The following is a 115,343-nucleotide window of genomic DNA, read 5'->3' on the forward strand; positions in this document are numbered from 1 at the left end:
GCCAGAGCGCTGGCCGCGGGTACGACGGCACTCGTACTGGACAACCCGATGGCCGACTTGGACCACGACGGGCGTCGCTATCTGGCCGGAATGCTGCGAGCTCTCGCGCGCCAGGACATGACGATCGTCGTTTCTGCTTGTCTCGCCGACGATCTCGCCGGATGCGCGGAGAACATCCTGCACATCGATCAGGGGCGACTCGTCGCGGGCGACGCATCGGTTCCGGCCCCGGTCGAACCACGGACAGCTTTCGCGAGACCGGACGCGCGCGGCTCGCGGAGGCCGGCTACTTCGGTGTGACCCAGGTGGTGATGTCCGCGTGTACCACTTCCACGCCGTGCTTGTCGTAGATCGACACCGGCACCACCAGCTCGCGCCCCTCGGTGATGCTCGCGAAGTCGGGGATCTCGGCCAGTTGCGCGACGGCCCGCAGCCCGGTCTCGGCTTTCGCCAGATATCGCACGTTCATCGCCTTGGGGATCCATCGGTGCGTCGCGGGCACGGTCGCCTCGCTGAGCATGCCCATCGCGACCTCGGCCAGATTGCACGCCGCGATCGCGTGGAAGGTGCCCAGATGGTTGTGGATGCCGAACCACTTCGGCGAGGTGACCTCGCACAACCCCGGTTCGAGCCGGACCACGTTCGGCAACACGGTGCCGAAGTAGGGCACCCGCGCCACCATCCCGAGCGAGAACAGGGCATGCCCCAGCCGGTTGTCCGGCAGCTTCTTCCAGCCGCGATAGGTCACGGTCTCTTTTGCCATGCGGCGTATCTTACTCAAAAGTAAGTTCGTGGCCAGCCCCACCGATTTGAAGTGACTCGCGGGGATCGTGCATACTGTTCGGGTTGCCTTGCACCGGGCCGTGTCTGTTTCCAGGTGAAACAGCTGGTCGGGCGGGGCGAGCAGTACCCCATCGAGTACCTCGCCGGGTTTCTGGCGTGGGTACGTCCGGGACAGTGTTCCAGGCCTGAGATGCATTGCGATCCGAGGCCGAGGAATGAGCGGACGGGCGACACGCCCGACCGCGTGTACCGGAGAACCATGACAGATGAACAGCGGCGAGATCGGGCGTGCCCGGTCAGGGTCTCCACTGAGACGTCTTCGTGTGTTCGGGCTGTGCAAATGAGGGTGGTCCAGAGGACTGGTATAGCCGGGCTTCCGGACCACGAAGGAAAGCGGAGAAAAGGACACTTAGCGTGGCGGGACAAAAGATCCGCATCAGGCTCAAGGCCTATGACCACGAGGCGATCGACGCATCGGCGCGCAAGATCGTGGAGACGGTGACCCGCACCGGGGCACGCGTCGTCGGCCCGGTGCCGTTGCCGACCGAGAAGAACGTGTACTGCGTCATCCGTTCGCCGCACAAGTACAAGGACTCGCGCGAGCACTTCGAGATGCGTACGCACAAGCGGCTTATCGACATCCTCGACCCGACGCCGAAGACGGTGGACGCGCTCATGCGCATCGACCTGCCGGCCAGCGTCGACGTCAACATTCAGTGACGGGGACTCGAGACATGACTGACAACAAGAACAGGCCGGCCGCCGGCATCCTGGGCACCAAGCTCGGCATGACCCAGGTCTTCGACGACAACAACCGCGTCGTTCCCGTGACCGTCATCAAGGCCGGGCCGAACGTCGTCACCCAGATCCGCACCGTGGAGCGCGACGGCTACAGCGCCGTCCAGGTCGCCTTCGGCGCCATCGATCCGCGCAAGGTGACCAAGCCGGTCTCCGGCCAGTTCACCAAGGCCGGTGTCACGCCGCGCCGCCACGTCGCCGAGATCCGCGTCGCGGACGCCTCCACCTTCGAGGTCGGCCAGGAGATCAGCGCCGAGGTGTTCGAAGAGGGCAGCTACGTCGACGTCACCGGCACCAGCAAGGGCAAGGGCTTCGCGGGCACCATGAAGCGCCACGGCTTCCGTGGCCAGGGCGCCTCGCACGGTGCGCAGGCCGTGCACCGCCGTCCGGGCTCGATCGGTGGCTGCGCCACCCCCGGCCGCGTGTTCAAGGGCATGCGCATGTCGGGCCGGATGGGTAACGACCGCGTCACCACGCAGAACCTGTCGGTGCACAAGGTCGACGCCGAGAACGGCCTGCTGCTGATCAAGGGAGCGATCCCGGGTCGCAAGGGCGGCGTCGTGATCGTCAAGAGCGCCGTGAAGGGTGGTGCGCACGCATGACGAGCCTCGAGAAGAAGGCGAACCTGACGCTGCCGGTCAAGGAGATCGGCGGCAAGACCAACGGCACCGTCGACCTCCCCGCGGAGATCTTCGACGTGACCGCCAACATCGCGCTGATGCACCAGGTCGTCGTGGCTCAGCAGGCCGCGGCCCGCCAGGGCACGCACGCGACCAAGACCCGTGGCCAGGTCTCCGGCGGCGGCAAGAAGCCGTACCGGCAGAAGGGCACCGGTCGCGCCCGCCAGGGTTCGACCCGCGCGCCGCAGTTCACCGGCGGTGGCACCGTGCACGGCCCGCAGCCGCGCGACTACACCCAGCGCCTGCCCAAGAAGATGAAGGTCGCCGCCCTGCGTGGCGCCCTGTCCGACCGGGCGCGCAACGAGCGCATCCACGTGATCACCGAACTGGTGGCGGGCCAGACCCCGTCCACCAAGACCGCCAAGAGCTTCCTGGCCGAGCTGTCGGACCGCAAGAAGCTCCTGGTCGTGGTCGGCCGCGAGGACGTCGCCGCGTGGAAGAGCGTGGCGAACCTGCAGAACGTGCACCCGATCGCCCCGGACCAGCTCAACACCTACGACGTGCTCAACAGCGACGACGTGGTGTTCAGCGTCGAGGCGCTCAACGCGTTCGTGCACGGCCCGGCCGAGGCTGCACAGGAGGAGAGCAAGTGACCACCATCGCCGACCCCCGCGACATTCTGCTGGCGCCGGTCATCTCCGAGAAGTCCTACGGACTGATCGAGGAAGGCACCTACACCTTCCTGGTGCACCCGGACTCGAACAAGACGCAGATCAAGATCGCCGTGGAGAAGGTCTTCGGTGTGAAGGTGACCAGCGTCAACACCGCCAACCGTCAGGGCAAGCGCAAGCGGACCCGCTTCGGTTACGGCAAGCGCAAGAGCACCAAGCGCGCGCTCGTGACCATCTCGGCCGACAGCAAGCCCATCGAGATCTTCGGAGGCCCGGTCGCGTAAGCGCCCGGGAATCCAGAAAGCAGAGAAGAACTCATGGCAATCCGTAAGTACAAGCCGACTACGCCGGGCCGCCGCGGCTCCAGCGTCTCGGACTTCGCCGAGATCACCCGGTCGACCCCGGAGAAGTCGCTGCTGCGCCCGCTGACCAAGTCCGGCGGCCGCAACGCCCACGGCCGGATCACCACCCGGCACCGCGGTGGCGGGCACAAGCGCGCCTACCGTCTGATCGACTTCCGTCGTCTGGACAAGGACGGGATCCCGGCCAAGGTCGCGCACATCGAGTACGACCCGAACCGCACCGCGAACATCGCGCTGCTGCACTTCGTGGACGGCGAGAAGCGCTACATCATCGCCCCCAAGGGCGTGACGCAGGGCACCCGCATCGAGTCCGGCCCGACGGCCGACATCAAGCCGGGTAACAACCTGCCGCTGCGCAACATCCCGACCGGTACCACGATCCACGCGGTGGAGCTGCGTCCGGGCGGCGGCGCCAAGCTGGCCCGCTCGGCGGGCATGAGCATCCAGCTGCTGGGTAAGGAGGGCCCCTACGCCACGCTGCGTATGCCTTCCGGTGAGATCCGTCGCGTCGACGTGCGCTGCCGCGCCACCGTCGGCGAGGTCGGCAACGCCGAGCAGTCGAACATCAACTGGGGCAAGGCCGGCCGCATGCGATGGAAGGGCCGCCGCCCCACGGTCCGTGGTGTCGTCATGAACCCGGTCGACCACCCGCATGGTGGTGGTGAGGGCAAGACCTCCGGTGGTCGCCACCCGGTCTCGCCCTGGGGTCAGCCGGAAGGCCGCACCCGCAAGCCCAACCGTCCGAGCGACAAGCTCATCGTCCGCCGCCGCAAGACCGGCAAGAAGCGCTGAAGGAGGAGGTAAGAAATGCCACGCAGCCTCAAGAAAGGCCCGTTCGTCGACGACCACCTCCTCGCGAAGGTGGACGTGCAGAACGAGAAGGGCACCAAGCAGGTCATCAAGACCTGGTCGCGTCGTTCGACCATCATCCCCGATTTCATCGGTCACACGTTCGCGGTGCACGACGGCCGCAAGCACGTGCCGGTGTTCATCTCGGACAACATGGTCGGGCACAAGCTCGGTGAGTTCGCGCCGACCAGGACGTTCAAGAGCCACGTCAAGGAAGACCGGAAGAGCAAGCGGCGATGACGACGACTGAGACTCAGAACCCGACTGCGCGCGCGACCGCCAAGCACGTTCGCGTCACCCCGATGAAGGCACGCCGTGTCGTGGACCTGGTCCGCGGCAAGCGTGTCGAGGACGCCCTCGCCCTGCTGAAGTTCGCGCCTCAGGCCGCGAGCGAGCCGGTCGCCAAGGTCGTCGCGAGCGCCGCGGCCAACGCCGAGAACAACCTCGGCCTGAACCCGGCCACGCTGGTGATCTCGACGGCCTACGTCGACGAGGGTGCCACCCTGAAGCGGTTCCAGCCGCGTGCCCAGGGCCGTGCGTTCCGCATCCGCAAGCGCACCAGCCACATCACCATCGAGGTCGAGAGCATCCCCACCGCCGGTGGAGCCACTCGTAACCGCCGGAAGGGAGGGGCAAAGTAAATGGGACAGAAGATCAACCCCCACGGCTTCCGCCTCGGTATCACCACCGACTGGAAGTCACGTTGGTACGCGGACAAGCAGTACGCGGACTACGTGAAGGAAGACGTCGCGATCCGCAAGCTGCTGGCCACCGGCATGGAGCGGGCGGGCATCTCCAAGGTCGAGATCGAGCGCACCCGTGACCGCGTGCGGGTGGACATCCACACCGCGCGGCCCGGCATCGTGATCGGCCGCCGCGGCGCCGAGGCCGACCGCATCCGCGCCGAGCTGGAGAAGCTGACCGGCAAGCAGGTGCAGCTGAACATCCTCGAGGTCAAGAACCCCGAGTCGGATGCGCAGCTGGTCGCCCAGGCCGTCGCCGAGCAGCTGTCCAACCGTGTGGCGTTCCGTCGCGCGATGCGCAAGGCCATCCAGTCGGCCATGCGTTCGCCGAACGTCAAGGGCATCCGTGTGCAGTGCTCGGGCCGCCTCGGCGGCGCGGAAATGTCGCGCTCGGAGTTCTACCGCGAGGGTCGGGTGCCGCTGCACACGCTGCGCGCCGACGTCGACTACGGCCTCTACGAGGCCAGGACCACCTTCGGTCGCATCGGCGTGAAGGTCTGGATCTACAAGGGCGACATCGTCGGTGGCAAGCGTGAGCTGGCCGCCGCTGCCGCCGCGCCCGAGCGTCCGCGCCGGGAGCGGCCGAGCCGCCCGCGTCGGTCCGGTTCCACCGGCACCACCGCGACCAGCACCGAGGCCGGGCGCGCCGCCACCGCGGTGGCCGACGCCCCGGCAGAGACACAGGAGGGCTGACGCATGCTGATGCCTCGCAAGGTGAAGCACCGCAAGCAGCACCACCCTGGCCGTTCCGGTACGGCCAAGGGCGGCACCTCGGTGGCGTTCGGCGAATTCGGCATCCAGGCGCTGGAGCCGGCCTACGTCACCAACCGGCAGATCGAGTCGGCGCGTATCGCGATGACTCGCCATATCCGCCGTGGCGGCAAGATCTGGATCAACATCTACCCGGATCGCCCGCTGACCAAGAAGCCCGCCGAGACCCGCATGGGTTCCGGTAAGGGTTCGCCGGAGTGGTGGGTCGCGAACGTCAAGCCCGGTCGCGTGATGTTCGAGATGAGCTACCCGAACGAGGAGACCGCTCGTGAGGCCCTGCGCCGCGCGATGCACAAGCTCCCGATGAAGTGCAGGATCGTGACCAGGGAGGAGCAGTTCTGATGGCTACCGGAACACCGGCCGCAGAGCTCCGCGAGCTCACCGAAGAGGAGTTGGTGGCCAAGCTGCGCGACTCCAAGGAAGAGCTGTTCAACCTGCGCTTCCAGATGGCGACGGGTCAGCTGGACAACAACCGTCGTCTGCGCGTCGTCCGTCACGAGATCGCGCGCATCTACACGGTCATGCGTGAGCGCGAGCTCGGTCTGGCCACCGGACCCGCTGGCAAGGGAGATGCCGCATGAGCGACAAAGCAGAAGGGCAGCGCGGTACCCGTAAGGTGCGGGTCGGCTACGTTGTCTCGGACAAGATGAACAAGACGATCGTCGTCGAGCTGGAAGACCGCAACCGGCACCCGCTCTACGGCAAGATCATTCGCACCACCTCGAAGGTGAAGGCGCACGACGAGAACGAGGTCGCGGGCATCGGCGACCGCGTTCAGCTGATGGAGACCCGTCCGCTGTCGGCCACCAAGCGCTGGCGTCTGGTCGAGGTCCTGGAGAAGGCCAAGTAGGCCTCTCCGGCACGGCGTGAAACCCGAAGGCCCGCTTCCCGTTCTCGGAGGCGGGCCTTCGCCGTATCCGGGCGCGTCTGAGGAATTCTCTTGCCGTCCACCCTGCATGGGTACTGTCGTGTTGCGGGTGGCGATCGAGCAAACCGGCGGACTCCTGGCCTGACCGGAACTGCGATAGGTGGCGCCGACGGCCGATGCGGAGGATGAGCGGTGGGGAATGTGAGTCGATCTGAACAGACCTATGATCGAGCGCTGCTGCGGGAACATCTGCTGAAAACGCGGATAGCGGGTGATGTCGCGACGCCTCGGGAGGGGAATCTCGCGAACTATCGCAAGATGGTGGCGAAGGACCCCGGGTATCAGTTCGGGCTGACGCTGAAGGATTGGACCTTCGCCGAGACGCTGGAGATGATGGCGCGTCTGTGCGGGGTCAGCCCCGACCCTCGGCATCTGCGGGGTCCGGACACCATCGACGTCGACCTGACGCTCGACGCGCTCGACGCGATGGGTGCGCGGATCGGGCTCGCCGCTCGTCGTCGGGAGACGGTGATCCTGGCGACCGGGCATCCGGACACACTCATGGGCGTCTATCGCGCTGTCGAGGACGCGTTACGTGCGGCAGGATGCGTGGTGCTCGTGCCGGCTGCCGGGTGGTCCTATCGGGTGACCACGCCATGGGGCCCGCAGCATCGCGAGATCGTCTACACCTCAAAAGTTGCCGCGCTGGGCACCGACGGCACGCTGCGACACACTCATGACCCGCATCCGATGCGGGCGGCCCTGCGGGAGTTGCGCGAGGCCGAAACCGGCCAATGGCCCGACCTGGTCGTCGCCGACCACGGCTGGGCCGGGGCGGCAGGGGAGGCGGGCATCGAGACCGTGGGATTCGCCGACAGCAACGACCCCGCACTGTTCGCCGGGCAAGCGGAGGGGAAGATCGCGGTCACGGTGCCACTCGATGACGGAGTCCATCCCGGTTACTACGGTCCGCTGACCGCTTATCTGCTCGGCCAGGCCGGACTCACCGGCTGAGGTCACCCCGGCGCGGTGTGTCGCACACGATGGTTTCCAGATCGGACTGCGCTGGGCGCCAGGGTAATTCGGCCATAGCCTTGGCCGGGTCGCTGATCAGGGCGGCCGGTTCGGGCGCCGGTGGCCGATGGATCAGCTGAATTCGACGTCCGGTCCGCCGCTCGACCGCGGCCACGACGTCGAGAATGCTGCTGCCGCGGCCGCTGCCGATGAGAAAGCGCCTGAATTCGCCTTTCGGCGGCATGTTCTCGATACCCGCGACGAAAGCCGCTGCGGCGTCGTCGATATGCAGATAGTCGCGGACAGCGCTGCCGTCGCCGTTGACTTCCAGAGCCGAGCCATTCCTCGCGGCGGCGAATGCTCGGGGAATCAAGCGCGTCGGATCGGGATCCGCGCCGCCGGCCACGTTCATCAAGCGCAGCACGGTAGCGGACAAGCGACCGGTGCCCGCCTGCGCGCCGATCGCCCACTCGGCGGCCAGCTTGCTCGCCGCGTACGGGTGCGGGGGCGCGTCGGGTAGACGCTCTGTCATCGGCTGTCGTTCGGGAGTTCCGTATATCGAGCCGGTCGAAGCGAAGACGAGCCGCGATATTCCGGCGGCGGCCATGGCGTCCAGCAACGCGACGGTCCCGCCGGTATTGACGCGGAAGTACCGCAGCGGATCGGCCGCCGACTCGCGCGCCCGAGTAAGCCCACCGAGATGGCACACCGCCTCCACGCCGTCCACAGCTTTCCGAAGCCCGTCCTCATCCAGCAGGTCGGCGACCCGAGTCGGCGCCCGTAGAGGCGAACCGCAGTCGCGAACCATCGCGATCGGCTCGTGCCCGGCTCCAGCCAGCAGTTTTACGACCGCCTGGCCCAGATAGCCGTTCGCTCCGGTGACGAGAACGCGCACCACGCGATTTTGTCACTGCTGTTGCCTGAGAAGGCGGAATAAACAAAGAGCCTATTGATATCAGATCTGATACCATGAGTGTATGGCTTGGACCATGCGGTTGCCGGAGGACGAAGAGGCGGCGCTGAATGCGCAAGCGGATGCCGAGGGGCGCTCGAAACACGAGATCACTCGTGATGCTGTCCGGGCTTACCTCATGCGACATCGCAGGTGGGAGTCGCCACTGCTCAGCGATGACGAGACTTTCGATCTAGGTGGGCCCATTGGTAAGGATGACATCCGTAATGCGATGAACCGGCCGGCATGATCGTAATCGCAGATACCTCAGGAATCCTCGCGCTCTTCAATCGCTCGGACCCTGAGCACTTTGCGGTGCGCCGAGCTGCCGATTCGGCGAGCGCCATCGTTGTCAGTCCGCTGGCGCTGACCGAGGTGCATCATGTGGCGAGCTCCCGAGCCGGACGCGAGGCGGCCGACGGCATCCTCGCTTTGATCGCCGACCGGGTGGCGTCGACGCGGATCGTCATCTCAGGCGTCGATGCGGCACAGCTGCACGCCGCGGTCGACATCCGTGGAAAGTACGGCAATCTGAATCTGGACCTGGTGGACGCTGTATGCGTAGCTCTGGCAGACGAATTCGATACCGACGCGATCCTCACGCTCGACCGCCGCGATTTTCGAACCTTGCGGCCCGTCGGCCGTTACTCCGCTTTCCGCATCTTGCCGGACGATTGGCGTTCCGATACCTAGATGCGCCATATCCCAGCTGGCACGGCAAGGTGGACCGGGCGCAGGCTCGGAATGAACCGTGATCGAGGACTGCCGTGGTTGAGTAGGGTGGTGGAGGTCGGGCGAGCTCGGTTGGCCGCGGGAGCGTTGTTCGTGCGCGGCGATGACGTGTTGCTCGTGCACAAGACGTATGGCAATGGGTGGGATCTACCGGGTGGGTATGTGGAGCCGGGGGAGGCGCCCGCTGCGGCTTGTCGGCGAGAACTCTTGGAGGAGCTCGGGATCGGCCGTTCCGTTCATCGGCTGCTGGTGCACGACTGGGCGCCGAGCCCTGGTGAGGGGGACAAGGTCCTGTACATATTCGACTGCGGTGCACTCGGCGACGATGAGCGGGTCCTCCGATTGCAGGAGTCGGAACTCGATGCCTGGCGGTGGGTCTCGGTCGCCGGCGTTCATGACTACGTGTTGCCGCGTCTGGCTCGGCGTCTGCGGCAAGCACACCTGGCATACATCGACGGCTGTCCCCGGTATCTCGAACACGGATATCCGGTCGGGCAGATCGATTAGCTGAGCGAAGGCGCGCAGCGCCAGGTCGGACCGGCGGTCGCGCGGGTCTTGCGCTATACGTATACATCTACTTATAGTGAGACGACGGCCCGGGCTTTCTGGGAACATCGAATCCGCACCGGTAGAGGCGGATTCGGGGTGGGCCGGTCGACGGTAGACGCATGCCTGCATGCGCACTGAACTATGAAACGGGGAAATCATGACCACCGATCCGAACAACCTGAGCGGCGTGGACACTGTCGAGGAGCAGGCCTGCGGCGTCACCATCGTGAAGGAATCGGCCGAGCCGGGCGACGTGGACGACCTGCGCCAAATCGTGTTGCGCGTGGGTCCGGGCGGCGGGCGTCAGCAGCGGTTCTTCGGCAGACTGCTCGGCGAATCCCGCGAATACGGCAAGGTCGGGATGAACGTCGTGCGGGTCTACGTGAGCCGGAAAGGCAAATTCGTGGTGCACCGCAGGGAATCGGACTGGCGCGAAATGTCCGTCGCGATCGACTGGACCGAATGGAAGAACTGGCGCGAGCTGCTGCGGCCCGGCAGTGGCGAGCGCGAATGGGGTGACTACACGGTGGAGATCGTGGACTCGCCCGCCGAGTTGCGGGGCCGGATTCCGGAGCACATCTACCGGACTGTCGTCGACGTTGCCGAGCACCCGAACTCGCAGGACCTGCAGATCTGAGATACCGCCGCTTTTCCACATCCGGAAAGGATCTATTCGCAGATGTTCGCACGACTGGGGGCCGTGGTCGTCCACAATCCGTGGAAGGTGATCGGCCTGTGGGTGCTGCTCGCCATCGCGGTGGTGGCCGCGGCGCCGGAACTGAAATCCACTACCGACCAATCAGCCTTCCTGCCTTCGCATTACGAGTCCATTCAGGCATTGGAGTTGCAGCAGAGGGCTTTCCCGGACAGCTCCGCTCCCGCGGCGATCATCGTGTTCGCCCGGAAGGACGGCACGCCGTTGACCGGTGCGGACGCCGCTTCGATCGTCTCGATCGGCAATGAGCTGCGCGACGCGCAGGTCAAGGACGTCATCGGGATGCAACCGACGCCGCCGTCGGAGAACCGCCTGGTCCAGATCATCGCGGTGCAGATGACGAAGGTGACGAATCCGAACGACACCACCCAAGGCGACGCGGTCAAGGCGCTGCGCAAGGAGCTGACCGCGCGCGTCCCGAACACCGAGCTGAAGGCGGGCATCACCGGCCAGGCGGCGCAGGTGCTGGATCAGCGGGAATCGGGCGACAAGGGGCTGGCCATCGTCGGTATCGCCACCGTCGTGCTGATCCTGGTGCTGTTGCTGGTCATCTTCCGCAGCCCGGTGATCGCATTGCTGCCGATCGTCGTGATCGGCGCGATCTCCAGCATGGTGAGTGGGTTGATCGCCGTGGTGGCCAAGGCCTTCGACCTGCAGATCGACGCATCGATCAATGCCATTCTGGTGGTGGTGCTGTTCGGTGTCGGCACCGACTACATCCTGTTCCTGATGTTCCGCTACCGCGAGCGGCTGCGCGCGGGCGAGGATTCGAAGACCGCCATGGTCAACGCCGTCACCCGGGTGGGTGAGGCGATCACGTCCGCGGCGGGCGCGGTGATCATCGCGTTCATGGCACTGGTGCTGTCCACGCTCGGCATGTTCCGCGCCATGGGCCCGGCGCTGGCGATCGCGGTGGCGGTCGCGCTGGCGGCGGGGCTGACGCTGGTGCCTGCGGTGGTCTCGCTGCTGGGCACCAAGGTGTTCTGGCCGTCCAAGGCGTGGCGCATCGAACCGAAGGGTGCGCGATTCACCGCGATCGGCAATGCGCTCGGCCGGCGGCCCGCTGTGTTCGCCGCGGTCTCCGGCGGTTTGCTGGTCGTGCTCGGGATCTTCGCCTTGGGTTTCCACCCCACGTTCGACCTCAGCTCGGGGCAAACTTCGGAGGCCTCCGAATCGGTTGTCTACAGCAAGGAATTGGTCAAGGGCCTGCCCGCGGGGACGACCCAACCTTCGGACGTCCTGTTGCGGTCCGGCGGTGGTGAATTGGCTGTCGATCAACTCGCCGCCTACCGCGCCGCGCTGGCCGCGGTGCCGGGAGTGGGACAGGTGGCGGAGCCGAAGTTGTCCGCGGACAAGTCGATCGCCGACTTCGCGGTGACGCTCTCTGCCGCGCCGGAGTCGGACGCCGCGCTGGACACCGTCAAGGGACCGTTGCGCGATGTCGCGCATTCCGCGGCGCCCGCCGGTGCCACCGCCGCCGTCGGTGGTCTGACCTCGGTCTTCGTCGACTTCCAGGAAGCGATGGCGCGTGACTACGCGATCGTGTTCCCGGTGGCGGCGATCCTGATCATGATCGTGCTGGGGTTGCTGCTGCGTAGCCTGGTCGCGCCGTGGTACCTGATGGCCTCGGTGTTCCTCGGCTTCGCCGCCACGCTCGGTGCCGCGGTGCTGGTGTTCCAGCACTTCCGGGGCGAGACCGGTCTGATCTTCACGCTGCCGGTGATCATGTACCTGTTCGTGGTCGCGCTGGGGACCGACTACAACATCCTCATGGTCGCCCGGTTACGGGAAGAAGCGCGCGAGGGCAACGAACCGAAACAGGCCGCAGCGCTGGCCGTGCGGCACACCGGCCCCACCATCGCGGCGGCCGGGGTGATCCTGGCAGGCACCTTCGCATCGATGATGCTGGCGGGCAACAACGTTCTCGCACAGATGGGCTTCGCCATCTCGGTGGGCATCGCGATCGCGGCTTTCGTCATGGCGATGTTCTTCACGCCCGCGCTCACGGCGCTCATCGGGCACAAGGCGTGGTGGCCGGGGCATGGGGACGAGAAGCCCGAGGGCTCTGGACCGGAGTCTCGCGAGGTCGTCGGCACTTCGGTCGGCGAGAGCTGAGCGCGGGACCGGAACTCGCGGACACCGCGGATGAGTGAACCGGAATAGAGCTGTGCGCCCGATTCATCGGGCGCACAGCCTTTTCCGCACAAAGAACGCACGTCGTGACCGGACGGTCACCGGGCGCGGGAAACTCCGTGCGTGCGGTCCAGACCTTGTCCGGTGCCGCCACGCTCGATACTCATGCCAAGGCGGCCGAATAACCGCCGCTCACGGGTGATGCGGCCGCATCAACCGCAGGGGTCTCGCCACCTCCGACGACGCCCCTTCTCGTCCAGCTCTCTCTCTGAACGCCGCGTCCCGCGGCCGCGTCCAGGGCTCTGAGAGCGGCCTCACGTTCCTGCTCGGCCGCCGCCCGCGCCTCGGCCGCTGACCAACCGCACTACGTCGCGTGGTCGGCCGTGGCTATGGTTTCGTACGAGACTCAAATCTTGACGTTGGCCCACTTCGCGAACCGGGCCAGGGAGTCGGTTCCGCGCCGGGCATTGGCGAGTACGCGGACGGTCTCGTGGACCTGGGGGTGGTTGCGTGTCAGCTCCGGCGCGATCCGGCGCGCCTGGTCGAGACTGGCGAGGGCACGCTGCTTGTCGCCGTGGAGTAACCACGCGCGGGATACGTCGATCCAGTGATGTCCAGCGCGGGATGGCGTGACCGATGCCGGTAGCCGAATCCGCTCGGCGCGTGCGACGGCGGTTGTGCCATCGCACAACTCGACCGGGACGGCGACGGAGTGAATAGCGACGTTCGGCAGATGGAACCCGGTTCCGTACTCCTGATACCGATCGGAGTTGATGGTCTCGCCGATCCGGCGCGCTTCTCGAAGATGCGTGTCGGCGGTGTCGGCGTCGAGCGCACGGGCAGACAGTATCGACGCCCGCAGGTGCAACGCGCCCCGCACCGCGAGGACTTCCGGTGTCTCAGGTAGTTGCTCACTGGCTGCGTGTGCGCGCTCGATGATCCGCAGTCCACCGGCATACGCGCCGGAGTACAGCAGGATCAGCGCGCGATGGTATTCCGCCGCGATCGGCCACACGGGGTCAGCGCTGCGTTCGGCGGCCCACGCGCATCGTTCGGCGGCCAGTCCGGCGAGGTCGAGGTAGCCGTAGCGGTAGGCGATCGATGACGCACTGTTGTATGCGTAGGCGAGCGTCGAATAGATCCTCTCCAAACGGTGCCCGGATGGCTCGTCAGCGGCAAGCGCGTGCAAACCGTGTATTACGTCCGGCAGTTCGGCGGTGTGGTCGCCGTACCGGCCGCGTCGTCTGCTCGCCTGTACCCGATGCAGTGCCGTGGTCAGCTGTTCCAGGGTGGTCGGCGCATTCAGTGGTTCGTCGTTGAACGCCAGAATTTTCCGGCGCAGCTCGCGGATGGTGGCGTGCGCTCCGGCATCGTCGCGCGCCGGGATATAGGGCTGCCCGGTCAGATCCTCGATGTCGACCCTGAGTGCCCCGGCCACGGCCGCGATGAACGCGGGCGAGGCTGGGCGTGCGCCTCGCTCGACCTTGCGCAACAGCGACACCGACACGTTCGCCTTCTGCGCGAGCTGTTGCTGTGTGAGCCGGGTGAGCTTGCGCGCCCTGACGGTGCGTTCCCCGATCCCGGCATCGTCCATACCTCCACGGTGACACACGATGTGCCGCTTCGCATGAGTTCATCGAGGACAAAGTATCCGCAGGCCCCGGCGTCGGGTCGAGTCCTGAATCCCCGGCGCCGGGTGCCAACCAACCACCCACGACGTGCCGAAAGGTCACCGAATGACCGCAGAACTCGCAACTGTCCTGATCGTCATAGCCGCTGTCGGCGGACTGCTGATTCTCGTGTTCTGGGTGCTGCCCTGGCTACTCGATCTCGGGGACGAACCGGACGAATCCGTACCGGCACGTGAGATCTTCGCGCGGCTGGAGGACGAGCAGCGATGACGACTCGGCGTTCCTGGGTGCAGGACTACTGTGAGGACGGCAACCTGCCCGCGGACGAGAAACACGCGCGTGGCCTGATGAAGATCCACCAGAATTGTGAACCGCCATGCCCGCGTGGGGTGTCCGCTGAGCGCTATCTAAGCGAGCGCGTCGTGTGCCGAGCGCCGGACGAATGGCGGAAACCATGAGCGCCGTATTCGGATACCTTCAGCCTGGTTGGAAGAACTCGAGCATTCTCCGGCTGGCGTCCGGCGATGTCAGGAGTTCCTGTATCCGTGCGGACATCCCGGCGGCGGCGCTGGTGTGTTCGAACATCTCGCGTTCGTATTCTTTTACGGCGGAGGGAAAGTCGTCCGAGTGCGCGGCCAGTGCGAGGCCGAGCGCGGCGCCGTCGAGCAGCGCCATGTTGGCGCCCTCGCCCACCGGCGGCATCAGGCGCGCGGCGTCGCCGAGCAGCGTGACGTCCGGCCTCGACGGCCAGGTCAGACCGATCGGGAGACTGGTGATCGACCGCGGTACGACGGTGTCGTCGCAGGCCGCGATCCAATACGCTGTATCGAACCATGCGATGTAGTGTCAGCGGCATGTTGGTGTGGGAGCGACCGGAGCCACCGAATCGACCGGCGCCGGCCCCGTTGAGCCGGGAGCGGATCGTGCGAGCGGCGATCCGGCTGGCCGACGCGGACGGCTTGGCGGCGGTGTCGCTGCGCAAGGTCGCCGCCGCGCTGGACGTCGGGCCGATGCGGCTGTACGGCTACATCGCCACCAAGGACGAGTTGCTCGACTTGATGGTCGACGCGGTCTACGCCGAGATCCAGCCGGCCGGAGACGGTTGGCGGGAGGTGCTGCGCTCCCTTGCCGAAACCACCCGGCAAGCAGCTCACCAGCACGAATGGTTCGCCGACCTGCTCGGTGGGCGGCCGCAGCTCGGGCCGCACGCGATGGCCAGAGGGGAGGCCGTGCTGGCGGCGCTGGGCGGCGTCGACGTGGACATGGCCATGCCGGTGGTCGCCGCGGTCAACGCGTACGTGATCGGCGCGGTGCGCCGGGAGATCGCCGACCGGCGCGCCGAGCGGGCCACCGGGATGGACGAGAACCAGTGGCAGATCGCCTTCGGCCCTTATCTGGAGCGAGCCTTCGCGACCGGCCGATTCCCCGCGCTGGAGACGGTCGTACGCGACGCCGCCCACCTCGACGCCGACCAAACCTTCCGCATGGGCCTCGACTTCCTGCTCGACGGCATCGAAGCCCGCATCTCGAGTTGACCGAGGACGCCCGGGCCGATTTCATCGCTGCACCCGTTGGCCGATCACGCCGACCTGTTCGCGTCTCGATGGTGGCGCGCCTGCCTTCCCAGCTTTTGCGCCATCGTTAGCCGCTCGGAGCGGCGGTGCTCAGCCGATGGTCGCGTAGGGGCGGTGGACTTTGATGGCGGAGTCCAGGACGCGGGTGACCGCGGAGCGGGGGACGCCGAGTTCGTTCGCGATGGCGGGGGTCGAGCCGCCCTGATCGGCGAGGGTCAGGATCTCTCTGACCTCCTCGATCGGAAGGTCGGACAGGTGGCGGTCGGTGATGGCTCGTGCGATCGCGGAGATTTCGTCGTCGTCGGTGTCGGCTTCCTCCGGCTCGGTGGGGAATTCGTCGTCCTCGTCGTCGTCCTCGAGGATCGGCATCGGTGCGATGGGGAGGGGCGAAAGCTCGGGGGTTTCCTCGAGGGCCAGTTGTTCGCTCTCCGCGTCGGCGGAGTGGTCGTTCTGCTCTGCGGACATCGACTTTCCGCGTTTCGCCGCGCGCGGGGCGGTGGCGTTGGGGTGCACCTGTGCGGCGGTGTCGGCGATTGCGGGGGACTGGGTGTGCATCGGTTCGGTGGAGCCGGGACGCCGGGCGGCGTCGTCTCCTCGATGCACGCGATCGGCCGAGCGTTCGCCTCGACCGGCGGGCGGAAGTGGCGGCGTCGCGCTGTTCGTCTGAGTGGAGGGACGTTCGTCGAACTCGAGTCCGTCCAGCGAAATCTGTTGTGCAGGTTGCGCGGGTTCTGGGCGCGGTTCACCGATATCGGACGCATGCGTTCGCACTCGGCTCGGCGTTCCGTGCTCGAAGTCGGCCGGTGAAGGCTGCGCTGCTTCGGGATCGGCCGACCGGGTCGAACGTCCGTCCGACTGGACTTGCGAGACATGCTGGGCGGCAGATGAATCCGGATGTGTCGGGGAAGTCGTCAACTCGCGGCCGTTGGTGGCAGACGGAACCGGGCTTCCATGGGGAGCGAGGGTGTCCGTGTGGTCTTCAGTGGCGGGGGCGGTGTGCCGGTGGACCGGAAGCGCGTGCGCGTTGATGCCTGTGGGCGTCCCGGCGGCGTGACCATTGACGGTTGTAACAGTGTCGTGCCCGTTGACTCGAGCGTCTCCGGTCGCCGGGAACTCGGTGGTGTCATCGTCGGTGCCAGGGCGGAAGGTCTTTCCATTGACTCGCGGGTGCCGTTCAGTGCCCTCAGCGGGGGTCGGCACCGTGTGACCGTTGGTGGCCGGGCGCAAGGTATGTCCGTTGATGCGCGGGTGCCCGTTCCCGTTGACAGGTGTCCGGCTGGCCTTGCCGTCGATCGGCAGGACGTGGCCGTTCACGGACAGGTCGCCGCGGGTGTGGCCATTGACGGTGGGCTCGACGGGGTGGCCGTTCGTCGTGTGCGGGAGTGCGACACCGTTCATGCCGGTATCGGTCGCGTGGCCGTTGGCCGGGCGCTCGTCGGCGGAACCCGAGGTAGTGAAGTTCTCGCCCACTTCGCTGTGCACAGGATTCGCACCCGCGAGTGGGGCACCGTCGACGGGGTGGCCGTTGATCGGCGTATCGACCGCGTGACCGTTGGCCGTGCGAGTATCGGCGAGGCCCGAAGTGCTGAAGCCCTCGCGCACTTCGCCGTTGCCAGGGGCCGCCGCGGTGGACCCGACGCGGTCGACAGTGATGGGGTGGCCGTTGATCCGCGATCCGACCGCGTGACCATTGGTCGCCGACTTTGCGGGATCGACGCGTGCCGGGACAGGCATGACCGGTGCGGCCGAGCTGAACTCGTCGGGGCGTCCTGCGGGACGAGTGCCCGTCATTTCGGTCGGGACAGCGTGGTGGGTCGAGGCTTCACTCCCGGCGTGATGGAGGTCGGCACCGCCCCGATGATCGGTTTGCGCTCCGTGATTCGCGTCGTGGTGCGCCTCGCGGCCACCGGTCACGCCTGCATAGGTTTCCCAGGGAAATCGGCCGCTGTTCGCCGCTGCGTCGAGCGAGGGGCGACTACTCGCTTCCGCCTGCATGCCCGTGGCGAGTCGCGCATCGAGACGGATCGTTCGCGGGTCGGGATCGATCACCGGCGCGCCGTCGATCAGCACCGCGTACCGCGCGGAAACCCAGGCGTGCAACCAGATCACGACGCCGACCATCACCGGAGCGATCGCGTATTCGGCGGCGCGGCCGAGGTCGCCCGCGGCGAGATGCGGTCCCGTGTTCAGTGCGACGGTCGTGCCGAGCAGCGCCGCCTCGAAGAAGATCACCTTGCCGCGCGCCAGCTCCCGGCCCCATCGCGCCGCGGTCGTCGCCGCCACCATGATGGTGATGATCGGGATCGAGATCATCGCCTCGATGCCGTAGCTCAACCAGTACAGCGGATCGGCCATGTCGCCGCTGGGCACCAGATTGTGCTGCACGTTGACACCGGCCCACACCATGCCGAGCACGACGACGGCGATCAAGGCGCGCGACGACCACTCCGCCCGCCGGTAGAGCTGCGCCAGGCGCGCGTCCTGGCTCGACGCCCGACGCCGCGCCGCCAGTGCGCGCCGATGCCAGCGGGCGTCGGCCTCCTCCGAGCGGCGCAACGCCGCGGACGACTTCCGGTCGCGCCGTTCGGTGGCCAGTTCCGCCTCGATGGCCCGTCGCCGCTGCTCGCGCCGGCGCGCGCGAATCCATTCCGCCAGCTCGCGCTCCGCGGCGATCTCGCGTTCGGACAGCACCTCCAGCAGCGCCGGATCGAGCTGCAGGGGCAGTTTGCCGCGCGCGGTCTCGACTTGCTGTGCCAGCGCGGCAATCTCGGAACTATCGTTCGAGGATTCGTCGGGCATCGCGAGCCTTCCCAAGAGCAGGTCTCATGTCGAGTGGTGGAGACATGATCGCTCGAACATATGTGTGATCGGAGTGAGATTAAACCGACCTCCGCCCGTGGTCAATGTGGCGCTCTCCGAGCAGAAGGCGACACGCCGAGTGCGGGAAATTCATGACCTCCCTCGAATATCCGGATGAGCGGCGCATTCGGCGGCGCTCTCTGCGTGTCGAAACTCCGTTCGAATGCACACGTATCCAGTGCACCGTATTTTCCGCCCGGGTTGCTCGGTTCGCGCTCCGCGCCGATCCCGGTCCAGGGCAAGGCGCGTAGATACGGGCCGGCGCGGGCACGCCGCCGAGGCTGCCCGGCGGTGCGGCATCCGAACATCGGCCATGTTGTCGAGCGCGCCTGTCCGGACGGCGATGAATGCCGGGCGGTCAGCGGCGAATCAGGGTTCGGTTCCGCCTGCGGAATTCGACAACCCGTCGTCACAGAGAATCTCGATGACCTCCTGTGCGGCGCGTTCGCCGGACTCGATGGCGCCCTCGATGTAACCGGCGTGCTCGCAGGCGGTCTCTGTTCCCGCCCAATGGATGTTGCCCATTCGTTCCGCGGAGGCCGGAAAATATCCCTCGTCGTGTCCGATACTGGGCAGAGCCGAGTAGCCGCCACCGACATGCCGGTCCTGGTGCCACGACTTCTCGTGCCAACTTCGGGGAGCGAGGATCTCGGAGCCGAGGTGCGTAGCGAGTGGTCCCAGCACTGTTGCGCGGCGGGCGTCGGCGGCGAGACTGTCGAGTTCACGGGCCTCGGGGCCGGCGATGAGAATGCATAGGTGGCCGGGGCCGCCGGGGGGTGAGGTATCGAATACCGCCATGCCGGGATCGGTGAGCACCATCAATTCGGCGTGGGTGCGGTCGCGCCAGAACGGACGGTCATAGACCGCGATCGCTTTGTACACCGAGCCCATGTAGGTGTTGTCCTGTAGGCGGGTTCGCGCGGCGGGGAGCGCGGGGTGATGTTCGATGCCCGCTGCCATCGGTGGCGGGACTGTCACGATCACTTTCGTCGCGCGGTATGTCCCAGAGGACGAGTGGATCGTGACACCGGTCTCGTCGCGGTGTAACGCGGTGACGGCGCTGTTCAACACCACTCTGTCATGGAGCGCGGCGGCCAGCCGTTCGATCAGCGTCCCGGCCCCTTCGACGACCAGGCTCTCCTGCGCACCGCCCTTCGTGGAGAGCATCGCCGTGAGCCCGCCCTGGTAACGGATCATCTCGAGGAAGGCGTGCACAGAGTAGCGATCGAGGTCGGCAGTGGTGGACACCGAGACGAGTACTTCCAGCAGCCGACGCCCTCGGCGGCCGGGCACGCGGCGCAGCCACGATCGCACGCTCTGCGTCTTCCATGTCCGGGGTGCGCCGAGTCGAGCGACGACCTCGCATGCCAGCAGGACTGCGCCGGCGATCCTCGAGTTCGCGACGGTCTTGTCACCGTCGACGATCCGAGGCCGTTCGGGCGTGCGCATCGCGAACACGGTCGCACCGAGTTCGGCGGCCAACGTCTCGAAGCGGCGGTGCCCGTGACCGATCCATTGACCGCCGAGGTCGACTCGCGAGCCGAGCGCGGTGGTCTCGGCCATGACCCGCCCGCCCGGCCGCGCGGCGGATTCGAGCACGATGACGTCGATGCCGCGGCAGTGCAGCTCGCGCGCTGCGATGAGCCCGGCCATGCCTGCGCCTATCACGGCGACCGTGACCGCTCGCGGCGAGTCTTGACCGTCGGGCCGGTCGTCGGGTTTCAGCTGGATCATTTCGTCTCACTCCAGAGGGCGAATCGTGGGCCGAGCGAGGAAACACGACCTGCGGCTCGGCGATCCCGGGTGGATGTGCCGGTGCCTGCTTCACGGGTCCGTCGCGACCGAACCGGCGGGGGCTTCTCCTCGCGACCCCAACAAGATAATCGAACTAAGTCGGACAACCGTACGAATTACGTTAAGGCGAAGGCGCTCCATGGCGCAATAGGCAGTCGATCGGCGGGTGGGGAGGGCTACTCGCGGTCGATGTGTGCGGGGCTTCGCCGCCGTGGCGCGCTACGGGCGACCGGTTGCGGGTCGGCGAACAGGACGAGCATGTCCAGTGCCTGGCCGAGGTCTCGCCGAGCTCGGCCGACGTCGGGCTTCGCGACGTACTGCAGGATGAGCCCGTCGATCTGGGCGAGCGCAAGGCGTCCGAGGGTGTCGAAACCGACGGCGCATCGTTCTCCCGCGGCCTGGGCGGCCTGTTCGCAGAACTCGGTGACGACCGAGCTGTAGCGCTCGTATTGCAGCTGGGCCAAGTTGCCCCCGGCCTCGCTGCGCAGGGAGTAGGTCATCAGCTCGTACTGCATGATCTGCAGCCCGATCCGACTGTCGACCAGCTTCTCCCAGAAACTGGTCACGCCGTGACGCAGGGCGTGCTCGACGCCTTTGTCGAGCTCGAGTTCTGCTCGCAACACTGCGGAGATGTCGCGGATGAGCGTGGTGATGACCGAGCGCAGCAGCTGGTCCTTGGTCGGGAACACGTAATGCAGCGTGCCGAGCGGAACGCCGGCCTCGGCGGCGACCGCGCGCAGCGTGGTGGCGGGCACGCCGACGTCGCTGAGCACGGTGATAGCCGCCGCAACGATCTGCTCCTCGCGTTCGGACGCCTTGACGTAAACCACGGGTTCTCCTCGCTCCGCTGGCAGACGAACTTCGAGCAACTGTTGCACACCGCACTGGCGTGACCTATCTTACAGTCGTACAACCGACCGAATTTTGTGTAAGGAATGGGACATGACCGATGTCGATGTTGTGGTGGTAGGCGCCGGTCTCGCCGGCTTGACCGCGGCCAGGACGCTCAAAGCCGCCGGGCGCAGTGTGCGGGTGCTCGAGGCGCGAGACCGCGTGGCTGGGCGCAATCTCGGGGGCCTGCTGTCGAGCGGGATTCCCGTGGAGATGGGCGGGCAATGGATCGGCCGCACGCAGACCGAGGTCCTGAAACTGGTCGACGAGTTCGGCCTGAAGACGGTTCCGACCTACGACGACGGTGAGTCGGTGACGCTCTACAACGGCACCGTCACACGCTACGGCGACGTCACCTTCGGCTTGTCCGAGGAGGCCGCCGGGGAAGTGGGCCGCCTGCAGGCCGAACTCGAAGCGATCGCCGAAACCGTTTCGCTGTCCTCGCCCTGGACGTCACCGCGCGCCGCCGAGCTCGATCGCCGGACCGTCGACGAGTGGCTGCGCGCGAACACGGAGAATCCCGAAGCACTGGCGTTCTGGGCCGCGGTCGTGCCCGCGCTCTTCTCCGCTGAGCCCTCGGAGATGTCGCTGCTGCACTTCCTGTTCTATATCAAGTCCGCGGGCATGCTCGACATCCTCGTGGGCGTCACCGGTGGCGCACAAGAGATGCGCGTCGTCGGCGGCACCCATCAGATCTCCGAACGGCTGGCCGCCGAACTCGGCGACGATGTCGTCACGCTCAACGCCCCGGTGCGCTCGATCACCCACGATGAAGAAGGCGTGAGCGTGACCCAAGCAGGCGGCACGCTCACCGCCGGGCACGCGATCGTGGCTATCCCGCCCACCTTGGCGGGTCGGCTGCACTACCAGCCGGCCTTACCCGCTGCCCGCGACGGACTCACTCAGCAGATTCCGATGGGGTCGGTCATCAAGGTGCAGGTCGCCTATCCCACGCCGTTCTGGCGGAACTCGGGTCTCAACGGGTTCGCCTTCAGCCTTGATGACGCGCTCAGCGTCACCCTCGACAACTCCCCGCCCGACGGAGTGTGCGGCGTGCTGGTCGGCTTCTTCGAAGGCGCTCACGCTCGGAGCGCGGCGCGCTGGAGCCCGGATGAACGCCGGACCGTCGCCGTGGCGACTCTGACCAAGCTGTTCGGTCCGGAGGCCGCGGAACCGAGCGACTACGTCGAACAGAATTGGATGGCGGAGGAATACACCCGCGGCTGTTATGGCGGCCGATTGGGCGCCGGTGTCTGGACACAGTTCGGAGCGGCGCTGTCCGAACCGGTCGGCCGCATCCACTGGGCAGGCGCGGAGACATCCGATGTGTGGAACGGCTATATGGACGGTGCCGTCCGATCCGGCTATCGCGCTGCGGCCGAAGTTCTCGACTGCCTGGGTTTCTGAAGAAAGATTCCTGGCCGAACTCTCGGCCCAGTCGGATCTTTCTCCGGCAGTGTCAACTGAGCGTGGTGTGCCAGACGATGGCGGCGGCCAGGGCTCCCGCGCCGTTGACCGACCAGTGCAGGGCTATCGGGGCGAGCAGGCTGCCGCTGCGGTGGCGCAGCCAGGTGAACACCACGCCCGCCGCGGCCGTCGCGAGAACGGCGAGCAGGATGCCGACGATCTGGCCGGTCACGCCGCCGCCGACGAATGCGCTCAAGCCGCGATTGCCGGAGGTGAGACCGAGGGACGACGCGATGTGCCAGAGGCCGAACAGCAGGGAGCCCGCCGCGAAGACGCCGCGCGCACCGTACGCGCGGTCGAGTGTGCCGTGCAGCACGCCACGGAAGGCCAGTTCCTCGGGGATCACGGTCTGCAACGGGATGACGATCATGGAGGCGATCAACGCGCCGGAGATGGTCGCATAGCGTTCGGCCAGGAAGAACGGCCGCGTGAGCGGTAGTGCCGCCCCGATCCCGACGACCGCGAGGACCAACGCCACCGCGCCGAGCGCGTAGAGCGAACCGCGCCGCCAGTGCCGGGGCGAAAGGCCCAGTTCCGACCAGCCGAGACCACGCCTGCGGACCAGTGCGAGCAGCGCGAGCGCCGAGACCGGCACCGTCACGATGCTCGCCCACGCGGTGGTGAAATGTGCGATGAGATTGGTGCCCGCCAGGACGATCACCACCACGGCGACGTCGACGTAGGCGTGCACTTTGTGGCGTGGGCGGGTCGGTGCTGCTAGGTCCGGCTCAGACATCTCGACCGAGTCTACGGAACGAGAACACGTTCACCACGGATGCGGGCTTTATTGCCGGATCGATCACTTTTCGCCGCCGTCGGGGTCGAACGGGGCCCCCGCCGTGTGTACGGAAGGCGAGGCGGGTGTCGCGGAACCGTGTGCGAAGGCATGGCGCGGCGCTCGGCCGGGTGATCGTGTCGTGGCGACGCTGCTCGATGCGGGCGCTGACCGCGGTGTCAGCCGGCCCACCCGTGCGGGTCGGTCCAGGCCTGCAGCGTGCGGCTGGTCTCGAAACGGCGCGGCTCGTGGGTGACCGGATCGGTGAACTCGAGTGCGGCGGCCAGCAGTTGCAGCGGCCTGGTGAAGTCGTCGACCGGCTTGTCGGTGAGCACCGGGTAGAAGTCGTCGCCGAGGATGGGGACGCCGAGGCTGTTCATATGCAGGCGCAACTGGTGGGTCCGGCCGGTGTGCGGGCGCAGCCGGTAGCGGCCGAGGCCGTCGCGGTGCTCGAGCAGTTCGATCTCGGTTTCCGCGTTGGGTTCGCCCGGGACCTCCTGGGCCGCGAGCACCTGCTTCTCCTTGACGATCCGGCTGCGCACCACGCGGGGCAGCGTGAGGCCGGGATCGAACGGGGCGATCGCCTCGTACTCTTTGCGCACGGTGCGCTTGTGGAACATGGTCTGGTACGCGCCGCGGCGAGCCGGGTTGATCACGAAAAGCACCAGGCCCGCCGTGACGCGGTCGAGCCGATGCGCCGGGACCAGATCGGGGAGGTCCAGCTCTCGGCGCAGCCGCACCAGCGCGGTCTGCAGGATGTGCTGACCGCGCGGGATCGTGGCCAGGAAGTGCGGTTTGTCCACCACCAGCAGGTCGTCGTCGCGATGCACGACGGGGATGTCGAACGGCACCACCGTCTCCTCGGGCAGATCGCGATGGAACCAGACCGCGCCGCCGGGCACGAACGGTGCGTCCGGAGCGATCGGCCCGTCCAGGTCGACGATGCCGCCCGCGTGCAGCAGTTCATCGATGCGCGCCGGGGAGACCCGGGGCAGGCGCTCCACCAGATGGTCCCGGATGGTCGCCCAATGCCCCTGCTCCGGTAGTCGCAACCGGGCCGGGTCCAAGCCGTGCCGTTTCGGCAACGGCGGTTGTTGCCGCCTTCTCATCGATACCGACCCTAATAGGTACAGTCGGACGGAGTCCGTCCTCAGCCCGCGCACGGCCGGAGCGAAGGCGGAGGTACGCCTAATAGGTGCAGCCGGACGTAGTCCGTCCTCAGCCCGCGCATGGCCGGAGCGAAGGCGGAGGTACGCCTAATAGGTGCAGCCGGACGTAGTCCGTCCTCAGCCCGCGCATGGCCGGAGCGAAGGCGGAGGTACGCCCGACCGCAGGCCTGACGTCCGAGGTCGCGGGTTCAGTGGGCGCGGATCGCGATGCCCGGGTAATCGAGCACCAAGCCCGACTTGTCGTAGTCCAGCGTGCAGGCGAAGTCGAACTCTGGGGCGGAGTACTGGAACCGCGGTCCGTGCGAGCCGTCGGCGACGCGGACGTAGCGCTGCTCCAACCGGGCCACCGCGGCGCCGGAGGCGTACACGTAGGCAGCGGGCGCGTCCGCGCCGTCGCCGATCTCTTGCGCGGACCGGTGCACGGGGAGCGCGTTGGTCAGCGCGGAGGACTCCAGGTCCACGTCCAGACAGCCGTCGAGCAGGGGCGCGGGCATGCCGTCCAGCAGCCAGGACCCCGCGCCGTCGGACTCCAGCACCAGCGTGTTCCAGCCGCCTGGTTTGCGCACGGCCACCTGGGCCCGGCGCGTGCGCCATTCGGTGTCCAGCGCGATCCGGTAGTCCACCACCCAGGCCGTGCCGTCCTCGACCGCTGTCGTGCAGCCGTCGATCAGCACGCCCTGCTCGGTGACCCGGAAATACGCCACCTCGAACCCCTCGCGGGCGGTGCGATGACGCCACGCGGCGGTGGGCGGCGGCGGCGCGAACTGCATCGGGTTCAGAATCCGCGCAGCCGGTCGGGCGTGATGCGCAGCACGACGGAGTACTCGGCGTAGAACTGCTCGTCGGTCAGGCCGATCGAGCGAAGGCCGTCGGCGTACTTCGTGGTGAAGGCGTCGATCTCCGTCGAACCGGGCCGTTGCTCGACCACCCGCGCCGTGCCGGTGAGTACCACCACGTCGCCGCCGGACGCGGTGCTGTTGAGGTTCAGCGCGACCCGGGGATTGCGCTGGATGTTGCGCACCTTCGGTTGGCCTGGCTTGCTGAAGATCAGGAACTCGCCGTCGCGCCACTGGAACCAGACGGGGTTGGGCTGCGGTGTTCCGGTGGGCCCGACGGTGGTCAGCCAGAGGATGGACTCGCGGTTCAGGCGTTCGGCGACTTTGGCGCCGAATTCGGTCTCGGTGTCGACGACAGGGGTGGCGGAACGATCGGATGCCGTTGCGGTCATGGCAAGGACAACACCCCGGCCGCCGTGACGATTCCGCGTCGTCGCGGCGGGAGCCACGAGACCGGTGCTCCTGTCACGGCGTAGCCCGTTCGTCCAGCACCATCAGCCGGGCTTCGACCAATGTCCTGCGGGCGCGCCGCCGGACCCGGCATATTTCGACGCTGCAATCCAGGTGCACTTGCATGGCGTGGTGCGCTTGGCCCGCGGTGAGTTCGCCGGGATCCCTGGCGCAATTCGACAGAACCGAAAACATCTCCGTGCCAAACATATTCGATCCTCCTGCGGGTGCGGCGGTTTCGCTCGCATTCGAAGTTAGCGATGCACGCGGGCTATCGGACCGGGATGCGGGTTCGTTCACGGAGGCTTCCCGAGCGCGTCGCCAGTTCGAAAACAGCGAGTTCGCAGCAGTTTTCGCACATGGACGAAATAAGTCACGAAAGACAACGGCCGGTAGGCGGGGACCGCCCAGGACGCGTGGTCTCGGCGGCGAAGCGGGCGACCCGTGCCGTGCCGGACGACCGCCTCCGTACTCGCGGGTCGATGGACCGCCCGCGAAGCTCCCTCGGCGCCGGGAGGGCAAAGATAACTTAGGCTAACCTTTCTTGCTGGGCGCTTCTGTGTGAGGATGAGGCGATTCCGGTGATGGATGCCGCGAGAGACGAGGTCAGATGACGGTAGAGGTCGCGCCGCTGCCTGCGGCGCAGACGGGGAACCGGCCGCCGAGGGCGGTGCTGAAAGAACGCAAGCAGCAGGAGGCCCAGGCGCGCAAGGAGATCCTCGCGCCCGTGCGCGGCCCGTTGACCGTCGCGAGCATCGTCATGGCCGTCGCGTCGGCGTGCGCGGTCGTGCCCTTCGTGCTGATCGTGGCGGCCTGCCGCGAACTGCTCCAGGATCAGGTGGACACCGACCGGGTGTGGCGTCAGCTGACGATCGCGGTGCTGGTCCTGGTGGTCCGCGCGCTGCTCCAGGCCGCGGCGTTGACCTGGACGCACCTGGTCGACGCCGGATATCAGCTCGCCGTGCGCCGGGCGCTGGCGGCCAAGCTGACCCGGGTGCCGCTGGGCTGGTTCGGCGAGCGGACCTCCGGCGAGGTGAAGAAGTATCTCCAGGACGATGTGGAGGCATTGCACTACCTGGTGGCGCACGCCCGCCTGGAGTTCGTCGGCGCCGTCACCGTTCCGCTGATCACGTTCGGCTATCTGCTCACCGTCGAATGGCGGCTGGCCTTGGTGCTGCTGGTGCCGGTCCTGGCGTACGCCGTGCTCTACAGCCGGATGATGGACCGGGACGGACGGGACCGCTTCGTGGTCTACACCCGCTCCGAGCAGGCCACCAAGCAAGCCGCCATCGAGTTCGTCGACGGGATTCAGGTGGTGCGCGCGTTCGGTCAGGCGGGCAAGGCGCACAGCGTCTTCCAGGACGCCGTCGAACACCAAGCCCGCAGCGTGGACCGGCTGAAGACGCCGATCATCAAGGTGCAGGCGGCCTCCGACATCGTCGTCACCCCGGTGTTCGTGATGCTGGTGGTGGTCGTCGCGGGACTGGCCGCGGTGGGCCTGGACTGGGTGGAGCCGCTGGACGTGCTGCCGTTCCTGCTGGTCGGCCTCGGCCTGGGCAGTTCATTGCTGAGTCTCGGCTATGGCGCGCAGGCGCTGCGGGCCGCCGCGGTGGCGGCGCAACGCCTGCACGACCTGCAACGGACTCCCGAATTGAGTGGCAGTGCGCCGACCTCCGCCGTGGCGGAAGCCGAATCCGCGCCCGCCGGTCTGGTCCGATTCGAAGGTGTCGACTTCGGCTATCGTGCCGGCCACGACGTGCTGCGAGGTATCGATCTCGAGCTCGCCCCCGGCACGATCACGGCCCTGGTGGGCCCGAGCGGATCGGGCAAATCGACACTGGCCAAATTGCTGCCGCGGTTCTACGACGTGGGTTCGGGCCGGATCACCATCGGCGACCGCGACATCCGTGACTTTCCGAGCGACGAGCTCTACCGCACCGTCGGGTTCGTCTTCCAGGATGTGCGGCTGATCCGCGGCAGTATCAGGGAGAACCTGCGCCTGGCCCGGCCCGACGCCGACGACGCCGCGGTCGAGCGGGCCGCCCGCGCCGCGCAGATCCACGATCGCATCATGGCGCTGCCGCGTGGTTACGACTCGGAACTCGGCATCGACGCGACGCTCTCCGGCGGCGAGGCGCAACGGCTCTCGATAGCGCGCGCCCTGCTCGCGGACACCCCGGTCCTCGTGCTCGACGAAGCGACCGCCTTCGCGGACCCGGAATCCGAAGCGGCCGTGCAGGACGCGCTGGCCGTACTGGTCGCGGGGCGCACGGTCCTGGTCATCGCGCACCGGTTGCACACCATCACCTCGGTGGATCGAATCCTGGTGCTCGAGCGGGGACGACTGGTCGAGCAGGGTGATCACGCGAGTCTCGTCACCGCGGGCGGCGCCTACCAGCGGCTATGGGAGATCAACGAGGCGGCGCTCGGCGATCTGGCGCTCGTCGACAGTGTGGAGGGTGTCCGATGATTCGCAAGGTGCTGGAGCTGGTTCCGGGCGAATTCGCCCATCTGACACCGAAACTGTTCGCCGCCATAGTCGCGCAGGCCCTCAGCCAGGCCGTGGCGTACCTGCTGCTGGTGCCGGTGCTTACGGCGCTTTTCGACGACGACCTCGGCCGCGCGTGGCTCTGGGCGCTCGGCATGTTCGCCGCCGTCGCGGGCGTGGTGGTTTTCGGCTACCTGCAGGCGGCGATCGGCCTGCGCGTCGGCATCGGCATGCAGCGCGGATTGCAGACCCGGCTCGGCGACCACCTGAACGCACTGCCGCTCGGCTGGTTCGAGACCCATGACGCCGGGCCGCTCGGGCGGGTCATGGTCGACAACGTGCGGGAGCTGCAAGGCTTGGTCGCCTATCTGCTGGCCAGGATCTTCAGCGGCGTCATCGTGCCGCTCGCGGTCGCGGTCGGCATGCTGGCGGTCGACTGGCGTATCGCGCTGGCGATGCTGCTCGCCGCGCCAGTGCTCTACCTGGTGAACCGGCTGGCCGATCGCGCGTACACCAGCGCGGACCAGCGGATGCACGCGGCGGCGGCCGAAGCCGATTCGCGCGTCATCGAATTCGCCCAGGCGCAGCCGGTGCTGCGGGCGTTCGGCGCGGTGGGATCGGGCAACCGCGCGCTCGACGCGGCGTTGGCCGGGCAGCGCTCGGCCGGATCGCGCATGGTGTTCGCCAGCGTGCCGGGCCTGATCCTGTTCGCGCTGTTCGTGCAGGCCGTGTTCCTGGTTCTGGTGTACGTCGCGGTGGCGCGGGTGACCGACGGCGCCATCTCGGCCGCCGCCGCGATCGCGCTGATCGCGGTGAGCTCGCGATTCATCGAACCGCTCAACCAAGCCGCGCAGCTGGGCACCGCGCTGCGTTCGGCGGGTGCGGCCGCGGACCGGATCAGCGAGCTGCTCGACGAACCGGTGCTCCCTGAGGCGGAAACGGCCGTCACCCCGCAAGCGCCGTCGGTGGTCTTCGACGACGTGAGTTTCGGATACCGTCCCGGTGAGCCGGTGCTGTCGGGCGTGACGTTCAGCGTGCCCGCGGGCACCACGACGGCCATCGTCGGGCCGAGCGGTGCGGGTAAGACGACATTGCTGCGGCTGGCCGCGCGGTTCTACGACGCGGATTCGGGCCGGGTCGTGGTGGGCGGGCACGACGTGCGCGATCAGCCGTCGGCGACGCTGCTGAGTCAGTTGTCGCTGGTCTTCCAGAACGTCTACCTGTTCGACCAGTCGGTCGCGGACAACATCCGGATCGGCAGGCCGGATGCCGGTGACGACGAGGTGCGTCGCGCGGCGGCCGCGGCGCGCGTCGACGAGATCGTCGACCGGCTCCCGGACGGTTTCGACACTCGGGTCGGTGAGGGCGGCGCGGCGCTGTCCGGCGGTGAGCGGCAGCGGGTCTCGATCGCCAGGGCATTGCTGAAGGACGCGCCGATCGTGCTGCTCGACGAGGTGACCAGCGCGCTCGATCCGCACAGTGAAGCGGTCGTGGTGCGCGGGATGCACGAGATCACCAAGGACAAGACGGTGATCGTGGTCGCGCACCGGCTGGCCACCATCGCCCACGCCGATCAGATCCTGTTCGTGGACGGCGGGCGGATCGTGGAGCGCGGCACGCACGCCGAACTGCTCGCGCTGAACGGCCGATACGCCGCGTTCTGGAACGAGCGATCTCGCGCGTCGGGCTGGCATCTGGAGCCGGTCGCCACCTAGCGGCTCGCACGTCGAGCCGGTCACCGTGGACGCCGAGAACAACCGGCGCCCACGGTGATCCGTTCGTGCGAGTGGTTCGGCCAGGCGCGGGCGATGACCTCGGTCCCGCCGGAAGCGGGAGCCGACGAATCGGCTGTAGTCGCCGTTTTCGATCGGGACGTTGTCGATACCGGAAACGCCGCACCGCGCGAATACGGGTGCGGCGTGGGAGCAGTGAAAGACCTACTTCCAGTAGGCCTGCGATTTGATCGCGGTCTTGGGCAGGTTGTGAATCGCCTTGAAGCTCTTCACGATCGAGCGGGTGGTGTGCCCATCGCAGGCGACCCAGGCGAAGGCGTCGGCCGGGCAGGTGAGTTCTTGGGCCGCTTCCCGCAGCAATCTGCCGTCATCGATCCGTTGCACCCAGGTCACTTGGTGGTGCGGCTTGTTGCGCAGCGGAATCGTGGTGTCGGATTCGTACTGCCATTCCAGCCAGACCCGTGCCGGGGTGTCGCCGATGGCGTCGAACAGCGAGTTGATCGCGGGCAGTGAGGCGGTGTCGCCGAAGATGAGGTATTCGCCGGGCGCGGATTCCGGCAGCTGGAAGTTCGAGCCGAGCACCGACGCGTCGAGTTCGTCACCGACCGAGGCGTTCTGCGCCCATCGGGCGGCGGGCCCGTCGTGGAGCGCGAACTCGATCGAGAAACGGTCGCCGTCCGGGTCGGGGTCGACCAGGGTGTAGCCGCGCTGTTGCAGCTTGCCGCTGTCGCCGTCAGGGAACCAGCCACGGATCCACTGCGTGGGGTGTACCGGATGATCGGCGAGCAGACCGCCCGCGGAGAAGCCGAGTCGCACGTATTTGTCCGTGACGTATTCGGTCGAGGTGACGGTCAGCCGGTAGTCGTTGCCGCCCCACGCCTTGACCATCAGACCGTTCAAACCTTTGCCCATGAACTAAGGTTAGCCTAACGAAAGTCGAATGTCGCGCGGTGGGTACGCACCACGCGACATTCGACGGCGACCGTGTCCGGAGGGCCCGGGCGCGAGGGGTTTTGGGTCAGCAGGACAGCGCGAGCGCCGAAGCGAGGCTGCACTCCGCCTGGCGTGTCAGCTTCCAGTAGCCGTCGATCTGCTTCCAGGAGACGTCGTAGGTGAAGTCCGGGTAGCCCTCGGTGGTGATCAGGAGCTGGGCGTCGATCCGGTCGCCCGACGCGGAGGGGTTGATCACGTTGTAGCGCAGGCTCGGCGGGGAGACCGCCAGCAGGCCCGCGATCTTGTCCATCGTGGCGACGCCCGCATCGCCGGATTCCAGCTCCGCCGCTCGCGTGCTGCGCGCTGCGCCGGTGTTGATCGCCACGCGAAGTTTTGCGGTCAGCTCGCCGGCGCCGGGGGCCTGGGAGTGCAAGGGTGCGACCAAGGGCGCCGCGACGGCGGGCGTGACCGTCCCGACTACGCCGGCGAATGCGGCGCTGACCACGACCGCCGTAGCGGCGAGTCGGGCGAGTGTCTTGTTCGGGGTCTTGGTCATTCGTTCATCCAATCTTTCGAGGGTGTGAGTGTCACCGCTCTAGTCGGGTACGAGTGTGCAATATAAGGTAAGCCTATGCAAACATGATCCGCACGGGTTCTGGTTGTCGGCGCGGCGGCAGGCCCGCGCACCCGGCGAGAAGCCGCGGGATGTCGGAGAGAGTGGAGAACCGGTGGAAACGCTTCTGGTCATCGGAGCTGGTCCGAAAGCCCTTGCGGTGGCGACGAAAGCGCATGTGCTGCGCACGCTCGACCTTCCTGCGCCCCGGGTGATCGTCGTCGAGGCGCACGCGGTCGGCGGCAACTGGCTGCCGAGTGGCGGTTGGACCGACGGCAGGCATCGATTGGGCACCAGCCCGGAGAAGGACGTGGGCTTCCCTTACCACTCGACCTGGGCGCGCGGGCGCAATCAGGAAATCAACGCGGCCATGATGGCCTACAGCTGGACGTCCTTCCTGATCGAGCAGGGCACCTATGCGGAGTGGATCGATCGGGGCCGTCCGAACCCGGCCCATCACGTCTGGGCCAAGTACCTGCAGTGGGTGGCTCGCCGGATCGATCTCGAACTGGTCTCCGGCACAGTGCGTTCCATCGGCGCGACCGCCGACGGCTGGCGCGTCACCGCGACCGATCCCGACGGTGGTGCGATCCTGTTGGACGCGGCCGGGCTGATGATCACCGGTCCCGGTGCGAGCACCAAGGCGCTCGCCGACCATCCGCGCGTGCTGAATATCGCTCAATTCTGGGATCTGGCCGGGCGGCGCAGTCTGCCGGTCTCCTCCCGGGTCGCCGTTATCGGCGGCGGTGAGACCGCGGGCTCGGCCTTGGACGAGCTGGTGCGCCACGGCATGTTGTCCATTTCGGTGATCTCGCCGATGGCCACGATCTACACCCGCGGCGAAAGTTATTTCGAGAACTCGCTGTTCAGCGACCCGGTCAAGTGGGCGGGACTCACTGTCCAGGAGCGGCGTGACGTCATCCGCCGAACCGACCGCGGCGTCTTCTCGGTGCGGGTGCAGGAGAGCCTGCTCGGCGACAGCCGGGTGCATCACCTGCAGGGCCGTGCCGTACGGGTGGTCGATCAAGGCGACGGCGTGGCGCTGACTTTGCGCAACGAGCGGCGCGCGGACCAATCGCACACTTTCGACCTGGTCATCGATGCCACCGGCGGACAGCCGCTGTGGTTCCTGGACCTCTTCGATCAGGACGCGGCCGACCTGCTGGAACTGGCGGTCGGCGGCAGGCCGTCCCAGGAGCGGATCGAAGTGTCGATCGGCTACGACCTCGCGGTCTCCGGGATGGAGACCAAGCTGTATCTGCCCAATCTCGCCGCGGTCGCGCAGGGGCCTGGTTTTCCGAATCTCAGTTGCCTCGGCGAGCTTTCCGATCGGGTACTGCAACCGGCGACGCGACGGTCCGGTGTGCCGTTGACGGGCACCGTCGCGCGGGCCTTCGGGTGAGCGCCCCCGCCCTCGAGGTCGTGGCCAGGGGCGCGGACCGAGCCTCAGCGCCGCACCGTCGGGACGTCCGCGGGCGTGCGCGGCAGGTAGTAGAGCGTGATCCGGCGATCCGGCCGGATGTCGAAGTCGCCGAGACTGGGCACGCCGAACCGCTCGGTCATGCGCCGCACCGCGACATTGCGGTGATCCGGTTCGATCAGGATGCGACGGCAGTTCGGTTCCGCCGCGAAGATTCCGGGCAGCAGGCCGCTGACGAAGGCGAACATGATGCCGCGCCCGATCACCTCCGGGTCGGCGGTGGCGAGGTGGAAGGCCACGTCATAGGGGTCGGCGTGGTAGATCCGGGCGATCTCGTCTTTGGCGGGGCGATACAACTCCAGGTAGGCGATGTCGCGACGGCCCAGTTCCGGCCGGTCGGTGCCGGTGAAGTCGTACCCGACGATGTATGGGCGGGAATAGCTTCCGTCCAGCTGCGCGCGCAGATTCTGCCTGCGCAGTTCGACGGGCCACGGCTGTTCCCACGTCTCGATCAGATGCGGCCGGTTCATCCACTCGGTGAGCAGCTCCGCGTCCGCACCGTCCGCGTCGGCCGTCCGGATGTCGAACGGGGCGGGCAGAGCCGGTTGCGGCGGAGCGGGCACGGCCCGCAGCTCGTCGGGGATATCGGTCAGCTCGCGCGCGATGACATGAGGCGTCCGGGTGGGGTTCATCGGTCGTCGAGCTCCGTTCGGTAGTGGCTCCGCTGGATGAATGTAAGGTTATCCTATGCTAACCTCGCGTGGTCGGCGAGGCCCGGTCGTTCGGAAAGGACGGCGCGCGGGCGCCCACACCGCGTGATGTGTAGGAGCTGTTGGATGTCGAGAAAACCCGGGTGGATTCGGAAGTTTCACAAACCCGTCACGGAAACGCTGCCGCCCCTGGTGTTGTTTCCCCATGCCGGCAGTGGCGCCTCCACCTATCGCGCCATGTCCAAGCGGCTCAGTGCCGATTTCGACGTCGTGCTCGTGCAATATCCGGGACGCCAGGACCGAGCCGCCGAACCCATGCCGGACAGTCTCGTCGAACTCGCGGCGGGCGCCCTTGCGGAATTCCTCGAATCGCCTTATCACCGAGGCATTCCCATCACGGTGTTCGGCCACAGCGTCGGCGCGATGGTGGCCTTCGAATTCGTCCGTCAGGCCGAGGCCGCCGGTGTGCCGGTAGCGCTGCTCGGCGCCTCCAGCGCGGTGGCGCCGGCATTGGTGGCCGACAGCGAGCCGCTGCCGACCGAGGAGGAGGCGCTGCTCGACCGGCTCGTCGCGCTGAACGGAACGGGCGCGGACGTTTTGGCCGATCGCGACATCATGCGAATGACGTTGCCCGTCCTGCAGGCCGACTATCGCGCGTTCGACGCCTACACGTGCGACCCGGACGTGCGGATCGGCGCGCGGATCGAGGTGATCGGCGGCGCCGACGACGACTTCGTCACCGTCGCCGAACTGCGTCCCTGGATCGCGCACAGCACTCGGGGCGGCTCGGTCACGCTCTTCGACGGCGGGCACTTCTATTTGTACGACCACATCGACGGCGTCGCGGAATTGCTTGCCTCCGCCGCCGCTGACGCAGGACAGTCCGCTCTTTCCAGTTAGGTTCACCATGTCAGGATCGGCTTCGGGGGACGAAGACCATATCGTCGTCGTCGGAATCGGGGTCGAGGCCCCCGGCGGAACAAACAGTCCACGCGAATTCTGGACGGCGCTGGCCGAATCCAGGGAACTCATCGGCCCATTGCCACGGGATCGGGAGTGGCCGATCGAACAGTTGCTCACCCTCGGTCGCAACGAGGGCTGGAGCGACGTACGCGACGCGGGCGGATTTCTCTCCGAAGCAACGGAATTCGATGCGGCCTTTTTCGGGATAACGCCGCGCGAAGCCGTCGCGATGGATCCGCAGCAGCGGGTGGCGATGCGCGTCGCATGGCGGGCGGTCGAGGATGCCGGGCTCAATCCCGGCGCCGTCGACGGCGCCGAAGCGGGGTGCTGGATGGGCGTCACGCCGCTGGAGTACGGCCCGCGCATGGCGAGCGTCAGCGAGCACAGCGGTTATCGAATGACCGGCACCACCCTCGGCGCGGTATCCGGCCGTATCTCGCACAGTCTGGGTCTGATCGGGCCTTCGATCAGTGTGGACACCTCCTGCGCGGCAGGCTTGACCGCCCTCCACCAAGCCGCGGCGGCCGTCCGCGCGGGCGAGTGCGACTGGGCCCTGGCAGGTGGCGTGTGCGTGATGGGCTCACCCGGCATGTTCGTCGAGTTCGCGAAGAACAACGCGCTTTCGACCGACGGCCACTGCCGCGCGTATTCCGCGGGCACCACCGGGACCCTGTGGGGCGAGGGCGCGGGAGTGGTGGTGCTGGAGCGCGAGTCGCGAGCGCGCCGGCTCGGTCATCGGATCTACGCTCGGCTGCTCGGCTCCCGGGTCAACCACAACGGCAAGAGCGGCCCGTTGGCCGTGCCCAGCGCCGACGCGCAGGAGCGGCTGATTCGCGCCGCGCTCCGCGCGGCCCGCGTCGACCCGGAGCAGATCGGGCTGGTCGAGGGGCACGGCACCGGCACGGCGGTGGGCGATCCCATCGAACTGTCCGCTCTCATCCGGACGTACGGCGCGCCGGAGCGTGTCCGGGGCGCGCTGCTGGGATCGGTCAAGTCGAATATCGGTCACACGCAGGCGGCGGCGGGCATGCTCGGCCTGATCAAGATGCTGCTGTGCGGCGCGCACGGGCACGTCGCGCCGAGTCTCTGGGCAGAACACCCGACCGAGGCGGTCGACTGGGAAGCCACCAGTCTGCGGCTGGCCACGAAATTCGTTCCGTGGGAGCCGATCGACGGCATTCGCTACGGAGCGGTGTCGGCATTCGGAGTCGCGGGGACCAACGCGCACGCGGTCGTCGGGATGCCCGTCCTGGAGGAGGACAGCGTTGTCTGAGTATCTGCTGCCGGACGGCGCCGTCCCCGTCCTGCTCTCCTCGGACAGCGCCGAAGGCTTGCGTGCGGAGGCCGCGGCGATACTGGCCTACGTGCGGGACCACCCTCGGGTGGACCCGGATCGACTGGCGAGCCAGCTCTTCCGCACCAGGATCGCCCGCAGGTATCGCGCCCTGGCCATGGTCGTCACGCGCCAGGAGTTGACGGATGCGTTGCGGTCGATCGCGGCGGGTTCCGCGCACCCGGCGGTGGTGACGTCCGGCGGCGCCGTCGCGGCACGTCGCGTCGGCTTCGTCTTTCCGGGACAAGGCAGCCAGCACGCGGGTATGGGCAAGCCGTACTACGACTTCTCCCCGGCCTACCGGGCCGCCGTCGACGAGTGCGCGGCGGTGCACGAGGAGCGGTACGGCCATGCACGGCCGGTGCACTATCTGCTCGGTGCCTGCGCCGAGTTCGGCGAGACACTGTGGGAAGTGCAACCGGCCAGAATGTTCCACCTGATCGGCTTGGCCGCCATGTGGCAGGCGGCGGGCGTGCGCCCCACCGCGACCATCGGTCACAGCCAGGGTGAACTCGCGGCCTGCGTGGTTGCCGGTGTGCTGACGCTGCGCGATGCCGTGTCGATCGTCACGCACCGGGCCCAGCTTCTGGAGCGCGATCTTTCGGACGGCTACGCGGTGGCCGTGCTCGGCGCGGGGCGCGACGAATGCGAGGCGCTGCTGGCCCGCAATACGGGCTGGGCGGAGGTCTCTTTGGTCAACTCACCCGAGTTGACCGGTGTCTCCGGTGACGAGGCCGCGATCGCGGAGCTGGTGGCGACCGCCACCGCGAAAGGCCTGTTCGCCAAGCAGATCCAGATGTCGTTTCCGTCGCACACCTCCGCGATGACGCGATTGCGCGACGAATTCCAATCGTCGCTGGGCGAATTGAGCAGCAAGACCTTCACGCTCGGCGACGTCACCTGTTACGGCGGGACGCTCGGCGCGGCGATCACTCCCGAGTTGACCCACCACGACTACTGGTACTGGAACCTGCGCAACCGGGTGCGCTTCGATCGCGCCGTGGCGGCGGCGACCGCGGACGTGGACACCTTCGTCGAGATCGCCGAGCACCCGACATTGCAGCCCGCGCTGCGGGAGAATCTGTCCCCGGTCGCGCGCGATGCCCGCGACTTCCGGGTCGTGGGGACATCGCTGCGCACCGCGAACGGGTTGGGTGAATTCACCCGCAATCTTGCCGAAGTCGCGGTGCACGATTTGCATTACGACTGGCAGGCGCTCCGCGCGGGCTCCGACGACCGCACTCCGGCGCTGCCGCTGCGTGACTTTCCCGCCACGGTGATGAACTCCAAGAGGCTGTGGGCGCCGTATCAATCGGATGCCGAGACGCCGATCCCGGTCGCCGTGCCCCCCTCGCGGTTGCGCGAGGAGTGGACCAGGTTGTCCCGGTTCGAGCTGGCCGCGCCGCGCACCGTACTGCTCGCCGAGCACGACGGCGCGGACGACCTGGCAGCGGCGCTGTGCGCGCGGGCCGCGCGCCACGGTGCCGCGATCGCCGACACCGCGACCGAGGCCGACACCATGGTGCTGCTGCTTCCGTCGAATCCGGCCACGGACGAGCAAGGCGCGGTGGCCGAACTCGCCGAGTTCGCCCGAGCCGCAGAAAGTTTGACCAAGGAAGTCTCCGGTGTCACGGAATGCTGGCTGGTGACAACCGGTGCTGAGGCGGTGTCCCCGGACGATGCGCCTTCCCTGGGTCATTCGGCGGTCAGTGCCGCGTACCGCAGTCTCGGCCTCGACCATCTCGGCATCGCGTTCCGGCACCTGGACTTGCCCCCGGATGCCGCCGAGCAGGATCCGACGGTGCTGGCGGACAAGATCCTCGAGGCCGTTCACGTGCCGGGCGAGCCGGAACTCGCGCTGCGGGGCGGCAAATTGCACGCCAAGCGTCTCGTTCGCGCCGAGTTGCTGGGCACTTCGGCGCCCCCGGATCTACGCGAGGTCCTCATTCTCGGTGGCACGGGGTACGTCGGCCTGGAATTCTGCGCGCAGCTCGCCCGCGATGGCGCACGGCGCGTCACCCTGGTGAATCGCACCGGGGAGACGAGCGTGCTCGCCGAGCGGCTGCGCGCGATCCGGGCCTCGGGTTCCACCGAAATCGACGTCGTGGCCTGTGACATCACCGACGCCGACGCGGTCGCCGAACTGGCGGGGCGCTTCGCCGAGCGCCCCGTGAGCGTGGTCGTGCACGCCGCGGTCCAGTACGCATGGGCGCGGTTCGAACCGGAGGCGGTAACCGAGGCGGCCGCCGCGAAGGTGCTCGGGCTCGGCGAGGTGCTGCGCGCGGTGCCGCAGACCGCCGACTGCGCCGTGCTGTTGTGCTCCTCGTTCGTGGCCACCCTCGGCGGGCGTGGTCAGGCACTGTACGCGGGCACGAATCGCATGCTCGACAGCCTCGCCGTGCGACTGCGGGCGCAGGGCAGGGATTGCGTGTCGGTGCAATGGGGGCTGTGGGGTCTGCCCGGCGCGGAGCACGCCGACGTGGAAGCCAGGATCCTCGGCGCTGGTCTACGACCCATGCCCGCCGCGCCCGCCATCGCGGCGGGTTTCGCCGACCGTACCGGGAACAGCGCGGTGCTGTCGGCGGACTGGGAGCGCTTGCGGGATACGGCCGAGATCGTCGGCTTGGCGAGGGTTTTCCCGCCCGCATCGGCGGTCCCGGAGTCCGCGGCCGCGCCGTCCGAGCCGTCCGCACCGAAGTCGGCCGCCGTCGAGCCGGAAGCCGATGCCACGCGGAGCGTCGCAGAGATCATCCGGCGCGAACTGGGGCAGGTGATGCTTCTCGACGGCCCCGACCACATCGACGACTCCGTCCCGCTGGTCGCGCTCGGGTTCGATTCGTTGCAGGCGGTGGATCTGCGCGCGCGGCTGAAGACGATGTTGCGCCGCGAGTTGCCGGTCGCGGCGATCCTCGGCGGCGCATCCCTGGAGGACGTCGTTCTGCTCATGTCCGAGAACCGAGGCTGATGATGCCCGAGAACACAGGCTCAGGAGGCCGCTCGATGCCGGAGAACACGCAGGCGACCATGCCGGAGATCGAGGACGTACTGGCGTTGAGCCCGTTGCAGGAGGGGTTGTTCTCGCTGGCCAGGCTGGCCGGCGAGGGCGATCTGTACGCACTGCAGTTCGTGTACGAGATCGCCGGTCCCGTCGATGTGGCATTGCTGCGTCGCAGCGTCGCGGCCATCCTGCGGCGGCATCCGAATCTGCGCGCGTCGTTCTGGGACCGCGACCTGCCGCGGCCGGTGCAGATCGTCCCCGCCGCTGCCGAGTTGCCCTGGGCCGAACGCGAAGTCGACCCGGGCGACCTCGACGCCGTCATCACGGCCGAGACGCGGTCGCCGTTCGACCTGACCCGCGGCCCGCTGCTGCGCGTGCTGCTGCTGAGATTGCCGGACGGCACTCGGCGCCTGGTGCTGACCGCGCACCACATCCTGCTGGACGGCTGGTCGCTCGGCGTGTTCTTCCGGGAACTGTTCGCCCTGTACCAGGCGGGCGGCGCGGCGGAGGCGCTGCCCGTGCCCCGACCCTACCGGGACTACATCGGCTGGCTGTCGGCCCGCGACAGCGATACCGCGTTGCGCTCCTGGCGCGAATACCTCGGCGATCTCGATCCGCTGATCCTCGCCGACCGTGGCGATTCGGCGGTCAACACGATCGTGCCCAGCATCGACACAGTCACCCTGGACGCGGCCGACACCAGCCGGTTGACGGCGTGGGCACGGTCGAACGGCCTGACGATTAACACCGTCGTGCAGTACGCCTGGGCCGTTGTCCTCGGCAGTTTGACCGACCGGCGTGACGTGGTCTTCGGCAGCACCGTCTCGGGGCGGCCCGACGAGTTGTCCGGGGTCGAGACCATGATCGGGCTGTTCATCAACACCGTCCCCGTCCGGGTGGCGGTCGGGGCCGAGAACGTGGTGCGGGACTGCAGGCGAATGCAGCGCGAGTCGGCTCCGATGCGTGATCTCGCCTACGTCAGCCTGTCGGCGATCCAGCGGTCGGTAGGCTCCGGCACGCTGTTCGACACCCTGTTCGTGTTCGAGAACGCGCCGATGTCCGACATCCTGCGCCCCATCGACATGGCGGACGGCGTTCGGGTGCGGCCGATGACCTCGCAGAGTTTGACGCACTATCCGCTCGCGGTGACCTCGTTCCTGTACGAAGGGCAGCTGGTGCTGACGGTCGAGGCGGTGCAGGCGGCACTGCGCGGCCTGTCCGGACCCGGCATAGGGGCGCGGTTGCTCTCGGTGCTGCGGCAACTGCCCGCGATCGGCGAGCGGGGGCCCGACGCGCTCGATGTCCTGCTGCCGGGCGAGACCGCGCCGCCACCGGCGCCGATCGCCGCCGACGTGCGCGGTGTGACCGTGTGGGAGCTGTTCGCGCGCCAGGTCGCCGCCACGCCGGACGCGCTCGCCCTCAGCACCGAAAACGATCGCTACACCTATCGCGAACTCTTCGATGCCGCAGGGCGATTGGCGAGCGCGCTGGTCGCACACGGGGCCGGTCCGGAAGAGGTCGTCGCCTTGGCGCTGCCGCGTTCGGCGCAGTCGATCGTGGCGATTCTCGCCGTGCTGGCGACCGGTGCGGCGTATGTGCCCGTGGATGTCACGCTGCCCGCGGCCCGTATCGAATCGATCGTGCGCCGGTCCCGTCCGCGCTCGATCCTGGTCGACGGCTCGGGACTGTCCGCGCTCGACGAAATCGCCGAGCGCCCGGAAGTGCTGGTAGTGAACGGACTCTCCGACGGGCTTCCGGTGCTCGCGCCCGCGCCCGGCCACCCCGGCCAGGCCGCCTATCTGATCTTCACCTCCGGCTCCACCGGCGAACCGAAAGGCGTCGTCGGCACCCATGCCGCGCTGGCCGCGTACTTCGCCGACCACCGCGACCGGGTGTACCGGCCCGCGGTGGCGCGGCTCGGGCGGCCGTTGCGGATCGCGCACGCCTGGTCGCTCAGCTTCGACGCCTCCTGGCAGCCGCTGATCGGACTGCTCGACGGACATGCAATCCACCTGTTCGACGCCGAGGAGATGCGCGACGCGCGACGCCTGGTCGACGGCATCGTCCGGCACGGACTGGACATGATCGACACGACCCCGTCGATGTTCACGCAGCTGGCAGCGGCCGGACTGGTCGAGGCGGGCGTCACGCCGCTGTCCGTGCTGGCGCTCGGCGGCGAGGCCATCGGTGTGCCGCTGTGGAAACAGTTGTGCGCCCTGCCCGGCACCGCCGTGCACAACTGCTACGGCCCCACCGAGACGACGGTGGAGGCGGTGGTCGCGGCGGTGCGCGATGGCGATGCCGAACCGGCTATCGGGGCGCCGGTCACCGGAATGACCGGCTACGTGCTGGATTCGCGGCTGCGCCAGGTGCCGATCGGCGTCGTGGGCGAGTTGTACCTCTCCGGCGCTCAGGTGGCGCGTGGTTACGTCGGTATGCCGGGAACCACCGTGGGCCGATTCGTCGCCGATCCACACCGTGCCGGTGAAAGGATGTATCGCACGGGCGATCTCGTGCGCCGCTTGCCCTCGGGCGATCTCGCCTACGTCGGCCGGGCGGACGATCAGGTGAAGATTCGCGGCTACCGGATCGAGATCGGCGATATCGAGACAGCTCTGCTCGCCTTGCCCGGGGTGCGGGCCGCGGCGGTCGTCGTGGTGCGCCGTACGGGTGGTCCGAGCCTGGCGGCGTTCGCGGTGGGCGACGGTCTCGACGCGGTGCGGCTGCGCGCCGCGCTGGCCGATCGGCTGCCCGGCTACATGGTGCCGAACCGGATCGTGGTCGTCGATCGGCTGCCGGTGACCAGCAACGGAAAACTCGATGCGAAACGGCTCGCGATGCTCGCCGAGGACCGGGCCGCCGGGCCGGGAGCGGAGACGGCGCGCACCGGCACCGAGCACCGTCTGTGCGCCGCGATCGCCGAACTGTCCGGCGGTCCGGTCCCGAGCATCGATGACGACCTGATCGGCCTCGGCATGGACAGCATCGTGGCGATCTCCCTGGTGAACCGGCTGCGGCGGGACGGCCTCTCGATCAGCCCGAAGGCGGTCCTCGGCGCCGCCACGATCCGGGAACTCGCCGCGCGGATCGGCGCGGAAGCCGGTCGCGAACGCGCGACGAGTTCGGAGGGCTACGGGCCGGTCGGCCCGACCCCGATCGTGTCGTGGATGCACGAGTACGGGGGCTACCGCAGACTCACGCTCAGCAATCTGCTCGAGTTGCCCGACGGCGTCGACCAGGGCGGCCTGACGGCGGTGCTGCAGGCGTTGCTCGACGGACACGACATGCTGCGGGCCCGCTTCGTCACCACACCCGAGGGATACGACCTGCACACGCGCGGCCCGGGCAGCGTCCGAGCGCAGGACATCCTGTCCCGGGTCGAGGAAGGCGACGACTTCTACGCGACGCTGGCCGCACACGGCCGTGCGGCCACCGACGAGATCGACCCGTCCACCGGAGATCTGGTGCGCGCGGTGTGGTTCACCAGGTCCGGCGCTCCGGATGTGCTGCTGCTCACCATCCACCACCTGGCCGTCGACCCGGTCTCCTGGTACGTCATCTCCGCCGACCTCGCCGCGTATTGGGCCGAGGTGCTCGCGGGACGGACGCCTGTCCCGGCGGTCGAGCACACCGGCTACCGGCAGTGGGCCCGGCTGCTGCGCGAACGCGCGGGCGCCGAGGCGGTCACGGCTCAGCGCGCCTACTGGACGCGCCAGGTCACCGCGCCGGACCCGGTGCTGGGCGCGCGGCTGCCCGATCCCAGGGCCGACACCTGGGCTTCCTACCGGGTCCATCCCGTGCCCACCCCGGCCGAGACGAGCGCGGCCATCCTGAACAGTCTCGGCGGCGGCGCGGCGGGAGTCCGCGAGTTCCTGCTCGCCGCTTTGACGATGACGCTGGCGAGCTGGCGTCTGGAACGCGGTCAGGACCCCACGGCGGGCGCGTATCTGGCGCTGGAAGGACACGGCAGAGAGGACGCGGTGCTCGGCGCCGACGTCGACAGCGCGCACACCGTGGGCTGGTTCACCAGCATCGTGCCCGCCCGGCTCGGAGCGGGCGCCGAGAGCGTGGATGTGGCCACCGCGCTGACCGATCCGGTTCGCGCCGCCGCACTGCTCGAACACGTCGCGGCACACCTGGCCGAACAGCCGAACGGCGGCGTGGACTTCGGCGTGCTGCGTTACCTCACGCGAACCCCCGAACTGGTCGATGCGCCGCAGCCGCAGGTGCTCTTCGACTACCTGGGCCGGTTCGACCTGGCCGGTGCGGGACGGCCGTGGGCGCCGATCCCGGATCTGGCGTTGCACGAGTGCCTTCCGCTCGTGGCGGAGCCCGACTTCCCGCTGCGCTACGCGCTCGACGTCGTCTCGGCGGTGCGGACCACCACCGAGGGGCCCCAGCTCGTCACCATGCTGCGCTGGAGCGAGGCGGTGTTCACCGTCGCGGACGTCGACCGGCTCGCCGAGCTGTGGCACGACGCCGTCGTGGCCCTCGCGCGCGCGATCTCCGTGGTGACCGTCGGCGCCGACTGACCGCGATCGCCAGCCACTCAGCCCATCCGAACCCAGTCCGAAGGACCCACCATGTCAGACGAGATTCTCGAGCGGCGCAAGCGGCTGCTGCAGCAGCGACTGCGTGAACAGCAACTCGCGCCCGCGCCCGCGCGACCCGCGCGCGGCAGGCGCCCCGGCGATCCGGCTCCGCTCTCGTCCGCGCAGCAGCGGATGTGGTTCGTACAGACGGTCGCGCCGGAGGACACCACGCTCAACGTCTGCGTCGGCTACCGACTCGACGGTCCGTTGGACAGCGCGCGGTTGCGCGCCGCCTTCGACACCGTCGTGGCGCGGCACGAGATCCTGCGCACCACCTATCACGTCGGCGCGGACGGCGAGCCGTATCAAACGGCACACGCCGAACTGGGGCCGGTGTGGCAGCAGCAGGATCTCACGGATCTCTCCGAGGAAGGCCGAGGCAGGCGACTCGAGGTTCTGGCGAGGCGGGAGTTCGCGCGTCCGTTCGACCTGACCTCCGAGTCGCCGCTGCGAGTGACGTTGGCGCGCACCGGTCCGGCCGAACACGTGCTCGTGCTGACGATCCACCACATCGCTTGGGACGACGACTCCTGGTCGGTCTTCTTCGCCGAGCTCAATGCCGCCTACCGCGGTGACCCGCAGGCGGAGATCCGTGCGCAGTACGTGGACGTGTCGCTCGCCGAGCGGCCCGCCGAAGACGACGCCGACCTGGCGTACTGGCGCGAGCGGTTGACCCCGCTCCCGGAGCGGCTCGAGTTGCCCGGAACGCTCGCCGGTGGCGCGGCTACCCGCAACGCCGACAAGTGCGTGCTGCCGTTGCCCCAGGAACTGCTGGACCGGGTCACCGAGGTCGCGCGCGACCGTTCGGCCACCCCGTTCATGGTGCTGCTGGCCGCCTTCCAGGCGCTGGTCCAGCGGTACACCGCGGCGACCGACTTCCTCGTCGCGGTACCGGTGACCGACCGCCGCGGTAGCGACGCCGAGGCGCTGATCGGCTATTTCGGCAACACGCTGCTGTTGCGCGCCCGAATCCGTCCGGGGCGCAGCTTCGCCGAGCTGGTCGACGTGACGAGGGACGCCGCCCGCGACGCGTTCGCGCATCAAGGGATCGGCGTCGAACGGGTCGTCCGCGAGGTGAGTTCGGACCGGATCGCGGGCAGTGACGGCCTGGCCCAGCTCGTGCAGCTGAGCTTCAGCGTGCGCGGCGGGGCGAACGGGTTCGATCTCGCCGGGGTCCGCTCCACCGAGCTGCCGTGGGGAAGCACGGTCGCGCAGGAGCCGCTGGGACTGATGGTCGTCCTCGACGACGCGGGCGCGCGCGTGGAGGCCACCTACCTCGTCGACGAGCTGGACCGGTCGGTGGTGGCGCAATTGCTGCGCCACTACCTGGAATTGCTCACCGACGCGATGCGCGATCCACGGCAGCCGGTCCGCGCGATCGATATGCTCGGCGCCGCCGACCGCGCGGACATCGTCGCGGCATCGCACGGTCCGCTCGTCGACGCGCCCGCGACAACGCTGGTCGAGCTGGTACAGCGGCAGGCCGCGGCGACCCCCGATCGCGTCGCGGTGGTATCCGACGAAGCCGAACTCACCTACGGCGAGCTGAACCGGCGGGCGAATCGCCTGGCGCACTGGCTGATCCGGCGCGGCGTCGGCGCCGAGCAGCTCGTCGCGCTGCGCATGGCGAACTCCATCGAATTCATCATCGCGAGCCTCGCGGTACTCAAGTCGGGTGGCGCGTACCTGCCGATCGATCCGGCCTATCCACCGGACCGCATCGACTATCTGCTGTCGGACGCGCGTCCGGCGCTGTCGTTCGACGCCGAAGCGATCGCGGCGGCGATGACCGAGGCGGTCGACGCGCCGGACACGAATCCCACCGACGCCGAACGCGAGTCGCCGCTGCGCCCGTCGAACATCGCCTACGTGATCTACACCTCGGGCTCCACTGGACAGCCCAAGGGCGTGCCCGTGCCGCACGACGCGATCGCCGATCACCTGGTGAACTTCGCCGCCGACTGGGACGCCAGCGTCCCGGAGCGGGTGTTGCAGGCCACCTCGGTGAGCTTCGACGCGTCGCTGGCCGACATCTTCCTGCCGCTGATCGCGGGCGCGAGCATCGTCGTCCCGAAACCGAACGCCTACCGCGATATTCCGTACGTCGCCGAGCTGATCGCTCGTCACGGGATCACCGTGCTGCACATGGTGCCTTCGCTGCTGGCCACTTTCCTCATGCTTCCCGAGGCGAACGACTGGCGGGCGTTGCGGCACGTGCCGGTCGGCGGCGAGGCGCTGCCCGGCGAGATCGCCGACCGGTTCGCCGCGCAATTCGACGCCGACTTGCGCAACCACTACGGGCCGACGGAAGCGGTGGTGTGCTCGACGTCCATGCCGGTCGACGGGCCGCAGGGCACCAGGATCGTGCCGATCGGATTCCCCAACCGCAACGTCTACGTCTACCTGCTCGACGACTCGCTGCGGCTGGTCCCGCCGGGCGTGATCGGCGAGATCTACTTGGGCGGACGCCAGCTCGCGCGCGGTTACCTGGATCGGCCCGCCCTGACCGCGGAACGGTTCGTCGCCGACCCCTTCCTACCCGGCGGCAGGCTGTACCGCACCGGCGATCTCGCCCGGCGCACCGCCGAAGGCGAGATCGAATTCGTCGGCCGTGCCGACGAACAGGTGAAGGTGCGTGGCTTCCGCATCGAACTAGGTGAGGTGGAGGCCGCGGTGGCCGATCACCCCGGCGTCGCGCAGTGCGTCGCGATCGTCACCGAGCACGAGCGGCTCGGCCCGATCCTGGCCGCGTACCTGGTGCCCGCGCCGGGAAGCGAGATCGACCTCCAGCAGGTGCGCGCGACGGTCGCGGCGACGCTGCCCGAGCACATGGTCCCCGCGGCCTTCGCCGTGATCGACGAAGTGCCGTTGAGCGCCCACGGCAAGCTCGATCGCCGCGCGCTGCCGGAGCCGGTGCTGACTCGGACCCGCACGTATCGGGCGCCGGAAACGCCCACCGAGATCCGGCTCGCCGCGCTGTACGGCGAGCTGTTCGACACCGAGCGAGTTGGCGCCGACGACTCGTTCTTCGAACTCGGCGGCCACTCCCTGCTCGCGGCCCGGCTGGTCGCCCTGGTGCGCGACACGTTCGGGATCGATATCGACGTGCGCGCGGCGTTCGACACCCCGACGGTCGCCGGGCTCGCCGCGCATCTGGTCGCCCGGTACCACGATCGGTTCGGCGAGAATCTCGACGAGGTCGTTCCCACCGGCCTGCCCTCCGGTGACAACGCCGCGATGCCGGCGAAACGACCACGCCCCGAACGTATTCCGCTGTCGTACTCGCAGCGGGCGCTGTGGCTGCGGCGCAAGCTGGAAGGCCCGTTCGGGTGGGAGAACTTCCGGTTCGCCATCCGCTTCGACGGCGAACTCGACATCGCCTCGCTCACCGCGGCGCTCGGCGACGTCATCGCCCGTCACGAGTCGTTGCGCACCAGCTTCCCGGAACACGAGGGCACGCCGTACCAGCGGGTGGCCCCGGCGGGACCGGTCGAGTTGCCCCGCACCGCGCTCGACGGCGCTCGCCTGGACGAGGCGCTGGCGGCCGAGGCGAACCATGTGTTCGACCTGGCCGGGGAGTCGCTGCTCCGCTTGCGCCTGTTCGTCCTGGACGAGCGCACCCACGTGCTGTCGGTGCTGACCCATCACATGGTCACCGACCGGGAATCGTGCCGGGTCTTCCTCGAGGACCTCACCGTCGCCTACCGCGCGCGGGTGAGCGGCACGGCCCCGTCCTGGCCGGAACCGGCGCTGCACTTCGCCGACTTCGCGGTGTGGCAACGCGATACCTTCGACCACGCCCCCGGCCGCGACGATCTGAGCGAATACGGCAAAGCGCGACTCGACTACTGGCGCGCGGCCTTGGCGGGCCTGCCGGTGGAGATCGCGGTCGGCCACGACCGCCCGCGTCCCGCGCGGCTGGGCCATGCGGGCGTCAGCGCGACCCGGATCGTCGCGGCCGAGACGTGGCAGGCACTGCGATCGCTGGCGGAGACGACCGGCGCGACCGAGTTCATGCTGTGCCAGGCAGCGGCCGCGGTGCTGGTGCACACCCTCGGCGGCGGCGACGACGTGCCGATCGGCGCGACGGTCGCCAATCGGCCCTGGCGGTCGGTGGACCGGCTGATCGGCCTGTTCGCCGACATGATGGTGCTGCGCAACGATCTTTCGGGCGACCCGTCGCCGCGAACCGTGCTCCAGCGGGTGCGCGAATCGGCGCTCGGCGCTCTCGGCCACCAGGACGTACCGTTCGAGCGGATCGTGGAAACGCTCAACCCGCCCCGGGTACTCGGCCGCAATCCGCTGTTCCAGGTGATCATGCAGTTCGGGCACACCGCGCCGACCGTCGGCTTCACCGCCGAGACCACGCTGACCCCGCTCACGCCGCGGTACGACGCCGCGTTCATGGACTTCCACCTGGATTTCCTGGTGGAACCCGGTGGCGAGTTGCTGGTGCGGGTGGTGGTCAACTCGGAGCTCTACGACCCGGCCTCCGGCGAGGAATTCGCCGACACGCTGGTGCGGATCTTGACCGCGTTCGCCACGAAACCCGATACCGCGGTGCGGGAATCGAACCTCGCGCCGCAGGGCTGGGACACCGCGCGTACCGCTGTGCGCCACGCGGCGTCCGAGGCCACGGTCGGCGAGGCCGAGGCGGGCCCGCCGCAGACCGAGACCGAGCGCGCTCTGGCGGCGCTGTTGGAGGAACTGCTGGAGATCACCGACGTGGACCGCACGGACGGATTCTTCGCGCTCGGCGGAGACAGCGTCATCGCGATCCAGTGGGCCGCGCGAGCGGGCGAGGCGGGCCTGGCGCTCACCCCGCAGCTGATCTTCGAGCACTTCACGCTGCACGAACTGGCGGCGGCCGTCGACGCGGCCGCCGATCGGGCGGCGGGCGCGCCGGCGCCGGAGGAGCACCGGTACGAGCCGATGTCGGCCTCGGGCCTGTCCGGTGACGCGTTGGCCATGCTGCGCGAATCCTGGTCCGCGCAACGCTGATTCGGGTGAGCCGGTCACGGTCGCACCGCGACCGGCGCACTGCCATTGGACCTGGGGGCAGCGACGATTAGGGTTGCACCTCGATGGATTCGGTGTCTGTTTGGATCATGTTCCCGGTCATTCTGACTATCGCGGCGATCACGGTCGGCCGGTGGTTCCTGGTCGCGGACAGTGTCACCGATCGCATGATCAACCATGCGTGGGCGTGGAATCTGTGCGGTCTGGCGCTTTATGTCGCCGCCGCGGCGGCAGGGGCCGCGCAACTCGGGCAGCGACTGTTCCTGTGCTGCGGACTGATGACCACCGCCGTCGTCCTGGTGCTCGCGCAACTGGCGGCGGGTGCGGACCCCGAGGTCATGCTGCGACGGCAGAAGATCTACGCCGCCGTCGCCGCCGTGAGTTCGATTCTGACACTGATCTTTTCGCCCTTCGCCCGGAACGTGCTGCACGTCGGTTTGGACGAGATCGTGTGGACGTTGTCGGAGCTGCCCATGGTGGCCAGCGGATATCTGGTCGCACATGCCAGTCTCCGAGAGCTGCGCACCGCCGCGCGGATGACGAAGGAGAAGCTGACGTATTCGGCGCTGCTGTTCCTCGCGGTCTATTGGGCCGCGGCGGCAGTGGTCACCGTGGTCCGCGCGCTCTTCGGCGTCCCGCCGAGCCATCCGGGGAACGTGCTGGCGAACTCGTCCTTCTTCTGTGTATTGATCATCGCGACGCTCACGGCGATACCGCTTTTCACCGCTGTGCTGACGCGCGCGGGGCTGGACAAGACCGGTCGGCGCTGCCGCCGTCTGCGTCCGCTGTGGTGTGACCTGACCGCCGCCGTCCCAGAGGTCGTGTTGAGTCGGTCCGACGACGGAGACGGCGGCGCGGCGTCCCGGCTCTATCGGATGACGGTGGAGATCCAAGACGCGCTTTTGCATTTGAAGCCGTATATGCCGTCGCCCGCGCCGGGGCGGGAGGCCGCCGACGCGGGTCACGGCGTCGGCGATTACGCCCGTCAGATCGCCCACGCCATCCGGTCCCGAGCCGCCGGGCTGCGTCCGGTCACACCGACCGCTCCGTTCGCCGCCGTGGCGACCGGTGGTCACGATCGTGCCAACGGCTTGCGGCAATTACTCGAATTGGCGCGGGAATGGCCGAAAGCACGCGCCGATGTAGGTTAGGCATACCTATTTAGGGTCGGCTAAGCTGTGCCCCAGCAGTCCAGACCGCCGGTTCCGGCGGCAGACAAGGAGTGGCAGCGCGATGGAGTCGACACAGCGTCGGGCAGAAGGAACGGTGGACATCGGCCGGGAGGAGATCCGGTCCGCGGTGGCCGACCAACTGGGCCTCGCCGCCACGGAGATCGCCGATCACGACGACCTCATCCAACTGGGGCTGGACTCGATTCGCACCATGAAGCTCGCGGGCGGCTGGCGCAAACGCGGCGCCGACATCAACTTCGCTCAGCTGGCGGCCAGCCCTACGGTGGCTTCCTGGCACGGTCTGCTCGGCGCGAGTGCGGTCGGGCGGGCGGCAGGCCCGGTGACCGTCGTGCCGGTGGCGACCGCGGACGACGAGGCGGCGCCCTTCCCCTTGGCCACCATGCAGCACGCGTACTGGATCGGCCGCTCCGACGAACAAGAGCTCGGCGGCGTCGCGGCGCACTTGTACATCGAATTCGACGGCGGCCGTATCGATCCGGAGCGGCTGGAGCGCGCGGTGGCCGATCTGGTCGCCACCCATCCCATGCTGCGCACCAGGTTCCTGCCGGATGGCACCCAGCAGACCATGACCGCCCCTGGTAGGCCGGTGTTGGAGGTCGTCGACCTGCGTGATCGGTCGCCCGAGGCGGCCGACGCCGCGCTCGCCGAGCTGCGTGACCGCAAGACCCACCAGCGTCTGGCCATCGAAGACGGTCAGGTCATCGATGTCACGCTCACCTTGCGCGACGCGGACCGCAGTCGACTGCACCTGGATGTCGACATGCTCGCGGGCGACGCCATGAGCTACCGGGTCCTGATCGGCGATCTGGCCGAGCTGTACCACGGGAGGGCCGTGCCGGTCCCCGGCTACACCTATCGCAGGCACCGCACCGAGCACCAGGGGGACGGCGCCACTCGCGAGCGTGACCGGCAGTGGTGGCAGGAGCGGCTGCCGGAACTGCCGGGCGCGCCGGAACTTCCCACCGTGCCGGTGAGTGAGCGCACCGACCCGAATCGCACCGTTCGTTACGACCACTGGCTGGAGCCGGAAGCCAAGCAGCGGTTGCTCGCCGCCGCACACGAGCGCGGCATCACTCCGGCCATGGCGCTGGCCGCGGTATTCGCCGAGACCATCGGCGGTTGGTCAGCGCAGAGCCGATTCCTGCTGAACGTGCCGCTGTTCCACCGGGATCCGGTGCACCCCGACATCGATCGGGTGATCGGCGACTTCACGTCCTCGATCATGCTGGAGGTGGACGTCACCGACAGCATGTCGGTCACCGAGCGCGCCCGCACGTTACAGCGCGGCATGCACGAAAGCGGTGCGCATACCGCGTATTCCGGGCTCGAAGTGCTGCGGGATCTGGGTAGGCATCGCGGTGAACCCGTGCTGGCCCCGGTCGTCTACACCAGCGCGCTGAACTTGGGCGAGCTGTTCGCCGACACGGTCACCGAGACCTTCGGCGAGCCCGTGTGGATCATCTCGCAGGGCCCGCAAGTACTGCTCGACGCGCAGGTCACCGAGGTCCGCGGCGGGCTGCTGCTGAACTGGGACGTGCGCGCGTCGGCCTTCCCCGACGGCATGATCGACGCCATGTTCGCCTGGTACCGCGCGGCGATCGGGCGGCTCGGTGACGGGGCGGCAGGGTGGAACGCGGAGGCCGCCGTGCGGCTGCCGGTCGACCAGGCCGCGGTGCGCGCCGCGGTCAACGCCACCGACGGCCCGGTCAGCGGGCGGTCCCTGCACCAGGGGTTCTTCGACAACGCGGCGGCGAATCCCGAAGCGCCCGCCGTGGTCTGGGGCCTGGGCGACGGCCGAGGCGCCTGGAGCTACGGGGAGTTGGCCGCTCGCGCGCTGGCGGTGGCGGGGGCCTTGCGCGCCGAGGGCGTGGAGCCGGGCGACGCGGTCGCCGTCGCGCTGCCGAAGGGGCCGGACCAGGTCACCGCCGTGCTCGGTGTGCTCGCCGCCGGGGCGACCTACGTGCCCATCGGATTCGATCAGCCTGCAGGCCGCCGGGCGGAGATCCTCCGCACCGGCGGTGTCCACGCGGCGCTGACGGTCGAGGGCGCGGACCTGGGCGCACCGATCACGTGCCTGTCCATCGACGCGGCCAGTGCCTATCCGGAGCCGCTCGCGGCCCCCGTCTACCCGGACACCGGCGATATCGCCTACGTGCTGTTCACCTCCGGATCGACCGGCGTGCCCAAGGGTGTCGAGATCCCACACCGTGGCGCGATGAACACCATCGACGCGTTGAACGAGTGGTTCGGCGTCGGCGGCGCCGACCGCTCGCTGGGCCTGTCCGCCCTGGAATTCGACCTCTCGGTCTACGACATCTTCGGCTTGTTCGCGGTGGGCGGCGCGGTCGTGACCGTCGATCCGGAACAGCGCGCCGACCCGTCCAGCTGGGTGGAACTGCTGCGCACACATCGGGTCTCGATTCTCAACTGCGTGCCGAGCATGCTGGACATGATCCTGGAGATCGGCGGTGATCAGCTGGGCGATTCGCTGCGCGCGGCCATCCTCGGCGGGGACTGGGTCGGCGCGGATCTCGCTCGCAGGCTGTCGGCGCAGGCGCCGGGTTGCCGATTCGCCGGACTCGGCGGCGCGACCGAGACCTCCATCCACACCACCATCTGCGAGGTGACGGGTGAACCGCCCGCGCACTGGGCGACCGTGCCGTTCGGCGTTCCGTTGCGCAACGTCCGATGCCGCGTCGTCTCTCCCGCGGGCCGCGACTGCCCGGACTGGCTGCCGGGCGAACTGTGGGTCGGCGGCGTCGGTGTCGCCGCCGGCTACCGCAACGACCCGGAGCGCACCGCGGAACGCTTCGTCGAACACGACGGCATCCGCTGGTACAAGACCGGCGATATGGCCAGGTACTGGCCCGACGGCACGATCGAATTCCTCGGCCGTGCCGACCACCAGGTCCAGATCCGCGGATACCGGGTCGAACTCGGCGAGGTCGAGACCGCGTTGCGCACGGTGCCCGGCGTCCGGCACGCCGTCGCGGCGGTCGTCGGTGCGGGCGCACCCAAGCTGGTCGCCGCCGTCGCGGGTGACCTGGACGAGATCGGCGACATCGCTATGGCGCTCGCGGACCTGTTGCCCGGCTACATGATTCCCGTTCGGATCGAGCTCCTCGAGCAGATGCCGTTGACCGCCAATGGGAAATTGGACCGCCGCGCCGTGGTCGCCCTGCTCGAGCCAGGGGTGGGGGAGGACCGGGAGACCGCCCCGCGCGACGACGTGGAGGCCGCGCTCGCCGACATCGTCGCGACCGTCCTCGGCATCGATGCGATCGGCGTGCACGACGACTTCTTCGGCCGCGGCGGCGATTCCGTGCTCGCCACGACCGTCATCGCCCGCGTGCGCGAGTGGTTGCAAGCCGAGCACGCGCTGGTCGCGGACCTGTTCGCCGCACGCACCGTCGCCCGGCTGGCCGAGTGCCTGCGGGAGCGCGAGATTCGGCACGGCGCGGACGGCAGGCTGTCCGCGGTGGCCCGGCTCTACCTCGAGGTCGCCGCGATGACAGACGAGGAGATCCTCGCGCAGACGTGAAAGCGGTTGCCCGGCAGCGCGATTGTCCACGACGCACCGATCGGTGAGCGCGCCCGGCGGTCTTCGGTCCGCAGGCGGACCTGTGGACTGTCCGCGCTCCTCTCCGGATCGACCCTGATGAGGGGCGTCGCCGCAGGCTCGCGTCGCCCCAGCGCGGACGCCGCTCCGAGCGCGCGGGCGCAGTCTGTCGCCGTGGACGCGGTCGAGTGGGTCATTCCCACACAACCGATCGGGTCCCGCTGTGGACATGCGGCGGCGGGCAAGCAGCGCGTACCACCGCTTGCCGGGCCGAGTCCACTGACGCGGCGGCTATTTCGCCGCAGCGGCGAAGGCGGGTTCCAGCTTGTCGAGGATGTACGGCACCGAGAGCGCCGTCGGCGTGTTCACGGCGCTGATCTCCTGGGTGGTGAGGAACACGACCGAGCCCTTCTTGACCGCGGGCAGGTCGGCGTAGCCGGGTAGCTGCCGGAACTTCTCGTCCAAGCCGGGGGCGTAGCCGGCCAGCAAGAGATCGGCGGTCAATTCGTCGACCCGCTCCGGGGACAGGGCCAGCCTGCCCTGATTGGCGGGCAGGTCGGTGAGGTTCTTCGGAATGCCGAGACCCAATTGGGTGAAGACCTTCGACGATCCGTCGTCGGGGTCGGTCAACACCATGAGCTGTGCCGGACCGGCCAGCCAGGTACTGGCGAACGTCTTGCCCTTCAATCCGGGGTTCGCGGCGGCGATCGCGGCGACCTTGTCATCCACCTTCGCGATCACCTTGCTCGCCTCGTCCGGCTTGTGCAGCACCTTGCCGAGGGTGGTGATCTGGTCCTGCCAGGGCGCTACCGCCGCTTTGCTCAGGGCGGGCAACGTGGGCGCGACGCGAGAGAGTTCGTCGTAGGTCTTCTGGTCGGCGATGAACGGATCGACCAGGATCAGGTCCGGCTCCAGCGCGGCGACCTGTTCGGCGAGGTTCCCAGTGCTGGTGAGCGCCTTCGCCGATGCGAGGCTCCCCGGCTCCCACGGCGGGGTGCTCTTGGAGGCGATCGCGACATTGTCGAGGTATCCGACGGGCACCACGCCGAGCGCGAGCGTGGTGTCCAGCCACTGGTTGCCGAGGGCGACGATCTTGTTCGGGGTGCCTTCGACGGTCGTCTCGCCGCGGGCGTGGTGGATGGTCACCTGTTCGCCGCCGGACGCCGAGTCGTCCTCCGCCGATCCGCACGCGGCCAGGCCGAGGGCGAGGACTCCCGTCAGCACCGTCAGCGCCGCCCGCGACCAACGGCCGCGCGTCCGAACAGAGTTCATCTGCCGCACCTTCCTTCCAAGCAAGCTAGCCAAGGCTAACCTATCTAGCTCCCGGGTGGTATCGGTGCTCGGCGGATGCGGCTCCATTTGATGGTTACATCGGCTAACTATATAGTTTGCCGTGGTAACTATCTGGTGAGGGGCTGTCCGTGACGAATCCATCCATCGAAGTCGATCCGGGTGATGTCCGAACCATCCGGCGCCGGTTGCGCTACGACCGGGACCATCCGCGCTACAAGTGGATCGTTCTGACCAACACCACGCTGGGTGTCCTGCTCACGGCGATCAATTCCTCGATCGTGCTGATCTCGCTGCCCGCGATCTTCCGCGGCGTCGGGCTCAACCCACTCGAGGCGGGCAATGTCGGGTACCTGCTGTGGATGCTGATGGGTTACCTGCTCGCCACCGCCGTGCTGGTGGTGATGTTCGGGCGGCTCGGCGACATCTTCGGCCGGGTGCGGGTGTACAACCTGGGCTTCACCATCTTCGCGCTGTCGGCGGTCGCCTTGTCCTTCGATCCGTGGCACGGGGGCGCGGGCGCGTTGTGGATCATCGTCTGGCGCGTCGTCCAGGGTGTCGGCGGCGCGATGCTGACGGCCAACTCCTCGGCGATCCTCACCGATGCCTTCCCCGCGAGCCAGCGCGGCACCGCGCTCGGCATCAACATGGTCGCCGCGGTGGCCGGTTCGTTCTTCGGCCTGCTCATCGGCGGCGTGCTGTCGGAATGGGATTGGCGTGCGGTGTTCTGGGTCAGTGTCCCGATCGCCGTTCTCGGCGCGGTCTGGTCCTATCGTTCGCTGCACGAGGTCGGCATCCGGACCTCGGGCAAACTGGACTGGGCGGGCACCATCACCTTCGGTCTCGGACTCACGGCGCTGCTCACCGGCATCACCTACGGCATCCAGCCCTACGGCGGCCACGCGACCGGCTGGACGAGCCCGTGGGTGCTGGCCGCTGTACTCGGCGGCCTTCTCCTGCTGGTCGCGTTCTGCGTAGTGGAGACGAGGGTCCCCGATCCGATGTTCCACCTGGGCCTGTTCCGCCACCGCGCCTTCGGTCTCGGCAACTTCGCCAATCTGATGGTCTCGATCGGACGTGGCGGCATGCAGTTCATGCTCATCATCTGGCTACAGGGCATCTGGCTTCCGCTGCACGGGTACGACTTCGAGTCCACCCCGCTGTGGGCAGGCATCTACCTGCTGCCGTTGACCATCGGCTTCCTCGCCGCAGGCCCGATCTCGGGCTGGCTGTCCGATCGCTACGGGCCCCGGCTGTTCACCACCGGAGGCGCGTTGCTGACCGGCGCGACCTTCATCTTGCTGCTGGTCATCCCGGTGAACTTCGACTACTGGCTGTTCGCGTCGATCACCGTGCTCAACGGCATCGGCAGCGGGCTGTTCTTCTCGCCGAACACCGCCGCCATCATGTCCAGCGTTCCCGCCGCCCAGCGCGGCGCGGCCTCCGGGATGCGCGGCACCCTCTTCAACGGCGGCAACGCGCTGTCCATGGGAATCTTCTTCTCCCTGATGGTCCTCGGACTGGCGGCGAGCCTGCCATCGGCGCTGGACTCCGGTCTGCGCGCACAGGGCGTCTCCGCTGGAGCCGCCGCCGAACTCGCCGGCATGCCGCCGGTGGCGAGCATGTTCGCCGCGTTCCTCGGCTACAACCCGATCCAGGAGCTGCTCGGACCGTCGGGTGAACTCGACAAGCCAGGCGTCAACGCCGAAACACTCACGGGCCAGGAGTTCTTCCCGAACCTGCTCACCGGCCCGTTCCACTCCGGATTGCTCGTGGTGTTCGTCTCGGCGGCGGTGATGATGCTCCTGGCGGCCGTGGCGTCGTGGTTCATCGGCGAGAAGTACGTCTACGACGAGGCCGCCGAACTCGCCGAAGCCGATCGGGTCACGGAGGACACGTCCGCCGCGGTGCCCGTGCGCTGAAACACCGCGGCGGTTTCGCGCCCGGGCTGGCCCCACGCCGAGCGACGGCATACGGTCGATCGCGATGAACGCTGTTCCGACTCCAGTGGTGCTGTCGGTTGTCGTATTCGTCGCGCTCATGACCGCCGGGCGGTGGGTGCTCGTCGACGAGACGGCTACCGATCGGCTGATCAACCGCACGTTCAGCTGGAACCTGCTAGGTCTGCTGCTGTACGAGGTGACCGTCGCGGTGGGCCGTCCCGAGTTCGGGCCGCGCCTCTATCTCGGCTGCGGTCTCCTGGCGCTCGGCAGTTTCTACGGGCTGGCCAGGCTTGTCGACGGCGCCGATGCGGCAACCGTCCACCTGCGTCAGCGGCGATACGATGCGACGGCGGTCGCTGCCGTTGTTTCGCTGATCGTCGCCACGCCGATCCTGCGGTGGGCCTGGCAGTTGGACTATGTCGAAATCGTATGGACGATGTCCGCGCTCCCCGGAGGTCTCTGTGGGCTGCTCTTCGCCCGCGCCTGCGTTCGCGAACTGCGCGCCAGAGGCGTTTCGATCAGAGAGAAGCTGACGTTCGCGGTACTGCTGGCGTTCGCGACCTATTGGCTGATCTCGATGACGATCATGGTAGGTCGCGCCCTCACCGGTACGCCTCCGAGCCAGCCGGGCAAGGTGTGGGCCGTCGCGGCGGTTCTCACGTTCTCCGCCGTCACCCTGTTGACCATGATCCCCCTGGTCACAGCGCTGCTGGCGCGAACGGGCTTGGATCGGACCGGCCGTGACTGCCGTAGGTTGCGGCCGCTGTGGCGAGATCTCACCGCCGTGGTGCCGGAAGTGGTTCTGGCGGAGGACGGTTCCGCGCCGAGGGAAGCCACGTCCCGGCTCTATCGGATGACCGTCGAGATCTGGGATGCGCTGCTACACCTGAGACCGTATGTACCCGCTTTGTCCGAGGCCGGCTCGCCCGCCGATCGCCACGATGCGCGTCGCTCTGCCCTCCAGGTCGCGCTGGCCGTGCGAGCCAAACGCGACGGTGACACACCGACTCCCGGCTCGATGGCTGCGGGCGCGGCGCATGGGGAGGCTCGCGATCGCGCGGCGGAGTTCCGGTTCCTGCTCGAATTGGCGCGTGTATGGCCGGAAGCCGTCGCGGCCGTGGGATATCGGTCGGACACGGCGCGGTTTTCCACAATCGCGGCGGTGTCCCGATAGCCGGACGTGTCTCGGCGACACGGCGAATCGACGGACATGATCGTTCCGCCCGGGCCACTCGGCGCCCGGATTCGGCTCCTACCGTATGTATCCGGTCGGTACGTCATGGATCGGTCGCTCGCGCGGCCCGACCGCCGGGTGCGGGCAAGGCCGGCGGTGATCAGACCCCGCGGTGCTCGCACACGCGATCCATGCGCGAGCACCGATGGTGCGGATCACCGTGCGGTGACGGGCTCCTGGCGGGTCTCGTTGCGCAGGCCGACGGACATGATGTCGGAGGGTTCGTCGAGTTCGATGCGGTGCCAGCGGTTGCGGGGGACGACGAACGCGGTGCCCGCGGTGAGGCGCACCATCGTCTCGTCGTCGCCCGCGTGCTCCGGTCGCAGGTAGAGACGCAACGCGCCGGTCAGGCAGCACACCGCTTCGTCGCTGCCGGGATGGACTTCCCAGTGGTCGGCGTGCACGTCGGCATCGGATTCGACGTGGAACGTCGCGAGCTGCCAGTCGCCGTCGCCGGTGCTCATCCGGCGTTCACCGGCTGCTACGTGGCCGTCATGGCCGAAATGAATTGCGCGGCCGAACAAGTCGATCGGGGCCTGATTCATGATGCTTCCTCTCGTCGGATTGGATGAGACTTTCCGGGCCGATCAAGGGCGGTGCCGGAACGAAGTGGGGGAGTGGATCGCCGTGCGCGGCATGGATTCCGGCATCGGATCCATGCCGCACCAATGCGGATCGGCAGCAGCGAGGTCCGGTGGTAGCGGCTCGGTGCGCGGTCAGTGCAGAGCACTCGGCGCAATCCGACCCGTCCGGGCTCTCGGGGCGGTTGCGCTGTCTTATGGTCGCGCGGCGGAAAATTCCTCGGATAGTTCGGCTTTGGGTCGAACCACGTCTGCTCTGTGGGTGGAAATCGTGCGGTGCGTCCTCGGCAGCACAGTCGCGGCGACGACGCTCGCAACGGCGAAAAGTCCCGCCGCGCAACACAGCGCGAGGGCGTAACCGTCGTTCAGCGCCGCGGGCGCGACGCTTTCTCCGGTGCGCGCCGCCGCGACGGTGGCGAGTGCGGCCACCCCGACACATCCACCCAGCTGCCGCGCGCTGTTGAAGGCCCCGGAAGCCATTCCCGCTTCGTGGGGCGCGACGCCCATGTTCGCGGCGGCGGCCACGGGAGCCAGGCACAGTCCGAGGCCGAAGCCGCCCAGCAGCGAGGGTCCTAGAACATCGGCGAGGAAACTGCCGTCGGCGCTGATGAAAGCGAACCAGCCGATACCCGCAGTGGTGAGCACCCCGCCGATGACGAGTGCCGCTTTCGGGGACCGGCGGCCACCCACGCGAGTGGCGACCACCGTGCCGACGATGACACTGAGCGAGAACGGCACGAAAGCCGCACCCGCCGCGCCCGCGCTCATGCCCAGGACCTGCTGCTGGTACAGCGACAGCAGATAGAACGCGCTGAATTGGCCCGCCGCGGCCAAGAATACGAACACATTCGCTCCGGCCACCCAGCGGTTGCCCAAGAGTCCGAGCCGAACCAATGGTGTCGACGTACGCGCCTCGACCGCGAGAAAAGCCGCGAGCAGCATCGCACCGGCCCCGAGTGTGAGGGCTGTGGCGGCGGAGAACCAACCGTGGTGTTCGGTCCGCACCACGCCGACCACCAGCAAACCTATTCCGCCGGTGGCCAGGACGGCGCCCGGCACATCGACCCGCGCTCGCCCGCTCACTCGATCGGCCGCCACACCGGCCACCGCCGCGACCGATGCGATCACCACGATCGGGACGTTGACGAGCATCACCCAGCGCCAGTTGGCGTACTCGGTCAGCAATCCGCCCACCAGCACGCCGATCGCGCCGCCCGCCGCGTTCACCGCGCTCCACACGCCGAGCGCTCGCACCCGGGCGGGGCCTTCCGGAAATGTCGTGGTCAACGTGGCCAAGGCGGCGGGCGCCACGGCCGCCGCCGCGAGTCCCTGGACGGCCCGCGCGGCGACGAGTTGCCATGGCTGCTGCGCGAATCCGCCCACCAGCGAGGCGAGGCCGAACATCACGAGCCCGCCGGTGAACAACCTGCGCCGCCCGAACAGGTCGCACGCCGTTCCACCCAACAGCAGGAACCCGCCGAAAGTCAGCGCGTAGACGTGCACCACCCAGGTCAGATCGACCGGCGCGAAGCCCAGATCGGCGCGGATGGCCGGCAGCGCCACGTTCACCACCGCCATGTCCAACGCGACCATGAACTGCGCGACGGCCACCGCCGTCAGAGCGACGCCGGGCCGCCCGCGAGAGTTTTTATACATGTATAGAAAGTAACCGCGCGAGTCGCCCCGTGTCCACACCCGGTTCTGCGGATGGGCGAAGATGGACGGATGCCGAGTTCGTCGTCGCAGCCACAACGCACCGGCCGACCTGCGCGTATCTCCCGAGCGGAGATCCTCGCGGCGGCCAATTCGGTGATCGACGCCGAGGGCGTGGCGAAGCTGACCATGCGCCGCCTCGCCACCGAACTCGGCTGCACGCCGATGGCGCTCTACCACCACGTCCGGGACAAGGAAGACCTGCTGCGCCTACTGCTCAACGAGTACGCCGACCAGGTGGCGTGGCCGGACCTGCCGGAGGAGCCGCGCGAGCGCGTCCGCGTCGCGGCGCGCGCCATGCACGACGTGCTCGCCGCACGGCCGTGGATCGTCGAAATCCTCACCGCCGACGACCTTTTGGGAGTTTCGGCGCTCTGGGTCAGCGAATCCATCGTGGACGGATTCGTCGCGGGAGGTCTACCGCTGGACCGCGCCGCCCAGGCGTACCGCGTCATCTGGCATTACACGGCGGGCGACCTCATCGTGCGCGCCCGATCCGCCCGCCGGGCCGCGGAGGACCGTCCCACCTTCCGCGCACAAGTCTTCGCCGACCTCGACGCCGACAGCTTCCCCCGCTTGGCCGCCCTCGGTTCCGACTACCTGTCCCTGGCCGCTCAGGACACCTACGACCTGGGCCTCGACGCCCTCATCGACGGTCTGCTCCGGTCCGCATAGCGATCGAGCCCGCCGCGACGGGCAGGCTCGAACCTCGCTTCGCTCAGAATGTCACCCGCTGATCGGGCGGCATGTACAACTTGTCGCCTTCTTTCAGCTCGAAAGCCCTGTAGAACTCGTCGAGATTGCGCACGACCTGATTGCAGCGGAATTCGTTGGGGGAATGGGTGTCGATGCTGAGATAGCGGACGGTGAGTTCCTTCGTCTGCTTCTCACGCCAGCTGCGGGCCCAGGACAGGAACATGGTGCGGTAGTCGGGATTGTCGATACCGCGGCGCTTCTCGGCGATGCGGAAGGCGGCCAGCGTGATCTGCAGTCCGCGCAGATCGGCGAGGTTCTCGCCCAAGGTGAGTTCGCCGTTGACGTGCTGGCTCGGCTCCAGCCCCTCAGGGACGAGCGCGTTGTATTGGTCGACCAGTTGTTTGGCCTTGGCGTCGAACGCGGCGCGATCCTCTGGCGTCCACCAGTCGCGGCGGTTGCCGTCGCCGTCGTACTTGGAGCCCTGGTCGTCGAAGCCGTGGCCGATCTCGTGCCCGATGGTGGACCCGACCGCGCCGAAATTGACCGCGGGCAGAGCGTCCTTGTCGAAGAAGGGCGGCTGAAGGTAAGCGGCCGGGAAGACGATCTGGTTGGACGTCGCGGAGTAGTAGGCGTTCACCGTTTGCGGCGACATCCCCCATTCGGTCTTGTCGACGGGCGTGCCCAGGCGCGCGAACGTCCGCTTGACCTCGAACTCGTTGATGGCGAGCAACGACTCGATCAGCTTGCCCTTGGTGATCTTCAGCTTCGAGTAGTCGACCCACTTGTCCGGATAGCCGATCTTGGGATCGATTTTGTCCAGCTTCGCCAGCGATGCCGCCCTGGTGGCAGGTGACATCCACGTCGAATTCGTGAAGTTCTCCCGGTAGGCCGCGATCACGTCGGCGAGCATCTCCTTGGCGCGATCCTTGGCTTCCGGCGGAAAATGCTTGGCCACATAGAGTTTCCCGAGCTGCTCGCCGAGCTTGTCGTCGACGATGCTCACGCCGTACTTCCAGCGTTCCGGGCGCTCGTCCTGTCCGTTGAGAATCCGGCCCTTGAAGTCGAAATTCGCGTCGTTGACGGCCTTCGGCAGATAGGGCGCGAACTCCCGCAACACGGCCAACTTCAAGTAGTCCCGCCACGTGGCGATGTCCACCTCGGTCCACAGCTGACCCGCTGCCGTGATGAAGGACGGCTGGTTGACCACGATCGTCGCGAACAACTCGCGTGGGCGGTCGGTGTTGCCCGCCAGCCACGGATCCCAGTCGAAGCCCGGGGCGAGCGCGGTCATATCGGTCCAGCTGTAGACGTTGTAGGTCGCGTCGGTGTCGCGGTTGCGTACGTTGTCCCAGTGCGCGGGGGCGATGCGCTTCTCCAGATCGAACACGCGCTGAGCGACACCGGCCGGGTCGGCCCAACCCGCGCCCGCGGCGACGCGCTCGAGGAAGGTGCGGTACTGCCCGAGCACCTCGGCGTATTCGGGCTTCCGGTAATACTGCTCCCCGAGCCCGAGTCCGGACTGGCCGACCGAGGGGATGTAGGCGTTGGAATTCTTCCGGTCGACGCCGATGCCGAGCCCGATCAGCCCGCCGATCGGCAACTCGGCCATCACCTTGGCCAGCTCCGGCTTGGTGGCGGCGCCATCGATCTTGGCGAACAGCGGCGCCAGCGGCGTCATGCCGAGCCGTTCGATCTCGTCCCAGTCCACCCTGGCGTCGTAGAGATCCCTGATCTGCTGTTCTTCCGAGCCGGGCTTCGGGTCGTGGATACCGTCGATGATCTCGCGCAACTGCTGCTCGGTGCGCTCGCCCGCCTCGCTGCCCGAGCCGTAGCTGACCTTGTCCGGCGGCAGCTGGTACTCCCGCAGCCATTTCCCGTTGACGTGCCGGTACAGGTCGTCCTGCGGCCGTATCGTCTCGTCCGCTCCGCTGAGATCGACGCCGGTCAGCGTCCTGCTCGCGGGTTCGGTGTCGTCCGAACAGGCGACCAGCGCGGCGGCGGCCGGGACGGCTCCGAGGGCGATCAGGAAGGCACGACGATCCAGCTTCGCTGGCCGACCGGTAGATGTCACGAGAATCCTCTCCCCGACGCGGCGGTGCCGCTGGTGTACGAAGGCAGCCTTGCAGGACACGAGGCTACCGGCGCGGCGCCGGTCCGGCCCGGATTGGGGACGAGCGTCGTCGTGCGGGCCGGTGACCACCCCCGATTTGGGAACGACCTGCGGATTCCCATACACTAGACCGGTTGCCTGCGGGAGCTGTGCCCGCAATCCGGCAGTGAACCCCCAGTGGTTGGTTCCGCGTTTCTGGCTCGAACCGAGAAAACCGCTGGCAGGCGCGCGTCCGGAGGGCGACCGACCATGCCCGTCGGGTCGGCAATCCGGCGTGCACATACGTCCAGGTCAAGGAGGACGCTGAAGTGATTCAGCAGGAGTCGCGACTGCGCGTCGCCGACAACACGGGCGCGAAGGAGATCCTTTGCATCCGCGTTCTCGGCGGTTCGTCGCGTCGCTATGCCGGTATCGGCGACATCATCGTCGCTACCGTGAAGGACGCCATCCCCGGCGGCAACGTGAAGCGGGGTGACGTCGTCAAGGCCGTCGTCGTGCGCACCACCAAGGAGCGCCGTCGTCCGGACGGTTCCTACATCAAGTTCGACGAGAACGCGGCCGTGCTCATCAAGGCGGACAACGACCCGCGCGGCACCCGCATCTTCGGCCCGGTGGGCCGCGAGCTGCGCGACAAGAAGTTCATGAAGATCGTCTCGCTGGCCCCGGAGGTGCTCTGACATGAAGGTGCACAAGGGCGACACCGTGCTCGTCATCTCGGGCAAGGACAAGGGTGCCAAGGGCAAGGTCATCCAGGCCTACCCGAAGGAGAACCGGGTTCTCGTCGAGGGCGTGAACCGCATCAAGAAGCATGTCGCGAACTCCGCCAACCAGCGCGGCGCCTCCTCGGGCGGCATCGTGACCCAGGAAGCCCCCATCCACGTCTCCAACGTGATGGTCGTCGACTCCGACGGCAAGCCGGCCCGCGTCGGCTACCGGACCGACGAGGAGAGCGGCAAGCGGGTCCGGATCTCCCGTAAGAACGGGAAGGACATCTGACATGACCACGACCGAAAAAGTGCAGCCCCGGCTGAAGCAGCGCTACCGCGAAGAGATCAAGGACGCGCTGAACAAGGAATTCTCCTACGCCAACGTGATGCAGATCCCGGGCGTGGTGAAGGTCGTCGTCAACATGGGTGTCGGCGACGCCGCCCGCGACGCGAAGCTGATCAACGGCGCCGTCGAGGACCTGGCCCTGATCACCGGTCAGAAGCCGCAGATCCGCAAGGCGACCAAGTCCATCGCGCAGTTCAAGCTGCGTGAGGGCATGCCGATCGGCGCGAAGGTCACCCTGCGCGGCGACCGCATGTGGGAGTTCCTCGACCGCCTGGTCTCCATCGCGCTGCCGCGTATCCGCGACTTCCGCGGCCTGTCGCCGAAGCAGTTCGACGGCAACGGCAACTACACGTTCGGCCTGAGCGAGCAGTCGATGTTCCACGAGATCGACGTGGACCGGATCGACCGTCCGCGTGGTATGGACATCACCGTGGTGACCACCGCGACCAACAACGAAGAAGGCCGTGCCCTGCTCAAGCACCTCGGCTTCCCGTTCAAGGAGAACTGAGCACATGGCTAAGAAAGCACTGGTCAACAAGGCCAACGCCAAGCCGAAGTTCGCTGTCCGCGCCTACACCCGCTGCCAGCGCTGCGGCCGCCCCCACGCGGTCTACCGCAAGTTCGGCCTCTGCCGCGTGTGCCTGCGCGAGATGGCGCACCGCGGCGAGCTCCCGGGCGTGCACAAGAGCTCCTGGTGAGCTGACGCTCTGCGCGTCACCAACTGAACACTGAACGAGGGCACGGACTCCATGTGAGTCCGTGCCCTCGCTCGCATCCTTGATCATGATTTCGCCACGGTTGACTAGGTAGGCTTCGGGCATGACGATCCAGTCACCGGAGACCACTTGCCGCACGAGATGACCGAGGAGCAGTACCGTCAACTGCCGGAGGGCGTCGCGCGTGAGATCGAGGTTGTGCACGGACACGTGATCGTCTGCGAGTCCCCGGTTCCTGAGCACAATCGCGTGGCACGCCGTTTGGCAGGCTCGATGGAGGAATTACCGAGCGCCGCACCGTGCATCCGCGTCGAGATGGATATCGATGTCGTCCTCTGGCGGATACCGAAGTTCACGTTCCGCCGACCGGATGTGACGGTGTACCGCTGCTTGCCCGAGCGCGGAGCGAAGCCGGAAGCCGCTGACGCACTGATCATCGTCGAGGTGTCTTCACCATCCACCGCGGCTGAAGACCTATTGGACAAGAAGGTTCAGTACGCGCGCGCGGGCATTCCGCTCTACTTGGTCGTTGTCCTCGACACCAAGTTCGACATCGAAGAGGTGCGGGAATTCCGCCTCGACGCCCACGCCGCCGAGTACCGTCTGCACCGTCTGCACCGTGACGGATTCGTCCGCCTGGAACACGTCGTGCTCGGCGACATCAGCTTCGCCGACCTGGTTCGGTAATCGCCGGCTCATTTCGATGCCCTAGTCCCTCAAGCCCTATCAGGACCGTCCGGGTGGCAACACGCGGACAATCCCGTGGATCCACCGGCGACAGGGCGTTCGTGGAAGCCAGGCGTGCATCTTCCCTCCAGGGACCGCCGCCGGGACGCCGGAAAAGACTCCCTCGGTCCGCGCGATTACCGACGGCGATCATCCGTTGGGTCGATAAGCCCGCCATTCGAAGCAGCGAGGGCGGATGTCGGCCTCCGCGTTTACGGACGGGCTCCGGGTCAGGCCGAAACCCGGTCGGCGGCGAGGAAATCGTCGACGAAGCCCAGCGCCCGGTTCTCCAACTCCGCGTAGTGCGCTTCGCGCGCCGCGCCGGTGAGGGCTTCGTCGAGTAGCAGGTTGCCCGCGGCATCCAGGCGCTGCCGCTTCTCTTCCGCGCCGGGCAACAATCCCACCGATGACCGCGCGAGTCCGCAGTAGTAGGCGATGCCGTCGTCGAGTTGCGCGCTGAGCGCATCCTGCATGGGTCCGACGAGCGCGTCGTCGTCTGCCACGCCCGCCAGTCCCAGCCACAGTATCCGCTTGCCCGCGAGCCGGGATTTGCTGCGTCCGTAGGCGAATCCGTAGTTCCACACCCGATCGATCCAGCCCTTCAGAATCGCCGGGACCTGCATCCAGTACACCGGGAACACTGCGACGATCACGTCGGCGCCGAGGATGCGCCCCATATGGCTCTCGACCTCGGGGGAGTAGGCCTTCTCCCGGTTGCCCCATTCCGGAAGGTCGGCGGCGGTCATCCGGGGATCGAAGTTCTCGGCGTGCAGGTCCAGCAGGTCGATCCGGTAGCCGTCCGTGGTGAGCCGCCGGATGGCCAGTTCGGCGATATGGGCGGTCAGCGAATCGGGCCGGGGATGGGCGACGACGACCAGCGCGGTGCGGGTGATCGCGGTGTCCACGGTCGGGTTGTGCGGCAAGGTGGCCTCCACTGTTGGTCCGGAGATTCGGACGATCGGTTGTTCGGTCCGGTTTCCATTCCATACCCTGAGCAGTGGACGATCTATGGGTGAAAATCTACATTTGATAGGAGTTCGTCTACACTCGACTGTGTGGATCCTCTGAGCAAACTGCTGGGCGGTATACGCGCCGAGGGAGCTGTGCTCACCACCGCGGTCTTGGAAGCACCGTGGAGCGTCCGGTTCGCCGACGAGGCGCCGTTGACCATGGTCACCGTGCTACGCGGTGCGGGAACACTGCTGCTGCCGGGCGGTCTGGAACGTCGGATCACAATGGGGGACACCGCGATCGTGCGCGGCCCGCAACCGTTCGTTCTCGTCGACCGCGCCGATACTGTCGGCCTGCCGCACGAGGAATACGAGGTCGCCTGCTTCGCGCCGGACGCGAAATGCGATCCCGCGCTCGATGGCGGTCGGTGGGAGAACGACCTCACCGGTGAGACCGCTCTGATCGTCGGCGCCTATCGGGCTTCCGGCCGCCGCCACGAACGTCTGCTGCGTGCTCTACCGCCCGTCCTGGTGGTGACCGACGACGTGGAGGTGTGCGCGTGGATGGAGTCGATCGCCGCCGATGCCGCCCGGCGTCCGGCCGGAGCGCAGGCGATGATGGACCGGCTGCTCGACTGGGCGCTGGTCTGCACGCTGCGCGACTGGTTCGAAGAACTGGATGCCGACGCGCCGGGGTGGTACAGAGGGCCGGCCGATCCGGTGGTCGGGCCGGCGTTGGAGGCCATGCACGGAAAGCCCTCCGCCGGTTGGACAGTCGCGTCGCTGGCCGCCGAGGCGGGGGTATCCCGGGCGCTGTTCGCACGGCGGTTCTCCGAGGTCATGGGCCAGTCGCCCCTGGCGTACCTCACCGAATGCCGGATGGATGAGGCGGAGGAACTGCTGGCTGACCGGAGTCTCACCGTGGCGCAGGTGGCGAAGGCCGTCGGCTATGCGGACGCTTTCGGTTTCAGCGCGGCGTTCAAGCGACTTCGAGGTATCCGCCCCACTGATTTCCGCGCTGCCACCACCGGTCTCGGAGCGTGAACCGGTTCCGCCGCTTCGAGACCGACTCCAGCGCGTTCTGGATCGGCAGAGCCGAGTGAAGACTTCCGATATCGTCGACGCACATCGAAGAGGTGCGGGAATTTCGCCTCGACGCCCACGCCGCCGAGTACCGCCTGCACCGACTGCACCGCGACGGATTCGTCCGCCTGGAACACATGGCGCTCGGCGACATCAGCTTCGCCGACCTGGTTCGGTAGTCGCTGGCTCGGCCAACCTGCCGGTACCGAAAGCACTGGTCGGGGGTCGCGTGGTAGCGGCGGGGGTAGGACAAGTATCCGCCGCTACCGCACCGCCTCATGCCTTGATGAAATCGAGGATGTCGGCGTTGAGCTGCGTGGCGTGCGAGATCATGATGCCGTGTCCGGTCGCCGGGTATTCCTTGTAGGTGTTGCCGGGAATCAGATCCTTGATCACCCGACCGCAGAGGTCGATGGGAGCCGAGGCGTCGGCGTCACCGTGGATGACCAGCGTGGGCACGGTGAGTGCGCGCAACTCGTCGCGGAAGTCGGCGTGGTAGATCGTATTCATGATCTCGTCCGCGGCGAGAAGTGAACAGTCCATGCACTTCTGCACCATCCACGCGATCCGCGCCGAAGACACCTGGTTGCCCAGATGCGTCGCGAAGAATGCCTGCGCGTTCTGTTCCATCCACAGCGGCCGATCCGCGGCGCGGGCCGCGCCCACCGCATCGAAGACCGCCTTCGGCACGCCGTTCGGATTGTCCTCGGCCTGCGCGAAATACGGCATCGTCACCGATACCAGCGCGACCCGGCTGATCCGATCGCTGCCGTACCGGGTCAGATACCGGACGATCTCACCGCCCGCCATCGAATGCGCGACCACGGTGACGTCGCGCAGATCGAGATGGTCCAGGAATGCGGCCAGATCCGCGGCCAGCGTGTCGTAGTCGTACCCGTGCCCGACCCAGTCCGACTTGCCGTGTCCACGCCGGTCGTACGACAGGCACCGCAGGCCCTGCTTGGACAGCGGCAGCATTTGCAGCTCCCACGAAGTGCTGCTCAACCAGCCACCGGCCAGGAAGAGCACCGGCTGTCCGGTACCCCAGTCCTGGTAGTGCAGGGTGGTGCCGTCGTGCGATTCGAAGTAGGGCATCGTTTTCTCCAATCCTTGGTTGCCCCATCATCATCTCGGGTCTTGATAATGAAGTCGATTACCTCTCGGGTAAGTGCCCTGCTTCACGACGAGCAGCGCCGATTTCTCGATGTGGTCGCTGCCAGCGCTGCCGCCGCCCCCATACGGTCTACCGCAAGTTCGGCCTGTGCCACGTCTGCCGCGACGAGCTGCCGGGCGTGCACAAGAGCTCCTGGTGAGCTGGCGCTCGGCTGAGCGTCACCAACTGCATCGCGAGCGAGGGCACGGACTCCATACGAGTCCGTGCCCTCGCTCGCGTTTGGGGCAGCGGTCGTTCGGTGTTCCGAGGCCGGGTGAGCGCCGTTTTCGCGTTCGGCATTGTCGGGCAGCGCTTTTCCCGTCGCTATGGCAGGAGTACTTTGTCGGTGGGACTGTTCGGTGACAGAGGGGCAGAGGGTTGGTCGGGGAGCAGCCATCGCTGTCGGTCGATACCGATGCAGTCAAAGCCTTGGGGCGCTTGGCCTTCGATGTCGCCACTCAGTGTCGGGACGGGTATTCGGCATTGGAGACCGATGTCCGCGACTTGCTGGAGAGCTGGACCGGTAGCAACGCAGGCGCTTTCACGGCCGGGTGGGAAGAGTTCCATCAAGGGGCGGTGCAGGTGTGGGATGCGCTGTTCGAGCTGGCGGAGAAGCTGGGAATTACCGCGGACACCGTGCGCGGCGCCGATCAATCATTCGCGGCGGGCGTCAGCTCGCTCGATCTGCCCTGAGGGGGACCGCATGTCCGACGCAGAGGCCTTCTCGGTCGAGCTCGACAAACTCGAGAACTTGGCCGCCCGGATCCGAGGCTTCGCGGGGTTGCTTGCCGATCAGCTGGCGGCGATCGACCAGAAAGTCAAGGAAGTCGACGCCGCGTCGGCCGGTGCGGCGATGGTGGCCTACCGGGAAGCGCACGACGAGTGGTTGGCGGGAGCCACCGACATCGCCGAAGGGCTCACGGCTTTGGAGGAGGCCGTGAAACTCGCCCACGACGGCTATGCCGGAGCTGTTGCCGAGGGCTTGAGGATCCTCGGGGTATGACGGCTCTGGCTGTCGATCCGAAGGCTTACTACCAAGCGGCCACCAACTGCTTCGACGCCGCATCCGCGCTGCGGGACAGCTTTCTGTACATCTTCGCGGAGCTGTCCGAATGCGGATCGATGGCGGGCGTGGACGAGAACGGCCAGGAGTGGGCACGCTCCTACAACACCTCCGCCTACGAAGCGGTGGGATTCTTCCAGGACGTCCACTCCACGCTGTACGCATACGGCAGCGCCCTCAACGACATCGGCTTCACGCACGCGCAAGCCAACGCAACCATGAAGGGCGCACCGCAGCCGGACCGGCCGACAGACCCGGGAATGCCTGTGTTCGGCCCGTTCTCGGTACCGGCTTCCGCTGGTGGACCTGGCCAAGGGATCGTCGACAAGGGCATCAATATCATCAGCCACATCGGCATCCCGGTTCCCGACGGCGACACGGGAAAACTCGCCAAGGCCGCCGACGCCTGGGATCGCCTCGGCACGATCTACCAGAACACGAACGCCCGCGACAAGATCACGATCGCGGCGAGCCTGTTCGACAGCGTCACCGCCGACGACGCGGGATACATCCGAGATGATCTCAAATCCCTGGCCGGTTCCATCGACCAACTACTGACCTCGTGCACCCAGATCAGCCAGTCCTGCATCGCCTATAAGGATGCGCTGACGGAACTCCGCGACGAGATCAAGGGCTTCTTGAATTCTCTCGTCCAGGAGCTCGCCATCGACGCCGCTATCACCATCGGCCTTTCGCTGATCAGCTTCGGGGCGGGAGCGGTCACCGCAGGCAAGGCTCTGGTCACGGTGCAGAAATGGGCCGGGAAGATCAAAGACGGCATACTCGCCTGGCGTGGGCGCAAGGCGCTACAGATCGCGGGCATCAAGCAGGAAGCGAAGGATGCCGTTGTCAAGGCCAGGAAGGTCGTCACTGATCTACGTGACCGGCTGCGTAAGAAGGCCGACAACTCCCCTAAGCCACCGAAAAAGTCACTCAAGGAAGAGTTGGACAACGCCCAGGTATGGACCGGGCGAAACTTACCAACTCAGGGCGGCCCGCCGAACGGATACCTCGTCAAACGGGACGCTCAGGGAAACATCACGCATTACTCGCGTTTCGACGCTGACGGGGTGGCGACCAGCCGAGTAGATGTTGTCGGAAAGCCGCACATGGACAAGACGACAGGGCAATATATTCCGACACCGCACGTTGTGGAAGTTCAGAAGAATATAGACCCCGCCACAGGCCGGATTTTCGCGCGTACCATCAATGACAGTGTCAGACCCGCTCTACCTGAGGAGATCCCATAGTGAACACGGCAGATGAGCAAGTTGGTCTGCGGGCAGCGCTGGAGCATTCCCGAAGCGACGAAGGACTGGTACGGCTTCGCGCCATCTCCGAGTTGAGTGCCCTGATCTTCGATCCTCAGGCGCGCAGGCGTCTTGTGGAGATGCTGGACGATGACGTGGTCACGATGCAAATCGAAGCCGCCGAGGTTCTGGTGCGATATGGCGGCCAGGAGGGCCTGCTGTCGGTTCTGGAAGAACTTGGCCGGCGAGATGACGGTGATGTCGATTACATCGCATACCGACTCAGCGATCTCGACAATTTAGGGGATTTTCCGGTTTTGGAGACCGCATCCGCCATTGCTGAATCAGAAATATCGCCCAATGCGCGACGCGGCCTGAAAGATCTGCACGACGTCATGGGGCGATGAGGGAGTGTGGAGCACTGTCTGGGGTGCGCTACCTGGAGAGATTTCACAGTGGACACCGGTGAAGCCGATTTTGCGCTGTCGTCGATATTGGCGCACTCCCGGAATGATGATAATGCCATAAGGGTCGAAGCAATACCTGGCCTCGGGCGAAACATCCGCTCCAGCAGTGCGCGAGAACGACGGCAGGAGATATGGTCGCTCCCATCGGAGCAAGTGATTCAACGACTGTCCGAACTTCTCGGTGACGATGATATGGCGGTAGAACTGGAAGCGACCGAGGTTCTGGCTCGTTTCGGTGGCCGAGCCGGGCTCGTGGCCATCCTCGGAGAGTTAGGGCGACGTGTCGACGATCCTGATTCCGACTATATCGCCTACCGTTTACAAGAGTTGCAAACCAATGATGGATTACCGATCCTGCAGAATTCTCGTAAGATCATGGATCAGTCTCCCTCGCATGAAGTGAGCGAAGGAATAAATCAGATCGAACAGCTTTTCGGATATTTGGCTCCGAAAGATAAATAGTATGCACTCGGTAAGTGCATGGTCGTGAGGTTTCGGACAATCAAACGTCGACGGAAACGGCTTCGCCGGAGTGGCGTTCATACGCGCCCGGACCGCCACACTCTCAGTCTGTGACGCGGTATGTTTTCGCGAATGGTAGTCATTAGAACGCGATTTCGAAGGTTGGAGGAGTGTAGGTGGACGACCATGAGTTCATTGAGCCGGAAGAGTCGGAGTTCTTGGAGGCTTTCGGGGCCGATCGTGTAGCCATCCCCGAAGCTACCGCTTCCTTTGTGGTGAGTATCGACTCCGACGATCGGAACAAACTGGAATTATCATACGATGTAATAGCGCGGTCCGCCCGAGTGTGTTGGTTACAGGACTCGATGCTCGTGGTGGATATTTTCCGAGAACAGGTGAACCGTATTGCGGTCGAACGGGCGGGGTGTTCATGATATCGACCAGCGGAGTCGATCTGTCGGGCAAATTATCTGTAGAGGTTTATCCGATCCGGATCAGAGATGTGTCGTTGACCCGGTGAATTATGTCGGTCGTATGCCGCTCGCGCGGAGCGCTGTCGGAGACAGGATTTATACATCGGTCGACGCGGCGTGCTTGGTACTCTCATCTTGTGAAGAGCTCGGACAATTGCCACGTCGATGGCATGGCTTTGTCGAATAGTTGGCCGGTATCCCCACCGAACTGGATTCGTACATGACGCGAGATTACTCGGACTATCCAGCCCTTTCTAATCTGTACCTCGAGGATAGCTACGTCCTCGATATCATCGAGCGGCCCGCCGAAGTCGTGTTCGTCCTCGAGGCGGTGCTGACACCCGAGCACCCGAGGTATCGCGCCCCGGGCGCCCGGGAGCAGCATTGCTACGTCCGTGGCAACCTCTTTTTCGTGAAAGTGAGCCGCATCGAATGGCTAGAGCAATCTTTTCGGAAGTATAAGGATGCTTCAGGCTCGGAAGATTTGGGAAACGTGGATGTGTTGACCAATACTGACGCGGTGTATTACATGGAGGGCGATTGGGGAAAGGTGCGAATCTGGAGCAACGACGATCCACAGTTCGAGTTTTCGGAGAAGCCGTAGTCTATGTTAGCGTGGATAGACAAAAAGTTTGGAGCTGGTGCTTGGGTGTTGAAGGCATATTTTCCGTGATCGAGAAGTTGAAAAACTTTCTTCTCTGCAATATCGCGGACGACTGGGCCGCGATCGGCGAGTTCGATTAGACGATCGAAAAAATCGCTGCGGGAGAATACTCGCGAAGTTACGTACTGGGTGTTATCGAAGAATTGGCGAACGATGGATACATCGAGTTCGGCGCGTTCCCGGGGGGTGGCGAGGGGTGGGAACCCTGGAAAGTCGGTATCGAGGAATCGATCAGGCGTATTTCTGATGGCTATAACGGAGTGCCCGGATACCTGAGCATCGCTGATGACGAGATCGGCTCCAGCGAGATTTTCAGAGCGAAGATAACCGAAAGTGGCAGACGGCGATTGCAGGAGCTGGGCGATCCGTACGAGAACTATGGCGATCCGTGGGCGGATGATCCCTACTTGCGTGCATAAGAAGGTCATGCCCTTGCCATCGCAGTTGAGGTGGCGTTGTTCGTAGTCCTTGCTGTTGAAGGGTAAGGCTCGGCCGTTCGGAACGGGATCGCGGTCTCCCTATCGGGACCGGGGCATCGATCCTGGTGCCGCTTCGCGCGCGGTGACGCCAGGCTTGCCGTATCCGGTGCGCAGCGTCTGCGATGTGGCGATTGGAGAGGCTCCCGGCGATCTGGCCGGAGCGTGCCCGCCCGGATGCAGTCCCGCGCTGCCGTCTCGCGGGGAACCTTAAAGCCGAGCCAGTCTTATTAAAGGTTATCTGTTAACCTTTAATAAGGAGGTGGCATGGCAAAGTTTGCGCGACGGCGGTGGGCCGGCAACCTGGATGGTGGCGGCCTGTCTCGACGGGACCGTGGCTCTGGCACATACGAGGTGTACCTGCCCGATTTGCTGGCTGGTCGCCGCATCGTCTTGGCCAGCGAGACTGCCGCCGATGTGGTCGATGCGGAGGTGGCGATAACTCGTCTCGATACCGAGGCGGTAGCGCTTGTCGAGACCGAAGCGTTGTCTCGGTTGCTGTTGCGCGCCGAGGCCATCGCATCGTCACGGATCGAGGGGCTGGTGGTCGGCGCACGTCGGCTATTGCGCGCGGAGGCGGCGCGCCAGCTGGAGGGCGAATCATCGGACGTGACGGCCGCCGAAGTTCTGGCGAATATCGACGCTATGGCTCTGGCCGCGGGTGCAGTCGGCCGTGGTGAGCCGATCACCGAGGATGTCCTGCTCGAAATCCATCGGCGGCTGCTCACCGGCACCAGACTCGCACAGCACGGCGGGTGTTTCCGAGACGCGCAGAACTGGATCGGCGGCAGCTCCTTCAATCCCTGCTCGGCCGCATTCGTTCCGCCGCCCCCAGAGCTCGTCCCCGAACTGATGAAGGACTTGATCGCGTTTTGTAATAGCGACGATCTGCCCGCTGTCGCGCAAGCCGCCATCGCCCACGCACAGTTCGAGACGATCCACCCCTTCATCGACGGCAACGGCCGAACCGGTCGAGCATTGATCCATCTGATCCTGCGCCGTCGTGGCGTGGCCGAACGCGTCGTCGCGCCTGTCTCGCTCATCCTCGCCACGTGGAGCGACAGCTATATCGACGGTCTGACTCGCTTCCGGTACGTCGGTGAGTCCGATTCCCAACAGGCCACCGACGACTTGAACATCTGGGTGGCGCGCTTCGCCGCCGCCTGTACTCGCGCGGCGCAGGATGCGACCGCTTTCGAAATGAAAGCTGCTGAATTGCAGAGATCGTGGCGAGATCGAGTGGCGCCGATACGGGCGAACTCCGCGCTCGACCTGCTGCTCGGCAAGCTGGTCGGAGCTCCCATCCTCACCGTCGCCACAGCGGCGACGCTGACCGGGCGCAGCTTTCCAGCCGCGAACGCGGCCGTACAGCGTCTGGCCGAAGCCGGAATCCTGCGCCAGCTCACCGTCGGTCGCCGCAACAGGGCCTTCGAGTCGCCTGAGGCGATCAGTGCTTTCACCGCCTTGGAACGACGTCTTGCCAGCCCGGAGGGCAACACTCGAACATCGGACCCAGCACGCCCGGTGCCGTCGAGGAAGATGCAGTCTGGCCGCTGACCTGCGGCCGACGAGGGCATCGGCTCTCCCCCGATTCGAGCGCCCGCGAGCTTCTCGGGACGCCAGCGTCATCACGCACGGCTCGTCGTTCGACTGGGAGTTGGCTGCTGTTGGACTACTGATCGTCTGGCGCTCGGGAAACGATCCAAGGCACGGAATTATCGGCAGGTGAATTCGCCGTGTTTGGTTGCGGAGAGGAAGGTGTCCCAGGCGGTGGGGGTGAAGGTCAGGGTGGGGCCGGTCGGGTTTTTGGAGTCGCGCATGCCGACTGTGCCGTTGTTCAGGTGGGCGATCTCTACGCATTGGCCGTTGGATTCGCTGAAGCTGCTCTTGAACCAGCGCGCTCCGGATAGGTGAGCGGTCACCGTCAAAACTCCTTGCTGCCCGGCGGAGCAGGTCGCGCGTGGTCTTCTCGACCGGGAGAGTTGGTGGGGCCGGGAGGTGTGAGCCCGGCCGCGGGGGCGGCCGGGCTCGAAAGTTCTCAGCTGTGGGTGAATTCGCCGTGTTTGGTTGCGGACAGGAAGGTGTCCCAGGCGGTGGGGGTGAACGTCAGGGCGGGGCCGGTCGGGTTCTTGGAGTCACGCATGCCGATCGTGCCGTCGTTCAGGTGGGCGATCTCTACGCACTGGCCGTTGGAGGCGCTGTGGCTGCTCTTGAACCAGCGGGCTTCGGATAGGTCAGCGGTCACCGTCATAACTCCTTGCTACCCGGCGGAGCAGGTCTCGCGAGGTCTTCTCGTCCAGCGCCGTCTGGCGGATGGCTTCGGCCATTTCAGTGTAACGCTGGACTATTTCTGGTCTTTCGAGATAGAGATCGCTACTCATCCCGCCGTCTAGATAGACGACTGGGGGTTCGATCGGCGATCCCTTGCTGTTGGTGCCGAAGTCCAAGAGAACAAACGAGCCATGCAGGATGCCGCGTGTGTATCCGGCCGAATATGGGTGGATGCGCAGCGTGACGTTGGGCCGAGTGCTGACATCGGCCAGGTAGCGATGTTGGTTGGCCATCACCTTCGGTCCGCCGACCATCCGGTACAACGCTGCTTCATCTAGAAGCACGTGAAGGTCGACGGGGCGGGTCTTTCGGGTGACAGCCACCTGCCTATTGAGGCGGACCCGCACGCGGTGTTCGATTTCCTCGGGAGAGCCGTCGTGCAGAAACGCGCCGATCAAGGCGCGGGCGTAGTCAGCGGTCTGTAGCAGTCCAGGCACTTGGACCTCGTAAGACGTGAGCCGCCGGGCGGACCGCTCCATACCGACGTACATGTTGAACGCATCCGAGAACAGTCCGCCGAGCGGAGTGACACCGTCCTCGTCGCGCGCCGTAGCCGCCCGCGACGCCAGCCCCACCGCCTGTTCGGTCTGCTCGGCGTTCACCTCGTACAGCATGCACAGCTCGCGTACGTCTTGGCGGCGTGGCTTCACCGCTCGTCCGGTTTCCAGGCGTTGTAGCCCGTTGAAGCTGAGTTGAACTTCCTTCGCGGCGATGGCGATCGTGAGGCCCCGGCCTTCACGCGCCTCGCGCAGAAATCTGCCGAGCTGGCGGCGCAGCAGCGTCGGCGACTCGACTTCGGTCATCGGCTTTCCCCAGATGAATGAATCCAGCACACGGTCTGAACTGCATCCATTGATACCGCAGAATTCGATGCTGTCCAGGGCTTTCGGAGAAGTTGTCGGGAATACGCGAATCAGGCCGAAGCGGGCGGTGCCCGGCTGGTGTGCTGTGCCTGCGCCGGGCCGCTGAACAGGGCTTTGTCGGTTCGAAGTGACGAGCAATTCGCTCTAGGCGCGCTTCCGACTCATTCGACGGCAGGGGAACACATGCAGGAAGGCTCCTTTCGAGACACTCCCACCACCAGGTGCGCGTTCTATCGCCGTATCGGCGGACTCGCCGCAGGTGTGGACCCGCACACCGGCCGCATCACGGTCCCGGCTCTCACCCCGTGCGACGGGGCCGCGAGTGGCACACCGTCGAGAGGCTTACTCGGCCGATGACGCAGTGGTGTGCCACTCGCGGACGCCGCGTGTCATCGGCGGTCCGGGTTGCAATCGAGGTCACCGGCGAGGATGTCGTCGACGCGTTCGGCGAGTGTGGGATCGCCGCTGGCGAAACGATTCAGGCGTAGCGGCCGCGATCGGCGGACCCGCATCGCGGCCAGGTGAATAGCGTCGCGAAGGATATCCGCACTGCTGACGCCCGTCCGCATTGCCGCGTCCTCGATGACGGCCAAGTCGGCAGTATCAGCGTGGACCGTGATTCGCTCGAGAGGCGTATGCACACTGTGGCAGAGGTGTGCGCGAAGCTGTCGCGAGCCATATGGGAGGCGGTTCATTTCGGCTCTGTGCGAGGGGACGAACGCCGGAAGCCGGGCGCAGCGAGCGCTACGCCGCGCTGGTGTGCGGTGTGAAGCTGACGCGTGCGTCGTCGGCGTCGATGGTGATGTGCAGCGAAGCGTCCAGGGCTCGTGCCAGCTTTGTCAGCAGCGGAAGGGTGGGGACGGCGTCGGATCCCTCGATCCGGGAGATCTTCGCCTGCGTCAGTCCCGCCCGGTCGGCGAGTTCCGCTTGGGTGAGTCCGAGCTCCGTGCGACGGTTGCATACGGCGGCGGCGAGTTCCATGGCCAGTCTGATTTCATGAAGCACTTCGCTGACGGCCTCGGGCTCGGTCAGCCCTTGGTCGCTACCCGTCTGCCATCGACTGTGGGGCATCACAGCTCTTCCTTCTCGATAGTGCGAAGGAACTCGTCGTGGGTGGGGCCGTGTTCGGCCTCGCATATTCTTCGCATCTCGATAGCGGGTTTGCCCTCGGCCTCCTCGCGGTAGGCGGCGCGGTCAGAACTCCAGCTCCGACCAGGGGATGTGGATCGGGAACGGGAATTCGATGGTGATGGCATCGGAGTTCTTCGGGGACCACTCGTCCGTTACGAGGTAGTTGGCCGTGCGCAAGGGGTGCACGCCGGGCGGAAGCAGCTTGCCGTGGGTCGTCTCCAGCGCGAAAGCGCGGACCATCTCGATGGCACTCCTCTCGCGTTCCAGCGTCACCTCCCAGTACATGGGGATGCCTGCCCTGGCATAACGCGCCTGCTTGGCGTACATGTCGGTCTGGGTGTTCGACGGAGAAAGGACCTCGCCGACCAGCAGGACGTCGTCGGCTCGGATGTCTTGATAAGGAGCATCCAGGCAGCGATAGACGAGAAAATCGGGTGTCACGAAGTCGGATTTTCCGGCCTGGCCGAAGAACACATTGGTTTCGAAGTCGACGCGCCAGCAGCGCTCGGGCTGCTTCGCCATGCCTTCGCGAGCGCTTCGCTTCAGGGCGCTGGTCAGCGCGAATGTGAACGCCTGATGTTCGGCAGGCCCCCGTCGTAGCCAGACGACACGCCCATCCCACAGTTCGATCTGCCCGGCGATTTCTTCGGGCAGCTGCTCGAGCTCCTCCCACGTCATGTACTCGGGGAGGTCCGGTCGTTCGGTGCTCGGACTTGCCATGGCTTCATGTTAGCCCGGTCACGGGCTGTTTCCGCTGGTCATGAGTCCAGCGAAGCGGGCACCTCGCAGACCCCGATTTTGCCCAGGTGAACCCCTTGCCTACACTAGAGCGGTTGCCTGGGCACCTCCATGTCCGCATGCGTGCGCTCGGGCGATCGAACCTCCTCCGGTCGGCAAGGGTCGGCCGGACCATCCGAATTGTCGTAGGCCCACCGCTGGGCATGCCGATGTGCATGGCTGCGCTGTATGGGAACCGCGGCGAGAAAGGTGTCTAGGTCGAACCATGACCATGACTGATCCGATCGCAGACTTCCTGACACGTCTGCGCAACGCCAACTCGGCGTACCACGATCAGGTGAAGGCTCCGCACTCGAAGCTCAAGGCGAACATCGCCGAGATCCTCAAGCGCGAGGGTTACATCGCCGACTACCGGACCGAGGACGCACAGGTGGGCAAGACGCTCATCGTCGACCTCAAGTACGGCCCGAGCCGTGAGCGCAGCCTCGCAGGCGTGCGCCGCGTCTCCAAGCCCGGTCTGCGCGTGTACGCGAAATCCACCAACCTGCCCAAGGTGCTCGGCGGCCTCGGCGTGGCGATCATCTCCACGTCCTCCGGCCTGCTGACCGACAAGCAGGCGGCCAAGCAGGGCGTGGGCGGCGAAGTCCTCGCTTACGTCTGGTAAGGGAGGTCAGGACAATGTCGCGTATTGGTAAGAAGCCCATCGCAATCCCCGCTGGCGTCGACATCACCATCGACGGCCAGGACATCTCGGTGAAGGGGCCCAAGGGCACCCTGTCGCTCACCGTCGCCGAGCCGATCACCGTCGCCAAGGGCGAGGACGGCCAGCTCGAGGTCGCCCGTCCGGACGACGAGCGCCGCAGCCGCGCACTGCACGGCCTGACCCGCACTCTGGTGTCGAACATGGTCGTCGGCGTGACCCAGGGCTACGAGAAGAAGATGGAAATCTTCGGCGTCGGTTACCGCGTGGCGCTGAAGGGCCAGAACCTCGAGTTCGCCCTCGGCTACAGCCACCCGGTGCCGATCGAGGCCCCCGAGGGGATCACGTTCGCGGTGGAGTCGCCCACCAAGTTCTCCGTGTCCGGAATCGACAAGCAGAAGGTCGGCCAGATTTCGGCGGTCATCCACGGCCTGCGCAAGCCCGACCCGTACAAGGGCAAGGGCATCCGCTACGCCGGCGAGGTCGTTCGCCGCAAGGTCGGAAAGACGGGTAAGTGATCATGGCGCAAACCGAAAACCAGAAGGCCAAGCGCATCCCCCTGGGCAAGGACGTGTCGACGCAGCGCCGTCTGTCGAAGACGCGCCGTCACTTCCGCCTGCGCAAGAAGCTCGCGGGTACCACCGAGCGTCCGCGCCTGGTGGTCAACCGCTCCTCGCGCCACCTGCACGCGCAGCTGGTCGACGACTCGGTCGGCAAGACCATCGCCGCCGCCTCGACCATCGAGGCCGACGTGCGCGCGGTGGACGGCGACAAGTCGGCCAAGAGCAAGAAGGTCGGCGCCCTGCTGGCCGAGCGTGCCAAGGCCGCCGGTGTCGAGGCCGTCGTGTTCGACCGTGGTGGGCACGACTACCACGGCCGGATCGCCGCACTGGCCGATGCCGCTCGCGAAGGTGGGTTGAAATTCTGATGATCGATAACAAGAACGGAAGGAACGTCTGATGCCGGGACGTCAGAGGCGTGACGGCGGAAGCGGACCCGCCGGACAGAATGGCAGCGCCCCCGAGGGCGGCCGCGGCGATCGTCGCGGTGGCGGCGACCGTCGGGGCGGTGGCGACCGTCGCGACAACGCCGCGGAGAAGAACCAGCTCGAGCGGGTCGTCGCGATCAACCGCGTCTCCAAGGTCGTGAAGGGTGGTCGGCGCTTCAGCTTCACCGCCCTCGTGATCGTCGGTGACGGCAACGGCCTGGTCGGCGTCGGCTACGGCAAGGCCAAGGAAGTTCCCGCCGCCATCCAGAAGGGTGTCGAAGAGGCTCGCAAGAACTTCTTCCGCGTCCCGATGATCGGCTCCACCATCACGCACCCGGTTCAGGGTGAGGCGGCCGCCGGTGTGGTCATGCTGCGTCCGGCCTCGCCGGGTACCGGTGTGATCGCCGGTGGCGCGGCTCGTGCCGTGCTGGAGTGCGCCGGTATCCACGACATTCTGGCGAAGTCGCTCGGTAGCGACAACGCCATCAACGTCGTGCACGCGACTGTCACTGCCCTCAAGCAGCTGCAGCGTCCGGAAGAGGTCGCGGCCCGCCGTGGCCTGCCGCTCGAGGACGTCGCCCCTGCCGGCATGCTGCGTGCGCGCGCTCAGGCTGCCGGAGGTGTCAAGTAATGGCAGATCTCAAGGTGACCCAGATCAAGAGTTCGATCGGCGCCAAGAAGAATCAGCGGGACAGTCTTCGGACCCTCGGTCTGCGCGGTATCCGCAAGACCGTGGTCCGCGAGGACAACGCCCAGAACCGCGGGCTGATCAACGTCGTGCGCCACCTCGTGACCGTTGAGGAGGTCTGACATGACCATCAAGTTGCATCACCTGCGTCCGGCTCCCGGCGCCAAGACCGAGAAGATCCGTGTGGGTCGCGGTGAGGGCTCCAAGGGCAAGACGGCGGGCCGTGGTACCAAGGGCACCAAGGCGCGCAAGAACGTCCCGGCCGCCTTCGAGGGTGGGCAGATGCCGATCCACATGCGGCTGCCCAAGCTCAAGGGCTTCACGAACCCGTTCCGCACGGAATACCAGGTCGTGAACGTCGGCAAGATCGCGAAGCTGTTCCCCGAGGGCGGCGAGGTCGGCAAGGCCGAGCTCGTGGCGGCCGGTGCGGTTCGCAAGAACCAGCTGGTCAAGGTCCTGGGCGATGGTGAGATCGGCGTCGCGGTCCAGGTGACCGCGGACAAGGTCACCGGCGCGGCGAAGGAGAAGATCACCGCCGCCGGTGGCACCGTCACCGAGCTGGGCTGACGGTACTCTGCATTACAGCGGCGCCGGACGAGTGGAGAGCTCGTCCGGTGCCACTGTTAGAGTTCAATTGTTGTCTGCCAAGCCTCGTCGTGGTTTTCGGCGTCCCTTCTATGTCGAGCAGGGACATCGCTGAACATCCATGTCATGACCATGTCGTTCGCCAGGAGGATCAGTGCTTTCCGCCTTCGTATCGGCCTTCCGGACTCCGGACTTACGGCGGAAGATTCTCTTCACGCTGGGGTTGATCGCGTTGTACCGGCTGGGTGCCTCGCTGCCGTCCCCCGGCGTCGACTACAAGGCGGTCCAGGAGTGCATCGACCTGGTCTCGGGCGGTGAGTCCGGCGGCATCTACCAGCTGATCAACCTGTTCTCCGGTGGTGCGCTGTTGCAGCTGTCGGTCTTCGCGATCGGCATCATGCCCTACATCACCGCGAGCATCATCATCCAGCTGCTCACGGTCGTCATCCCGCGGTTCGAGGAACTGCGCAAGGAAGGCCAATCCGGCCAGACCAAGATGACGCAGTACACCAGATACCTGTCGATCGCCCTCGCGATCCTGCAGGCCACCGGCCTGGTCGCGCTCGCGGCCCGCCGCCAGCTGCTGCAGGGCTGCCAGAAGGACATCCTGGCCGACACCAGCATCTTCGGCATGATCATCATCGTGCTCGTGATGACCGCGGGCGCGGCGCTGGTGATGTGGTTCGGCGAGCAGATCACCGAGCGCGGCATCGGCAACGGTATGTCCCTGCTGATCTTCTCGGGTATCGCCGCCCGCATCCCGAGCGAGGGCAAGGCGATCCTGGACAGCCGGGGCGGTCTGGTCTTCGGACTGGTGTGTGTCGCCGCGCTGGCGATCATCACCGCCGTGATCTTCGTCGAGCAGGGCCAGCGCCGGATCCCGGTCCAATACGCCAAGCGCGTGGTCGGCCGGAAGATGTACGGCGGCTCCTCGACCTACCTGCCGTTGAAGGTGAACCAGGCGGGCGTGATCCCGGTCATCTTCGCCTCGTCGCTGCTGTACCTGCCGAACCTGGTGGCGCAGCTGACGGGGTCGCAGAACAACCAGAATCCGAGCTGGTGGCAGGAGATCATCCAGAAATACCTGGTGAATCCCGGCAACCCGGTGTACATCGCGATCTACTTCAGCTTGATCGTGTTCTTCACCTACTTCTACGTCGCGATCACCTTCAACCCGGAGGAGCGCGCCGACGAGATGAAGAAGTTCGGCGGCTTCATCCCGGGCTACCGGCCCGGTAAGCCGACGGCCGACTACCTCAACTTCGTCCTGAGCCGTATCACCCTCCCCGGCTCGATCTATCTCGGTCTGGTAGCGGTGCTGCCGAACCTGTTCCTCGACATCGGCGCCTCCGGCGGTACCCAGAACCTTCCGTTCGGCGGTACCGCGGTGCTGATCATGGTGAGCGTCGGTTTGGACACCGTGAAGCAGATCGAGAGCCAGCTGATGAATCGAAATTACGAAGGGTTCCTCAAGTGAGAGTTGTACTGCTCGGTCCGCCGGGCGCCGGTAAAGGCACCCAGGCCGTCCTGCTGTCGGAGAAGCTGGGCGTTCCGCACATCTCCACCGGGGACCTGTTCCGCGCGAATATCAGCCAGCAGACCCCGCTGGGTCGCGAGGCGCAGAAGTACATGGACGCGGGCGACCTGGTGCCCAGCGACGTGACCAACCGCATGGTGGAGGCGCGGGTCAACGAGCCCGACGCCGCCAACGGATTCGTCCTCGACGGCTACCCGCGCACGGTCGACCAGGCCGACGCGCTGGAGAAGATCCTCAAGCACATGAACACCACGCTCGACGCGGTGCTGCGCTTCGTCGTCCCCGAGGACACCGTTGTCGAGCGGATGCTCGCGCGCGGCCGCGCCGACGACAACGAGAGCGTGATCCGCAACCGGCTGCGGGTGTACCGCGAGGAGACCGAGCCGCTGCTGGACCACTACGACGGCCTGGTCGTCTCGGTGGACGGCGTCGGCGAGGTCGACGACGTCAACGCGCGGGCGCTGCGCGCGCTGGGCCACTGAGCCGACTCGCGATGGAGCGCTGAGGGCGGATGGTCTTCAACCGCAAGAAGAAGGTCGTGCCGTTCCGGACGGCAGGCGAACTGGACGCCATGGCGGCGGCGGGCGCGATCGTCGGCCGCGCTCTGGTGGCCGTGCGCGCGGCCGCCAAGCCCGGCGTGTCCACCGCGGAACTGGACGAGGTCGCCGAGCAGGTGATCCGGGACGCGGGCGCGGTGCCCTCCTTCAAGGGCTACCACGGCTTCCCGGCGTCCATCTGCGCATCGGTGAACGACCGCGTGGTGCACGGGATTCCGACGGCGGGGGAGATTCTCGCCGAGGGCGACCTGGTGTCCATCGACTGCGGCGCGATTCTCGACGGCTGGCACGGCGATTCGGCCTGGACCTTCGGCGTCGGCACCATCATCGAGGCCGATCGGTTGCTCAGCGAGGCGACCAAGTCGTCGATGGAGGCCGGTATCGCGGCGATGTTGCCCGGTAACCGGCTGACCGACGTCTCGCACGCCATCGAGCTGGGCACCCGTGCTGCCGAGAAGGAGCACGGGCGCGGCTACGGCATCGTCGACGGCTACGGTGGGCATGCCATCGGGCGCGAGATGCACCTCGATCCGTTCCTCGCCAACGAAGGCGAGCCCGGTAAGGGCCCGAAGCTCGTGGTGGGATCGGTGCTCGCGATCGAGCCGATGCTCACGCTCGGTACCACCCAGACGAAGGTGCTCGACGACGACTGGACCGTGGTCACCGTGGACGGCAGTCGTGCGGCACATTGGGAGCACACGGTCGCCGTCACGGAGGACGGACCCCGGATCTTGACGTTGCGTCCGGAGTAGTGCACGGCCGTCGGACGGGTCCGGTTCGGTGACACTGCGCGGCGAGGAAACGAGCCGCACCGACGCCAGGATTCCTGGTCGATCTCGCCGCTTCTCCGCGTGCAGGCACCATGCGCCGACACGCCACCGGGCGATACCCAGCGTTCGCTGGATCGGTGACGTCGTTCCTTGCACCCGCGTCCTTCGCGTCGAGCCGAAGCGGTGGGCCGGTCGGTGCCCGTGCGGGGTGGAACGGTTACTTTCTCCTTGGTTTCGAACTGTTCTGAACGATGCCGTCAGCGTATGGCGGGGCAGTAGCCGGTGACCTGAGTAGACCGCTACTCGAATCGGCTTGGCGCACGCCGCAGTTCGCCGCTATCCGGCCTGCTCCGTGGACACCGCGACGGGGCGGGCAACGCTGTGGCCTGGCTATTTCGTGTGCGTAAGTAGCCGTTCAATCCGCGCGGCGCAGAGTCGTTCGCAGCACCAAAGTGACTATCGGCAGATCGAATTCGCCTTCGGCCGTCTCCGGCCTCGCCAGCAGATAGGCCCTGGTCCGGGCGAGCACCTCGGTCCGCTCGTCGGGGGAGATCACCACCGTGTGCGATTGCGTACCGATGGTCGCGGTCAGGGACTCTGCGGTGCGCCGATGTCGGTGCGGGAAGGTCGACCGCTCGAACACGTGCCGGCGGAACAGCGGGTGGTCGGGTAGCGCCACTTGTTCGCTCGGCGGCAGGGGCGTGGATACGCTGGACCCGGCCACCTTTTTCAGCCCCGCGACCCACTCCACGGAGCTGTCGTCGGTGTTCCACAAGGCAGCGAGAACGCCGCCGGGCCGCAGCACTCGGAGGAACTCCGGATAGGCACGGTCCAAGTCGAACCAGTGGAAAGCCTGCCCCGCGACGATCGCGTCCACCGAATCGTCCGCGAGCGGAATGGCTTCGGCCGTACCGGCGTGGGCGGCGACGTCCGGGAATCGGCGGGCGAGTTCGGCGCGCATGTGCTCGTCCGGTTCGACGGCGATCACGGTGGCGCCTGCTTCGAGCAGACCCTCGGTCAGCTTGCCGGTTCCGGCGCCGAGATCGAGGACGGTCAACGGTCGCCGGTGGGCGACGGAGGCCAGCGCCCAGCGGATGGCCGCGGCGGGATAATCGGGACGGTGTTCGGCGTACGCGACGGCATGTGCGCCGAACGAACTCGCCCTTCTGGTGTGCAAGGCGAGTTTTTCTTCGTAGTCGTCCGGACTCCCCATCCGTTTCACTCTACGGATGGGGAGCCGCGACGGAACCTAAGATGCGCCGGGAAGTCTCCGGACGCCCGCGCAGACCTCGGCGGCCAGGTCGTCGTAGCCGACGGCCAGTTCGGCCAAGCGCTGCCAGGCGTCCCACAGATCCCATTCCGAACTGCTGGCCAGCGCCGCGTAGGCGTTCGCGGTGAACTGGGCCAGGCGATCGATCACGGCGCCGACGGTCTCGGTGTGCACGTGCGCCGCGCCGTGGGCGGGCGGCAATTGCGTGGTGATCCAGCGATCGATGTCGTGAATCAGGCTCGCACGCAACGCGTCTATCTCGCCGAGTGATTCGGGTCCCGCGCTGAGCCTGCGTTCGTGCAACGTGGTGAGTTCGTGTGCGCAGCGCAGCATCGGATTGCTCTCGTGCATCTCGCCTCGGCAGGCTTGCAGCACTTGATGTTTCGCCGGAAGAACCGCCCCGGTGGTCATCGCCCGGCCGTTCTCGTGCAGGACCGTACGGTGTCGATGATGGACGAGCCGGAGGGACGGAAACCGTTCTCGGGAGCCACGATCCAGTGCCGATAGTCGGCGTCGGCCACGGCGGGAGACGGCAGTGCGATCTCACCGCCGGAGGGCACGATGGAGACGTTGAGACGGAACAGTTCCGCGAACAGCCGGACGTCGTCGGGTAAGTCGGGGCGGGTGAGGAAGGTCCACCGTTTGGACCGAACGTGAGAAACGATCGGGCCCAACGCTATTCGTCGATGGGTGAGATCGTCGCGAACTTTCTGCCCCAACGCGGCGGGCATCGTGATCGCGCCGACGAATCCGGCGCGGAGGACGATTCGGCCTATCTCCGGATGGACTCCGGCGGGCAGGTCGCAGGTGTGTCGATAGTAGGCGCATCGGGCGGTCGGGGTATCCGCCAACGCCAGTTGGTCCATAGGGCCCTCGGGTAGCTTCGTGTGACTTTTTCCAAGCCGCCCGGACGGCGCTGCGGCACCAGTGCTGTGATCCGGTTCATCGTGCGGGCGTTGTCTCAGTAGAGCACTCCATGGAGCGGATCAAACATTCCGTTCAATTAGTTCTCGAGAAATTCGTTCGCCCGCCGGTTACCGGCGGGTGTGGTTACCGGTAGGGTGCGCGGGGATGCCCCGCGTTCAACTCGGCGTACGTAATTCCTGGTCAAGCGACCTGTGTAGACGCGGGGCGAGAACGCGGGGAGTTTTGTTCAGCGCCGTCGCTGACGGGTGCGCTACCTTGCCGCAAATCGATACCGCGGCAGCGCGCCTCAGGGTGTCGTGCGGAAGTACAGCACGCGGTCGCCGTGCTCGGACAACGGCGTGTCGACACTGATCTGGCGCAGGCCGCAGTCCGGCAGGTAGGTGAGGTTGGCGAACACCTTCGTGTTGCCGAAGGCCGCGCGCAGCTTGCTCTCCGTCGCCCGGTCGGGGTTGTACAAGGCCAGCGTCTCGAAATCGAGTGGCGCGAGCGGTTTGTCGAGGGGGGCCTGCCCGGCAGGACGGCCGAGCGCGGCGTACTGGGTGGCCGTACCGCGCTCGTACCAGCACAACTCGTAGGCCACGTCCTCCGTGACCGTGATCGCCGCGACCGGCCAGTCCTGGGAGAGGCGCAGTGCCAGTGGATGTTTCGCCACCGGGGTGAGTTCCCAGTTCAGGCTCATGACCGTCACCCAGCCGCCGTAGGGCTGGTCGATCAGCACGATGTCGTCGCCGAGGGTGGCGGAGGTGTTCAGCTTCGGCTCGCGGATCTTCCACTTCGACTCGGTCGTACCGAGATAGCTGTCGCGGTCGAGGGGATAGGCGTCGTCGACGGCGTAGGCCGCGATGATCGCGGCGCGCACCTGGGCGATGGCGTCCCGTTCCGGCACGTAGACGCTGAGCGCGCCGAAGGTGGAGCCGATCTGGACCGGCGTCGACGGCTGATCCTGCTCGGTGCCCGGCGCGAGCGGTCGCAGGCCGACGAGAGCCAGCTTCCAGTTGATCTCCTCGACGGTCGACAGGTCGCCGGAGGATTTGAACATGATCTGCTGCTGGGTGAGCCGTCCGGCTCCCTCCAGGGTGCGGCAGCCCAGTTCGACCAGCGCCCGGTGCGACTTGGGAGTGAGATCCAGGTCCTGGATGCCGCAGGCGCGCAACCGGATCGACATGGTGGTGGAGGTGAACGCGGCGTACCGCTCCCGGTACATGGCGATGGCCTGCTTGCGCGACCGGCCGACCATGAGCGTGCGCAGCAGCGTGCTCAAGCTGGCCAGATACTTGCCGGACAACTCCGGGTTCGCCGCGGCCAGGCCGGCGCGGATGCGGGCCGCCTCCTCGGTCGCGGCCACGGCGGCGTCCTGGTCCAGCCTGCCCAGCCAGACACCGCACTTGGACAGGCCGTCGGCGCACGGGCCCGCGACTTCCGGATGCGCCCGCGCCACTTGCCGGTAGACGTCACAGGCGCGCCGGATCGTCGTGGTGGCCAGTTCCCTGCGCCCGCTGTGCCGTGCCGCCTGCTCGAAGGAGCGCAGCGCGTCGTTCAATTCCCCGGCCAGACGGGCGGTGAGCACTTGGCCCCTGGACAGCAGGCGCAGGCGGATCGCCACCGCTTCTTCGGCGGGCGCCAGCGCTTCCCTTGTGCGGTCGCGCGTCGAGCCGTTGTTCTTGGTGGCGATCAGCCCCTTGGCGAGTTCGCCGAGCGAGGTGGCCAAGCGCAATTCGGATTCGACCGTCCGGTCGAGGGCCGCATACCGATCCGCCGCGATCTGACGCTCCATCGCGTCCAGATCCATCGCGCTCCTCGTTTCCAGCATGATCCTCCGCCAACGCGCGGCAACCGCGCAACACATTCTTCTGCGCACCGAGTTTGTCACGCTTGCCGCCCGCGCGCACCTGTATCCCGCCAGGCAGACCGGGTCGTTCGGCGGTCGGCGACCCGCGCGGCGGCCGACGCGATGGCGGAAGGCATGATCGAGGGTTGTGCGAGCCCTTCTACAGCGCGTGAGATCGGCCCGGGTGACGGTCGGCGAGCAGGTCGTCGGAAGGATCGATCCGGTGGTCGACGGCCTCCCGCACGGCCTGGTCGCCCTGGTCGGCGTGACGCACTCCGACACCGAGGCGACCGCGCGGGCATTGGCCGACAAGGTGTGGCGGTTGCGCATCCTCGACGGGGAGCGCTCGGCCGCGGACCTCGGCGCGCCGATTCTGGTGGTCAGCCAGTTCACGCTGTACGCGGACACGAAGAAGGGCAGGCGTCCGTCGTGGTCGGCGGCCGCGCCCGGCGCTGTCGCCGAACCACTCGTCGAGCACTTCGCGGAGGCGTTGCGCGAACTCGGCGCAACCGTGGCCACCGGGCGGTTCGGCGCGCACATGCACATCGACCTGGTGAACGACGGTCCGGTCACCCTTATGGTGGAGCTGTGAGCTGTTGTCTTGCCCCGAAAATTGGGGGCTCCGAGCGCATCTGGTGATCCGCGCCTCGCTCGACCTGGGCACGAAGTCTGCCCGCAAACATCGAGGAATTTCCCGTTCACGTTGACGTCACTGGTGATTAGTCATCCGCTGTTACCGTGGGTGGGAAGGACTCGAGGGTGGAGGAGCGGACGCGATGGCGGACAATGTCGAATTCGATGAGCATCTGTTCCGCAAGGCGGCCCAGAAGACGGGGCATGTCCAGGACCGGATCACCGGCATCATAGACAGATTGAGCACGTCGATCGCGGCGCGGGGGAACTGCTGGGGCAACGACAGTATCGGCCGTAACTTCGCCAACGGCCCGGACGGCTCGGGCGGTTACACCACGACCAGGGACAACCTGATCAAGGGCGCACGAAACATGGCGGGCACGTTCGAGAACTTCAGCAAAGGACAGACGAAGACCGCGAATCTGCTGCGCGACATGGAGCACGGCAACCGCGACGGCATCCGCTGACCCGGGGTTCACCGACCGATGACGAACGAGCAAGCCAAGGCGGACTTGGCCGACATCCTCGACGGCGTCCAAGAACAGATGCGGATCATCGCACGGTTGCAGCAGGAGCGCGCCGAACTGACCGGCCGCGCGACGGTGCGCGGCAAGCGGGTGACGGTGGTCGTGAACGCCGACAACACGGTGATCGATACCCAGTTCGGGCCCAATATCGAGGACCTCAGCCATGCCGAGATCGCCAAGGCGGTCACCGAGGCCGCGCAGCTGGCCAGTGCCGACGTGGCCCGCAAGACACGGGATCTGATGGCTCCCTTGGACACTCATCGGGCCCGGATGCCGAAGCTGTCCGATCTGGTCGAGGGCATGCCCGAGGTGCGCGCTCCGGAACCCGTCCCGGCTCCGACGGCGCCGCCGAACGCGCGGAAGCGCAGGGAGTTCTCCGACGGCAGCGGCATGCGCTTCACCGATACCGAGACGGTAGAACGCGATCGTGGTGGATCGGTCACCGATTCCAGCTGGTGACCTCGGTGGCCGCACCGGGCCGTCGAGGTAGCTGAGCATGGCCATCGAGCTGCCCGGCGCGCTGAAGTACCTCGAGCCGATCGTCGGCATGGAGTGGCCCGAGGGCAACGAGGACCAGATGTGGGCCTTGGGCGGGGACTGGCGGACCGCCGCGTCCGAGTTGCGCTCGGTCATCCCCGACATCGTGGCGGCCAAGAGCGCGTCGATGACCGCCTATCCCTCGGGCGACGGCTACGAGGAGATGGTCAAGGCCTTCGACAGCTTCCTGACATTCGGCGGCGGCAACCCGCAGGACGACCAGACGCTGTCGAAGCTGGCCGACTACTTCAAGGAGATCGGCGACTCCGCTTACGACGTCGGCACCGAGATCGAGTACGGCAAGCTGATGTACTGGTCGTCGCTGGCGTTGCTGGCGGGGGAGCTGGCGGCGTCGTTCGCGTCCGGCCCGTTCAAGCCCGCGGTGGACGCGGCGGCGATCGCGGCCACCCGGATCGCGGTCCGCATCATCGGTCAGCGGTTGGTGCAGGCGGTGATCCAGCGCGTGGGCCGGATCGTGGCGAACCGGTTCGTGAGCTTCCTGCTCCGGCACATCGCGATCGACACGATCCTCGGCACCATGCAGGAACTCGGCGTGCAGGCCTATCAGGTCGAGCAGGGGCACCGCAAGAACATCAACGTCGAACAGGTCGTCGTCACCGCCGTCAGCTCCGCGGCGGGCGGCGCCGCGGCGGGGCCGTTGGGCGAGAAGCTCGGCCACGCGCTGACCCGGCGGTTCGGCCCGGAGTTCAATCCGTTCCTGCACGGCATCATCACCGGGACGACGGCGGGATTGGTCGGCGCGGGAGCGGGTTTCGTCGGCGCGACCGCGACACAGTTCGGCTTCGATGTCGCGACCGACGGGTTGGACCAGGCGCTACAGAACCTGGGGAACACGCCGGTCGACTGGCGGATGTTCACCGCGGGCGCCTCCAACGGCGCGATGACCAGCGTCGCGAAGGTCGGTTCCGCGCACATGTGGAACAAGATGATGCCGACCACGATGAGTCGTCCCGACTTGGGAACCCGCCTGAACAATCTCTTCGCCGACGCGGGCGGGGCGCGGGTGGGCTACCGGCCCGATGGCGCGGGAACGACCGGCGCGGGCGACGGCAGTCTGGCTCCAGGCGCCGGGAACACTTCCGGTGCGTCGGACACGTCCGGGGCGACGAACGGTGCGGGCGCTTCGCGCGCCGGAATGCCCGCGGCCGGCGGCAATAGTTCATCGAACTCCGGCGGCACGGATACGTCGCGCGCCACCGGTGCGTCCGGGGGAGATCGGGTTTCGAGCGCGGCCTCCGATGACGCGAGGTCGGAGGGCAACGACGCCGGGCGGAGTGGTGAGTCCGGCACTCCGGCGCAGACCGGTGAGCAGGGCACGTCCGGCGAGCGCGCTTCGTCGGGTGAGCAGTCGTCGTCGGGTGAGCAGTCGTCGTCGGGTGAGCAGTCGTCGTCGGGTGAGCGCGCGTCGTCGGGCGAGCAGTCGTCGGCTGGTGAGCGGTCTACGTCGGGTGAGCAGTCGTCGTCTGGTGAGCGGTCCACATCGGGTGAGCAGTCGTCCGGCGAGCACTCGTCGTCGGGGGAACGGTCCACCGGTGAGCGGTCGGCGTCCGACACCGGCGCGGGGCTCGCCGACGAAGGAAGACAGGACCGCGGCGCCGGAGCCGGTCGGTCCGAAGAGCCGAATATCGCCGCGGGTCAGCATGATAGGGCTACCGAACCGGGGGTCGCCCAGCGCGGCACCGTCGACGGCGTGCAGAACACGGAGACGCGATCGGTATCGGACACGGCGCCGACGGGCGCGACGCCGGCCGTGGGCGCTCCGCTGACCGGCCACCCGGCGTCGCCACACGCCGGACCGAGTATCGCGAGCACGCCGCCGTCCACTGGTGTCGCGCCGGGCGCGACGCACGCGTCTCCTGCTTCGCCGGGATCGAGCGACGCACGGCCCGCGTCGTCCACCGATTCGCGCGCCCAGGCCGCCAACCCGGACAGCAGGGCGGCCGCCGACCGGGGCCGGGCCGGTGTGGCCGATCGCGCCGCCGGTTCCGGTCGCGACGAGGCCGGGGTGCGTGCGGGCAAGGCCGACTCCGAGGCGCCGCGAGCCGAATCCAGGCGGGAGGCGGGCGCGACCCGTCAGGTCGGGGAGACGCGCCAGGACGGCGGGGCGCGCCCGGCCGGAGAGACGCGTCAGGCGAATGCGGATCGACCGGGCGAGGCGTCGCGATCACGCGATACCTCGGAATCCGACGACGGCAGGCGCGATACCGCGGAACCGGTTGTGCTGCCGCTCGCCGGTGACGCAGGTGAGTCCAGACCGGCGCGCCGCCCCGGCGGGGATACCGATGGCCCGGCGCGCCGCCCGGGCGGGGATGCTGATGGCCCGGCCCGCCGCCGGAGTGCGGACACCGATGGCCAGGCTCGCCGGGACACCGACGAGACGACGCGGGACGATCCGGATTCCGATGCGCAACAGGATCATCCGAAGAATCGCGGGGAGTGCGCCAGGCTGTCGCTCGCGGAACTCCAGGAGGCCACCGGTAGCGATACCATCCGGCCGCCGGACGAGCCGGTCGGCGAGCGCGGCATGTCCCTGCGTGAAATCGAGGAGGCCGCGGGCGGGCGTCTCTGGGACTACCCGGACGGCGGGCCGGACGAGTCTCGTCACCAGGGCATCGCCGACGAATTGCTGCGGATGGCGGCGGGGATGGACCCGCGCGATGTCGCCGAAGGCCGTGGACCGCGCGCCCTCGTGGTGGACGAATACACCGGCCCGGTCGACGAGCACGGGGTCGGCGCGCACGCCTACACCTTGACCGTGCGCATGCATCCGGACACCGGCGAGTTCCGCCTCGAGGTGTCCGACCCGGGAGCGGAGAGCCGCAAGGGGTTCCCGCCGGACGTGCCGTCGGACCTCCGCTCGGTATCGGCGATCCTGTTCGACGGTGCGGGAAAGGTGGTGCCGCCGAGCGGTTCCGACCCGCGGGTGCGGCCGGCCGATGATCGGCCGATCTATGGTCCCGAGGGCGAGATCGCGGGTCGGCGCGATGGCGAGACGCCGAAGCAGTTCCGCGCGCGGTTGCGCGCCGAGATGGCCGACATGCACTCCAGGCGCGCCGCCGAGCAAGCGCGGCAGCTGCGTGACCTGATCGACCGAGCCGATGAGGCGGATCTGCCCGAAGGGGTGACGAAACGCTCGCTGCGGATCAAGGCGGGACAGGCCGAATGGCATGCCCGCGAGTTCCGCAAGAACGCCGACACCTGGTGGCGGGTCGCCGGTGGGCGTCCCGCAGACGATGCCCCGATACCGCCGCGTTCGCCGTCGGACCCGGTGTCGGACCCGGTGCGTTCGCGCGATGACTCGAATGCACTTGACCCAGCACGGGTTGTGCCGGGCGACCGTGAACCGGGCGCTGCGGATGAAGCGAATCGGCCATTCGATCCGTCGTCCCCGCCGCGCGTCGGCGACGAGGTGCCGGAACCGGGTGATCGGAAGGTGGCGCCGCTGGACCGCGGCGATACGGAACCGGCGCGCTCGCGTGACGACTCGAATGCGTCCGATCCCGAACGTGTTCCGCCGGGTGACCGTGAACCGGGTGCCGCGGACCAGGCGAATCGGCCGTCTGATCCGGCGACGCCGCCGCGCCTCGGTGACGAGGTGCCGGAACCGGGCGATCGGAAGGGGGCGCCGCTGGACCGCGGCGGTGCGGAGGGCGATGGCGCGCGGCCCACACGCGACCGCACTCCGGCGCTCGACGAGTCGCCCGACTTCCTCGGTGAATCCGACGACGCCGAGCACCGGTCGGAGCACGGCGACGACGATGTGCCCACCGGTATGTACCGCGACGCCGACGGGGTGCTGCACAAGTTCGGTGATCGGCCCGACTCCTACCGGGATCCGGACGGAACGTGGCATCACGAAGACGACGCCGCGGGCACCTACCGCGACGACAGCTTCCGGCTGCACGACGAGCTGACCAAGGAATATCTCAGCGATCCGCTGACGAGCCGCCCCTACCGGTTCATGGCCGATCCCGGCGACAAGCAGCCGTACACCGTGGTCGACGCGAAGATCGCAGCCCAGATCGCGGAAACGGTCACCGAGCGGGCGACGGTGGAGGCGCAGCGCAACAAGGCCAATGACGCGGTCAAGCGGCACATGGCGGAGTTCGAGATCAAGAAGATCAGCGATCTGGCCGAGGAGAAGCTCCCCGGGCGCGTGGAGAAACTCGAGATCGAGATTCTCGAATCCGACCTCTCCGACGAGGAGAAGCGGGCGAAGCTGGATCGCCTCGGCGAGATGGAGCGCAACGCCGCGGAGTTCAACCGGCTGGGTCCGTTGCTGGTGAAGGCGTCCAAGACGCTCGGCGAACTGGCGGGCAGGGCGTTCGGGCTCGACTCGGAAGCGCGGCCGGGGGCGACACTGCTGTCGCCGTTCGAGGGCGCGATCGATGGCGCCGATACCGTCGACATAGCGGTACTGGTTCCCGGCGCCGACGGTGGTCCGCCGAAACTGGTGGTGATCGAGGCCAAGGGTGTCCACTGGGACCTTGGCGGTTCGAAAGTAGCTGAAGCGCAACAGGGTTCGCCGGAGTATCTGCGCCGTACGGCCGCGATCGACAAGAACTTGCGGCGGATTCTGACCGAGACGCCCGAGGAGATGGCGGCGCGCGGCGTCGACCCGGACAGCGCTGCGGGGCGGGCGCTGTCGAAGGCGCGTGAGCAACTGCTGGAGGCGCACCGGAACGGGACGCTGGAGGTCGAGTACCACCTGGTGCACGCCACCAAGAATGGCGTTGTCACCTCGCGCGAGTTCAACCTTCATCGGGATGGCGCGCTGGTGCGGGTCGATGTCATCGGCGGCATCGAATCGCCCGCGCTGGCGCGAACACCGGCTCGAGCGCCGCTGGCCGACGCCTCGGTACCTGATGCCGACGCTCCGGTACGCGATACCGGCACCTCGGCGCGCGACACCGCCACTCCGGCGCGGGACGCCGACGATTCGTCGGTCCCGCCGCAGGACGGCGACAGCGACGTGGCCGCCGCCCGCGATGCGGAGCTGCTCGGCGTTCCGGGCGAGGACGAATGGTCGCACCTGAGTCCGGAGGAGGTCGGCGAGCGGCTGGAGGAGCACCTGCGCGACGCCATGCGGAACCCCGACTTCGAAGTCTTCGGGTTCGACCTCGACGGTCTGAACCCCGAGGTGGTGCGGGAATACGCCAGGGCAATGGTCGATCTGGTCGATCGGTTCCCGTCCGCCGACCTGCGCAGCATCGGTATCGGCGGGCTGCCGCCCGAGGTGATCGGCATGGCGCAGCCACGGCTGGACGCGTCCGGCCGCATGTTCACCGAATCGATCGTCCTCAGTTACGACCACGCGACCGGTGCGCAGACCTTCCGGGACCGGATGCGGATCGGTGTGGACAACGGCCGGTTCTCCGCGGAAGTTCTGGGCCGTCCGGTCCGTGCCGTCGTGGCGCACGAATACGGGCACGCGCTCGACCACGCGAGCCAGCAGAGCGCACGCCATCGCGCCGAGGAGCACCTGTACGAGCGCTATCTCGACGACGACACCCGCGACCCCGGTCTCGCTTTCGAGGATTGGCTGCACCAGCTGAGCGGCCACAGCTTCGACCTCGACGGCAACCTGCGGCCGGAAGAGGCGCTGCCCGAGGCGTTCGCCGCTCACGTGCTCCGTGGCGACGACGAACCGGTCAGCGCGCCCGCCCGAGCGCTGCACGACCTGCTGACCCGGCTGGCCGCCGAGCCGCCGGAGAACAGCGACGCGCCGCTCTCGCTCGACGCCGACCACATCGACCTTCCGAACGACGGTTCGCGAGCGCGTGACCCCGACGACTCGTTCGGTCGCGACGGGGACGTCCTGTTCGAGGGCGACCTGCCGGAGGACGGGACGCCGCTGTATCGCGGCATCCCCCGGTTACTGCCCGACGGGTCGGTGAATCCGTCGTATCGCGAGGCGATTTCGGGACGCGCGGTGCCACGCGGAACCGTGGACTTGTCCGCCGAAGAGCACATCTCCCAGCGCCGCGCCGCCGAGAGCGACACCACGTCGTGGTCGCGTACGCGCAGTGCCGCCGAGGCATTCGCCGACGGCGACGGGGTGATCCTGGAATGGCGCACCGGGGCGCCGCCGGAGGGCGCGTCCTGGAAGTACAAGCCGATCTTCGATCTGCCGGACCAGTTCTCCCAGGTGCTGATCCAGGGGACGCTGCACGACGCGCGCGCGACCAGGTTCGTCGCCGCCGACGCGCATCCCGATCTCGCGGTCGGGGAGCACCCGGGGCAACCGGCGGGCGACCCGACGCCGCCACGCACGCCGGATGACGAGCCCGCGGCGCATGCCCCCGACACCGAACTGCTCGGCGCACCGACCGATGACGAATGGTCGCGCCTGAGCCCGGCGGAGGGCGGCGAGAAACTACGCGACGACCTGCGCCGGATGACGGACAACCCGCAGTTCGAGGTGTTCGGCTTCGACCGCGACGGTCTCAACCCGGAGGCGGTGCGCGAGATCGCCCGCGCGATGGTCGACCTGCACTCGCGCTTCCCGCAGGTCGACATCCGCCGCATCGGCATCGGCGACCTACCGGACAAGGCGATCGCGGAGGCGCGTTCCGGGTACGAGGACGGGCACCACTACACCGAGTCGATCACGGTGAGCCCGAAATACGTCGCGAGCGCGCGGGACCTGCGGCAGACGATGACCGACCGGGTCGGCGACGGGTTGTACGACCGGGCGGTTCTGCGGCGGCCCGCGTATTCGATCGCCGTGCACGAGTTCGGGCACGCGCTGGAATTCGCGGGTGACAACGCCGCCAGGCGCGGAGCCGAGGACCAGCTGCTCGACCACTACATGGACAACCATCCGGACAACCGGACGATGGACGGCTTCACGGAATGGTTGCGCGACAACCTCAGCGGCTACAGCCTGACGTCCCAAGGGATCGAACCGTCGGAGGCGATGGCCGAGGCGTTGGTCCAGGTGGTCGCCCACGGCCGCGACAACGTGGCCGAGCCGGTCCGGATGCTGTACGACCGGTTGATCGATGCGGTCGAGGGCGATGCGAAGCTGCTCGGTGCGCCGTTCGACGACGAGTGGTCGCGGCTGGGTCCGGCGGAGGTCGGGGAGAAGCTGCGCGACACGATGCGGCGGATCACGGGCAATGCCGAGTTCGAGGTGACGGGCTTCGACCGGGGCGGCCTCAACGGGGAGGTGCTGCGGGAATACGCCCGGTCGATGGTCGAGATGTTCGAGCGGAACCCGCAGGCGAACCTGCGCCGAATCGTCGTCGGCGAGCTGCCGCGCGGCGTCTTCGCCGAAACCGGGCAGTTGATCGAGCACGGCACCCGGCGGGTGTACGCGGACGACCTGCTGATCAACGAGCACTATGCCGCGAGCGCGACGGAGTTCCGGAAGGCCGTCGAAGAGAGCGTCGAATCGGGATGGTTGCATTCGAGCGCCACCCGCAGGCCCGTCCATGCGCTGGCGGTCCACGAGTTCGGCCACATCCTCGACATCAGCAGCGGTGGCTACGCCCGGCGCAAGCTCGACGCCGCGTTGCTGAACCACTACATGTCCAAGCGGCTGGGCGAACCGACTACCGAGGGCTACCTGGCGTGGCTGAAGGACAACCTCAGCGGATACAGCTTCGACAAGTCCGGGCAGCTCAACCCGGCGGAGGCGCTGGCCGAGGCGTTCGCCGAAGTGCGGTCGCGTGGCCTGTTCCAGGTGAGCGAACCAACGCGGGTGGCCTACAGCCTGCTGCACGAAGCGGTCGACCGCGGTGGCCGCCGCGGGTGGCTCGGCCGGTTCATGGACGGGCTGCGGCTGGAGCGGTTCATCTCGCGCGATGAGCCGGGCGGGTTCGAACGCGACGCCGTCGAAGCGCCGCAGAACTCCGAGCGACACGCGGTTCGGGCAGACGACCCCCGGGACGGGGAGGAGCCGCGACGCCGAACCGATGCACCGCCCGCCGATCTCACCGAACCCGTCACCGCCGGGAGCGACGAGAACGGCGCGCGTGATCTGGTCCGCCCGGACGAGGCGCAACCCGCAGGCTGGCACCATCGCCCGACCGATGTGGCCGCGGCGGAAGTACGTGAAGTGCTGGTGCGCAGCGAGATCGGCAGGCAAGCGCTCACCCGGCTGCGCGACCTCGGCGCCGCCGTCCGGTTCGAGGAACCCGGCGACGGTCCCGGACAGCCGGACGGGTTCGACGGGCGGACGATGGAAGTGTTCATCGGCACCCGTGGCCGCGACCAGCTGGCGCAGGCGGCGGCGGTCGTGCGGTCGGCGGAGCTGGCCGGTGCGGTCGCCGAGGGCAGACTCGAGGTGAACCCGGCCCGGATCCGCGCGCTGGACCGCGCCGATCACGTCGCCGCGCGGGTGCGGGTGGAGGCCGAAGCGCTCGGCCGCCAAGCCGAATTCCACCGGGAGATGCGCGAGGCCGGTTACGACCCGTACGGCGGGCCGGTGCGCGATGTGATCGATGCCGCGCAGCGCAGCGCGCTGGAATCGGCCTATCTGGATGTCTTCGACCGGGCCGTCGAGCCGGATGGCCTCGTGGACGACCCGGCGCGCCGGGCGATCCGGGATGCGGAGGCGGCTCGGCTGACCGCCCGGCGTGACGCCGCGGCCGCGGCGGTCGACGCGGCGCGGGCGCTGCGCGCGGAGGCGGCTCGCGGCCTGGCGGACGACGGGCAACTGAGCACTCGCGTCGCACTGGCCGACACCATGGAGCAGTTGCACGGCCGGACGATCCGGATCGACCAGGCGAGCGCCTGGCGAGACCGGTTGTCGGAACTGGAGCGGGCGTCGCTGCGGGTGATCGATCTCGAGGAGGTGCGCAACCGAGCCGACGCGGACCTGCGTCGGGTGCTGGACCTGGATGTTCCGGAACGGCAATCGGATTCGGGCGTGGACAGCGAGCGACGGCGCGCGGCGGGCGTGGACGAGTTGCTGGCCGATCCGCGATTCGACGCACCGGAGGATCCACGCAAGGGCGTCAGCGGACGGCACGAGGCGGGCGAGGAGTGGGACGCCGCGCACCGCTCACCCGAGGGGGCGGCGGAGTACGCTCCCTCCGATCTCGCGACGGCCCGCGAACTGGATCGGCTCCAGCGGGCGGAGGCGGCGGCCAGGCGCGAGCTGGCGCGCGTCGAGGCGGATTGGGATCGCGCGTTCCGGCGGCTGCAGGACGGATTCAACCTTCCCGACGACGAGATCCCGTCCACGCGGCAGGAAAAGTTCGACCTGGTCCGGGAACGGTCCGAGCGTATCGACATCTGGAACGGCACCAGCTACGTGCTGCTGCTGGCGGATCTGACCGCGCAGCACACGCGGGCGACCACGGAACATGCCCGCGTACTGGGCGAGATCACCGACATCGTGCGGCGAGACCTGTCAGACCGCGCCGCCCTGGCGGGAGAACCGCCACCCACCGACATCCGGGTGCGTTTCGACGAATCCGGTGACCTGCACGTCCTCCGAGACGCCGCCGACGCGCCCGCGCCGGCCGATCCGCCCCGGCACCGGGTGGGCGAGGGGACGCACCAGCGGACGATCACCGAGCACGCGGCCGCATTGCGGAACGAGGCACTGGTCGAACTCAGCGGCAGTCGACAGGGCAGATGGGCGGCGGCCGTGCTCGAGCGGCTCGGGGTGGACATCCGGTTCAGCGCCGAGTCCGAGGCGAGCATCCGTCGCATGGACAGCGGCCGCTACGGACTGCGGCCGGACGCGGGCTACAACCCGGTCACCAATACCGTCGTGCTGGAATCCGACGCCGGATCTCGGCGGCACGCAGCGGAATTGGTGCGCGCGGCGCGGCTGGCCGAGCAGATGCACGAGGCCGCGGGCGAACCGCTGGCGCGGCTGACCCTTTCCCGCGACGAATACGTCGACCTGATGCTGGACCGGATGGCCGAGGCGTACGCCCTGATGTACGCGGGCAACGCCGACGACACCGGCATGATCGATCCGAACCGGATCGGCGTCGACGACCTGGAACGCGCCTACGGCAAGGCCTACGACGACGCGCTGCGCTACGCCGAGAAGACGTACTGGAAGTCGGGCGTCGTCCGGTCCTTCCCGCTATACCACCGGGCCGCCTTCCGCGCCGGTGTGCGCGCCGTGCGTGAGCACCTGAACCACCTCGGGCCGCACGTCGACTGGCGCGACTACGGCGATCACTTCGGGGCGGCATGGGACCGGGCGCACGGCATCGCGCCGACCGAACGCGTCGTCGATGCCGACGCGCAGGCGCGCGACAGCCGTGCCAGGGCCGGGGAGCGCGCCACGCATGTCGCGCTGGAGATCGAAAGCCTGCGCATGCTGCGCGATCTGGGCGAATACGTCCCGGTCAGCCCGGCCGAACGCGCGTACACCGAGGCCTACGAAAGGGCGTACCCCAAGGCGGAGAAGGCGCATCGCCGCAACCCCGAGGCTCCGCCGCCGGAGCAGGCCGCCCACCGGGCGGGACGCGAGGCGGTACGGCGCTATCTCGACCGGGTCGGCTTGGACCGGGCCGAGATCGCCCTGGACGTCGTCCGCGCGGCGGGCAACGAGGACGAGTCGCGGTGGGGTCATCCACAGGCGCGTGAGGACGGGATCGCGCCGCGCTCCGAAGACCCCGCGACGCGCGAGATCGGGCGCGACGACGACGCCGAACTCGCCCGGCGCGTTCTGGATCAGGAATTCGACGGCGAGCCGCATCCGGAGCGGCTCACCGATCGCGTCGCGCGCTACCCGGCCGATTCCGAGCCGGGGAGGCGGCCGCGCCTGGTGGTCGTCGCCGAACCCGGACAGCACATCGACGCCCTGCGCGAACTGGCGGCGAACCACCCGGAACTCGCCGACGTGCTCTGGGACCGGTCGCACTACCTCGACTACCGCGAGGCGGTGCGCGGGGCAGGCAGCCTGCCGACCATGCACCACATCACCGTCACGGCGGCGGAGGGGCCGTACCGTCACCCCAGCAGGACCGAAGCGCTCACGGAGATGCTGGCGCACTATCTGCGCTACCGGGCGGAGGGCCGCACGCATGTCGGATTCGAGGAGTGGCTGAGACAACTCGGACCCGACGCGTTCTACACCGCCGAAGACGCCGAGAAGGCCCGCGGTACCAGCCGCCAGGGTTTCCACGTGCCGGGCAGGCTGACCGAGGGCTTCCACGAGGCGGGGCACCGCACCGCCGCCGACGCCGATCCGCCGTTGACGCCGCCGCATCCGGCCGAGGTAGCGCACCGGTTGTACACCCGCCGGATAGCGCTGCCCAGCGACTCGGGAATACCACGCCCGTCGCATCACGAACTGGAAATCTTCCGAGTCGGGTCGACGGTGCTGAGCATCCACCTGGAACCCGATGGCAACGGCGGCTGGCGGGTGCCCGCTCCGCTGTCGAACCGATCGGAATCCGATGTTCTGTCCACGCATCTGCAGGGTCTGGCCGCGCCCGACCGGAAGAAGCTGGTCGCACGGATCATCGAGCTGCTCGGCGACGGCTCCACCGACTTGGCGGATCGCGCCGCGCCGCGCAGCAGGTTCGGCCGCTTCATCGATCGGTTGACGCCGGGCAGGGCGAGCACGCCGGAAGGCGAACAGCCGCACCGCGTCGAGCGGTCCGGGAATGACGATCCGCACGTCGATCGGGACCGCGTGGCGGACGAGTACCCGCGCGGTTCCCATCCGCCCGAGGACATCGCGGCGGACGTGCCCGATACGGAGGTGCTCGGCGCCGCGACCGCGGACGAGTGGTCGCAGCTGAGTCCGCACGAGGTCGGCGAGCTGTTGCGGGACCGGCTGCGCGAGGCCACGGGCAACCCAGGGTTCGAGGTGTTCGGCTTCGACCGGCCGGGCCTGAACCCCGAGGTGGTGCGCGAATACGCCAGGGCCATGGTCGAAATGCACCAGCGGTTCCCGCACGTCGACCTGCGTGGCGTCGGCATCGGCGAGTTGAAGCGGGGCGAGCTCGGGTGGGCCGACGGCCAGATCGACGACGTCACCAAAAAGGTCTTCACCAGGGCGATCGTCCTCAGTCACGAGCATGCCACGAGCGCGCGCGACTTCCGTGCGGCGGTGCACAACGCCGTAGGCAACGACCAACTGAAGCCGATGATGTTGCGGCGGCCCGTCTTCGCCGTCGCGGTGCACGAATACGGTCACGTGCTCGACCACGCCGGTGGTCTCGCCGCGCGGATGCGGGCGGAGCGCCATCTGCTCGAGCTGGCCGCCGCGGACCCCGACGGTGATTTCGGCGAGTGGCTGCGGGAACTCAGCGGGTACAGCCTCGACGAGGACGGCCTGCTCGACGATCACGAGGCGGTGGCCGAAGCTTTCGCCGAAGTCGTGCTGCGCGACCACTTCGGCGATCTCGGCCCGGCGAGCAAACCCATACGCGCGCTGCACGATCTGTTGCTGCACCACGCGGAGCAGGGCGGAATCGGCCGTGCCGTCGACGCGCCGACGAACGACCGCCTGGTTCTCGACACCCACGACGACCAGGTCCGCGCCCTGCTCCGGCAGACCGACTACGGCAAACAGATTCTGGCGAGCTTGGACAGCGGCCCGATCCGCACCGGCTACGAAGACACCGCGCCGGACGGGCGGACCGGCGAGTTCCGGCGTCGCGAACTGTCGGCGCTGGCGTTCACCGCGGGCAATTCGCACGTGCGCCAGGCGCTGGCTCTGGCGCACGAATCGCTGCACGCGCAACGTCATCTCCAGCGCACCACGGCGAACACACCCGAGCGCATCCGCGCGATGTCGCGCGATGAATTCGTCGACGCGATGGTCGACGAGGAAGCCGCCGCCAGCGGCAGGCACTTCCGGCTCGCGGCCGAACTGCGCGCGCTCGGCTACGAGATCGCCGAACATCCGCTCGAAGAGCACTACCGGGAAGCGTTCGACCGGGAGCTGTCCCGGCGGCGCTGGGACAACGCGGGAACCCGCACCGAGGCCCACGATCTCGGCGTCGCGGCGCTGCGCGAGCCGCTGCGCCGGACGGAATGGAACAACGGGCGCAACTACGCCGACTACTACGGAAACATCTGGGACGAGGCCAATGTCGGCCGCGACGGCGCGGCGGAGGCGGGCAGGCACCATCCGTTCTCGCCGACCACCGCGGACGAACTATGGCACGGCGCGCTGACCCGCCAGGACGCCAGGCTGCGGGCACGGGAGGCCGCCGCGGAATTCGCCCGCCGGGCGGAGGCGCTCTTCGGCACCCGCGACGTCGCCCGATCGACGATCGATCGGGCGCTGCGGGAGGCGCAGGACGCGGCCACCCGGTCGGACCACGATGCCGAATCGCTGCGCAGGCAGCACGATCTGCGTGTGCTGAGCGACGCGGCGGATCTGCGGGACCAGGCCGGGACCCGGCTCGAGGGGCAACAGCACAGTCTCGCCGCATCGGCCGCGCGGGGCGTGCTCGGCGCGGCCATCCGCGGTGAGCCGGGCGCCCGGGTGCTCACCGATCACGTCGCTCATGTGCCGGGTGAGCCGGACCGGCTGGTGATCGCCGCGGAAGCCGGTGACCACGAGCGGGTCATGGGGGAAGCCGAGCGCGACCCGTTCGCGGCCGCGCTGCTCGGCCGCGACGATGTCGACCGCCGGTTCCTCGAAGTGGAGATCGACGACTTCGGCCGCGTGCGCGTCCGATCCGTCGACGAGCCAGGGCCGATCGCGCCGAGCGACCCGGTCGGTGCGGTCACGCCGCGCGATCTCGCCGGGACCGCGGCAGCGGAGCGGACCGCCCGTCTCCGTGCGGAACTGGCCCGGACCGAGATCGGCAGGCAGATCGATCGGGCGCTGACCGAGCACAAGGTGCGAGTCGAGTACGAATCGGACGCGCCGGATCGCTACTACCCCGCGCAACGGCGATTGGTCCTCGATCCCGGCCTGACCGACACCCAGCAGATACTCGCCCTGGTGCGCGGCGGCACGCTCGCCGATCTGGCCCACGCGCCGGACATGCCCGACGCCGCCCGGCTCCGGACGCAGTCGTCGCGCCGCGCGTACGTCGGCGCGATGCTCGACCTGGAGACGGCCGCGCGCATGATGCAATTCGCGGCGATCGGCGAACTGCGCGCGGCGCGGCACGAGATCCCCGAGACCGAACTCGAGCGGGTGTACACCGAGGCGTACGACGCCGCGCACGCGGCCGCGCGGGCGGCGGAGCCGAACGCCTGGCCCGAGGATCTGCAGGACAAGGCGCGCGAGGCCGCGTTCGAGGCGCTGCGCCCGCTGATGGACGCCGAGACCGTCGGCCCGGATCGGACCCACGCCGATTTCTACGGCGACGCCTGGGACGCCGCGCACGGCACCCGCTCGTTCGACCAGGTCGTGGCGGATGCGCTGGCTTCCGGCGAGATCGGCGCGACGATACTGCGCGAGGGCGATTCGGCGCACAGCGCCCGGAGCGTCGAGTTGGTCCGGTTCGCCAACGGCACCGAACTGATCCGCAAGATCGTCGTCAATCCGCGGCACGCCGTCGCCGAGGTACTCACCGGGGCGCTCGGCCGGGCCGTCGACGCCCCCGTGCCCGAGTCGGTACTGCACGAGCCCAACGTCGTCTACCAGCAGGTGATGCCAGGTGAACCGGCCGGGGACCGGCACCGCGATTTCGCCGATCCGCACGAACTCGGCTACGCCGATTCGATTCCCGGCCGCGCCCTCGGCCTGCTCGACACCGTGGTCCGGCCCCCGGACCGGGATCGTTTCGGCTGGCTCGCCGGGTCGGACCGGCAGCTCGCGGGCATCGACCACAGCCGCGCCTTCGAGAACAGCGCCGAGGCCCGCGACGCGGTGAGCCCGTTCGCCGAAGGATTCCTCGCCCGCGACGCCGACGGAAGCGTCCGCTACCGCGACAACGAGCTGACCCGCGAGGCCGTCGACATCCTCATCGAACGGGTCGCCGCGCTGCGGCCGCAGTTCGAGCGCTACGGCCGCACCGACTGGCACGACCTGGCCATGCAGCGGCTGGCGCGGGTACGCGAGCACGCGCGCGACATCGCCCCTGTGCCGCCGCCCGACGCCATCACGCCGGTCGGCGACGACCACACCGTGGTCCGCGAATACGACCGACGCAACACCTGGCTCTACCCCAACGGCAAAGGCGGCATCCACGTCACCGTCGACACCGAGGGGGTGCTGCGCGTCCATATACAGCCCGCCACCAGAGCGGCCGACGGCGCGGGCCTTTTCCGCAGCGCGATGTCCGAATTCGGGCACCTGGTGACCGAGATCCGGGGCGAATGGCACCGGGACGGTGGTCCGGGCCACGACCCGGACCTCTACCGGACGCCCGAGGAAACGATGCGCGACTCCCTCCTCGGCGAGCTGGCGGCCGAGCACGGCTTCACCGAAATACGTGTCGAAGCAGGCGATCCCGCGCCGACAGTGCGTTTCAGCGAGCCGGAGTTCGCCGACGCGGACACGCACTCGACGCCGGACGCCACCGGATCGCGCGAGCGGGTCGACGACAACCAGCGGGAACCGGCGGCGGACGACGCGGCCGACCAGCCGGAGCGCGCCGACAGCGAAGTCCGCGCCGACGACCTGTGGCAGCTGAGCCGGGTCGACGCCGAATCGGCCCAAGTGTGGCAGGTGCTCGAACAGTCCGCCGTCGGTCGCGAGGCGGCGGAACTGCTCCGCGCGGAGGGCGCCCGAGTGCGGTTCGCCGACCTCGGCGACGAGATCGGCGCGGCCGACGTCTTCGACCGCCGCACCATGGACATCCGGATCGACACCCATGACCGCGGACAGGTGGAGCTGGCCGGCGAACTCGTGCGTGTGGCCGCGCTGACCGAGGCGATCCGGGCAAGGCAGGTGGAGGTCACGCCGTCCCGGATCCGGGGCATGTCACGGGAGGACTACGTAACGGCGCAATTGCGCGCCGATGCCGTCGCGACCGGCAGGCAGGCGGAATTCCTGCGCGAACTGGAGAACGCCGGGTATCCCGGCCGGCCCACCGCGCTGGCGCCGGTCGAGGTCGAGTACCAGCGCGCGGTACGCAGGCAGTACCTCGAGGCCTACGACGCGGCCGTGGCCCGGGCGCAAGAGGCCGACCCGGCGATGGATGCCGGCCGGTTGCGCGAACGGGGACGAGAGGCGGGCGTCGAGGCGCTGCTCGCCGGTGACCTGTTCGACCCGCCGTGGTCCGCCGAGGAGCGCGCCAGTGCCCGCAGCACGCACGGCCGGGACTGGGACGCCGCCCAGCACCACGAGCGCTCGGCCGCCGAATACCGGCCCGCGACAGCGGAGGCCGCGCGCGAGACGCAGGACCTCGTGCGCAGGCACGCGGCTCACACCAGGGAGATCGGCCGCATCGACGCGATGCGGGATGAACTGGTACGCAAGCTCGACGGATTCGATCCCGAGCACAACGCGCTGGCACAGGATCGGGCGGATGTGCTCGCCCACCTGCGCGAACTCGCCCGCACGCGGCGCGAACTCGGCGACGACCAGCTGGCCGACTTCGACGCTCAGCTGCGGGTCCTCAGCGAACTCGCCGCCGATCGCGTGCGCGCGGTCGCGGCCCGGGACGACGTCGCCCTCGAACTCGCGGCGCGAGTCGGGCACGACCTGATGGATCGGCAGGTTCGCGAGGCCGGTGGCAGCTGGCTCACCGACCGGGTGGCGTGGCTGCCCGGACGGCCGCCGAAGGTGTTCGTCGCGGAGACCGGTGACCGGTTCACCAGGGTGACCGGCGACGAGGCGCCCGACACGTCACTGCGGCACACCCTGGTGGTGGAGGATGTCGTCGCCGACCGGGTGTGGGTGGACGTCGACGACTCCGGTGCGGTGCGGTTGCGGCACGAGCAGACCGATCCTTCCGCGGTCCGGTCCGGGGACGACGGCCACTGGATGCGCGAGCGGACGCCGAATCCGCCCGACGATGTCGCTCGACCGGAGCGGCCCGCGGCCGAGGAGCCGGTACCGGCCGACCACCTGGCCGACCGGCTCGACCGCGTGATGCGCGAGCTGGACGGCGACAACCTGCGCGTCTACCAGAACATGCGCGGCGAGCGGGTGCGCGGCGACGGCAATTCCGTCGGCCGGTGGGCCATGAGCACCGTCGACCGGCTCGGCGTCGATATCCGGTTCACGTTCGACGACCCACCGGCCGCGCGTGACGGCAGGCAGCAGCTGCGGTCCGACAGCGGCTACGTGCCGTCGGCCGACAGCATTGTGCTGCACCTGAATTCGTCGGCGCTCGAGCTCGCCGAAGCGTGGGTGCACGCCGCCGCCATGGCCGAGCAGACGCGGGTGGGCGACGGTCCGCTGGAACGGCTCACGCTGTCGCGTGACGAGTACGTCGGCACGATGCTCGACCGCCAGGCCGAGGCGCACGCCAGGGCCTTCGAGTTCGCCCGGGTCCGCGAGGAACGCGCGAAGTACCAGAGCGAGCGGGAACGCACCCCGGACGAACCGCGCACCGTCGAACACGACGACCGACTCCGCGAGACGTTCGACGAGGCACGCAAGAAGGCACGCAAGATCGCCGCACGCGCGTATCGCGACAACTCGTCGGTCCGGCCATCGATGCTCGACGCGGCGGCCTACCGGGCGGCGGTGCGCGAGGTGCGCGCCGCGCTGGTCGAACGCGGGCCGCTGATCGACGGCGTCGACTACGCCACGCACTACGCCGCGGAATGGGACCGGGCCAACGGATTCACCGCCGCCGACCTCGACCACGCGCCCAGCCCGCACAAGGCGGACTCGCCCGAACTTCGGCGGATGCGCACCGGTGACTTCGCTGTCGAGATCGAAACCCTGCGCGTGCTGCGGGAATCGGGACGCTTCGTGCCCGTCGGCCCCGCCGAGACCGCCTACACGCAGGCCTACGATCGGGCCTACCGGAAGGCGTCGCACGCCGACGACGGCGTGCCGCCCGAGCGTCGCGCGCTGGACGCCGGGCTGACGGCGCTGCGCAAGTACGTCGACAAGGTGGGGCTGCCCGAGGCCGAGATCACGATGGAAGTCGCCCGTTCCGCCGCGGACAACCACGGCCGCTACCAGCCGTGGCCGATGGCCGATGATGCGGCGGAGCCGGCGCGGCACGCTCCCGTCGAGGCCGACGACTCGGCGGTGGCGCGGCGCACGGTCAACGCCCTGCTCGACCGGGATCCCGCCGGTGTCCGCCTGACCGAACGCATCGCGCTGTTCACCGGTGAGCGGGGTGTGCACCGCCTGGTCATCGTGGCGCAGCCCGGCGGGCATATCGACGCGTTGCGTGAACTGGCGGTGCGGAATTCGGCATATGCCGAGGTGTTGTGGAGCGGAACGCATCGCCTCGACTACCTCGCCGTCTCGCCGGACGACGGTGGCACCCGCTGGCTGCCCGCGGGGGTGGCGGAGGGGCCGTATCGCGCGCCCGACCGCTACGAGACGATGCAACAGTTCTTGGCGCACTATCTGCGCTATCGCGAGGCAGGCCGCACCGGTCTCGGCTTCGAGGCGTGGCTGCGTCAGCTCGGTCCGGAAATGTTCCACACCAAGCAGGATCAGCGGGAAGCGGACGCACACGAAGCCTACGAGGGCCGCCAGAACAAGGGCTCGCTGCGCCACGACGCGCTGACGAACTTCCGTACGGAACCGGAGGTCGGCGAACCGCATCCGGCGGTGGTGGCCCACCGGCTGGCCACCAGGCAGGTGCCGCTGCCCGAGCCGGGGAGCGGACCGGGCGTGTCGTGGCCGCGGACCACGGTCGGCAGCATCGAGATCGCCGATTACTCGTTCGGCATCGTGCTGGAGGCCGATGGCAACGGCGGGTGGCGCGTGCCGGCCCCGACCGGCGACGGTGGTTTGGACGACGCCTTCGGCAGGCTCTTCCACGGCATGTCCGACAGCAGTGTCAAGAAGCTGGTCAAGCGGATCTCCCGGTTGCTCGGCGACGGCGGGTCCGATCTGGTCCGGCGCGAACCAAGGGGAGCGCTGCGGCGCATGGCCGATCGGCTGTCCTTCGGATCGCGCGACGACGCCCCGCGCTCGATCGACGCGGGCCAGACCGAGCACAACCCGCCGCAATTCGACCAGCCGCGCACCCCCGACCCGGATCAGGCCCGCCGCGCCGAGGCCGACCGGCGGCAGGCGGTGCTGGACCGGCTTGCCGCGCAGAACCACGACGCGGTGCGCGAACGCGACGCCGCACGCGCGGCGAAGGATCCGGAACGGCTCGCAAGGGCCGAGGAGCGCGTGGAGCGCCTGGACCGGGCGATGGCGACCGCCCTGGAACGCGACGCGTTGCTGCGCGCGGATGCCCGGCCGGTCACCGATCGCGTGGGCATCCTCGCGGGCGAGCCTCCGATGGTGCTGGTGGTGAATCTCGGCGGGACGGATCCGGCTCACGCGCTGGCCGATGCGGCCGCAGGGCATCCGGAGGTGGCGGACGCTTTGGCTCGAGGCGCACGGCCGCGCGAGCTGCGGGTCGACCCCGACGGCACCATCCGGGTCATGCCGATCGCCCCGCGCGCGGATGCGGCCGCAGGCGGAGAGTCGCGGCACACCGCGGCCGGGCGGCGATCCGATGACCCAGCCGAGCCGGGTGAATCCGGAACCGCGAAACCCGGCTCCGGCGAAAATGGATCCGATTCCGCGAAGCTCGGCGACGGCGATGCCGAGACCGTGCGGCTCGGCTCCGGCGAGGGTGACGCCGATGTGAAGTCCGGCTCGGGCGAGGGTGAAGTCGATTCCGTGAAGCCCGGCCCGGGCGATGGCGATGCTGATTCCGTGAAGTCCGGCTCCGGCGAGGGTGAAGTCGATTCCGTGAAGCCCGGCCGGGGCGAGGGTGAAGTCGATTCCGTGAAGTCCGGCTCCGGCGACGGCGATGCCAATCCCGCGAAGCCCGCTTCGGGCGATGGCGGTGCCGAAAAGCCGCCGACCACACCGCGCTCCGCGGACGACCCCGGCGACGAGCCCGGCTCGCCCTCCGACTGGTACTTCCGGATGCGGATCGAGCAGGCCGACTGGGAGGCGGACATGGCCGCCGACCACGCCGCCTGGTTGCGCGAGCAGGCCGACGCGAACCCGGACGACCGCTGGGCACGGTTACGCGCCGAACAGGCGGAATGGAACGCCCGCATGGCCGCCGACCGCGCGGCCTGGTTGCGACTGGAGCAGGCGGAGAACGAGAGCTGGTCCGCCACGCTCGAAGCGGACCGGATGCGGCGCATCGCCGACGCCGATCCGGACGACCCATGGGCGGAACTCCGCGCGCAACAAGCGGAATGGAACGCCCGGATGGCGGAGGACCGGGCGCAGTGGTTGCGCAGGCTCTACGCGCCGATCGGGAGCGAACCACGCGCCGATTCGGCCACGCCGGACTCGGCGGCTTCGGCACGGACCGACTCCGCGCCGTCGTCCGCCGCCACTCCGGAGACGGACACACCCCCGCTCGGCGCGGACGAGTCGCGGACCGGTGGCGCCGATGACGACCCGCGCGCTCGGATGTCACCTGAGACGCGGACGGAATACGACCGGCTCGCAACCGAATTCGAGCAGGCGCAGGCCCAGCGCGACGAACTGCGCTCGCGGCGCGACGAACTGGCGGGACGGCTGCCGATCGATGACGCCGACGACTGGGCGGCCCTGCGACCCGGACCGGACGGCCTGGACCGGACGCTGGAGGAGCTGCGCGGACGGACCATGCCGGTCAGCGAGATGCCGGAACGTCTCGCCCGGATCGACGAACTGGAACAGAACGCGCGGGACTTCGCCGACGCCGACGCGGAAACCGCCCGCCTGGAAACGCAACTCGCGGATCTCGAACTGTCCACCACTCCGGTGGGCGAATACGACCGGCTCGTCCAGCAGCGCCAGGCCCTGACCCGTGAACGCGAGTTCTGGCGGGCCAAACGTGAGGACCGCGCCGCCCGCTGCGAATCCTGGGGTGACAGCGTCGTTCTGGACGAGTCGGCGTTGCGCGGGGATCAGCTGGAGACCACCGTGCTGCGGCTGTACGAGGCCGCGAACGTCAGGACGGTCGACGACGGCGGCGGCCCCGACGACGCGCCGCACACCGACCGGGTCGCGCCGGAGCCGCTGGAACTCGAGCATCGCAGGCGGACGATCGAGAAACTCGCCGCGGCCGCCGAGCAGGTCAACCAGCTCGACGAGCGGATCCAGCAGGTGGACCGTCGAATCGATGAGTTGCGCAGGGCAGGCGTCGGAGCGCAGCGGTCCCGGCCGCAGGACGTGATCGACGCGCTGGAAGGGCTGGCCCAACAGCGGGCCGACGCGCTGCGCGAGGTCAAGCCGCTGCGGCACGAGCGCGACGACCTGGCGGCGCGCCTGGGCCTGCTGGATCCCGAAGGCCGAGTCGATCAGGCGGCCTGCGAGCCGGAGCGGCTGGACCGGACCGTGGCCGACCTGCGCGCGGCGGTCCGGGACGGGCTCGCCGACGGCACGCTCTCCGAGGCGGAGGCCGACGCTCGCCGCCGGGACATCGACGCGCTCGATGCCGTCGCACGCGAGGTGAACGACGCGCACAACGCGATCGGCCGCATCCAGGACGACATGGCCAGGGTTGCGGGCGCGTATCGGGATTTCATCGAACGCATCGGCGGCCGGATGGTGACCGACCGGGTCGGCATCATCGACGGCGAGCGCCCGCGCATCATCGTGTTCGGTGCCCGGCCCGACCCGTCCGCCCCGCGCGCCGATCACGACGCCGCTCTGGCCGACGCCCTGCGCCGCAGTTCCGATGTGGCACAGGCGATCGTGCGCCCGGAGACCACGGTCGACTACCGTCACGTGCTCGCCGACCGCGAAGACAACGTGCGGACGCAGGACATGGACCCGCCCGAGATCGAACGGTTGAGTACCGGGTGGATCGGCGGTCGCCGCCTGGACATCACCTCGTGGCGCGACGCCGACGGCGTCTGGCACCGCGTCGATCCGACCCGTCCGGACTGGGAATTCGGGCGCGATCGCAGCGAACCGCCGAAGAAGTACTCGCGGAAGGAACTGCCGGACGGTGTCAGCGGGTGGGCGATGGAGGACGTCGTCAACGACATCACCCTGCCGACCGACGACGTCCCGCCGGGCATGATCCCGGAGAGCACCCTTCCGCTGCACATGCCGCAGGCGCCTTCGCGGTACGACACCTCGGGCGTCGACGAGCACGACGTGTACACCCAGCACTGGGGCGGCGATTCGTACAACGTGGTGCGCCTGCTGCTGATGGCGGCGCAGGTGCCCAAGCATCCGGCGGTGAAGGCGTGGATCCAGCGTCATCCGGAGATCGGCGAGTGGGTGCAGGCGCGGCCGTGGCTGCGACATGTGCCGCCGTTCGGCACGGTGTTCCGCAACTACGAATGGTTCGCCCCGCCGCAGCGCAACATCCAGCCGATGCACCGGCCGTGGAATGCGGCCGACCATGTGCCGCCGGGCGACCGGGTCGACATCCCGGAGGGCCTGCGGCGCGAGTGGGACCGTGACGTCGCTGCCTGGCAGCGGGTCCAGGACTGGGCGGACGGGGAATACGAGCGCTTCCTCGCCGACGACACCGACATCGACCGGATCGCCTACGGCCTGGACCGGCATCGGCGCGCCGAGCAGGAAACCCGGGCGCGCGAGGTGGTGGACGCCGTCGCACGGCTGGTCCGGCGGCAGCCGGGTATCGATCCGCTCGGCGACGTCGACGCGCAACTCGGGCGCATCCACGACGAGATCGACCGGATGGCGGCCGACCTCGCGGACCGGTTCGCCGCCGAAGACCCCGACGCGATTCGCGACACTGTGGAGGACATCCGCGAACTGGTGGCGGGCGGTGGCGATCCCGACGACATCGCCACCGCGCTCGCCGAGCACATGCGCGACGACGTTCCCGTGTTCACCCGCGAGGAACTGGCGCGCATCAAGGACCACCTGATGGTCGACGAGCATCGAGTACGCGAACACAGCGATCCGGCCGGCCGGTACACCGACGAGAAGATGGACCGCCTCGCCGATGTAGCGGAGGCGTGGCAGCGACTGATCGACGGCGTCCCGCTGTCACAAGACTTCGTGCTGCTCGACGACATGCTGGCCGAAGCGCGATTCCTGGATGAAAATCCGCTTTCGACCTGGCAGCAGGCCAACGCGCACGCGATCACGCTCGGCTATCACTGGGACGCCGACCGCCCGCCGTTGACCGATTGGCGCGCGGGCATCCCGTACGCTCCCGCTCCGCTTGCACCGGACCCGGGCTACCTGCCGCCCGCATCGGGTGCGACGCCGTCGCGGCCCCACGGCCCGACCGATGGCCCCGGCGAAGGACCCCGCGGCGGCGATCGCCGCCCGCCCGCCGGAGAGGAGCCGTCGCGTCCACGCGAAGAGGACGAATCCTCGGCGCCGAACGCCGACGGCGGTGCGCAGAAGCCCCCGGAGGATCCACCCGCACCCGCGCGTCCGGACGAGCCCGACGAGCCCGACGACTCGGGTGACGGTGAGCAGGGTGCGCCGCGGACCGATCGTCTCGAGGACGAACCGGATGCGGCGTCGCCACGCACCGCTCGTCCGGACGAGTCCGATGATTCGGGTGACGGTGGGCAGGGTGTGCCGCGGACCGACCGTCCTGAGCGCGAACCGGATGCGGCGGAGGCGTCGCGCACCACGCGTCTGGGCGCGTCCGATGATTCGGGTGACGGTGAGCTAGCCGTGCCGTCGACCGACCGTCCCGGGAGCGAGCCGGATGCGGCGTCGCCGCGCACCGTGCGTCCGGATGAGTCCGGTGAAAGTGCGTCGGACGACCCGCGGAACGCCGCGCCGCACTCCCCATCCGTCACCGCGCGCGACGATGCGCACCGAGCGCTCGCCGACCTCGACGAGCTGCACCGCCGAATCGACCAGCAGCTCGACGACCTGTTGCGCCGCGCGAGTACGGATCTGGACCGGATCGAGCAGCGCGCTCTCGACCGCCTGGCCGACATCGAAGCCGAGATCGCCGCACGGTTCGACGAGCTGTCCGCTCGGCCCGACCAGGGCGTCCCGGCCGCAGCCGAGGTCCCGCCGCTCGCGGCGCCCACGGCCCGCCCGGGCGCGGAGAACTCGGCCGAGGCGGCGCTGGAGCGCATCCGCGCGGAGTTCGACGACGCGGCCCGGCGCACCGACGAACGATTCGACGAGCTGCTTCGCGACACCTTCGCCCAGCTCGACGGGATCGCGACGGACCTCGATCAGCACTTCGACGCCGCCGTCGCCCGGCTCGACCGGCTCGCAGGCGGGCCGGACGACGCGGCACACCCGTCTCCGGAGGCCCAGACGCTGGACGAGTTGCATGCTCGCCTGCTGGACGAACTGGACGAGATCCACCGCCGCGCCATGGACCGCCTCGACGCACTCGAACGCGAGCTCGACGGATTCCCCTCGGGCACAGAGCCAACGCCACCGCCCGCGCCGGGGGAACCAGTGGCGGGAACTACGCGCGTGGGCGATCCGGCTCCGGATGACGGCGACCGGTCTCCCAGGAGACCCGTCGCGGGAAGTGCGCGCGTCGGCGACCCGGCTTCACCCGGAGAAGCTCGGGAAACCAGAGGGCCTGTCGCGGGGAAAACACGAGCCGACGACCTAGGTGCGACTGGCGGCGAAAGGCATACGGGTGTTGACGCCGAGCATCTGTCGGCTGAGCGTGATGCGGCGGCACAGGAGTTGGCGGATGCGCGGGCCGACCTCGCGGACGCTCGCCGTGGGTTGCCGGTGAACGAGGAGGATCTGACGCGGGATGCGTTGGACGATGCGCTCGAAGCCCTGGGTGGCCGCACGATGCGGGTGGATGAGCAGGGCCCGTGGCAGGAGCGGGTTGCACGGCTCGAGGATGCGGCGCGGCGGGTGTTCGACGCGGAGGACGCGTTCGCGCGGGTGGACGACGCTCGCGACGAGGACGGCCAGGTGGCCCGTCCGATATCGGACAACCCCGGCGAAGAATCTGCTTCGCGTGGAGCGGACACCGTGGCCGGGGAATCGGTACGTGTCGACGCCGAACCGAGCCGCCCGACCGCCCGGCGTGATGCGGCGGAGCGGGAGTTGGCGGACGCGCGGGCCGACCTGGCGGATGCTCGCCGTGAGTTGCCGGTGAACGACGAGGATCTGACGCGGGATGCGTTGGACGATG

92 protein-coding genes and 3 pseudogenes (1 of these 95 running past the window's edge) are annotated in these 115,343 nt (G+C 68.0%); 64 read left to right on the forward strand and 31 right to left on the reverse strand.

Features of this window, described 5'->3' with window-relative positions; genetic code table 11:
* Positions 1 to 300, forward strand: a pseudogene (locus ACIHAX_RS10565) (hypothetical protein); the annotation flags it as partial.
* On the opposite strand, the gene ACIHAX_RS10570 reads toward ACIHAX_RS10565, so the two are convergent.
* Entirely contained in the window at positions 287 to 763 is a 477-nt protein-coding gene (locus ACIHAX_RS10570; RefSeq protein WP_356964871.1) for a hotdog fold domain-containing protein, read from the reverse strand. The pseudogene ACIHAX_RS10565 and the gene ACIHAX_RS10570 sit on opposite strands and share 14 nt — an antisense overlap.
* A gap of 434 nt (positions 764 to 1,197) precedes the next feature.
* Here ACIHAX_RS10570 and rpsJ point away from each other — a divergent pair, with 434 nt between their 5' ends.
* The 12 genes from rpsJ (at position 1,198) to ACIHAX_RS10630 (ending at position 7,479) form a co-directional block, all read left to right on the forward strand.
* Positions 1,198 to 1,503 carry a 30S ribosomal protein S10 gene (gene rpsJ, locus ACIHAX_RS10575; RefSeq protein ID WP_003938093.1) on the forward strand — a complete coding sequence of 102 codons (306 nt, stop codon included), beginning with the start codon at positions 1,198 to 1,200 and terminating at the stop codon, positions 1,501 to 1,503.
* A gap of 14 nt (positions 1,504 to 1,517) precedes the next feature.
* A complete protein-coding gene (gene rplC / locus ACIHAX_RS10580; protein WP_355076024.1) occupies positions 1,518 to 2,183 on the forward strand; it encodes a 50S ribosomal protein L3 in 666 nt (221 codons plus the stop codon).
* Complete coding sequence (gene rplD, locus ACIHAX_RS10585) at positions 2,180 to 2,854, forward strand: 50S ribosomal protein L4 (protein WP_039795438.1); 675 nt, start codon at positions 2,180 to 2,182, stop codon at positions 2,852 to 2,854. Before rplC ends, rplD begins: the two co-directional genes overlap by 4 nt.
* Positions 2,851 to 3,156, forward strand: coding sequence for a 50S ribosomal protein L23 (rplW, locus tag ACIHAX_RS10590; RefSeq protein ID WP_029923608.1), 306 nt, complete (start codon positions 2,851 to 2,853; stop codon positions 3,154 to 3,156). The genes rplD and rplW overlap by 4 nt, the downstream gene beginning before the upstream one ends.
* 33 nt (positions 3,157 to 3,189) lie before the next feature.
* Positions 3,190 to 4,026, forward strand: coding sequence for a 50S ribosomal protein L2 (gene rplB, locus ACIHAX_RS10595; RefSeq protein WP_039795441.1), 837 nt, complete (start codon positions 3,190 to 3,192; stop codon positions 4,024 to 4,026).
* Between the two features lie 15 nt (positions 4,027 to 4,041).
* Positions 4,042 to 4,323 (forward strand): 30S ribosomal protein S19, encoded by a 282-nt coding sequence (gene rpsS, locus ACIHAX_RS10600; RefSeq protein ID WP_014981659.1) that lies wholly within the window; start codon positions 4,042 to 4,044, stop codon positions 4,321 to 4,323.
* Entirely contained in the window at positions 4,320 to 4,724 is a 405-nt protein-coding gene (rplV, locus tag ACIHAX_RS10605) for a 50S ribosomal protein L22 (protein ID WP_039795443.1), read from the forward strand. The genes rpsS and rplV overlap by 4 nt, the downstream gene beginning before the upstream one ends.
* The gene (rpsC, locus tag ACIHAX_RS10610; protein WP_039795445.1) at positions 4,725 to 5,519 is read left to right on the forward strand and encodes a 30S ribosomal protein S3; all 795 of its coding nucleotides are present in this window, start codon (positions 4,725 to 4,727) and stop codon (positions 5,517 to 5,519) included.
* A 3-nt stretch (positions 5,520 to 5,522) separates the two neighbouring features.
* Positions 5,523 to 5,939, forward strand: coding sequence for a 50S ribosomal protein L16 (gene rplP / locus ACIHAX_RS10615; RefSeq protein ID WP_039795447.1), 417 nt, complete (start codon positions 5,523 to 5,525; stop codon positions 5,937 to 5,939).
* Positions 5,939 to 6,178 (forward strand): 50S ribosomal protein L29, encoded by a 240-nt coding sequence (gene rpmC / locus ACIHAX_RS10620; RefSeq protein WP_040864843.1) that lies wholly within the window; start codon positions 5,939 to 5,941, stop codon positions 6,176 to 6,178. The genes rplP and rpmC overlap by 1 nt, the downstream gene beginning before the upstream one ends.
* Entirely contained in the window at positions 6,175 to 6,447 is a 273-nt protein-coding gene (gene rpsQ, locus ACIHAX_RS10625; RefSeq protein WP_355076029.1) for a 30S ribosomal protein S17, read from the forward strand. The genes rpmC and rpsQ overlap by 4 nt, the downstream gene beginning before the upstream one ends.
* Before the next feature lie 219 nt (positions 6,448 to 6,666).
* Entirely contained in the window at positions 6,667 to 7,479 is an 813-nt protein-coding gene (locus ACIHAX_RS10630) for a phosphatase (protein WP_364430663.1), read from the forward strand.
* Here the strand turns inward: ACIHAX_RS10630 and ACIHAX_RS10635 are convergent.
* Positions 7,469 to 8,374 (reverse strand): NAD-dependent epimerase/dehydratase family protein, encoded by a 906-nt coding sequence (locus ACIHAX_RS10635; RefSeq protein WP_397277001.1) that lies wholly within the window; start codon positions 8,372 to 8,374, stop codon positions 7,469 to 7,471. The two genes, ACIHAX_RS10630 and ACIHAX_RS10635, sit on opposite strands and share 11 nt — an antisense overlap.
* Positions 8,375 to 8,456: 82 nt before the next feature.
* On the opposite strand from ACIHAX_RS10635, the gene ACIHAX_RS10640 reads away from it, so the two are divergent.
* The 5 genes from ACIHAX_RS10640 (at position 8,457) to ACIHAX_RS10660 (ending at position 12,542) form a co-directional block, all read left to right on the forward strand.
* On the forward strand, positions 8,457 to 8,681 hold the full coding sequence (locus ACIHAX_RS10640; protein WP_051046219.1) for a CopG family transcriptional regulator: 225 nt from the start codon (positions 8,457 to 8,459) through the stop codon (positions 8,679 to 8,681).
* On the forward strand, positions 8,678 to 9,124 hold the full coding sequence (locus tag ACIHAX_RS10645) for a type II toxin-antitoxin system VapC family toxin (RefSeq protein ID WP_397277003.1): 447 nt from the start codon (positions 8,678 to 8,680) through the stop codon (positions 9,122 to 9,124). Before ACIHAX_RS10640 ends, ACIHAX_RS10645 begins: the two co-directional genes overlap by 4 nt.
* An 87-nt stretch (positions 9,125 to 9,211) precedes the next feature.
* A complete protein-coding gene (locus tag ACIHAX_RS10650) occupies positions 9,212 to 9,670 on the forward strand; it encodes an NUDIX domain-containing protein (RefSeq protein ID WP_397277202.1) in 459 nt (152 codons plus the stop codon).
* A gap of 199 nt (positions 9,671 to 9,869) precedes the next feature.
* Positions 9,870 to 10,349, forward strand: coding sequence for an EXLDI protein (locus tag ACIHAX_RS10655; protein ID WP_364430669.1), 480 nt, complete (start codon positions 9,870 to 9,872; stop codon positions 10,347 to 10,349).
* Positions 10,350 to 10,391: 42 nt separating this feature from the next.
* Positions 10,392 to 12,542 (forward strand): MMPL family transporter, encoded by a 2,151-nt coding sequence (locus ACIHAX_RS10660; RefSeq protein WP_397277005.1) that lies wholly within the window; start codon positions 10,392 to 10,394, stop codon positions 12,540 to 12,542.
* A 424-nt stretch (positions 12,543 to 12,966) separates the two neighbouring features.
* Here ACIHAX_RS10660 and ACIHAX_RS10665 read toward each other — a convergent pair whose 3' ends face one another.
* On the reverse strand, positions 12,967 to 14,154 hold the full coding sequence (locus ACIHAX_RS10665; RefSeq protein WP_397277007.1) for a helix-turn-helix domain-containing protein: 1,188 nt from the start codon (positions 14,152 to 14,154) through the stop codon (positions 12,967 to 12,969).
* Between the two features lie 142 nt (positions 14,155 to 14,296).
* On the opposite strand from ACIHAX_RS10665, the gene ACIHAX_RS10670 reads away from it, so the two are divergent.
* Positions 14,297 to 14,461 (forward strand): hypothetical protein, encoded by a 165-nt coding sequence (locus ACIHAX_RS10670; RefSeq protein ID WP_364430678.1) that lies wholly within the window; start codon positions 14,297 to 14,299, stop codon positions 14,459 to 14,461.
* A 207-nt stretch (positions 14,462 to 14,668) separates the two neighbouring features.
* Here ACIHAX_RS10670 and ACIHAX_RS10675 read toward each other — a convergent pair whose 3' ends face one another.
* Positions 14,669 to 15,031, reverse strand: a complete 363-nt coding sequence (locus ACIHAX_RS10675; RefSeq protein ID WP_397277204.1) for an FAD-dependent monooxygenase — start codon at positions 15,029 to 15,031, stop codon at positions 14,669 to 14,671.
* Between the two features lie 83 nt (positions 15,032 to 15,114).
* Here ACIHAX_RS10675 and ACIHAX_RS10680 point away from each other — a divergent pair, with 83 nt between their 5' ends.
* On the forward strand, positions 15,115 to 15,726 hold the full coding sequence (locus ACIHAX_RS10680; protein WP_397277009.1) for a TetR/AcrR family transcriptional regulator: 612 nt from the start codon (positions 15,115 to 15,117) through the stop codon (positions 15,724 to 15,726).
* Positions 15,727 to 15,855: 129 nt separating this feature from the next.
* Here the strand turns inward: ACIHAX_RS10680 and ACIHAX_RS10685 are convergent, their stop codons facing one another.
* From ACIHAX_RS10685 to ACIHAX_RS10695, 3 genes are all read right to left on the reverse strand, one after another.
* Positions 15,856 to 18,564 carry a hypothetical protein gene (locus tag ACIHAX_RS10685; protein ID WP_397277011.1) on the reverse strand — a complete coding sequence of 903 codons (2,709 nt, stop codon included), beginning with the start codon at positions 18,562 to 18,564 and terminating at the stop codon, positions 15,856 to 15,858.
* 429 nt (positions 18,565 to 18,993) lie between these two features.
* On the reverse strand, positions 18,994 to 20,358 hold the full coding sequence (locus tag ACIHAX_RS10690) for a flavin monoamine oxidase family protein (protein ID WP_397277013.1): 1,365 nt from the start codon (positions 20,356 to 20,358) through the stop codon (positions 18,994 to 18,996).
* 236 nt (positions 20,359 to 20,594) lie between these two features.
* Entirely contained in the window at positions 20,595 to 21,248 is a 654-nt protein-coding gene (locus tag ACIHAX_RS10695; RefSeq protein WP_397277015.1) for a TetR/AcrR family transcriptional regulator, read from the reverse strand.
* Between the two features lie 112 nt (positions 21,249 to 21,360).
* Here ACIHAX_RS10695 and ACIHAX_RS10700 point away from each other — a divergent pair, with 112 nt between their 5' ends.
* Positions 21,361 to 22,716, forward strand: a complete 1,356-nt coding sequence (locus tag ACIHAX_RS10700) for a flavin monoamine oxidase family protein (RefSeq protein ID WP_397277017.1) — start codon at positions 21,361 to 21,363, stop codon at positions 22,714 to 22,716.
* A 52-nt stretch (positions 22,717 to 22,768) separates the two neighbouring features.
* On the opposite strand, the gene ACIHAX_RS10705 is transcribed toward ACIHAX_RS10700, so the two are convergent.
* The 5 genes from ACIHAX_RS10705 to ACIHAX_RS10725 form a co-directional block, all read right to left on the reverse strand.
* Positions 22,769 to 23,512: a lysostaphin resistance A-like protein gene (locus tag ACIHAX_RS10705; protein ID WP_397277019.1), complete on the reverse strand. Its 744-nt coding sequence runs from the start codon at positions 23,510 to 23,512 to the stop codon at positions 22,769 to 22,771.
* Between the two features lie 218 nt (positions 23,513 to 23,730).
* On the reverse strand, positions 23,731 to 24,660 hold the full coding sequence (locus ACIHAX_RS10710; protein WP_364430693.1) for an RluA family pseudouridine synthase: 930 nt from the start codon (positions 24,658 to 24,660) through the stop codon (positions 23,731 to 23,733).
* Between the two features lie 248 nt (positions 24,661 to 24,908).
* A complete protein-coding gene (locus ACIHAX_RS10715) occupies positions 24,909 to 25,490 on the reverse strand; it encodes a putative glycolipid-binding domain-containing protein (RefSeq protein ID WP_364430696.1) in 582 nt (193 codons plus the stop codon).
* A 5-nt stretch (positions 25,491 to 25,495) separates the two neighbouring features.
* Positions 25,496 to 25,948 carry a TIGR03667 family PPOX class F420-dependent oxidoreductase gene (locus ACIHAX_RS10720; RefSeq protein WP_364430699.1) on the reverse strand — a complete coding sequence of 151 codons (453 nt, stop codon included), beginning with the start codon at positions 25,946 to 25,948 and terminating at the stop codon, positions 25,496 to 25,498.
* A gap of 73 nt (positions 25,949 to 26,021) precedes the next feature.
* A complete protein-coding gene (locus ACIHAX_RS10725) occupies positions 26,022 to 26,216 on the reverse strand; it encodes a hypothetical protein (RefSeq protein ID WP_397277023.1) in 195 nt (64 codons plus the stop codon).
* Positions 26,217 to 26,616: 400 nt separating this feature from the next.
* Between ACIHAX_RS10725 and ACIHAX_RS10730 the strand changes: the two genes are divergently transcribed.
* Together ACIHAX_RS10730 and ACIHAX_RS10735 are read left to right on the forward strand one after the other, a co-directional pair.
* Positions 26,617 to 28,476, forward strand: coding sequence for an ABC transporter ATP-binding protein (locus ACIHAX_RS10730; protein ID WP_397277025.1), 1,860 nt, complete (start codon positions 26,617 to 26,619; stop codon positions 28,474 to 28,476).
* The gene (locus ACIHAX_RS10735; RefSeq protein ID WP_356964841.1) at positions 28,473 to 30,209 is read left to right on the forward strand and encodes an ABC transporter ATP-binding protein; all 1,737 of its coding nucleotides are present in this window, start codon (positions 28,473 to 28,475) and stop codon (positions 30,207 to 30,209) included. Before ACIHAX_RS10730 ends, ACIHAX_RS10735 begins: the two co-directional genes overlap by 4 nt.
* Positions 30,210 to 30,431: 222 nt before the next feature.
* Here the strand turns inward: ACIHAX_RS10735 and ACIHAX_RS10740 are convergent, their stop codons facing one another.
* Positions 30,432 to 31,139, reverse strand: coding sequence for a siderophore-interacting protein (locus ACIHAX_RS10740; RefSeq protein ID WP_364430707.1), 708 nt, complete (start codon positions 31,137 to 31,139; stop codon positions 30,432 to 30,434).
* 106 nt (positions 31,140 to 31,245) lie between these two features.
* Entirely contained in the window at positions 31,246 to 31,716 is a 471-nt protein-coding gene (locus tag ACIHAX_RS10745; RefSeq protein ID WP_364430710.1) for a hypothetical protein, read from the reverse strand.
* 172 nt (positions 31,717 to 31,888) lie between these two features.
* On the opposite strand from ACIHAX_RS10745, the gene ACIHAX_RS10750 reads away from it, so the two are divergent.
* Complete coding sequence (locus ACIHAX_RS10750) at positions 31,889 to 33,175, forward strand: SidA/IucD/PvdA family monooxygenase (RefSeq protein ID WP_397277028.1); 1,287 nt, start codon at positions 31,889 to 31,891, stop codon at positions 33,173 to 33,175.
* A gap of 44 nt (positions 33,176 to 33,219) precedes the next feature.
* Here the strand turns inward: ACIHAX_RS10750 and ACIHAX_RS10755 are convergent, their stop codons facing one another.
* On the reverse strand, positions 33,220 to 33,885 hold the full coding sequence (locus ACIHAX_RS10755; protein ID WP_355076069.1) for a GNAT family N-acetyltransferase: 666 nt from the start codon (positions 33,883 to 33,885) through the stop codon (positions 33,220 to 33,222).
* A gap of 144 nt (positions 33,886 to 34,029) precedes the next feature.
* Between ACIHAX_RS10755 and ACIHAX_RS10760 the strand changes: the two genes are divergently transcribed.
* The 7 genes from ACIHAX_RS10760 to ACIHAX_RS10790 all read left to right on the forward strand — a co-directional run bounded on the left by ACIHAX_RS10760 (position 34,030) and on the right by ACIHAX_RS10790 (position 53,542).
* Positions 34,030 to 34,803, forward strand: a complete 774-nt coding sequence (locus ACIHAX_RS10760) for an alpha/beta fold hydrolase (protein WP_356964834.1) — start codon at positions 34,030 to 34,032, stop codon at positions 34,801 to 34,803.
* 7 nt (positions 34,804 to 34,810) lie between these two features.
* Positions 34,811 to 36,139: a polyketide synthase gene (locus ACIHAX_RS10765; protein ID WP_397277031.1), complete on the forward strand. Its 1,329-nt coding sequence runs from the start codon at positions 34,811 to 34,813 to the stop codon at positions 36,137 to 36,139.
* Positions 36,132 to 39,164, forward strand: coding sequence for a nocobactin polyketide synthase NbtC (nbtC, locus tag ACIHAX_RS10770; protein ID WP_397277033.1), 3,033 nt, complete (start codon positions 36,132 to 36,134; stop codon positions 39,162 to 39,164). The genes ACIHAX_RS10765 and nbtC overlap by 8 nt, the downstream gene beginning before the upstream one ends.
* Positions 39,165 to 39,199: 35 nt before the next feature.
* Positions 39,200 to 43,729 (forward strand): amino acid adenylation domain-containing protein, encoded by a 4,530-nt coding sequence (locus ACIHAX_RS10775; RefSeq protein ID WP_397277035.1) that lies wholly within the window; start codon positions 39,200 to 39,202, stop codon positions 43,727 to 43,729.
* Between the two features lie 51 nt (positions 43,730 to 43,780).
* The gene (locus tag ACIHAX_RS10780; RefSeq protein ID WP_397277037.1) at positions 43,781 to 48,790 is read left to right on the forward strand and encodes an amino acid adenylation domain-containing protein; all 5,010 of its coding nucleotides are present in this window, start codon (positions 43,781 to 43,783) and stop codon (positions 48,788 to 48,790) included.
* A gap of 92 nt (positions 48,791 to 48,882) precedes the next feature.
* Complete coding sequence (locus ACIHAX_RS10785; protein ID WP_397277039.1) at positions 48,883 to 49,959, forward strand: MAB_1171c family putative transporter; 1,077 nt, start codon at positions 48,883 to 48,885, stop codon at positions 49,957 to 49,959.
* A gap of 82 nt (positions 49,960 to 50,041) precedes the next feature.
* On the forward strand, positions 50,042 to 53,542 hold the full coding sequence (locus ACIHAX_RS10790) for an amino acid adenylation domain-containing protein (RefSeq protein ID WP_397277041.1): 3,501 nt from the start codon (positions 50,042 to 50,044) through the stop codon (positions 53,540 to 53,542).
* Positions 53,543 to 53,851: 309 nt separating this feature from the next.
* On the opposite strand, the gene ACIHAX_RS10795 is transcribed toward ACIHAX_RS10790, so the two are convergent.
* Positions 53,852 to 54,832, reverse strand: coding sequence for an ABC transporter substrate-binding protein (locus tag ACIHAX_RS10795; protein WP_355076083.1), 981 nt, complete (start codon positions 54,830 to 54,832; stop codon positions 53,852 to 53,854).
* 149 nt (positions 54,833 to 54,981) lie between these two features.
* Here ACIHAX_RS10795 and ACIHAX_RS10800 point away from each other — a divergent pair, with 149 nt between their 5' ends.
* The gene (locus ACIHAX_RS10800; RefSeq protein ID WP_364430735.1) at positions 54,982 to 56,772 is read left to right on the forward strand and encodes an MFS transporter; all 1,791 of its coding nucleotides are present in this window, start codon (positions 54,982 to 54,984) and stop codon (positions 56,770 to 56,772) included.
* A gap of 64 nt (positions 56,773 to 56,836) precedes the next feature.
* A complete protein-coding gene (locus ACIHAX_RS10805) occupies positions 56,837 to 57,967 on the forward strand; it encodes an MAB_1171c family putative transporter (RefSeq protein ID WP_397277044.1) in 1,131 nt (376 codons plus the stop codon).
* A 215-nt stretch (positions 57,968 to 58,182) separates the two neighbouring features.
* On the opposite strand, the gene ACIHAX_RS10810 is transcribed toward ACIHAX_RS10805, so the two are convergent.
* Together ACIHAX_RS10810 and ACIHAX_RS10815 are read right to left on the reverse strand one after the other, a co-directional pair.
* Entirely contained in the window at positions 58,183 to 58,572 is a 390-nt protein-coding gene (locus ACIHAX_RS10810) for a cupin domain-containing protein (RefSeq protein ID WP_397073900.1), read from the reverse strand.
* Between the two features lie 231 nt (positions 58,573 to 58,803).
* Positions 58,804 to 60,264: an MFS transporter gene (locus ACIHAX_RS10815; RefSeq protein WP_397277046.1), complete on the reverse strand. Its 1,461-nt coding sequence runs from the start codon at positions 60,262 to 60,264 to the stop codon at positions 58,804 to 58,806.
* A 69-nt stretch (positions 60,265 to 60,333) separates the two neighbouring features.
* On the opposite strand from ACIHAX_RS10815, the gene ACIHAX_RS10820 reads away from it, so the two are divergent.
* Entirely contained in the window at positions 60,334 to 60,996 is a 663-nt protein-coding gene (locus ACIHAX_RS10820) for a TetR/AcrR family transcriptional regulator (protein WP_397277048.1), read from the forward strand.
* A 43-nt stretch (positions 60,997 to 61,039) separates the two neighbouring features.
* On the opposite strand, the gene ACIHAX_RS10825 is transcribed toward ACIHAX_RS10820, so the two are convergent.
* Entirely contained in the window at positions 61,040 to 63,088 is a 2,049-nt protein-coding gene (locus ACIHAX_RS10825; RefSeq protein WP_364430750.1) for a M13 family metallopeptidase, read from the reverse strand.
* A 347-nt stretch (positions 63,089 to 63,435) separates the two neighbouring features.
* On the opposite strand from ACIHAX_RS10825, the gene rplN reads away from it, so the two are divergent.
* The 5 genes from rplN to ACIHAX_RS10850 all read left to right on the forward strand — a co-directional run bounded on the left by rplN (position 63,436) and on the right by ACIHAX_RS10850 (position 65,583).
* The gene (gene rplN, locus ACIHAX_RS10830) at positions 63,436 to 63,804 is read left to right on the forward strand and encodes a 50S ribosomal protein L14 (protein WP_039795505.1); all 369 of its coding nucleotides are present in this window, start codon (positions 63,436 to 63,438) and stop codon (positions 63,802 to 63,804) included.
* Between the two features lies 1 nt (position 63,805).
* A complete protein-coding gene (rplX, locus tag ACIHAX_RS10835) occupies positions 63,806 to 64,123 on the forward strand; it encodes a 50S ribosomal protein L24 (RefSeq protein WP_039795507.1) in 318 nt (105 codons plus the stop codon).
* 1 nt (position 64,124) lies between these two features.
* Entirely contained in the window at positions 64,125 to 64,688 is a 564-nt protein-coding gene (rplE, locus tag ACIHAX_RS10840; protein WP_355076098.1) for a 50S ribosomal protein L5, read from the forward strand.
* A 4-nt stretch (positions 64,689 to 64,692) separates the two neighbouring features.
* The gene (locus ACIHAX_RS10845; RefSeq protein ID WP_014981705.1) at positions 64,693 to 64,878 is read left to right on the forward strand and encodes a type Z 30S ribosomal protein S14; all 186 of its coding nucleotides are present in this window, start codon (positions 64,693 to 64,695) and stop codon (positions 64,876 to 64,878) included.
* A 159-nt stretch (positions 64,879 to 65,037) separates the two neighbouring features.
* Positions 65,038 to 65,583, forward strand: coding sequence for a Uma2 family endonuclease (locus tag ACIHAX_RS10850; RefSeq protein ID WP_397277051.1), 546 nt, complete (start codon positions 65,038 to 65,040; stop codon positions 65,581 to 65,583).
* Between the two features lie 269 nt (positions 65,584 to 65,852).
* Here ACIHAX_RS10850 and ACIHAX_RS10855 read toward each other — a convergent pair whose 3' ends face one another.
* The gene (locus tag ACIHAX_RS10855) at positions 65,853 to 66,545 is read right to left on the reverse strand and encodes an NAD(P)H oxidoreductase (protein ID WP_397277053.1); all 693 of its coding nucleotides are present in this window, start codon (positions 66,543 to 66,545) and stop codon (positions 65,853 to 65,855) included.
* A 132-nt stretch (positions 66,546 to 66,677) separates the two neighbouring features.
* Here ACIHAX_RS10855 and ACIHAX_RS10860 point away from each other — a divergent pair, with 132 nt between their 5' ends.
* Together ACIHAX_RS10860 and ACIHAX_RS10865 are read left to right on the forward strand one after the other, a co-directional pair.
* On the forward strand, positions 66,678 to 67,616 hold the full coding sequence (locus ACIHAX_RS10860) for an AraC family transcriptional regulator (protein WP_397277055.1): 939 nt from the start codon (positions 66,678 to 66,680) through the stop codon (positions 67,614 to 67,616).
* Positions 67,617 to 67,708: 92 nt separating this feature from the next.
* Positions 67,709 to 67,834: a hypothetical protein gene (locus ACIHAX_RS10865; RefSeq protein ID WP_364430765.1), complete on the forward strand. Its 126-nt coding sequence runs from the start codon at positions 67,709 to 67,711 to the stop codon at positions 67,832 to 67,834.
* A gap of 97 nt (positions 67,835 to 67,931) precedes the next feature.
* Here ACIHAX_RS10865 and ACIHAX_RS10870 read toward each other — a convergent pair whose 3' ends face one another.
* Positions 67,932 to 68,750, reverse strand: a complete 819-nt coding sequence (locus ACIHAX_RS10870; RefSeq protein ID WP_364430768.1) for an alpha/beta hydrolase — start codon at positions 68,748 to 68,750, stop codon at positions 67,932 to 67,934.
* A gap of 116 nt (positions 68,751 to 68,866) precedes the next feature.
* Between ACIHAX_RS10870 and rpsN the strand changes: the two are divergent.
* From rpsN to ACIHAX_RS10920, 10 genes and pseudogenes are all read left to right on the forward strand, one after another.
* A pseudogene (gene rpsN / locus ACIHAX_RS10875) lies at positions 68,867 to 68,968 on the forward strand (30S ribosomal protein S14); the annotation flags it as partial.
* Between the two features lie 218 nt (positions 68,969 to 69,186).
* Entirely contained in the window at positions 69,187 to 69,501 is a 315-nt protein-coding gene (locus ACIHAX_RS10880) for a WXG100 family type VII secretion target (protein ID WP_356964808.1), read from the forward strand.
* A 10-nt stretch (positions 69,502 to 69,511) separates the two neighbouring features.
* Positions 69,512 to 69,811 carry a WXG100 family type VII secretion target gene (locus ACIHAX_RS10885; RefSeq protein WP_364430772.1) on the forward strand — a complete coding sequence of 100 codons (300 nt, stop codon included), beginning with the start codon at positions 69,512 to 69,514 and terminating at the stop codon, positions 69,809 to 69,811.
* Complete coding sequence (locus ACIHAX_RS10890) at positions 69,808 to 71,121, forward strand: polymorphic toxin type 24 domain-containing protein (RefSeq protein WP_397277059.1); 1,314 nt, start codon at positions 69,808 to 69,810, stop codon at positions 71,119 to 71,121. The genes ACIHAX_RS10885 and ACIHAX_RS10890 overlap by 4 nt, the downstream gene beginning before the upstream one ends.
* Complete coding sequence (locus ACIHAX_RS10895; RefSeq protein WP_397277060.1) at positions 71,121 to 71,528, forward strand: HEAT repeat domain-containing protein; 408 nt, start codon at positions 71,121 to 71,123, stop codon at positions 71,526 to 71,528. The genes ACIHAX_RS10890 and ACIHAX_RS10895 overlap by 1 nt, the downstream gene beginning before the upstream one ends.
* Positions 71,529 to 71,576: 48 nt before the next feature.
* The gene (locus ACIHAX_RS10900; RefSeq protein ID WP_397277062.1) at positions 71,577 to 72,050 is read left to right on the forward strand and encodes a hypothetical protein; all 474 of its coding nucleotides are present in this window, start codon (positions 71,577 to 71,579) and stop codon (positions 72,048 to 72,050) included.
* A 176-nt stretch (positions 72,051 to 72,226) separates the two neighbouring features.
* Entirely contained in the window at positions 72,227 to 72,484 is a 258-nt protein-coding gene (locus ACIHAX_RS10905; protein ID WP_397277064.1) for a hypothetical protein, read from the forward strand.
* Positions 72,485 to 72,743: 259 nt separating this feature from the next.
* Positions 72,744 to 73,127 carry a hypothetical protein gene (locus tag ACIHAX_RS10910; RefSeq protein WP_397277066.1) on the forward strand — a complete coding sequence of 128 codons (384 nt, stop codon included), beginning with the start codon at positions 72,744 to 72,746 and terminating at the stop codon, positions 73,125 to 73,127.
* 203 nt (positions 73,128 to 73,330) lie between these two features.
* The gene (locus ACIHAX_RS10915) at positions 73,331 to 73,606 is read left to right on the forward strand and encodes a hypothetical protein (RefSeq protein ID WP_397277068.1); all 276 of its coding nucleotides are present in this window, start codon (positions 73,331 to 73,333) and stop codon (positions 73,604 to 73,606) included.
* A 324-nt stretch (positions 73,607 to 73,930) separates the two neighbouring features.
* Positions 73,931 to 75,220, forward strand: a complete 1,290-nt coding sequence (locus ACIHAX_RS10920) for a Fic family protein (RefSeq protein WP_397277070.1) — start codon at positions 73,931 to 73,933, stop codon at positions 75,218 to 75,220.
* A 158-nt stretch (positions 75,221 to 75,378) separates the two neighbouring features.
* Here ACIHAX_RS10920 and ACIHAX_RS10925 read toward each other — a convergent pair whose 3' ends face one another.
* The 6 genes from ACIHAX_RS10925 to ACIHAX_RS10950 form a co-directional block, all read right to left on the reverse strand.
* Positions 75,379 to 75,585 carry a DUF397 domain-containing protein gene (locus ACIHAX_RS10925; protein ID WP_397277072.1) on the reverse strand — a complete coding sequence of 69 codons (207 nt, stop codon included), beginning with the start codon at positions 75,583 to 75,585 and terminating at the stop codon, positions 75,379 to 75,381.
* A 116-nt stretch (positions 75,586 to 75,701) separates the two neighbouring features.
* Positions 75,702 to 75,908: a DUF397 domain-containing protein gene (locus tag ACIHAX_RS10930; RefSeq protein ID WP_355076118.1), complete on the reverse strand. Its 207-nt coding sequence runs from the start codon at positions 75,906 to 75,908 to the stop codon at positions 75,702 to 75,704.
* Complete coding sequence (locus tag ACIHAX_RS10935; protein WP_397277075.1) at positions 75,898 to 76,797, reverse strand: helix-turn-helix domain-containing protein; 900 nt, start codon at positions 76,795 to 76,797, stop codon at positions 75,898 to 75,900. The genes ACIHAX_RS10930 and ACIHAX_RS10935 overlap by 11 nt, the downstream gene beginning before the upstream one ends.
* A gap of 449 nt (positions 76,798 to 77,246) precedes the next feature.
* Positions 77,247 to 77,450 carry a hypothetical protein gene (locus ACIHAX_RS10940; RefSeq protein WP_364430788.1) on the reverse strand — a complete coding sequence of 68 codons (204 nt, stop codon included), beginning with the start codon at positions 77,448 to 77,450 and terminating at the stop codon, positions 77,247 to 77,249.
* Between the two features lie 151 nt (positions 77,451 to 77,601).
* On the reverse strand, positions 77,602 to 77,928 hold the full coding sequence (locus ACIHAX_RS10945; protein ID WP_364430791.1) for a helix-turn-helix domain-containing protein: 327 nt from the start codon (positions 77,926 to 77,928) through the stop codon (positions 77,602 to 77,604).
* 123 nt (positions 77,929 to 78,051) lie between these two features.
* A complete protein-coding gene (locus tag ACIHAX_RS10950; RefSeq protein WP_397277079.1) occupies positions 78,052 to 78,708 on the reverse strand; it encodes a Uma2 family endonuclease in 657 nt (218 codons plus the stop codon).
* 283 nt (positions 78,709 to 78,991) lie between these two features.
* Here ACIHAX_RS10950 and rpsH point away from each other — a divergent pair, with 283 nt between their 5' ends.
* The 9 genes from rpsH (at position 78,992) to map (ending at position 84,533) form a co-directional block, all read left to right on the forward strand.
* On the forward strand, positions 78,992 to 79,390 hold the full coding sequence (gene rpsH / locus ACIHAX_RS10955) for a 30S ribosomal protein S8 (RefSeq protein WP_039795549.1): 399 nt from the start codon (positions 78,992 to 78,994) through the stop codon (positions 79,388 to 79,390).
* Positions 79,391 to 79,404: 14 nt separating this feature from the next.
* Positions 79,405 to 79,944, forward strand: coding sequence for a 50S ribosomal protein L6 (gene rplF, locus ACIHAX_RS10960; RefSeq protein WP_356964784.1), 540 nt, complete (start codon positions 79,405 to 79,407; stop codon positions 79,942 to 79,944).
* 2 nt (positions 79,945 to 79,946) lie between these two features.
* Positions 79,947 to 80,354: a 50S ribosomal protein L18 gene (gene rplR, locus ACIHAX_RS10965; protein WP_355076134.1), complete on the forward strand. Its 408-nt coding sequence runs from the start codon at positions 79,947 to 79,949 to the stop codon at positions 80,352 to 80,354.
* A 31-nt stretch (positions 80,355 to 80,385) separates the two neighbouring features.
* On the forward strand, positions 80,386 to 81,045 hold the full coding sequence (gene rpsE, locus ACIHAX_RS10970; RefSeq protein ID WP_039795557.1) for a 30S ribosomal protein S5: 660 nt from the start codon (positions 80,386 to 80,388) through the stop codon (positions 81,043 to 81,045).
* On the forward strand, positions 81,045 to 81,224 hold the full coding sequence (rpmD, locus tag ACIHAX_RS10975; protein WP_039795559.1) for a 50S ribosomal protein L30: 180 nt from the start codon (positions 81,045 to 81,047) through the stop codon (positions 81,222 to 81,224). Before rpsE ends, rpmD begins: the two co-directional genes overlap by 1 nt.
* A 1-nt stretch (position 81,225) precedes the next feature.
* Positions 81,226 to 81,669, forward strand: coding sequence for a 50S ribosomal protein L15 (gene rplO, locus ACIHAX_RS10980; RefSeq protein WP_039795561.1), 444 nt, complete (start codon positions 81,226 to 81,228; stop codon positions 81,667 to 81,669).
* A gap of 172 nt (positions 81,670 to 81,841) precedes the next feature.
* Positions 81,842 to 83,164 (forward strand): preprotein translocase subunit SecY, encoded by a 1,323-nt coding sequence (gene secY / locus ACIHAX_RS10985; protein WP_355076137.1) that lies wholly within the window; start codon positions 81,842 to 81,844, stop codon positions 83,162 to 83,164.
* Positions 83,161 to 83,706 (forward strand): adenylate kinase, encoded by a 546-nt coding sequence (locus ACIHAX_RS10990; protein ID WP_355076139.1) that lies wholly within the window; start codon positions 83,161 to 83,163, stop codon positions 83,704 to 83,706. Before secY ends, ACIHAX_RS10990 begins: the two co-directional genes overlap by 4 nt.
* A gap of 29 nt (positions 83,707 to 83,735) precedes the next feature.
* On the forward strand, positions 83,736 to 84,533 hold the full coding sequence (gene map / locus ACIHAX_RS10995; protein ID WP_355076141.1) for a type I methionyl aminopeptidase: 798 nt from the start codon (positions 83,736 to 83,738) through the stop codon (positions 84,531 to 84,533).
* A 433-nt stretch (positions 84,534 to 84,966) separates the two neighbouring features.
* Here map and ACIHAX_RS11000 read toward each other — a convergent pair whose 3' ends face one another.
* The 4 genes from ACIHAX_RS11000 to ACIHAX_RS11015 all read right to left on the reverse strand — a co-directional run bounded on the left by ACIHAX_RS11000 (position 84,967) and on the right by ACIHAX_RS11015 (position 88,558).
* Positions 84,967 to 85,764 (reverse strand): class I SAM-dependent methyltransferase, encoded by a 798-nt coding sequence (locus tag ACIHAX_RS11000; RefSeq protein WP_397277082.1) that lies wholly within the window; start codon positions 85,762 to 85,764, stop codon positions 84,967 to 84,969.
* A gap of 36 nt (positions 85,765 to 85,800) precedes the next feature.
* On the reverse strand, positions 85,801 to 86,232 hold the full coding sequence (locus ACIHAX_RS11005) for a DUF4254 domain-containing protein (protein WP_355076145.1): 432 nt from the start codon (positions 86,230 to 86,232) through the stop codon (positions 85,801 to 85,803).
* The gene (locus ACIHAX_RS11010) at positions 86,229 to 86,687 is read right to left on the reverse strand and encodes a DNA-directed RNA polymerase subunit beta (RefSeq protein ID WP_356964781.1); all 459 of its coding nucleotides are present in this window, start codon (positions 86,685 to 86,687) and stop codon (positions 86,229 to 86,231) included. Before ACIHAX_RS11010 ends, ACIHAX_RS11005 begins: the two co-directional genes overlap by 4 nt.
* 347 nt (positions 86,688 to 87,034) lie before the next feature.
* Entirely contained in the window at positions 87,035 to 88,558 is a 1,524-nt protein-coding gene (locus tag ACIHAX_RS11015) for a hypothetical protein (protein WP_355076149.1), read from the reverse strand.
* Between the two features lie 166 nt (positions 88,559 to 88,724).
* Here ACIHAX_RS11015 and dtd point away from each other — a divergent pair, with 166 nt between their 5' ends.
* The 4 genes and pseudogenes from dtd to ACIHAX_RS11035 all read left to right on the forward strand — a co-directional run.
* The gene (gene dtd / locus ACIHAX_RS11020; protein WP_355076151.1) at positions 88,725 to 89,168 is read left to right on the forward strand and encodes a D-aminoacyl-tRNA deacylase; all 444 of its coding nucleotides are present in this window, start codon (positions 88,725 to 88,727) and stop codon (positions 89,166 to 89,168) included.
* A gap of 184 nt (positions 89,169 to 89,352) precedes the next feature.
* Positions 89,353 to 89,676, forward strand: coding sequence for a hypothetical protein (locus ACIHAX_RS11025; RefSeq protein WP_356964778.1), 324 nt, complete (start codon positions 89,353 to 89,355; stop codon positions 89,674 to 89,676).
* An 18-nt stretch (positions 89,677 to 89,694) separates the two neighbouring features.
* Entirely contained in the window at positions 89,695 to 90,195 is a 501-nt protein-coding gene (locus ACIHAX_RS11030) for a YbaB/EbfC family nucleoid-associated protein (protein WP_397277086.1), read from the forward strand.
* Between the two features lie 37 nt (positions 90,196 to 90,232).
* A pseudogene (locus ACIHAX_RS11035) lies at positions 90,233 to 115,343 on the forward strand (hypothetical protein) (its annotated part continues 7,016 nt past the right edge of the window); the annotation flags it as partial.

Source organism: Nocardia sp. NPDC051929, assembly GCF_044548645.1.
GTDB lineage: Bacteria > Actinomycetota > Actinomycetes > Mycobacteriales > Mycobacteriaceae > Nocardia > Nocardia sichangensis.

What these genes read in the sequence shown, in the direction of transcription:
- ACIHAX_RS10725 (WP_397277023.1), bottom strand. Translation starts at nt 26,216, where the DNA reads ATGTTTGGCACGGAGATGTTTTCGGTTCTGTCGAATTGCGCCAGGGAT.
- ACIHAX_RS10890 (WP_397277059.1), top strand. Translation starts at nt 69,808, where the DNA reads ATGACGGCTCTGGCTGTCGATCCGAAGGCTTACTACCAAGCGGCCACC.
- ACIHAX_RS10690 (WP_397277013.1), bottom strand. Translation starts at nt 20,358, where the DNA reads ATGATCCAGCTGAAACCCGACGACCGGCCCGACGGTCAAGACTCGCCG.
- rplF (WP_356964784.1), top strand. Translation starts at nt 79,405, where the DNA reads ATGTCGCGTATTGGTAAGAAGCCCATCGCAATCCCCGCTGGCGTCGAC.
- ACIHAX_RS10735 (WP_356964841.1), top strand. Translation starts at nt 28,473, where the DNA reads ATGATTCGCAAGGTGCTGGAGCTGGTTCCGGGCGAATTCGCCCATCTG.
- ACIHAX_RS10645 (WP_397277003.1), top strand. Translation starts at nt 8,678, where the DNA reads ATGATCGTAATCGCAGATACCTCAGGAATCCTCGCGCTCTTCAATCGC.
- ACIHAX_RS10935 (WP_397277075.1), bottom strand. Translation starts at nt 76,797, where the DNA reads ATGACCGAAGTCGAGTCGCCGACGCTGCTGCGCCGCCAGCTCGGCAGA.
- rplC (WP_355076024.1), top strand. Translation starts at nt 1,518, where the DNA reads ATGACTGACAACAAGAACAGGCCGGCCGCCGGCATCCTGGGCACCAAG.
- ACIHAX_RS10910 (WP_397277066.1), top strand. Translation starts at nt 72,744, where the DNA reads ATGACGCGAGATTACTCGGACTATCCAGCCCTTTCTAATCTGTACCTC.
- ACIHAX_RS10775 (WP_397277035.1), top strand. Translation starts at nt 39,200, where the DNA reads ATGCCGGAGAACACGCAGGCGACCATGCCGGAGATCGAGGACGTACTG.
- ACIHAX_RS10815 (WP_397277046.1), bottom strand. Translation starts at nt 60,264, where the DNA reads ATGTATAAAAACTCTCGCGGGCGGCCCGGCGTCGCTCTGACGGCGGTG.
- rplV (WP_039795443.1), top strand. Translation starts at nt 4,320, where the DNA reads ATGACGACGACTGAGACTCAGAACCCGACTGCGCGCGCGACCGCCAAG.
- ACIHAX_RS10850 (WP_397277051.1), top strand. Translation starts at nt 65,038, where the DNA reads ATGACCGAGGAGCAGTACCGTCAACTGCCGGAGGGCGTCGCGCGTGAG.
- ACIHAX_RS10790 (WP_397277041.1), top strand. Translation starts at nt 50,042, where the DNA reads ATGGAGTCGACACAGCGTCGGGCAGAAGGAACGGTGGACATCGGCCGG.
- ACIHAX_RS10640 (WP_051046219.1), top strand. Translation starts at nt 8,457, where the DNA reads ATGGCTTGGACCATGCGGTTGCCGGAGGACGAAGAGGCGGCGCTGAAT.
- ACIHAX_RS10755 (WP_355076069.1), bottom strand. Translation starts at nt 33,885, where the DNA reads ATGAACCCCACCCGGACGCCTCATGTCATCGCGCGCGAGCTGACCGAT.
- ACIHAX_RS10885 (WP_364430772.1), top strand. Translation starts at nt 69,512, where the DNA reads ATGTCCGACGCAGAGGCCTTCTCGGTCGAGCTCGACAAACTCGAGAAC.
- ACIHAX_RS10795 (WP_355076083.1), bottom strand. Translation starts at nt 54,832, where the DNA reads ATGAACTCTGTTCGGACGCGCGGCCGTTGGTCGCGGGCGGCGCTGACG.
- ACIHAX_RS10705 (WP_397277019.1), bottom strand. Translation starts at nt 23,512, where the DNA reads ATGTCTGAGCCGGACCTAGCAGCACCGACCCGCCCACGCCACAAAGTG.
- ACIHAX_RS10780 (WP_397277037.1), top strand. Translation starts at nt 43,781, where the DNA reads ATGTCAGACGAGATTCTCGAGCGGCGCAAGCGGCTGCTGCAGCAGCGA.
- ACIHAX_RS10845 (WP_014981705.1), top strand. Translation starts at nt 64,693, where the DNA reads ATGGCTAAGAAAGCACTGGTCAACAAGGCCAACGCCAAGCCGAAGTTC.
- ACIHAX_RS11030 (WP_397277086.1), top strand. Translation starts at nt 89,695, where the DNA reads ATGACGAACGAGCAAGCCAAGGCGGACTTGGCCGACATCCTCGACGGC.
- ACIHAX_RS10655 (WP_364430669.1), top strand. Translation starts at nt 9,870, where the DNA reads ATGACCACCGATCCGAACAACCTGAGCGGCGTGGACACTGTCGAGGAG.
- ACIHAX_RS10660 (WP_397277005.1), top strand. Translation starts at nt 10,392, where the DNA reads ATGTTCGCACGACTGGGGGCCGTGGTCGTCCACAATCCGTGGAAGGTG.
- ACIHAX_RS10665 (WP_397277007.1), bottom strand. Translation starts at nt 14,154, where the DNA reads ATGGACGATGCCGGGATCGGGGAACGCACCGTCAGGGCGCGCAAGCTC.
- ACIHAX_RS10805 (WP_397277044.1), top strand. Translation starts at nt 56,837, where the DNA reads ATGAACGCTGTTCCGACTCCAGTGGTGCTGTCGGTTGTCGTATTCGTC.
- rplP (WP_039795447.1), top strand. Translation starts at nt 5,523, where the DNA reads ATGCTGATGCCTCGCAAGGTGAAGCACCGCAAGCAGCACCACCCTGGC.
- ACIHAX_RS10870 (WP_364430768.1), bottom strand. Translation starts at nt 68,750, where the DNA reads ATGCCCTACTTCGAATCGCACGACGGCACCACCCTGCACTACCAGGAC.
- rplE (WP_355076098.1), top strand. Translation starts at nt 64,125, where the DNA reads ATGACCACGACCGAAAAAGTGCAGCCCCGGCTGAAGCAGCGCTACCGC.
- ACIHAX_RS10730 (WP_397277025.1), top strand. Translation starts at nt 26,617, where the DNA reads ATGACGGTAGAGGTCGCGCCGCTGCCTGCGGCGCAGACGGGGAACCGG.
- map (WP_355076141.1), top strand. Translation starts at nt 83,736, where the DNA reads ATGGTCTTCAACCGCAAGAAGAAGGTCGTGCCGTTCCGGACGGCAGGC.
- ACIHAX_RS10570 (WP_356964871.1), bottom strand. Translation starts at nt 763, where the DNA reads ATGGCAAAAGAGACCGTGACCTATCGCGGCTGGAAGAAGCTGCCGGAC.
- ACIHAX_RS10760 (WP_356964834.1), top strand. Translation starts at nt 34,030, where the DNA reads ATGTCGAGAAAACCCGGGTGGATTCGGAAGTTTCACAAACCCGTCACG.
- ACIHAX_RS11005 (WP_355076145.1), bottom strand. Translation starts at nt 86,232, where the DNA reads ATGACCACCGGGGCGGTTCTTCCGGCGAAACATCAAGTGCTGCAAGCC.
- rplO (WP_039795561.1), top strand. Translation starts at nt 81,226, where the DNA reads ATGACCATCAAGTTGCATCACCTGCGTCCGGCTCCCGGCGCCAAGACC.
- ACIHAX_RS10765 (WP_397277031.1), top strand. Translation starts at nt 34,811, where the DNA reads ATGTCAGGATCGGCTTCGGGGGACGAAGACCATATCGTCGTCGTCGGA.
- rplD (WP_039795438.1), top strand. Translation starts at nt 2,180, where the DNA reads ATGACGAGCCTCGAGAAGAAGGCGAACCTGACGCTGCCGGTCAAGGAG.
- rpsQ (WP_355076029.1), top strand. Translation starts at nt 6,175, where the DNA reads ATGAGCGACAAAGCAGAAGGGCAGCGCGGTACCCGTAAGGTGCGGGTC.
- rpmC (WP_040864843.1), top strand. Translation starts at nt 5,939, where the DNA reads ATGGCTACCGGAACACCGGCCGCAGAGCTCCGCGAGCTCACCGAAGAG.
- ACIHAX_RS11025 (WP_356964778.1), top strand. Translation starts at nt 89,353, where the DNA reads ATGGCGGACAATGTCGAATTCGATGAGCATCTGTTCCGCAAGGCGGCC.
- ACIHAX_RS11015 (WP_355076149.1), bottom strand. Translation starts at nt 88,558, where the DNA reads ATGCTGGAAACGAGGAGCGCGATGGATCTGGACGCGATGGAGCGTCAG.
- ACIHAX_RS10700 (WP_397277017.1), top strand. Translation starts at nt 21,361, where the DNA reads ATGACCGATGTCGATGTTGTGGTGGTAGGCGCCGGTCTCGCCGGCTTG.
- ACIHAX_RS10945 (WP_364430791.1), bottom strand. Translation starts at nt 77,928, where the DNA reads ATGCCCCACAGTCGATGGCAGACGGGTAGCGACCAAGGGCTGACCGAG.
- ACIHAX_RS11010 (WP_356964781.1), bottom strand. Translation starts at nt 86,687, where the DNA reads ATGGACCAACTGGCGTTGGCGGATACCCCGACCGCCCGATGCGCCTAC.
- rpsE (WP_039795557.1), top strand. Translation starts at nt 80,386, where the DNA reads ATGCCGGGACGTCAGAGGCGTGACGGCGGAAGCGGACCCGCCGGACAG.
- rplX (WP_039795507.1), top strand. Translation starts at nt 63,806, where the DNA reads ATGAAGGTGCACAAGGGCGACACCGTGCTCGTCATCTCGGGCAAGGAC.
- rplB (WP_039795441.1), top strand. Translation starts at nt 3,190, where the DNA reads ATGGCAATCCGTAAGTACAAGCCGACTACGCCGGGCCGCCGCGGCTCC.
- ACIHAX_RS10950 (WP_397277079.1), bottom strand. Translation starts at nt 78,708, where the DNA reads ATGGCAAGTCCGAGCACCGAACGACCGGACCTCCCCGAGTACATGACG.
- ACIHAX_RS10685 (WP_397277011.1), bottom strand. Translation starts at nt 18,564, where the DNA reads ATGCCCGACGAATCCTCGAACGATAGTTCCGAGATTGCCGCGCTGGCA.
- ACIHAX_RS11000 (WP_397277082.1), bottom strand. Translation starts at nt 85,764, where the DNA reads ATGGGGAGTCCGGACGACTACGAAGAAAAACTCGCCTTGCACACCAGA.
- ACIHAX_RS10920 (WP_397277070.1), top strand. Translation starts at nt 73,931, where the DNA reads ATGGCAAAGTTTGCGCGACGGCGGTGGGCCGGCAACCTGGATGGTGGC.
- ACIHAX_RS10715 (WP_364430696.1), bottom strand. Translation starts at nt 25,490, where the DNA reads ATGCAGTTCGCGCCGCCGCCGCCCACCGCCGCGTGGCGTCATCGCACC.
- ACIHAX_RS10820 (WP_397277048.1), top strand. Translation starts at nt 60,334, where the DNA reads ATGCCGAGTTCGTCGTCGCAGCCACAACGCACCGGCCGACCTGCGCGT.
- ACIHAX_RS10745 (WP_364430710.1), bottom strand. Translation starts at nt 31,716, where the DNA reads ATGACCAAGACCCCGAACAAGACACTCGCCCGACTCGCCGCTACGGCG.
- ACIHAX_RS10810 (WP_397073900.1), bottom strand. Translation starts at nt 58,572, where the DNA reads ATGAATCAGGCCCCGATCGACTTGTTCGGCCGCGCAATTCATTTCGGC.
- rplR (WP_355076134.1), top strand. Translation starts at nt 79,947, where the DNA reads ATGGCGCAAACCGAAAACCAGAAGGCCAAGCGCATCCCCCTGGGCAAG.
- rpsC (WP_039795445.1), top strand. Translation starts at nt 4,725, where the DNA reads ATGGGACAGAAGATCAACCCCCACGGCTTCCGCCTCGGTATCACCACC.
- rpsH (WP_039795549.1), top strand. Translation starts at nt 78,992, where the DNA reads ATGACCATGACTGATCCGATCGCAGACTTCCTGACACGTCTGCGCAAC.
- rpmD (WP_039795559.1), top strand. Translation starts at nt 81,045, where the DNA reads ATGGCAGATCTCAAGGTGACCCAGATCAAGAGTTCGATCGGCGCCAAG.
- ACIHAX_RS10720 (WP_364430699.1), bottom strand. Translation starts at nt 25,948, where the DNA reads ATGACCGCAACGGCATCCGATCGTTCCGCCACCCCTGTCGTCGACACC.
- rpsS (WP_014981659.1), top strand. Translation starts at nt 4,042, where the DNA reads ATGCCACGCAGCCTCAAGAAAGGCCCGTTCGTCGACGACCACCTCCTC.
- ACIHAX_RS10670 (WP_364430678.1), top strand. Translation starts at nt 14,297, where the DNA reads ATGACCGCAGAACTCGCAACTGTCCTGATCGTCATAGCCGCTGTCGGC.
- ACIHAX_RS10710 (WP_364430693.1), bottom strand. Translation starts at nt 24,660, where the DNA reads ATGAGAAGGCGGCAACAACCGCCGTTGCCGAAACGGCACGGCTTGGAC.
- ACIHAX_RS10740 (WP_364430707.1), bottom strand. Translation starts at nt 31,139, where the DNA reads ATGGGCAAAGGTTTGAACGGTCTGATGGTCAAGGCGTGGGGCGGCAAC.